We start from the raw sequence: 101,052 nt of genomic DNA, 5'->3' as shown, positions 1-101,052 counted from the left end.
AGGTTACCGGGGCATAATCTCTCCCACGGGCTCAGTGGCACCAGGGCCGGGTGATGCTCACCGGTAACCTCCCGATGATCAGTCGGGGATCTTCTCCGCAGAAGCGGAGAAGATCAAGACATAAGGGTTGGGGTGAGGGCATCAGACCGCAGAGCAGTTTTGTAGGCCGGGTAAGGCGGAGCCGCCACCCGGCAAACAGACCGCAGAATTACGCGTTCTTCAACACTTCACTCACAATCTCTACCGCTTCTTTCTCAATCAGCTTACGGTGTTCGTCGCCGAGGAAGCTTTCGCAGTAAATTTTGTACGCATCTTCCGTACCGGATGGACGTGCTGCAAACCAGCCGTTCTCGGTCATCACTTTCAGACCACCGATAGACGCCCCATTACCCGGTGCCGCCGTCAGACGCGCGGTGATCGGGTCACCCGCCAGCGTATCCGCGCTCACCATCTCAGGGGAGAGCTTAGACAGCGCCGCTTTCTGCGCGGAAGTGGCTCCCGCCTGAATACGGTTGTAGCTCGGCGCACCAAAGCGAGCGGCCAGCTCGTTGTAATGCTCCTGCGGGTTCTTACCGGTGACCGCGGTGATTTCCGCCGCCAGCAGGCACATAATGATCCCGTCTTTATCCGTCGACCACGGCGTACCGTCGAAACGCAGGAAGGATGCCCCCGCGCTCTCTTCGCCGCCGAAACCGAAGCTGCCGTCGTGCAGACCGTCAACAAACCATTTGAAGCCCACCGGCACTTCTACCAGCTTGCGGCCCAGATCGTTCACCACGCGGTCAATCATTGCGGAAGAGACCAGCGTTTTACCGACGGCGACCTCTTTGCCCCACTGTGGACGATGCTGGAACAGATAGTTAATCGCAACGGCCAGGTAGTGGTTCGGATTCATCAGGCCCGCCGGGGTGACGATCCCGTGGCGGTCGTAGTCCGGGTCGTTGGCAAACGCCAGATCGAACTTATCGCGCAGAGCCAGCAGACCGGCCATCGCACACTCGGAGGAGCAGTCCATACGGATAGCGCCATCTTTGTCGAGGTGCATAAAGCGGAAGGTCTGATCGACCTGATCGTTCACGATGGTCAGATCCAGCTTGTAGAATTCGGCAATGCGCTTCCAGTATTCGATCCCGGAACCGCCGAGCGGATCCACGCCCAGCTTCAGGCCCGCTTTTTGAATCGCGGCGATATCGACGATATCCGCCAGCCCTTCAATAAACGGCTGCACCAGATCCAGCTCTTTCACATGGCCGGAGGCCATGGCCTCATCCAGTGAAATACGTTTCACGCCGTTCAGGCCAGCAGCCAGCAGCGCGTTGGCGCGGTCTTCGACCACTTTGGTGACGTTGGTATCAGCCGGTCCACCGTTCGGTGGGTTGTACTTGATACCACCGTCGTCCGGCGGGTTGTGCGACGGGGTGATAACGATACCGTCTGCCTGCGCGCCGCCTTTTTTGTTGTGCACCAGAATGGCGTTCGAGACCGCAGGGGTCGGCGTAAAGCCGTTGTCTTCCTGGACGATCACGTCAACGCCGTTCGCGGCCAGCACTTCCAGCACGGAGATGAATGCCGGTTCGGACAGGGCGTGGGTGTCTTTCCCGACATAGCACGGACCGGTCACGCCATTTTTCGCGCGCTCTTCCGCGATGGCCTGGGCAATGGCCAGAATATGCGGTTCGTTAAAGCTATGGCGCGCCGCGCTGCCGCGGTGGCCAGACGTACCAAACTTCACTGCGTGTTCTGCGTTGCCCACTTCCGGCTTCAGCACGTAGTACTGCGCGGTGAGTTGAGCGACGTTAATCAAATCGCTTTGTTGTGCAGGCTGACCCGCACGTTCGTGATTTGCCATTGCCTGGTCCTTCCTGTGCAAGGGTTAAATGGTACCGCAAACCTTTTCAATCAATTCCGCCGGGAATTGCATCGACTGCATGATGTGTTCGACCATGCTGCATTTGCGTCCGGTGTTGGTGTTGGTGATCACCCAGTACGGCGTACCAGGGACATGCTTAGGTTTGGTTTGATTGCCGTTGGCAAGCAGCGTCTGCTCGTCGCCCGCGAAGTAGACGCGGGTACGGCCATGAAGCGAATCAGTGGCTTCGGCAAACGCTTTGTTATCCAGTGAATAGAGTGTAGACAGCACCAGCATAAAGCGGTTAACCGCTTTCTTCTGCTCGGCGTATTCGTCGGAAAGCAGCAGTTCACGCATGGCGCGGACTTTGTCTTTCACCGGGGCGACTGTTTTGACTTCAACAGCAGCGCTCGGCTGACGAACCTCTTTAGAAACCGGAGTTGCGGGCTGTGAGGCGGCGGAAAATTTCAGCATACGCCGTAAAATGTCGGACGCACTCTCGCCAATATGTCGCGTGTGGCTGGCAATATACTGATAGAGCTCATCATCAACTTCGATTGTTTTCATCTTAATCCAGTGCAATATCTTATCTGAATACAAGTCGTTGGGATTATAAGGGCTAATCCCAACCGCGGATAGGGTCAAGCCAGGCTTGCGGCAAAAGTCAGATTAAACTGGAACCTTGCAGCCGGGCGGCAGAATGGTCAACATAATACCCTAACCTGACATACGTAAAAAAAGAACTTTGCCATGAAATTGAATAGCCGAGCGCAATCTGCACAATCGCCGAACAATAATTCTCCCATCGTACTGGTTCATGGCCTGTTTGGCAGCCTCGATAACCTGGGCGTGCTGGCCCGCGATCTGGTGGCCGACCACGATATCCTGCAGGTGGATATGCGTAACCACGGCCTTTCCGAGCGCAGCCCGGAGATGACCTACGCCGCGATGGCGCAAGATCTGCTGGATACCCTCGATGCCAACCAGATTGAAAAAGCGACGCTGATTGGCCATTCCATGGGCGGCAAAGCGGTCATGGCTCTGACGGCGCTGGCTCCTGAGCGTATCGAGCAATTGGTGGTGATCGACGTCGCCCCGGTGGATTACGATGTGCGCCGTCATGACGAAATCTTTGCGGCGATCAACGCCGTGACCGAGGCGGGCGTTTCCACGCGCCAAAAGGCAGCGGCGGTGATGCGCGAACATCTGGATGAAGAGGGCGTGGTGCAGTTTCTGCTGAAATCCTTCGTCGATGGCGCATGGCGTTTTAACGTGCCGGTGCTGTGGGATCAGTATTCCCATATTGTCGGCTGGGACAACGTTCCGGCCTGGCCGCACCCTACCCTGTTTATTCGCGGTGGCAACTCCCCGTACGTCACCGACGCGTATCGCGATGAGCTGCTGGCGCAATTCCCGCAGGCGCGTGCGCATGTGGTAGCTGGAGCCGGACACTGGGTTCACGCCGAAAAACCGGAAGCCGTACTGCGGGCGATTCGTCGTTATCTCTCTGATAATGCGATTTGATTAAAAAGCCAGCGACCGGTTGCCTGCGGGTCACCAGTCGTTGGCGTGCAGGTTGACGTCATGTATGATGTCGCGCTCATCGCCCCGGCAATAGCAGGGCTGCTTGTTTTCCCCCGAAGTCTCTGAATCATGGCCAAAGAACAAACGGACCGCACGACATTAGATCTGTTCGCGACTGAACGTCGACCGGGACGACCAAAAACCAATCCGCTTTCGCGTGATGAACAGTTGCGCATCAATAAGCGCAATCAGCTAAAACGCGACAAGAGTCGTGGGCTTAAACGCGTCGAGCTAAAACTCAACGCGGAAGCGGCTGACGCCTTAAGTGAACTGGCCGACGCCCGCGAAATCAGCCGCAGCGAGCTGATTGAAGAGATGCTGATGGCGCAACTTCAGGCGTGGCGCAGCACCAGGTGATCGTCTGAAAATCCACTCATTTGTCCCTTTCATGTAGCACAGAGTGCAGTCCCGCGTGATAGCTGTTTCCGCAGACTTCCCTGTTCTGCTATGATTGCCCTTATCCGTGGACAAATTGCGCCACCATACCATTAAGTTTCAAGAGGTTATTTTACTCATGGCAATCATCGGCATTTTTTTCGGCAGCGATACCGGTAATACCGAAAACATCGCAAAAAACATTCAAAAACAGCTTGGTAAAGACGTTGCCGACGTGCATGACATTGCTAAGAGCAGCAAAGAAGATCTCGAAGGCTACGATATTCTGCTGCTCGGCATCCCAACCTGGTACTACGGCGAAGCGCAGTGTGACTGGGATGATTTCTTCCCGACGCTGGAAGAAGTCGATTTCAACGGCAAGCTCGTGGCCCTCTTCGGCTGCGGCGACCAGGAAGATTACGCAGAGTACTTCTGTGATGCGCTGGGCACCATCCGCGACATCATTGAGCCACGCGGCGCCGCGATCGTCGGCCACTGGCCAACGGCGGGCTATCATTTCGAAGCTTCTAAAGGCCTGGCGGATGACGACCACTTTGTTGGCCTCGCTATCGACGAAGACCGTCAGCCAGAGCTGACCGCAGAGCGCGTCGACAAGTGGGTGAAACAGATCCGCGAAGAACTGCACCTCGACGACATTCTGAACGCCTGATCAAATCTGTGAGGTGTAGCGTTTTACGCTATGCCTCATTGATAGATAATTCCAATCAAAATAATTGCTACAAATTTTTAACTTTTGCGTTCATACCTGTACAATGTCCCAGGGTTAAAGTGGATGCCATCGAACAAGTTTGTTGGTGATACCACGTTTTTATAAGCATACTTTGCTTGAGACTTGCGGTTTTCATTTAGACATGGCAGTTCTATAATGAGACGCATTATCCCAACTGCATTTTCTGTCACTTCTTAAGGAAGTGAATCGTTTAGCAACAGGACAGATTCCGCATGACTGACAACAATACCGCATTAAAGAAGGCTGGCCTGAAAGTGACGCTTCCTCGTTTAAAAATCCTGGAAGTTCTGCAAGGGCCGGACAACCATCACGTCAGTGCGGAAGACTTATACAAGCGTCTGATCGACATGGGCGAAGAGATTGGGCTGGCGACCGTATACCGCGTTCTGAACCAGTTCGATGACGCCGGCATTGTCACCCGTCATAATTTTGAAGGCGGTAAATCCGTTTTTGAACTGACGCAGCAGCATCACCACGATCACCTGATTTGCCTCGACTGCGGCAAGGTGATTGAGTTTAGCGATGACTCTATCGAAGCACGTCAGCGTGAGATTGCCACCCGACATGGCATCCGTCTGACCAACCATAGCCTGTATCTGTATGGTCACTGTGCTGAAGGCGATTGCCGCGAAAACGAGCACGCTCACGATACCAAATAATTCTGCTTCATACTCTGAGCCAACCTGACGGTTGGCTTTTTTTTTGCCTGCAATAAATGCAAAACGCCCGGCGAGCTCTCGCTGCCGGGCGTTGATGAACGCAGATTACTGCGCGTTGTTCTTGCGAATTTCCTGCCAGAGCTGGCCGCAATCGGCTTTCACTGCTTCACCATTACCCGTTTTACGCGCCTGGATACAGGCCTGATAGTCCATCACGCGAACATTCTCTTGCGTCGCAAATTGCTCATGCGCCTTTTCTTTCTTCAGTACCGTCAGCACGCTCTGGCAGGCCTGGATTTTCTCCGGCGAGCCTTCCGCGGTGTTGATACAGGTGCTGTAAGCCTCTTTGAGACGTGAATCTTCTTTCGGTGCCTGAGGCTGCGCACAGGCAACCAGGCCCGATGCCAGTACAGCCACCACTACAATTTTCTTCAACATGTTGGTCTCCATTCCGGCGGGTGTGGCCCCGCCAGGCAGTTCATCAGAAGATGGTGAATGGTGCGATAACCATGAATTTCACGTCACGTTCATCCTGGAAGATGTTGTTATAGCCGCCGCTATAGCTAGCCAGGTCAGAATGGTTGTCATACTGGGTGAAGTGCAGTTTAAACATGGTGCCCTTCGCGCGGCCGTCCTGCAGAACATAAGACGCATCAAGACTATAAGCGGACTCTTTCAGACGCTGACTCTGATCGTAGATGGATGCGCTGCTTGGTTTAGCATCCCAGCCATAGGCATAGGAAGCCCCAACCGACCATCCGGCCAGATTCCAGTTACTGAGGTCGTACATTGCTCCGACGAAGACGGCTTTTTCACCGTTGGCGTTGAAGTCTGAGCGGTTATCCCACCAGATATCCAAACGACCATTGGATGACGCGTAAGTCGGCGTCATACGCTGCAGGAAGTAGCCCTGATTACCATCAGCTTTAACCCAGGTACCTTCAAGACGCAGATCGACCTGGCCAACCTTATACCCAAAAGTTAACGCCTGCAGCCAGGCGGTACCATCATAGAGATCGCTTGCCAGGAGGACATCATCGTTGGTCTGCAGATTTTTTTGATCGTCCACCTTATCCCGCGCACCATAGAACTGGTAGCTCGTGGTGAACGGGTTGCCAACTAAATCAAATTTATAAGAGGCTTTGGCAAAATACTGATCCATGTAGCCCTGTGCCTGACCAAATGCGGCTTCAAGAACGAGGTTATTTTTGAAGTCATACTTCGCGCCAACAGAATGAAGGTAATCAACTTTGGTTTTACGGTTGCCCTGATAGAAGTCATCCATCTCGATGTGCCACGGCGCTTTGTACTCGTTGGTCCACATGTAGGAGAAGCTCAACGCACCCGCATCGCCGTAGTCAAAGTTCGCCCCGGCTTCCGCGCCCTGGTAAGTACCCGGCATGAAGCTCCAGTGTGGGGCTAACAGGGTCTGACCGGTTGGCTGAATGTAACCACCGCGCGCCCATACTGGACCGTATTTGAATTTTGCCGCCGCTTTATACAGGCTGATACCGCTCTTATCGCCAGACCAGTCTTCTTTGTACGCTTTGTTGCTGGAGGAGAACGCGATTTCGTTCGGGTGTGCGCTATCGCCGTTTTCCGCCATTTCGATGGCCGTGAAAGCAGCAATATCCAGACCGAACATATCAGCGGCATATCCCGACTGGAAATCCAGGTTGGCGTTCCAGGTGGAGTGAGAAAGGTTAACTTTGTATTTGTCGCCGTCGGTGACGTCTTTACGGTCACGTTCACGCTGCCAGTAATAGATACCGCCCGTGAGTGTCGAATCATCGATAAAGCCTGCTGCCTGAGCCTGCGGAGCTGCAATAAAGCCCGACATTGCTGTCACACCGGCGATAGCCAGCGCCAGCGCACTACGTTTGCCACTGAACGTACGCATAGATTGTTCCTCTTTGACGAATAAAAGCGCCTTAAACGGCGAAAAATCTAAAAGACCAAATGGTCAGGGGTAGTCTGTAATACCCTCGAATTAACTACCGCCTTTAGACTATTTTTCGCGACGCGAATTATCAATGCTTTTCAGTGGGGAAAACGCAGGATTATGACGAAGTGCACATAATTGGTAGTGATTTGTAACACATCACCTACGACAAGGCTTAAGCGGAAAAATATGGTTAAATTCAGGGAGTAATGAAATTTGATAGCGCTCACATACTATAATTTGGCTTATTCCGTATTACATGAAACTTTATTAAAAAAAATAAGTAGCAGCTCATTGACGTGTTATTTTGCGGTTAAAAAATGGCACGAAAAGTAAAAGCATGATCGATAAGCAAAAAAAACGCCGCGTTGCGCGGCGTTTGTCTCTCATTGACCAGGCTTACTCGCCAATTTTGGCCCAGGTGTCACGCAGACCGACGGTACGGTTAAATACCAGTTTGGTAGCGGTTGCATAACGGCTGTCGAGACAGAAGTAACCTTCACGCTCGAACTGATACGCTTTACCTGCTTCGGCCGTTTTCAGGGAAGGTTCTGCATAACCCTGTTTGATGACCAATGATTCCTGGTTGATGGTCGCCAGGAAATCTTCTGCCGCGCCCGGGTTCGGAATGCTGAACAGACGATCGTACAGACGAATTTCAACCGGCAGCGCGTGTGCTGCGCTCACCCAGTGGATCACGCCTTTCACTTTGCGTCCGTCCGCCGGATCCTTGCTCAGGGTCTCTGCGTCGTAAGTACAGAAGATAGTCGTGATGTTGCCTTCGGCGTCTTTCTCCACGCGCTCAGCTTTGATCACGTACGCATTGCGCAGGCGAACTTCTTTGCCCAGCACCAGACGCTTGTACTGCTTGTTCGCTTCTTCGCGGAAGTCAGCACGGTCGATCCAGATCTCGGCGCTGAACGGCACTTCACGGCTGCCCATTTCCGGTTTGCTCGGATGGTTCGGCATGGTGACCTGCTCGCTCTCGCCCTGCGGGTAGTTTTCGATGACCAGTTTAACCGGATCGATAACCGCCATCGCGCGCGGTGCGTTTTCGTTCAGATCTTCGCGAATGCAGGATTCCAGAGACGCCATCTCAATGGTGTTGTCCTGCTTGGTCACGCCGATACGCTTGATGAATTCGCGAATAGAGGCCGCGGTGTAGCCACGACGACGCAGACCGGAGATGGTCGGCATACGCGGATCATCCCAGCCTTCGACGTGCTTGTCCGTCACCAGCAGGTTCAGCTTACGCTTGGACATCACGGTGTATTCCAGATTCAGACGAGAGAACTCGTACTGACGCGGATGCACAGGAATGGTGATGTTATCCAGCACCCAGTCGTACAGACGACGGTTGTCCTGGAACTCCAGCGTACACAGGGAGTGCGTAATGCCTTCCAGCGCATCGCTGATGCAGTGGGTGAAGTCGTACATCGGGTAGATGCACCACTTGTTGCCGGTCTGGTGGTGCTCGGCAAATTTAATGCGATACAGCACCGGATCGCGCATCACGATGAACGGCGATGCCATGTCGATTTTGGCACGCAGACAGGCTTTGCCCTCTTCGAAGCCACCGGCACGCATTTTTTCGAACAGCGCGAGGTTCTCTTCGACGCTGCGATCGCGGAACGGGCTGTTTTTACCCGGCGCCGTCAGCGAGCCACGGTATTCGCGGATTTCGTCAGCAGACAGCTCGTCAACGTAGGCCAGGCCTTTGTTGATAAGCTCTACGGCGTAGGCGTGCAGCTGATCGAAATAGTCAGAGGAGTAGCAGATATCGCCAGACCAGGTGAAGCCTAACCATTGCACGTCGTTCTTGATGGACTCAACGTATTCGATGTCTTCTTTAACTGGGTTGGTGTCATCGAAACGCAGGTTGCATTGGCCCTGGTAGTCTTGCGCGATGCCGAAGTTCAGGCAGATCGATTTCGCATGACCGATATGCAGGTAGCCGTTTGGCTCCGGCGGGAAACGGGTATGAACTGTGGTGTGCTTACCACTGGCCAGATCTTCATCGATGATCTGGCGAATAAAGTTACTCGGGCGGGCTTCAGCCTCACTCATCGTGGATTCCTCAAAGCGTCAACAACGTATAACGGCATATGATCTTATAAGCCGGACGTAGTGACAACCTTTAGTTATGCAAAAAACGGCTTTGAAGTGAATATTGGGGAGGATTGCTGCAAAAAAAAGCGGCGGAGGATAACCCCCACCGCTTAAGGCATGACTCTACTCAGGAGCGATTACTTGCCTTTAATCTCGTACAGTGGCGTTTGACCAGCAACGACCTGACCTTTCGCCTGGAGAACCAGACCGCTAAAGTCGTCGATGTTGCTGCAAACAACCGGGCTAATCATGGAGCGCGCATTGGCGTTCAGGAAGTCCAGATCCATTTCCAGAATCGGCTGACCTGCCACCACTTCGGCACCCTCTTCAACCAGACGCGTGAAGCCTTGACCACCCAGGGCAACGGTGTCGATACCCATGTGGACCACGATCTCAGCACCCTTCTCCGTTTCGAGGCAGAAGGCATGGTTGGTGTTGAAGATTTTCACGATGGTACCGGCTGCCGGAGAAACCACGGTTTTTTCCGTTGGTTTCACAGCGACACCATCACCGACCGCTTTGCTGGCGAAGGCTTCATCAGGAACCTGCTCCAGGGCAACCACTTCACCGGTGACTGGAGAAACCAGCGCCGCGATGGTGGTGGCGTTAGGAACCGCCTGTGGTTTTGCAGCGACAGGTGCAGCGGCGACAGGAGCAGCTTCAGAAGCGGCTACCGGACCGGTGGTTTTCATGGCGTTAGCGATTTTTTCTGCCACGAAGCCCACGATAATCTGCACGCTGGTTTTGTTCAGACGAATCACACCGGATGCGCCCAGACGTTTAGCCAGTGCTTCGTTAACCAGAGAAGAATCTTTCACGCTGAGGCGCAGACGGGTGATACAGGCGTCGATACCGGTCAGGTTGTCAGAACCACCGACTGCGGCGATGTACTGACGCGCCAGGCCTGCAACGTCCTGCTCTTTATCACCGCTCACATTCACGTCCTGACCATCGGCTTCGCTACCGGCAACAGCCAGCTCGCGACCCGGAGTCATCAGGTTGAATTTGGTGATAGTGAAGCGGAACACCACGTAGTAAATCACGAAGAACACCAGACCCTGAGGGATCAGCATCCACCAGTGAGTCGCCAGCGGGTTACGGGACGACAGCACCATATCCACCAGACCCGCACTGAAGCCGAAGCCTGCGATCCAGTGCATTGACGCTGCGATGAACACAGAGATACCGGTCAGCACGGCGTGGATCACATACAGAACCGGCGCCACGAACATGAAGGAGAATTCCAGCGGCTCGGTGATACCGGTGAAGAAGGCCGCGAATGCGCCCGCCATCATGATACCCAGAACTTTCGCTTTGTTCTCTGGACGTGCGCAGTGATAGATAGCCAGCGCAGCACCCGGCAGACCGAACATCATAATCGGGAAGAAGCCCGCCTGATAACGACCGGTGATACCCACGATGCCTTTACCTGTTTCGATGGACTGTGCGCCGCCGAGGAAGTTAGGGATATCGTTAATACCTGCCACGTCAAACCAGAACACGGAGTTCAGGGCGTGGTGCAGACCGACCGGAATCAACAGACGGTTGAAGAAGGCGTAGATACCTGCGCCAGCAGAACCGAGTTTCTGGATGTGCTCACCGAAGTTCACCAGACCGTCGAAGATCACAGGCCAGACGTACATCAGGATGAACGCGACAGCGATCATGACGAAGGAGGTCAGGATCGGCACCAGGCGACGACCGCTGAAGAACGACAGCGCCTTCGGCAGCTCAACGCCGCTGAAGCGGTTGTACAGTTCCGCAGAGATGATACCCACGAGGATACCGACGAACTGGTTGCTGATCTTACCGAACGCAGCAGGCACCTGGTCCACTGGGATCTTCTGAATCATGGCAACCGCTGCCGGAGAACAGAGTGTGGTCAACACGAGGAAGCCCACAAAACCTGTTAATGCTGCTGCACCGTCTTTATCTTTGGACATACCGTAAGCGACACCGATCGCGAACAGTACGGACATATTGTCGATGATGGCGGAACCAGACTTGATGAACAGCGCCGCAAGTGCGTTGTCACCACCCCAGCTAACCGGGTCAATCCAGTAGCCGACACCCATCAGAATTGCTGCCGCAGGCAGCGTGGCGACCGGCACCATCAGTGCGCGACCAACCTTTTGTAAATAACCTAGAATACTCACTTGTGCTTCCCCCTATGAGACCCCGTTTAAGGCACGTTCTCAGCTGTTTTTTATTGTGTCACTAACTTATCGATACAGTTGATGAATCACTGGCATTCTGAGTGTGTGAGAAATTAATTCGTATCGCAAATTAAACACGTATTTTTTGTGAGTTTTGTCACCAAATACCGTTAATAACCCTCCCTTTTGCTGGCTAACAGTGAAAACTTATTTTATCATTCAAAAAATCAAGTCGGATTGCCCCCCGCCTGGCGTGATCCAGGTTACGCTTATTTCAGGTTGAGGCGCGCCATCCGCCCACTTTTTTTAACTTTAACTTTAGAGGTGAACAATGAGACTGATTCCCCTGGCTACAGCTGAACAAGTCGGAAAATGGGCTGCACGCCATATCGTTAACCGTATCAACGCGTTCAAACCTACCGCCGATCGTCCTTTCGTTCTCGGCCTGCCAACCGGTGGCACACCGCTGACCGCGTATAAAGCTCTGGTCGAAATGCATAAATCAGGCCAGGTTAGCTTCAAACATGTTGTCACCTTCAACATGGACGAATACGTGGGCTTAGCGAAGGAACACCCGGAGAGCTACCATAGCTTCATGCACCGCAATTTCTTTGATCACGTTGATATTCAACCTGAAAATATTAACCTGCTGAATGGAAACGCGCCTGATATTGACGCAGAATGCCGTCAGTACGAAGAAAAAATCCGCTCTTACGGCAAAATTAACCTGTTCATGGGCGGCGTGGGCAACGACGGTCACATCGCGTTCAACGAACCGGCTTCTTCTCTGGCCTCTCGTACCCGTATTAAAACCCTGACCCATGACACCCGCGTGGCAAACTCTCGCTTCTTCGACGGCGACGTAAATCAGGTGCCAAAATACGCCCTGACCGTTGGCGTGGGCACCCTGCTGGATGCCGAAGAAGTGATGATTCTGGTGCTGGGCAACGTGAAAGCGCAGGCGCTGCAAGCCGCCGTTGAAGGCAACGTGAACCACATGTGGACCATCAGCTGCCTGCAGCTGCATCCTAAAGCGGTTGTGGTGTGCGACGAGCCGTCCACCATGGAACTGAAAGTGAAGACGCTGAAATACTTCAACGAGTTAGAAGCTGAAAACATTAAAGGTCTGTAATTGACTAGCCGCCTCTTCCCAAAGAGGCGGTTGAATTTTTAAACCGGGGGTCTTATGTACGCTTTAACCCACGGTCGGATTTATACCGGCCATGAAATTCTGGATGACCATGCGATTGTTATCGCCAATGGCCTGATTGAACGTGTCTGCCCGCAGGCTGAACTGCCGCCGGAGATCGAACAGCGCTCACTCAATGGAGCAATCATCTCCCCCGGTTTTATCGACGTCCAGTTGAACGGCTGCGGCGGCGTGCAGTTCAACGACTCGCCAGAGGCGGTCACCGTTGAAACGCTGGAGATCATGCAGAAAGCCAATGAGAAATCGGGCTGCACCAGCTATCTGCCAACGCTCATCACCTCCGACGACGAATTAATGAAGCAAGGTATCCGCGTGATGCGTGAATACCTGGCGAAATACCCGCATCAGGCGCTGGGTCTGCACCTTGAAGGTCCGTGGTTGAACATCGTCAAGAAAGGCACCCACAATCCGAATTATGTGCGCAAGCCTGACGCCGAGCTGGTCGACTTCATGTGCGCTAACGCGGACGTGATCACCAAAGTGACGCTGGCCCCTGAAATGACCGGGCCGGACGTGATCAGCAAACTGGCAGCCGCCGGTATCGTGGTTTCTGCGGGTCACTCTAACGCGACGCTCGCCGAAGCGAAAACCGGTTTCCGCGCAGGCATTACCTTTGCGACCCACCTTTATAACGCCATGCCGTACATTACCGGCCGCGAACCAGGGCTTGTCGGTGCGATTCTTGATGAGCCAGACGTTTACTGTGGCATTATCGCTGATGGCCTGCATGTGGATTACACCAACATCCGCAACGCGAAACGCCTGAAAGGCGATAAGCTGTGCCTGGTGACTGACGCCACGGCGCCAGCAGGTGCAAATATTGAGCAGTTCATTTTTGCTGGTAAAACAATATACTACCGCAATGGATTGTGCGTGGATGAGAACGGAACGCTGAGCGGCTCTGCACTGACGATGATCGAAGGGGTACGTAACCTGGTTGAGCATTGCGGCATTGCGCTGGATGAAGTGCTGCGTATGGCAACGCTCTACCCGGCTCGCGCGATTGGCGTGGACAAACAGCTGGGCGGTATCGCTCCGGGCATGGTGGCCAACCTCACCGCCTTCACACGCGATTATAAAATTATTAAGACCATCGTTAATGGTAACGAGGTCGTCACTGAGTAAGTAAAAGTATGACATCTGGCGGACAAGCTCAAATTGGTAATGTTGACCTCGTTAAACAACTTAACAGTGCGGCTGTTTACCGCCTGATTGACCAGCATGGTCCAATCTCGCGGATTCAGATCGCCGAACAGAGCCAGCTTGCCCCCGCCAGCGTGACCAAAATCACGCGTCAGCTGATTGAGCGCGGCTTGATCAAAGAAGTCGATCAGCAGGCCTCCACCGGGGGCCGCCGCGCCATCTCTATCATTACCGAAACCCGCAATTTCCACGCCATTGGCGTACGCCTTGGCCGTCACGACACCACGCTCACTCTGTACGATCTGAGCAGCAAAGTGGTGGCGGAAGAGCACTATCCCCTGCCCGAGCGAACCCAGGAAACCCTGGAACACGCCCTGCTGAATACCATCGCGCTGTTTATTGACAGCTGCCAGCGTAAAATCCGCGAGCTGATCGCCATCTCGGTGATCCTGCCAGGTCTGGTCGACCCGGAAAGCGGCGTGATTCGCTACATGCCCCACATCCAGGTGGAAAACTGGGGGCTGGTCGGAGCGCTGGAAAAACGTTTCAACGTCACCTGCTATGTCGGGCACGATATCCGCAGCCTGGCGCTGGCGGAGCACTACTTTGGTGCGAGTCAGGATTGCGAAGACTCTATTCTGGTGCGCGTCCACCGCGGAACCGGTGCCGGGATTATCTCCAACGGGCGCATTTTTATTGGCCGTAACGGCAACGTCGGCGAGATCGGCCATATCCAGGTCGATCCCCTCGGCGAGCGCTGCCACTGTGGGAACTTCGGCTGTCTGGAAACCGTCGCTGCTAACGCCGCGATTGAACACCGGGTGCGCCATCTGCTCGAGCAGGGCTATCAAAGCCGCATCACGCTTGAAGACTGCAAGATCAACACCATCTGCAAAGCCGCCAACAAAGGCGACGCCCTCGCCTGCGAAGTCATTGAGCAAGTGGGCCGCCATCTGGGCAAAACCATCGCCATTGCCATCAACCTGTTTAACCCGCAGAAAGTGGTGATCGCCGGTGAGATCACCGAGGCGGAAAAAGTGCTGCTTCCGGCGATCGAAGGCTGCATTAATACTCAGGCGCTGAAAGCCTTCCGTCAGAATCTGCCGGTGGTGCGCTCGACGCTCGATCACCGTTCCGCCATTGGTGCTTTTGCGCTGGTGAAACGCGCCATGCTTAACGGTCTGCTGCTCCAGCGTTTGCTGGAAAGCTAAGAGCGCTTTATAGTGACGCCTTCTTTTTTTGAGATGCCAGGTAGTTCATGACCATTCAGAATGTGATTTGTGATATTGACGGCGTGCTGATGCACGATAACGTTGCGGTGCCCGGGGCCGCTGAGTTTCTGAACCGTATTCTGGAAAAAGGAATGCCGCTGGTTCTGCTGACCAACTATCCGTCGCAGACCGGGCAGGATCTGGCCAACCGCTTCGCCACTGCGGGTGTCGACGTGCCGGACAGCGTGTTTTACACCTCCGCGATGGCGACCGCCGACTTCCTGAAACGTCAGGAAGGCAAAAAGGCATACGTGGTCGGGGAAGGCGCGCTGATCCACGAGCTGTATAAAGCAGGCTTTACCATCACCGACGTGAACCCGGATTTTGTCATCGTCGGCGAGACCCGCTCCTTTAACTGGGAAATGATGCACAAAGCCGCTTACTTCGTGGCGAATGGCGCGCGTTTTATTGCCACCAACCCGGATACGCACGGTCGCGGCTATTACCCGGCGTGCGGCGCGCTCTGCGCAGGCATCGAGAAAATCTCGGGCCGCAAACCCTTCGTGGTCGGCAAACCGAGCCCGTGGATTGTCCGCGCGGCGCTCAACAAAATGCAGGCGCACTCCGAGCAAACGGTGATTGTCGGCGATAACCTGCGCACGGATATTCTGGCCGGTTTTCAGGCCGGGCTTGAGACGATCCTCGTGCTCTCGGGCGTGTCGACGCTGGACGACATCGACGCCATGCCGTTCCGGCCGAGCTGGATTTATCCGTCGGTGGCTGAAATCGACGTTATCTGACAATAAACCACGCCCTCGAGCGTGGTTTTTCATTTTTAAGCCGCAATAACATCACCATATCTAACGAAAACCACCATTCATTGCATAATCGTCAATAAAATCGCTCACGACATACTCTTTTTTCAACATTCGACAATGCCTGTTGCGTTATTTGCTTTTCCGGCCGTAAAAGTGTTGCGCGCACACCCTGTTTTGCGGCATTTTCATAAGCAAGCAACATCACACTGCAACAGGGTTAACGGAGAAGGTTATGTGTTCAATTTTTGGCGTACTGGATATCAAGACTGACGCGGGCGAACTGCGTAAAAAGGCACTGGAACTCTCTCGCCTGATGCGTCACCGCGGCCCGGACTGGTCCGGCGTGTACGCAAGCGATAAAGCGATTCTGGCTCACGAACGTCTGTCGATTGTCGATGTCAACGCCGGTGCCCAGCCGCTGTATAACGAGAAAAAAACGCACGCGCTGGCCGTTAACGGTGAAATCTACAACCATCAGGCGCTGCGCGCTGAGTATGGCGATCGTTACGCTTTCCAGACCGGTTCCGACTGCGAAGTGATCCTCGCCCTGTATCAGGAAAAAGGCCCGGAATTCCTCGACGATCTGCAGGGTATGTTTGCCTTTGCGCTGTACGACAGCGAACAAGACGCCTACCTGATTGGCCGCGACCACATCGGGATTATCCCGCTGTACATGGGCCACGACGAACACGGTAACTTCTACGTTGCCTCTGAAATGAAAGCCCTGGTTCCGGTTTGCCGCACCATTAAAGAGTTCCCGGCAGGCAGTTACCTGTGGAGCAAAGACGGTGAAATCCGTCAGTATTACCAGCGCGACTGGTTCGATTTCGACGCGGTGAAAGACAACGTCACCGACAAAAACGCCCTGCGTCAGGCGCTGGAAGATTCCGTAAAAAGCCACCTGATGTCTGACGTGCCTTACGGCGTGCTGCTCTCTGGCGGCCTGGACTCCTCCGTGATCTCGGCGATCACCAAAAAATTCGCCGCTCGCCGCGTGGAAGATGGGGAGCGCTCTGAAGCCTGGTGGCCGCAGCTGCACTCCTTCGCCGTCGGCCTGGAAGGCGCACCGGATCTGAAAGCCGCGCAGGAAGTGGCAAACCATCTGGGCACCGTGCACCATGAGATTCACTTCACCGTGCAGGAAGGTCTGGACGCGATCCGCGACGTGATCTATCACATCGAAACCTATGATGTGACCACCATTCGCGCCTCGACGCCGATGTATCTGATGTCCCGTAAAATCAAAGCGATGGGCATTAAAATGGTGCTGTCAGGCGAGGGATCTGACGAAGTCTTTGGCGGCTATCTGTACTTCCATAAAGCGCCAAACGCCAAAGAGCTGCACGAAGAGACAGTACGTAAACTGCAGGCGCTGCACATGTTTGACTGCGCACGTGCCAACAAAGCGATGTCCGCCTGGGGCGTGGAAGCCCGCGTACCCTTCCTGGATAAGTCTTTCCTCGACGTGGCGATGCGCATCAACCCGCAGGACAAAATGTGCGGCAACGGGAAAATGGAAAAACATATCCTTCGTGAATGTTTCGAATCTTACCTGCCGGCAAGCGTCGCATGGCGTCAGAAAGAGCAGTTCTCCGATGGCGTGGGCTACAGCTGGATCGACACCCTGAAAGAAGTGGCCGCAAAGCAAGTTTCCGATCAACAGCTGGAAACCGCGAGCTTCCGCTTCCCGTACAACACGCCGGGATCGAAAGAAGCGTATCTGTACCGTGAAATCTTCGAAGAGCTGTTCCCGGTCGCGAGCGCAGCAGAATGTGTCCCTGGCGGTCCGTCAGTGGCCTGCTCCTCGGCGAAAGCCATCGAATGGGATGAATCCTTCAAATCCATGAACGATCCATCAGGACGCGCGGTGGGTGTTCACCAGTCTGCTTATAAGTAATCGTAGAGATCGCATAAAGGCCCTTCGGGGCCTTTTTTATTGCTCACGTTTTGCTGAACAAAAGCGATTAATAACCAATAATTGCCGATTATTCGGTCACGCTGTTCGCAACCTAACCAAACAGTCACAATCCGGCCATTTTCATTGAAAAAGATATTGACGCTGCAAGACTCAATACGCATAATGCGCCCCGCAACGCCGATAAGGTAACGCGAAAAAAAGATGGCTACGTAGCTCAGTTGGTTAGAGCACATCACTCATAATGATGGGGTCACAGGTTCGAATCCCGTCGTAGCCACCATCTTTTTTTGCGGGAGTGGCGAAATTGGTAGACGCACCAGATTTAGGTTCTGGCGCCGCAAGGTGTGCGAGTTCAAGTCTCGCCTCCCGCACCATTTCCAGGTCCGCGTTGCACGGATGGGGTATCGCCAAGCGGTAAGGCACCGGTTTTTGATACCGGCATTCCCTGGTTCGAATCCAGGTACCCCAGCCATTTTCTTCGATTGAGCGGTTCTCCGCGGTTATTGGGGTATCGCCAAGCGGTAAGGCACCGGTTTTTGATACCGGCATTCCCTGGTTCGAATCCAGGTACCCCAGCCATCGAAGAAAGCAGTCTGGCTACGTAGCTCAGTTGGTTAGAGCACATCACTCATAATGATGGGGTCACAGGTTCGAATCCCGTCGTAGCCACCAAATTAGGAATTTATCGATTATTTCGGTAAACTAGAAAAAATTGTTGGGGTATCGCCAAGCGGTAAGGCTCTGGTTTCTGATACCAGCATTCCGAGGTTCGAATCCTCGTACCCCAGCCAATTTCAAAAAGTCGTTAGATGTTTAACGCACCCTGTTGGGGTATCGCCAAGCGGTAAGGCTCTGGTTTCTGATACCAGCATTCCGAGGTTCGAATCCTCGTACCCCAGCCACTTAACAGCAAAAAAGCCCGCTCTGCGGGCTTTTTTGTTTTTGTACTTTGGGAACGGTGCGGCTTGTTCCCCTCACCCTGACCCTCTCCCACAGGGAGAGGGAAATGAATGCCTAAAGACCGAGCGCGTATTTCAGTGCCTGACGTTTCAGGCCGCCTGCGCGTTCGGCCGCCATCAGGCCGATATTGCGCAGAACCCGCACCGGTGCAAGATCGTTGCTGAACCCCGCGTAAAACAGATCCATCCCTGACTGCATCAGGAAATTATCCGCCATGCGCCGCGTCTGGTAGCGCTTCAGCACCGCTGCACTCGCCCAGGGTTCCGCGTGGCCGCGCGCACTGCTCATCACCGACAGCAACGCTTCCACGTCGCGATAGCCCAGGTTCACGCCCTGCCCCGCCAGCGGATGAATGGTATGCGCCGCATCCCCCACCAGCGCCAGCCCTTCGCGGGCATATTGCAGGGCATGGCGACGAGTTAACGGGAATCCACCCGCCGCCACCGGCGTCACCTTGCCAAGACGCGCCGGGAAATGTTTATCGATTTCGCGCTGCAGCTGCTCCATCGACAAACTCTGCAGCTGGCGAATACGCGCCGGGGTGTCGTACCACACCAGCGACGCCCAGTTTCCAAACAGCGGTAAAAAGGCGTGTGGGCCGTTGGGGGTAAAATGCTGCCAGGTGCTGTCGCCCGGATCGTTTTCGCATTTGACGGTAATCAGCATGCAGGATTGTTGATACTGCCAGGCGTGAATGCCGATCCCCGCCATCTGCCGCACCTGGGAATTCGCGCCATCGGCCCCGACCACCAGCTTCACCGCCAGTTCATCACCGTTATCCAGCTCCAGCAAATAGCCGCCCTCATGGCGATGCAGTGCTTTCAGGGAATCCGGCACCCGCAGCGTCACCTTGTCGTGCGCCTCCAGCGCCTGCCAGAGCGCCAACTGCAGGACGTTGTTTTCCACCATGTAGCCCAGCAGCGGCAGCTTGAGTTCCGCGGCGTTAAACGTCACATGGGCGTTTTCCCACTCCCAGGTCTCCAGACGACGGTACGGATGGGCGCGCATCGCGAGGATCGCCTCCCACACGCCCAGACCGCGCAGCAGATCGACCGACGCGGCACTGATCGCCGAGATCCGCACGTCCGGCTGCTGGGTTTCGTCAAACGCAGGCGGCGCGGCCTGTTCGATTACCGTTACCTGGAATCCCTGTTGTGCCAGCCCAAGCGCCAGCGCGCCGCCGACCATCCCGCCGCCGACCACGGCGATTTCGGTTTTCTGGAGTGTCATGGTCAATAATCCTTTGAAGAGAATCCCTTAAGTTTACCGGATTTTTTCGCCCTTGAGGCCGACAACCTTCATACTGGTCACAACCCCACCAAAGCATTACAATACGCGGCTTGCAATCCTGAGCCTGAGCAAGTCGATGACTAAAAAACTCCATATAAAAACCTGGGGCTGTCAGATGAACGAATATGATTCATCGAAGATGGCCGATCTGCTGAATGCCACCCACGGGTATCAACTGACGGAAGTGGCAGAAGAAGCCGATGTGCTGCTGCTTAACACCTGCTCAATCCGTGAAAAAGCGCAGGAAAAAGTCTTCCACCTGTTAGGTCGCTGGAAACTCCTCAAAAAGAAAAACCCGGACCTGATTATCGGCGTCGGCGGCTGCGTGGCCTCGCAAGAGGGCAAGCTGATTCGTCAGCGCGCCCATTACGTCGATATCGTGTTTGGTCCGCAGACCCTGCACCGCCTGCCGGAGATGATCAACTCCGTTCGCGGCGATCGCAGCCCGGTGGTCGACGTCAGCTTCCCGGAAATCGAGAAATTTGACCGTCTGCCCGAGCCGCGCGCCGACGGCCCAAGCGCCTACGTGTCGATCATGGAAGGCTGCAACAAATACTGCACTTACTGCGTCGTGCCTTACACGCGCGGGGAAGAGGTCAGCCGTCCGTGCGACGATATCCTGTTCGAAGTGGCCCAGCTGGCGGCTCAGGGCGTGCGTGAAGTGAACCTGCTCGGCCAGAACGTCAACGCGTGGCGCGGTGCCAACTACGACGGCTCCACCGGCACTTTCGCCGAGCTGCTGCGTCTGGTGGCCGCTATCGACGGTATCGACCGCGTGCGCTTCACTACCAGCCATCCGATTGAATTTACCGACGACATCATCGATGTCTATCGCGACACGCCAGAGCTGGTGAGCTTCCTGCATCTGCCGGTCCAGTGCGGCTCTGACCGCGTGCTGAACCTGATGGGCCGCACTCACACCGTGCTGGAGTACAAGGCGATCATCCGCAAACTGCGTGAAGCGCGCCCGGATATCCAGATCAGCTCCGACTTTATCGTCGGCTTCCCTGGCGAAACCACCGATGATTTCGCGCGCACCATGAAGCTGATTGGCGAGGTAAATTTCGACACCAGCTTTAGCTTTATCTTCTCTGCCCGTCCGGGCACGCCTGCCGCCGATATGGTGGACGATGTGCCGGAAGAGGAGAAAAAGCAGCGTCTCTATATTCTGCAGGAGCGCATCAACCAGCAGGTGAACGCCTGGAGCCGTCGTATGCTCGGCACTACGCAGCGTATTCTGGTGGAAGGCACGTCGCGTAAGAGCCTGATGCAGCTGTCGGGGCGTACCGAGAACAACCGCGTGGTGAACTTCGAAGGCACACCGGACATGATCGGTAAGTTTGTCGATATCGAGATTCAGGAAGTGCTGACCAACTCCATGCGCGGCAAACTGGTGCGTACCGAAGCGGAAATGGGCCTGCGCGTCGCCGAAACGCCAGCGTCCGTGATTGCCCGTACTCGCAAAGAAAATGATCTGGGTGTCGGTGTTTACCAGCCCTGATTCCTTCAGGCCTGTCGCTCTGGCAGGCCTTGTATTTCCCCTCTGCGTCCCCAATATGCAAGCATAAGCTTGCGCCTTTATTCTGTGGCGTGAATAATTTCTTGTAAGACGACACTCATATTAAGAGGAACAGTTTGAATACAGAAACGCGTGAACTTACCCTTGAGCCAGCAGACAACGCTCGCCTGCTGAGCCTGTGCGGGCCGTTTGATGACAACATCAAACAACTGGAGCGACGTCTGGGTATCGAAATCAATCGTCGCGATAATCACTTCAAACTCACCGGACGCGCCATCTGCGTCAACGCCGCTGCGGATATTCTGCGTAGCCTGTATGTCGATACCGCCCCGATGCGCGGGGAAATTCAGGATATCGAACCGGAACACATTCACCTCGCCATTAAAGAAGCGCGCGTGCTGGAGCAGAGCGCCGACAGCGTGCCTGACTACGGCAAGGCTATCAATATCAAAACCAAGCGTGGCGTGATCAAGCCGCGCACGCCAAACCAGGCGCAGTACATCGCCAATATTCTCGACCATGACATCACCTTCGGCGTGGGTCCTGCGGGTACGGGTAAAACCTATCTGGCCGTTGCCGCCGCGGTCGATGCCCTGGAGCGCCAGGATATTCGTCGTATCCTGCTGACCCGCCCGGCGGTCGAAGCCGGTGAAAAGCTGGGCTTCCTGCCAGGCGATTTGAGTCAGAAAGTGGACCCGTATCTGCGTCCGCTGTATGACGCCCTGTTTGAAATGCTCGGCTTTGAGAAAGTCGAAAAGCTGATCGAGCGTAACGTCATCGAAGTGGCCCCGCTGGCCTACATGCGCGGGCGCACGTTAAACGACGCGTTCATCATTCTTGATGAGAGCCAGAACACCACCATCGAACAGATGAAGATGTTCCTGACGCGTATCGGCTTTAACTCGAAAGCGGTCATCACCGGGGATATCACCCAGATCGACCTGCCGCGCAGCACCAAATCCGGTCTGCGTCACGCCATCGAAGTGCTGGCGGAAGTGGACGAAATCAGCTTCAACTTCTTCAACAGCGAAGACGTGGTGCGCCACCCGGTGGTTGCCCGCATCGTTAACGCCTATGAAGCATGGGAAGAAGCAGAACAAAAACGTAAAGCAGAACAGGCCGCGGAACGTAAACGCGAAGCCCAGGAGCAAGAGCATAAATGAGTCAGGTGATCCTCGATTTACAGCTGGCCTGTGAGGACAACTCCGGTTTGCCGGAAGAAAGTCAGTTTCAAACATGGCTGGATGCGGTGATCCCGCAGTTCCAGGAAGAGTCAGAAGTGACGATTCGCCTGGTCGACGAAGCGGAAAGCCACGAGCTAAACCTGACCTATCGCGGGAAAGATAAGCCGACCAACGTGCTCTCTTTCCCGTTCGAAGCGCCGCCGGGCATCGAAATGCCGCTGCTTGGCGACCTGATTATCTGCCGCCAGGTGGTTGAACAGGAAGCGAAAGAGCAGCAAAAGCCCCTCGACGCCCACTGGGCGCATATGGTTATCCACGGCAGTCTGCATCTGCTTGGCTATGATCATATTGAAGACGAAGAAGCAGAAGAGATGGAATCCCTCGAGACAGAGATAATGCTTGCTCTGGGCTATGAGGACCCGTACATTGCCGAGAAAGAATAGTCAGTTAAGCATCTTGCTCAACTGACCCACCATGCCGCCGCACAAGGATCTTTCCTGCGGCGGCGCGCGTTAAACTCACAAGAGAACCCTTAACAAACGCCATGAGCGACGACAATTCACACAGTAGCGACACGACAACCAGTAAGAAGGGATTTTTCTCCCTCATTCTGAGCCAGCTGTTCCACGGCGAACCTAAAAACCGTGATGAACTCCTGGAGCTGATTCGTGATTCCGGGCAGAACGATCTTATCGACGAAGATACGCGCGAAATGCTCGAAGGGGTCATGGACATCGCCGACCAGCGCGTCCGCGATATTATGATCCCCCGCTCGCAGATGATTACCCTGAAACGCAACCAGACTCTGGACGAGTGCCTCGATGTGATCATCGAATCGGCCCACTCGCGTTTCCCGGTGATTAGCGAGGACAAAGATCACATCGAAGGGATTTTGATGGCGAAAGATCTGCTGCCGTTTATGCGCAGCGATGCCGACGCTTTCAGCATGGAAAAAGTGTTACGCCAGGCGGTGGTGGTTCCGGAAAGCAAGCGCGTTGACCGCATGCTGAAAGAGTTCCGCTCCCAGCGCTACCACATGGCGATTGTTATCGATGAATTTGGCGGTGTTTCCGGCCTTGTGACCATCGAAGATATTCTCGAACTGATCGTCGGTGAAATCGAAGATGAGTACGACGAAGAAGACGATATCGAATTCCGTCAGCTGAGCCGTCACACCTGGACGGTGCGCGCGCTGGCTTCCATTGAAGAGTTCAACGAGACCTTTGGCACCCACTTCAGCGATGAAGAGGTCGATACCATTGGCGGGCTGGTGATGCAGGCCTTTGGCCATCTCCCGGCGCGCGGCGAGTCCGTTGACATCGATGGTTACCAGTTCAAGGTCGCCATGGCCGACAGCCGACGTATTATTCAGGTTCACGTCAGAATGCCGGACGACTCCCCGGTGCCAAAACTGGAAGATTAATGTAAATGGCATTTGCCCCATTACTTGAACGCCAGCGCGTCCGTTTGCTGCTGGCGCTGTTGCTCGGAGCCAGCGGAACGCTGGCTTTTTCTCCTTATGACATCTGGCCTGCCGCCCTTCTCTCGCTGATGGGGCTGCAAGGGCTGACGCTGAATCGTCGCCCGGTGCAGGCCGCAGCCATCGGCTACTTCTGGGGTCTGGGCCTGTTTGGCTCCGGCATTAACTGGGTGTACGTCAGCATCGCGCAGTTTGGCGGGATGCCTGGCCCGGTGAACGTCTTCCTGGTGGTGCTGCTGGCGGCGTATCTCTCGCTGTATACGGGTCTGTTCGCGGGCATTCTGTCTCGCCTGTGGCCGAAAACAAACTGGCTGCGTGTCGCCATTGCCGCTCCCGTGGTCTGGCAGATTACCGAATTCCTGCGCGGCTGGGTGCTGACCGGTTTCCCGTGGCTCCAGTTCGGCTACAGCCAGATTGATGGCCCGCTGAAAGGGCTGGCCCCGGTGATGGGCGTGGAAGCGATCAACTTCCTGCTGATGGTGGTGAGCGGCCTGCTGGTGCTGGCTCTGGTAAGCCGCAACTGGAAACCGCTGGTTGCCGCCGTTGTCCTCTTCGCCCTTCCTTTCCCCCTGCGCTTTATCCAGTGGTTTACCCTGGAGCCGGAACGCACCACCCAGGTGTCGATGGTGCAGGGCGATATTCCGCAGTCGCTGAAATGGGATGAGAACCAGCTGATTAATACGCTGAAAATCTATCTCGATGCGACGCAAAAAGAGATGGGCAAATCCAGCCTGATCATCTGGCCGGAGTCTGCGATTCCGGATCTGGAGATTAACCAGCAGCGTTTCCTGAGCATGATGGACGATCTCCTGCGCGCCAAAAACAGCACGCTGATCACCGGGATTGTCGACGCGCGTCTGAATAAGCAGAACCGTTACGACACCTACAACACCATTATCACGCTCGGGAAAGACAACCCGTACAGCTACGAATCGGCGAATCGCTACAACAAAAATCACCTGGTGCCATTTGGTGAGTTTGTGCCGCTGGAATCGATTCTGCGCCCGCTGGCACCGTTTTTCGACTTGCCGATGTCTTCTTTTAGCCGGGGTTCATACGTTCAGCCGCAGCTTCATGCACATGGTTTTGCGCTGACGCCGGCGATCTGCTACGAAATCATCCTGGGCGAACAGGTGCGCGATAACTTCCGTCCGGATACGGATTATCTGCTGACCATCTCTAACGATGCCTGGTTTGGTAAGTCGATTGGCCCGTGGCAGCACTTCCAGATGGCGCGTATGCGCTCGCTTGAGCTGGCGCGTCCGCTGCTGCGCAGCACCAACAACGGGATTACGGCGGTGATTGGTCCGAAAGGCGAAATTCAGGCGATGCTCCCGCAGTTCACCCGCGCGGTGTTGACCACCAAAGTCACGCCAACGACGGGTCTGACGCCGTATGCCCGCACCGGCAACTGGCCGCTGTGGATCCTGACCGCGCTGTTTGGTTTTGGCGCGGTGTTGATGAGCCTTCGTCAGCGTCGGAGATAGTCCTCTCTGGCGGGTGGCGCTGCGCTACCCGCCCTACAAAACCCATCACCGCCACCCGGCAATTGTTTTCCGTGCGAATATCTGGCGGGTGGCGCTGCGCTTGCCCGCCCTACAAAACACATCCCTGTAGGCCGGGTAAGGCGCAGCCGCCACCCGGCTCGTGTTTCCGTGCGATTATGTGGCGGGTGGCGCTGCGCTTACCCGCCCTACAAAACCGAGCCCCGTCCCCCGGCAAATCCCCTTTCAAATTCCATTTCTGGCACGGCTATTGCTTTGTTAAATCACAGATTCAGTCGTTTGGCTTAACGTGCAACCTGGTCGCACCACCGCAGTTCATCGGTAGCACCGAAACGGTGCAGGCAGATATTTTTGCCTCTGAATGGTGCGGCGCGCTTCGCAAAAATAAACAATAACGCAGCAAAATCTTTACATTAAGCCAGACTAAATGTTAACAAGCTTGCATAACACTGCACTCGCATCGCGCGAGATATAACAACATCACAATGGGTATCAATGCGTCATTGGCGCAGATAATAAAGGAGTTGGGTATGCAATTACGTAAACTGGCCACAGCAATGCTGGTAATGGGGATGTCCGCAGGCGTCGTTCACGCTGAAGACGCTCCGGCTGCCGGGAGCACTCTCGACAAGATTGCCAAAAATGGCGTGATCGTGGTCGGCCACCGTGAATCTTCCGTCCCGTTCTCATACTACGACAACACGCAAAAAGTCGTAGGCTACTCTCAGGATTACTCCAACGCGATCGTAGAAGCGGTCAAGAAGAAGCTTAACAAACCTGATCTGCAGGTGAAGCTGATTCCAATTACGTCGCAAAACCGTATTCCCCTGCTGCAAAACGGCACCTTCGATTTTGAGTGTGGCTCCACCACCAACAACCTCGAGCGTCAGAAACAAGCGGCCTTCTCCGACACCATCTTCGTGGTGGGTACGCGTCTGCTGACCAAAAAAGGCGGCGAGATTAAAGACTTCGCAGACCTGAAAGGCAAAGCGGTCGTTGTCACTTCCGGTACCACTTCAGAAGTGCTGCTGCACAAGCTGAACGACGAGAAGAAACTGGATATGCGCATCATTAGCGCCAAAGACCACGGTGACTCTTTCCGTACCCTGGAAAGCGGCCGTGCGGTGGCATTCATGATGGATGACGCGCTGCTGGCGGGAGAACGTGCGAAGGCGAAGAAACCGGACAACTGGGAAATCGTCGGCACGGCGCAGTCGAAAGAAGCGTACGGCTGTATGCTGCGTAAAGACGACGCGGACTTCAAAAAGCTGATCGATGACACCATCGCCAAAGTCCAGACTTCCGGCGAAGCGGAAAAATGGTTCGATAAGTGGTTCAAGAACCCGATTCCACCAAAAAATCTCAACATGAACTTTGAACTGTCTGACGACATGAAAGCCCTGTTCAAAGAACCAAACGATAAAGCACTGAACTAATTAGAACCATTAAGGGGCGGGACCTCCTGCCCTCTCGATTGTCGGGAAGCGCGGACAGACTATACGTTGAGTGGTCGTTCCCCACTCAGCGCGAACATTGAGCTTCTCACCAATCTTCGAGGGTAGCGCTGCTACCCTTTTTTTTCTGGAGTTTATTATGTCAATAGACTGGAACTGGGGCATTTTTCTGCAACAAGCCCCGTTCGGCAACACCACCTATTTAGGCTGGCTGTGGAGCGGCTTTCAGGTCACCGTTGCGTTATCGATAACGGCCTGGATTATCGCCTTCCTGGTCGGTTCGCTGTTCGGTATTTTACGTACCGTCCCGAATCGTTTTCTCTCTTCTCTCGGCACCCTGTACGTGGAACTGTTCCGCAACGTTCCGCTCATCGTGCAGTTCTTTACCTGGTATCTGGTGGTTCCTGAACTGCTGCCGGAAAACCTCGGCATGTGGTTTAAATCGGAACTCGACCCGAATATTCAGTTCTTTGTCTCGTCGATGCTCTGTCTTGGGCTGTTTACCGCTGCGCGCGTGTGCGAGCAGGTGCGAGCCGCCATTCAGTCGCTGCCGCGCGGGCAAAAAAACGCAGCTCTGGCGATGGGCCTGACGCTGCCGCAAAGCTATCGCTACGTGCTGCTGCCTAACGCCTATCGGGTGATCGTCCCGCCGATGACCTCCGAGATGATGAACCTGGTGAAAAACTCGGCCATCGCCTCCACTATCGGTCTGGTCGATATGGCCGCGCAGGCGGGCAAACTGCTGGATTACTCCGCCCACGCGTGGGAATCCTTCACCGCCATTACCGTGGCCTATGTGCTGATTAACGCATTCATCATGCTGGTGATGAACCTGGTTGAACGTAAAACTCGCCTGCCGGGCAATCTGGGGGGCAAATAATGTACGATTTTGACTGGAGTTCCATTGTTCCTGCCATGCCCTATCTCCTCGACGGGCTGGTCATCACCTTAAAAATCACCGCCATTGCGATTGTCATTGGTATTGTCTGGGGGACGATCCTCGCGGTCATGCGCCTGTCGAGCTTTAAACCGCTCGCCTGGTTCGCCACGGCCTACGTCAACGTCTTCCGCTCGATTCCGCTGGTGATGGTGCTGCTGTGGTTTTATCTGATCGTTCCTGGACTGCTGCAAAACGTGCTGGGGCTGTCGCCGAAAACCGATATCCGCCTGATCTCGGCCATGGTGGCGTTCTCGATGTTTGAGGCCGCGTACTATTCAGAAATTATTCGCGCGGGTATTCAGAGCATCTCCCGCGGACAATCGAGCGCGGCGCTGGCCCTGGGGATGACCCACTGGCAGTCCATGAAGCTCATTATTTTACCCCAGGCGTTTCGCGCCATGGTCCCGCTGCTGCTGACCCAGGGCATCGTGCTCTTCCAGGATACCTCGCTGGTTTACGTGCTGAGTCTGGCGGACTTCTTCCGCACCGCCTCCACCATCGGCGAGCGTGACGGGACGCAGGTCGAGATGATCCTGTTCGCAGGTGCGGTTTATTTTGCAATTAGTTTAAGCGCGTCGCTGTTGGTGACCTGGCTGAAGAAAAGGACGGTCTCATGATTTCCCTGAAAAATGTTTCTAAATGGTATGGGCACTTTCAGGTGCTGACCGACTGTTCCACCGAAGTGAAAAAAGGCGAAGTGGTTGTCGTCTGCGGCCCTTCCGGCTCCGGTAAATCGACGCTGATCAAAACCGTCAACGGCCTCGAACCCGTGCAGCAAGGCGAGATCGTCGTCGATGGCACCAAAGTTAACGACAAGAAAACCAATCTGGCAAAACTGCGTTCTCACGTCGGGATGGTGTTCCAGCATTTTGAGCTGTTCCCTCACCTGTCGATAATTGAGAACCTGACGCTGGCGCAGGTAAAAGTGCTGAAACGCGACAAAAAAGCGTCGCGTGAAAAGGGGCTGAAACTGCTGGAGCGCGTCGGGCTGTCGGCCCATGCCGATAAGTATCCGGCGCAGCTCTCAGGTGGTCAGCAGCAGCGCGTGGCGATTGCCCGTGCGCTCTGTATGGACCCGATCGCCATGCTGTTTGATGAACCCACTTCCGCGCTCGATCCAGAGATGATCAACGAAGTCCTGGACGTGATGGTTGAACTGGCGCACGAAGGGATGACCATGATGGTGGTGACCCACGAGATGGGCTTCGCCCGCAAAGTGGCCAACCGCGTGATCTTTATGGATGAAGGGAAAATTGTCGAAGATTCGCCGAAAGAAGATTTCTTCGCCAACCCGCAGTCCGACCGCGCTAAAGACTTCCTCGCCAAAATCCTGCACTAATCAAAAGGGTGCGCACTCTTCGGATTGCGCACCACTTCACGCTTTAGCCCTCTTCTTCTCGTCTGCTTCATCTTGCGGCGTTAACCTTGTCACAAAATAACGCCAAAAATGGAGCTCCCTATGCCACTGCCGATCCTTCTCGATTGCGATCCAGGTCATGACGACGCCATCGCTCTGGTCCTTGCCCTCGCCTCACCGGAACTCGACCTCAAAGCGGTCACCTCTTCTGCCGGGAACCAGACGCCGGATAAAACCCTGCGCAACGTGTTACGCATGCTGACCCTGCTCAAACGCACGGACATCCCGGTGGCGGGCGGCGCGGTGAAGCCGCTGATGCGCGATCTGATTATCGCCGATAACGTTCACGGCGAGAGCGGCCTCGACGGCCCGGCGCTGCCGGAGCCTGGCTTTGCACCGCAACACTGCACGGCGGTCGAACTGATGGCGAAGGTGCTGCGCGACAGCCGCGAGCCGGTGACGCTGGTCGCGACAGGTCCGCAAACCAACGTCGCGCTGCTGCTCAATAGCCACCCGGAACTGCACGCGAAAATCGCGCGGATTGTAATCATGGGCGGCGCGATGGGGCTCGGCAACTGGACGCCAGCGGCGGAGTTCAACATCTTCGTCGACCCGGAAGCGGCAGAGATCGTCTTCCAGTCGGGCATCCCGATTGTGATGGCAGGTCTGGATGTGACCCATCGGGCGCAGATCATGGCAGAAGATATCGAGCGCTTTCGCGGGATCGGTAACCCCGTCGCCACCACCGTCGCCGAGCTGCTCGACTTTTTTATGGAGTATCACAAAACCGAGAAATGGGGCTTCCAGGGCGCGCCGCTGCACGATCCCTGCACTATCGCCTGGCTGTTGAAACCGGAGATATTTACCACCGTGGATCGTTGGGTCGGCGTAGAGACGCAGGGGAAATACACTCAGGGGATGACGGTCGTGGATTACTACTCCCTGACCGGCAATACACCGAATACCACGTTGATGGTGGATATCGACCGGGAAGGTTTTGTGGATTTAATCGCAGAACGGTTGAAGTTTTATCACTAGTGCGGTCTGGTGCCCTCACCCCGGCCCTCTCCCACGGGGAGAGGGAGAAAACCACGCCGATCTGATCCCCTCTCCCTCAGGGAGAGGGTTAGGGTGAGGGTGGAAAATCACGGCTCAAACGGCCGTCTATGGAACTGGTCATGCCCGCATTTCGGACAGCGCGGCAACACGTCAGGCGTGTACACCGCCAGATGGAAATGGCAGTTCTCACACACCAGATTCCCCAGCCCGACCACCTCGCCGCTGTGATACACGCCGTGATGGTTCAGATCCTGAAACACCTCGCGCCACTCCAGCTGGGTTTTGTCGGTGATATCCGCCAGCTCCTGCCACAGACTCTCTTTGATCACCCGCATAAACACGCTGTCGGTGACCTCATCCTGGCTCTCTTCATAGCTGCGCGCGAACTCTTCCAGATCGCGGCGCACGGCCCGCGTCACCTCTTCTACTTCGGTCCGCGTTAACTCACCCGTTTGCACGACGCGCGCGCGCGCCTGCTCGACCAGGGCATCAATATCACGTTCGCCGTTACGCAGGCGCTCCGTGAGTGTGGCAACCAGTTCGCGGTAAAATTGAGCAACCTTGTTCATCCTTTCGCCTCCCGGGTCAGTAACTAATTCTAATAATAGACCTTATTTTGCCGCCGCTTTGTCAGGTCAGCCACAGACCCGGTAAATTCCTGCAAAGGGGAGATGCGATACCTTGCATAGTATTTGAACACTTCGTGCTAGGATGAAGCTCATTCATTGAAAGGTTAATCATCATGTCTCTTCTCGATTACGCAATGAAGCTCATCGGTGGAGCCTCGACCACCACCGTCACTTGCCCGCACTGCGGCCTCAAGTCCTCACACCCAACGTCAAAAATTCGCCTCAAACAGGCGATGCTGTGCCCCGGCTGTAAAGCGCTGTTTGTTGCGCCGCGCTGATCCCGCATGCGCCTGATGGCGCAAAATCGGTGTTCTATACTTAAGTAAGATTCCAGCAGCTGTTAAATCCCTGATGCCCCACACCCATCCTGAGAGAACGTTTCTGATCTGATTTCGCAACTGCTCCTGCGCGTTCACGTCGCACCAGAGCATCGCTATGAAAATGAACCTTAAGAAGTGGCGGAGTCGCTCCCGCTCGCTGCCGCCTGCGCTGGCTCCTGCCCTTTCGGGCAACGAACCTGCGGCTGAAAACAGTTTTAAAGCCGAGCTTTTTTCGACGGCCCAGATGGCGCGCTACGGACAAAAGCTGGCGCGATCGCACAAATTGTCGCCTGACAAGCTGCCGTACTACCTGCTCAAACGCCTCGATGACAATGAGGCGGTGATTACACAAAACTGCTACGTCCTCAATGCCGGTAAGAAAGCGAGCATCATGCCCGCCGGGGAGTGGCTGCTGGATAACTACTACCTGATCGAGGAGCAGATCCGCATCGTGCGCCAGCACCTGCCGAAGAATTTCGGCAAAGGGCTTCCGGCGCTGGCTTCGCCGCATGATTGTCCGCGCATCTACGATATCGCCGCCGAAGCCATCGCCCACGGTGACGGGCGCTGGGACGCCGCGAATCTCACCAGCTACATCACCGCCTATCAGCAGGAGACGCCGCTGACGCTGGGCGAAGTCTGGGCGCTGCCCGGCATGCTGCGTCTGGCGCTCATCGAAAACCTGCGCCGGGTCAGCATCGACGTGGTCAAAGCCCAGCAGGAACGTAATCTGGCGGATAGCTGGGTGACACGCATTTTCGAGTGCGCAGAGAACACGCCCGCCGAGCTGATCATGGTGATCGCCGATATGGCGCGCTCGCGCCCGCCGTTAAGCAGCGCCTTTGTGGCCGAGCTGGTACGTCGTCTGCAGGGGCGCGGCAATATGCTGGCGCTGCCCCTGACCTGGATCGAACAGCGCCTGACCGAACAGGGCGTGACCACCGACACCCTCATTCACCGCTTCAATCAGCAGTTAGCCGCCAGCCAGCTTTCCGTGAGTAACAGCATCGCGGGCCTGCGCTTGCTGAGTGAAACCAACTGGGCAGATTTCGCCGAGGCCATGAGCGTGGTGGAACAGACGCTGCGCCAGGATCCGGCCGGGATTTACCCGCTGATGCACTTCGATACGCGCGACCACTATCGCCACGTGATTGAACTTCTGGCGCGAGACAGCCATTTCAGCGAGCCGGAAGTGGCCCGCCGCGTGCTGGCGCTTGCCGGTGAAAACGCCCCCGACACGCCGGGTGCGCATATCGGTTATTACCTGATGGGCGAAGGGCGTCAGCGCCTGGAAATTCTCTTATCCGCCGATGCCTCGCGGCTTATCCGCCTGCGGCACAGTTTCAACCAAATCCCGCTGATGTCCTGGCTCGGCAGCCTGAGTCTGCTGACCACCGCGGCCACCGCCGAAATTCTGCACCGCACTGCGCAGCAGGGCCTGGGCTGGCTGCTGATCCTCCTCGCAATACCGCTGATCATCGTCCTCAGCCAGCTCGCCAGCGATCTGCTCAGCGAAGCGACCACCCGTTTTCGCACGCCGCGCCCGCTGCCGCGGATGGATTTTTCCAGCGGGATCCCGGCGGATTCGGCCACTATGGTGGTGATCCCCTGCCTGCTCACCAGCCCCGACGGGATCAGCAAACTGATCGCCAGTCTGGAAGTGTGCTGGCTGGGCAACCAAAGCGAGCATCTCTGCTTCGCCCTGTTAACCGACTTTACCGATTCGGCGAATGAGCCCTCAGCGGAAAACAACGCCCTGCTTGAGCAGGCGATATCACTGACGCAGGATCTCAACCGCCGCTATCCGGCCACTCGCCCGCGTTTTTATCTCCTCCACCGCGCCCCTGAATGGAACCCAACGCAGGGCGCCTGGATGGGTTACGAACGCAAACGCGGGAAACTGGCGCTGCTGAACAGCTGGCTACGCCAGCCTGACAAACAATTTTCCAGCGTCGCCGACCTGCCTGCGCACCAGTTGCCGGAGCGGATCAAGTACGTCGTCACGCTGGACAGCGACACGCTTCTGCCGCGCGATACGGCACATAAGCTGGTCGCCACCATGGCGCACCCGCTCAACAAACCGGAATACGACGCCGCGCGTCAGCGCGTGGTGAAAGGCTACGGCATCCTGCAGCCGGGTCTCGCCGAAGAGATGCCGCGCAACGGACAGGGACGCTATGCCGCCATGTGCAGCAGCATCGCCGGGAATAACCCCTATTCGATGATGTCGTCTGATATTTATCAGGATCTGTTCAACGAAGGCTCCTTCGTCGGCAAAGGCATTTACGATGTCGATATCTTTGTGCAGGCCACGCACAACACCTGCCCGGAAAACCTGGTCCTCAGCCACGATCTGCTGGAAGGGTGTTATGCCCGCTCGGGGCTGCTGAGCGAAGTGTTGCTCTACGAGCAGTATCCGAACAACTATCTCTCGGACGTCGCGCGCCGGACCCGCTGGATCCGTGGCGACTGGCAGCTGCTGAACTGGCTCAAACCGCGCGTCAGAAAAGCGGATGGCACCCACGATAAAAACTCGCTCTCCGCTCTGTCGTACTGGAAATTATTCGATAACCTGCGCCGCAGCCTGGTCGCTCCGTCCCTGTTGGCGCTGCTGTTTTGCACCCTGCTGTGGGTGCCGAATCCGTTTTACTGGCTGGGCGTGCTGATGCTGGTCTGGCTCCTGCCGACCGGGCTGGCGGTCGCCTGGGATCTGATTAACAAACCCACCCGTCGCCCTGTTGTGCAGCATCTGCTGCTGGTCGCCACCGGTGCGCTTAAACGACTGTCCCGCGTCGGGATGAATTTCGCCACCCTGCCCCATGAGGCCGGCTATTCCCTGTATGCGATTGCCGTGACGCTCTGGCGTCTGGGATTCAGCCAGCGCAATCTGAGCCAGTGGGCCAGCTACAGCCCGGACAACGACCGGGAAAAAACGTCCCCGATCCGCTTTTACCGGGCGATGTGGATGAACGTCGCCACTGGCGTGGCGCTCACCGTCCTGACCGCACATATTGCACCGCTGTTTTCCTTCATCGCGCTGCCGGTCAGTTTGCTGTGGTGCCTGACGCCGCTCCTGCTGAGCTGGATGAGTCGCTCGCCCGCCCGCAGCGTGTTTTCGCCGAACAGAGAGCAAAAGCAGCTGCTGCGCCAGACGAGCCGTGAAATCTGGGCCTTCTTCGAAACCTTCGTCACCGCCAAAGAACACTGGCTGCCGCCGGATAACTATCAGGAGATCCCTCACCCGGTCATCGCCCATCGCACCTCGCCGACGAACATTGGCCTGTCGCTGATGGCGAATCTGACGGCCTGGGATTTCGGCTATCTCCCGTCCGGCGAGGTGTTGCAGCGCGTAACGTTGACCCTCGACACGCTCGACAAAATGGAGCATTTCCGCGGCCATTTGTATAACTGGTACGACACGCAGACCCTCGCCCCGCTGAGTCCGCGCTATGTCTCCAGCGTCGACAGCGGCAACATGGCGGGCCATCTGCTGACCCTGCGCGAAGGGCTGTCGGCGATGCGCAACCAGCCGGTGTTAAACAGCGCTCAGGTGCTGGCCGGGCTGAACGACACCCTGGGGATTCTGGAGAAACACTGGGGGCAGAACGCCCCGACGGGGCTACGGCTGTTGCGTAAACATTGTCTCGGCGCGACGTCGCTCTCTCCGGCGCAGCTCTATATCGAGCTGAAGCAGATGCGCACCCAGAGCAACCACCTGACGGCGTTATGCCATCAGGACGATGCCCTCACCCTGCGCTGGATCGACCATCTGCAGCGCCAGCTGGTGATGCTGTGCCACGAGTGGTCACATCTCCTCGGCTGGCTCACGCCCGCCTGGGACACGCAGACGCTGCCGTCCCTGAGCTGGCTGGCGAATGCGAAACACAGCGGGGAAGGCACGCCGTCCGCCTCGGCGATTGGCCTGGCGCGTATGCGCCTGGATATCATCACCGAACTGGAACAGCGGCTGAACGAGCACGCGCGGATGGATTTCACCTTCCTCTACAGCGAAGTGACCAGCCTGCTCAGCATCGGCTACAACTGCGACAGCAATATGCTGGATAAAAGCCACTACGACCTGCTGCCCTCCGAAATTCGCCTCACCAGTTTTATCGCCATCGCCACCAACCAGCTGCCGCTGAAAAGCTGGTATGCGCTGGGGCGGCTGTTTACCACCATCGATCGTGACACCGCCCTGATGTCCTGGAGCGGTTCGATGTTTGAATACCTGATGCCGAATCTGGTGATGCCGACCTGGCCCGGCAGCCTGCTGGATGAGATGAGCCAGTCGGCGGTGATGCGTCAGATCCACTGGGGCAAAGAGCGCGGTGTGCCCTGGGGGGTTTCAGAGTCTGGCTATCACGCCTTTGATGTGCAGCAGAACTATCAGTATCAGGCCTTCGGGGTTCCGGGCCTCGGCCTGCGCCGTGGTCTGGCGGACGATATGGTCGTCGCCCCTTACGCCACGCTGCTGGCCCTGATGATTGCTCCGCAAAAAGCCTGCGACAATCTGGCGCGGCTGGAGAAAAACGGCGCGCGCGGCGAGTTCGGTTTCTATGAAGCCCTGGACTATACGCCGTCGCGCCTCGCCACCGGGCAGCTGTACGCCGTGGTGCAGTCGTGGATGGCGCACCATCAGGGCATGGCGTTCCAGGCCCTGGCGCACGTGTTGCTCGACGCGCCGATGGCCGACCGGTTTATGGCCAGCACCGCCTTCCAGTCGGCGAGTCTGCTCCTGCAGGAGCGCGTGCCTGATGCAGTCGATCTCTACAGCCCGCGCCGCCACTTTGAATCGCACGAAGGGCGCGTTAAACCCGTTCGCTATGAACCGCGTATTTTTACCGCCGCTGACAGCCTGATCCCTGAGGTGCAGCTGCTCTCCAACAGCCATTATCATCTGATGATGACCCACACCGGTGGGAGTTACAGCCGCTGGAACGATCTGGCCCTCACCCGCTGGCGCAGCGATACCACCCGCGATAACTGGGGGGCGTTCTGCTACATCCGCGATCTGCAATCGGGCGACATCTGGAGCAATACCTGGCAGCCGACCGGTGAAACGGACAGCAACGACGAGGTGATCTTTACCGATGCGGGGGCGGAATTTAAACGCACGCTGGGCACGGTGAGCGTGAAAACCCAGGTGGTAGTGTCGCCGGAAGACGATATCGAGCTGCGGCGCGTCACCCTGCTGCATCGCGGGCGTCAGCCGCGCACCATTGAACTGACGACCTACGCCGAAGTCGTACTCGCCCCGGCCACCAGCGATCTGGCGCATCCGACCTTCAGCAATCTGTTTATCCAGACGGAGCTTGTTCCCGCGCAGAACGCCATTCTGTGCCACCGCCGCCCGCGCGCGCCGGACGAAAAAAGTCCGTGGTTATTCCACATGATGGTGGTGCATGGCAGCAGCCAAAGCGGCGTCTCGTTTGAAACCGACCGGGCGAAGTTCCTCGGGCGCGGCAGAGGCCCGGTGGATGCGCAGGCCGCCGGGCAATCGGGCGCGCTCAGCAATAGCTCCGGCTCAGTGCTGGACCCGATGCTGGCGATCCGCCAGACCCTCACCCTGCAACCCGGCCTGCCGGTCACCGTCGATATCCTGTATGGCGTGAGCGAGAATCGCCAGCAGAGCCTGGCGCTGCTGGAAAAATATCGCGATCACCCGATCGCCGACCGCGTCTTTGAGCTCGCCTGGTCGCACAGCCTGGTGGTATTACGCCAGATTAACGCCAACGAAGATGACGCCGCGCTGTTCAACCGGCTTGCGGGTGCCATTCTTTACCCGTGCCAGGAGCTGCGCGCCGACAACCTGACCATCAGCCGCAACCGGCGCGGCCAGTCCGGCCTGTGGGGCTGGGCGATTTCCGGCGACTTGCCGATCGTGCTGCTCAGCATCAGCAGCGAAGAGAGCATTTTGTCGATTACCACGCTGATTCAGGCGCACCGCTACTGGCGGCTGAAAGGGCTGGCAGTCGATCTGGTGATCCTCAACGAAAGCCCCGGCGGCTATCAGCAGGCGCTGCAAAATCACATCATGGATCTGATCTATGCGGGGTCCGAGGCCAGCCTGCTGGATAAGTCGGGGGGGATTTTTGTCCGTAACGGCGAACATCTCTCCGCCGAAGACAAGCTGCTGCTGCAAAGCGTCGCGCATCTGTCTCTGGATGACCGCGCGGGCGGGCTGAACGAACAGCTCGATCAGCGCCTGCATGCGTTAAAAACGGTCCCGCGACCTTTCGTTCCCCACCTCGTACCGGGCGTCAATCTGCATATCCCCTGGACGCCGGATACGGATCAACTTGTGCATTTCAACGGCCACGGCGGGTTTTCACAGGATGGTCGCGAGTACCAGATTGTGCTGCGGGAAAATGCGCCTACGCCAGCCCCCTGGTCAAACGTGCTGGCCAACGCCCGCTTTGGCAGCGTGCTGTCCGAGGCCGGGCAAGCCTACAGCTGGTATGAAAACGCCCATGAATATCGCCTGACGCCGTGGGAAAACGACCCGGTGAGCGATCGCTCCGGCGAAGTGTTTTATCTGCGCGACGAAGAGAGCGGCGCCTGCTGGTCTCCGACCGCCTTACCGGTGCGCGGCCAGGGGGATTATCTCTCTCGCCACGGCTTCGGCTACAGCGTATTCGCCCACCGTGAGAGCGGCATCGACAGCGAACTGACGGTGCTGGTCGCCGAAGAGGCACCGGTCAAACTGGCGATCCTGACCATCAGCAATAACTCCGGGCGGACGCGAAAACTCTCCGCAACGGGCTACGTGGAGTGGACGCTCGGCGAGTCGCGCACCTCATCGGCGCTGCACATCGTGACCCATGCGGCCAGCGTCGCGGACGGCTGCGGCGTGATGGCGAACAATTTTTACGGCAGCAACGGCGCCGGGCGCACCGCCTTTTTCGCCGTGACGGGCGCGCACTGCTCCCTGACGGGCGACCGCCGCGAGTTTCTCGGTCGCAACGGGGCTCAGCACAACCCGGCGGCGATGCGTCTGCGCTGGCTGTCGGATAAAACCGGGGCCGGGCTGGATCCCTGCGGCGCGGTGCAATCCGCCGTTACGCTGATCGATGGCGATCAGAAGACCTTCATCTTTGTGCTGGGCGTCGGCGAAGATCCGGTCGAAGCCCAGACGCTTCTCGCGCGATACCTGAACGAAGAGGCCGCCCGCGAGGAGCTCAGCCGCGTTCACCGTTACTGGCACAGCGTGCTGGATAAAATCGTCGTCCACACGCCGGATAGCGCCGTCAATCTACTCACCAACGGCTGGCTGCTCTATCAGACGGTGGCCTGCCGATTGCTGGCGCGCAGCGGCTACTATCAGTCCGGCGGTGCGTTTGGATTCCGCGATCAGCTGCAGGACACGCTGGCCCTGAGCCACGCCGCACCGGAGCGTCTGCGCGAGCAAATTATCCTCTGCGCCTCGCGGCAATTTATCGAAGGCGATGTGCAGCACTGGTGGCACCCGCCACACGGCAATGGCGTGCGCACCCGCTGCTCGGATGATTATCTCTGGTTGCCGCTGGCGGTCTGCCACTACGTGCAAACCACCGGCGACACTGGCGTGCTTGAGCAGCGCATTCCCTATCTGGAAGGGCGTCCGCTCCAGCCCGGCGAAGAGTCGGTCTACGATACGCCGGTCATCAGCGCCGTCGAAGAGACGCTGTGGCAGCACTGCGTGAAAGCCATTCGGCACGGTTTGCAGTTTGGCTCGCACGGCCTGCCGCTGATGGGCGCGGGGGACTGGAATGACGGGATGAACCGGGTCGGCATCGACGGAAAAGGCGAAAGCGTCTGGCTGGGCTTTTTCCTGTTCGATATTTTGCAGCGCGTCGCGGATCTCGCCGAACAGCGCCAGGACGCCACGATAGCAGAGCTGTGCCGCACTGAAGCCTCGCGTCTACAGAAAAACCTCGAAACCTCCGCCTGGGACGGAGAGTGGTACCGGCGCGGCTATTTTGACGGCGGCGAACCGCTGGGGTCGAAAGCCTCGCAGGACTGTCGGATTGATGCCATCGCCCAAAGCTGGTCGGTGCTCTCCGGGGCCGCCGAACCGTCGCGCAGCCAACGCGCCATGCAGTCGCTGGATAAGCTGCTGGTGGATAACGACGCGGGGCTTATCAAACTCCTGACGCCACCGTTCGACGGCCACGGACCGAATCCGGGCTACATTCAGGGCTATCTGCCCGGCGTGCGGGAAAACGGCGGGCAGTATACTCACGGTGCCATCTGGGCGGTGATGGCCTTTGCACGAATGGGGAACACCGAGCGCGCGTGGGAGCTGTGGTCGATGATCAATCCCGTCAACCATGCCCTCACGCCCGATGACGTCGAGCGCTATAAAACCGAGCCGTACGTCATGAGCGCCGATGTGTATAGCGTGGCCCCGCATATCGGACGCGGCGGCTGGAGCTGGTATACCGGCTCTGCGGGCTGGGCATATCGCCTGCTGACCGAGGAGCTGCTGGGGATTAAGCGCTTCGGCAATGTCCTGACGGTCCATGCACAGCTCCCGGCGCACTGGCCGTCGCTCAGCATGGCCTATCAGCAGGGGCAGAGTCAGTACCAGATCAGGATCTCGCAGGGCAGCGAGGCGTACCAGGTCACGCTGGACGGCGTAGTGCTGCCGGATGACCAGATCCCGCTTGTCGATGACGGGAATCCTCATCAGGTGGAAATTATCCAGCGTTAAAGTCCTATACTTAACAGGGTCTATCCATGATTGCCGTGTGCAGAGAGGGGCTTATGAAAACCAAAAAAGCGGTGTTTATTGAAGGGCATATCGTCGAAAGCCGACGGCTCGGCGAAACCTGTCACCCTTTCTGCATCCACAGCGTGGTCTTCAGCAATGGTAAATATGCCATCGTGCGCGAGGCGTCAGGCGTGTGCTTTCAACCGGGCGATACCCTCGAGCGCAACAACGCCGAGTGGTTTTTCCACGACGCAAAAATACATCTGCTGCCTTTTCAGTACATTAAAGAGAACGAATCCCGCAGGCAGTTATCGGAATATGAAACCTGATCCTGTGTGACCCGGCTAAAAACGCCAATTCACGCCACCTTCTGCGCAGACAGATAAGGGCTGTTTTGACGCGGGCGTTTGGGCTATGCTATGCGGATCTGAAATACCACATCCATTGGCTACGTTTGTAGCTGTATTGAGAACAGGACCACTGGCTGCCATGCAAGAGCAATACCGCCCGGAAGAGATAGAATCGAAAGTCCAGCAACACTGGGACGAGAAGCGTACCTTTGAAGTCACTGAAGACGAGAGCAAAGAGAAGTATTACTGCCTGTCGATGCTTCCCTATCCTTCTGGTCGACTACACATGGGCCACGTGCGTAACTACACCATCGGCGATGTGATTGCTCGCTACCAGCGTATGCTGGGTAAAAACGTTCTGCAGCCAATCGGCTGGGATGCGTTTGGCCTGCCTGCTGAAGGCGCGGCGGTGAAAAACAACACTGCCCCTGCGCCGTGGACGTACGACAACATCGCCTACATGAAAAACCAGCTCAAAATGCTGGGCTTCGGTTATGACTGGAGCCGCGAGCTGGCGACCTGCACCCCGGAATATTACCGCTGGGAGCAGAAATTCTTCACCGAGCTGTACAAAAAGGGCCTGGTGTACAAGAAAACCTCTGCTGTGAACTGGTGCCCGAACGACCAGACCGTTCTCGCGAACGAACAGGTAATCGACGGCTGCTGCTGGCGCTGCGACACGAAAGTTGAGCGTAAAGAGATCCCACAGTGGTTTATTAAAATCACCGCTTACGCCGACGAACTGCTGCGCGACCTGGACAATCTGGACCACTGGCCAGATACCGTTAAGACCATGCAGCGCAACTGGATTGGCCGTTCTGAAGGCGTCGAGATCACCTTTGACGTGCAGAACAGCGATCAGAAACTGACCGTCTACACCACCCGTCCTGACACCTTCATGGGTTCCACCTACCTGGCCGTGGCCGCGGGTCATCCGCTGGCACAGCAGGCGGCGGCAACGAACCCTGAACTGGCTGCCTTCATCGACGAATGCCGCAACACCAAAGTGGCCGAAGCCGAAATGGCGACCATGGAAAAACGTGGCGTCGCGACCGGCTTTAACGCCATTCACCCGCTGACCGGTGAAGCGATCCCGGTCTGGGCGGCAAACTTCGTGCTGATGGAATACGGCACCGGCGCTGTAATGGCGGTTCCGGGCCACGATCAGCGCGATTACGAATTTGCGACCAAATACGGCCTGAACATCAAGCCGGTTATCCTGGCGGCAGACGGTTCTGAACCGGATCTCTCCGGACAGGCGTTGACCGAAAAAGGCACCCTGTTCAACTCCGGCGAATTTAGCGGCCTGAGCTTCGAAGAGGGCTTCAACGCGATCGCTGACAAACTGGCTGCGCTGGGCGTGGGCGAGCGTAAAGTGAACTATCGTCTGCGCGACTGGGGTGTTTCCCGTCAGCGTTACTGGGGCGCGCCAATTCCGATGGTGACTCTGGAAGACGGCACCGTGATCCCAACGCCTGAAGATCAGCTCCCGGTGATCCTGCCGGAAGATGTGGTCATGGACGGCATCAGCAGCCCAATAAAAGCCGATCCTGAGTGGGCAAAAACCACCGTTAACGGTCAGCCTGCCCTGCGTGAAACCGACACCTTCGATACCTTTATGGAATCGTCCTGGTACTACGCGCGCTACACTTGCCCGCAGTATCAGGAAGGGATGCTGGATTCCAAAGCCGCCAACTACTGGCTGCCAGTGGATATCTACATCGGCGGTATCGAACACGCGATCATGCACCTGCTCTACTTCCGCTTCTTCCACAAACTGATGCGTGATGCGGGCCTGGTGAACTCTGATGAGCCCGCCAAACAGCTGCTGTGTCAGGGCATGGTTCTGGCGGATGCATTCTACTATCTCGGCGAAAACGGCGAGCGTAACTGGGTCTCTCCGGTTGACGCCATCGTTGAGCGCGATGAGAAAGGTCGTATCGTAAAAGCGAAAGACGCGGCAGGCCATGAGCTGGTGTATACCGGCATGAGCAAAATGTCGAAGTCCAAAAACAACGGCATCGACCCGCAGGTGATGGTTGAGCGCTACGGCGCAGACACCGTGCGTCTGTTCATGATGTTTGCGTCTCCAGCGGATATGACCCTGGAATGGCAGGAATCTGGCGTAGAAGGCGCGAACCGCTTCCTGAAACGCGTCTGGAAACTGGTTTACGAGCACACCTCTCAGGGCGAGGCTCCGGCACTGAACGTGGCGGCCCTCAGCGAAGATCAGCAGGCGCTGCGTCGCGATGTTCACAAAACTATCGCTAAAGTGACCGATGATATTGGTCGTCGTCAGACCTTCAACACCGCAATTGCGGCTATTATGGAACTGATGAACAAGCTGGCGAGAGCCCCGCAGGAAGGCGAGCAGGATCGTGCCTTAATGCGTGAAGCCCTGCTGGCTATCGTTCGCATGCTGAACCCGTTCACCCCTCATGCCAGCTTCACCCTGTGGCAGGAGCTGAAAGGCGAAGGCGATATCGATAACGCACCGTGGCCGGTTGCCGATGAAGCCGCTATGGTTGAAAACACCACGCTGGTGGTGGTTCAGGTTAACGGTAAAGTGCGCGGTAAAATTACTGTTGCCGTCGATGCAACGGAAGAACAGGTTCGTGAACGCGCAGGCCAGGAACATCTGGTGGCGAAGTACCTTGATGGCGTTACCGTGCGTAAAGTGATCTACGTACCGGGTAAACTGCTGAATCTGGTCGTTGGCTAAGCGCGGGAGGAAACGTGCGACAACTGGCAACAATACTCTTATCTCTGGCGGTGCTTGCCACCGCTGGTTGTGGCTGGCATCTGCGCAATACCACGGCAGTGCCCGCTCAGATGAAAACGATGATCTTCGATTCCGGGGATCCGAACGGTCCATTGAGCCGGGCGATTCGTAACCAGCTGCGCCTCAATGGCGTGGAGCTGATCGAAAAAGGCACCTTGCGTCAGGATGTTCCGTCCTTCCGTGTACTGAGCTCTGTTCTGAGCAAAGACACGGCGTCCATCTTCCAGGATGGTCGTACGGCGGAATATCAGATGGTGATGTCGGTGAGTGCTGCCGTGCTGATCCCGGGTAAAGATATTTATCCGATCAGTACCAAAGTCTATCGTTCGTTCTTTGATAACCCGCAAACTGCGCTGGCGAAAGATGCTGAGCAGCAAATTATCATTAACGAAATGTACGACAAGGCGGCGGAACAGCTGATCCGTAAACTGCCAAGCATTCAGGTCGCCTCGAAAGAGACCAGCACGGAACACTCTGTTCCGCTGGACACCACGCCGCAAGTTACCGGAACCCTGGGTAACTAATGGTTCGGTTGTATCCTGAACAACTCCGCGCGCAGCTCAATGAAGGGCTGCGCGCGGCGTATCTGCTTCTCGGAAACGATCCCCTTTTACTTCAGGAAAGCCAGGATGCCGTGCGCCAGGTGGCCGCGACTCAGGGCTTCGATGAACATCACGCCTTCCAGATAGACAACAGCACCGACTGGCAGACGATCTTTTCCCTGTGCCAGGCGATGAGCCTGTTTGCCTCTCGCCAGACGATTTTGATCCAGCTGCCGGAAAACGGCCCGAACGCGGCGATTAACGAACAGCTCGCCACGCTGGTCACGCTTCTGCATTCAGATTTACTGCTGATCGTGCGCGGAAACAAACTCACCAAAGCGCAGGAAAACGCCGCCTGGTTTACCCAGCTTGCGACGCATTCCGTGCAGGTGACCTGCCAGACGCCCGAACAGGCGCAGCTGCCGAAGTGGGTCGCGGTACGCGCGAAGCAACATAATCTGCAGCTGGATGACGCCGCCAATCAGCTGCTCTGTTACTGCTACGAAGGGAATTTACTGGCCCTGGCGCAAGCGCTGGATCGCCTGTCTCTACTGTGGCCGGACGGCAAGCTGACCTTACCGCGTGTCGAACAGGCGGTGAACGATGCGGCGCACTTTACTCCGTTCCACTGGGTCGATGCGCTGCTGGCAGCGAAGAGCAAACGCGCGCTGCATATTTTGCAGCAGCTTAGGCTCGAAGGCAGCGAACCGGTGATTTTGCTGCGCACCCTGCAGCGCGAACTGCTGCTGCTCAACACCCTGAAACGCCAGTCGGCCAGTACGCCGTTGCGCGCGCTGTTTGATAAACATCGCGTCTGGCAAAACCGCCGCGCCATGACCACCGAAGCGGTCAACCGCTTAAGCACCGAGCAGCTTCGCCAGGCGGTTCATCTCCTGACGCGCGCCGAACTGACGCTGAAGCAGGATTACGGTCAGTCGGTCTGGGCTGAGCTGGAAAGTCTTTCTCTGCTGTTGTGCCATAAGGCACTCGCAGACGTCTTTATTGATGGTTGATATGAGTTCTTTACAGGCGCTGTACGGCGGCACGTTCGACCCGGTTCATTACGGTCATCTCAAGCCGGTGGAAATTCTGGCGAATCTGATTGGCCTGCAGCGCGTGATCATCATGCCGAATAATGTCCCGCCGCACCGCCCGCAGCCGGAAGCGACCAGCGAACAGCGCAAAGCGATGCTGGAACTGGCGATTGCCGACAAGCCGCTGTTTCAGCTCGATGAGCGCGAACTGCGCCGCGATACGCCGTCGTATACCTCGCAAACCTTGCAGGAGTGGCGCGCCGAGCGCGGCCCGACGCTGCCGCTGGGGTTTATCATCGGACAGGATTCGCTGCTGAATTTCCCCTCCTGGCATCAATACGAAACCATTCTGCAGAACAGTCATCTTATCGTCTGCCGCCGTCCGGGCTACCCGTTGACCATGAAGGAAGAGCAGCACCAGGAGTGGCTCGACACCCATCTGACGAACAACGTCGAAGATCTTCACACCCTGCCCGCCGGTAAAATTTACCTGGCCGAGACGCCGTGGTTTGATATCTCCGCGACCCTGATCCGCGAGCGCCTCCAGCAGGATTTATCCTGCGACGAACTGCTGCCCGCGCCGGTGCTCGACTATATCCATCAGCACGGTTTGTATCAGAAAAGCGCAGATGAATAAGGTGATACGCGAAAATTCAGGTAATTCACCGCCCTGCCATTGACAGCCCTTTTCAGGCTGATATCCTCCGCAGCCTGACTTCCTGCCAGTCGTTACCTTACAGAAATTGTTTTACAAAAATGGCGATGCATTGTCAGGCCGGGGATGGGATGATACCCGCCTTAAAAAGTCCGTCAGGTGACATTTGTCCCGACACAGCCGTCAGTTAAGGTATACTGCCGAGCTATCCATTTAATCGTTGCTCAACTTCACTCACCAGGGGGAAAACTTGCAGGGTAAAGAACTCCAGGATTTTGTTATCGACAAAATTGATGACCTGAAAGGTCAGGACATCATCACTATCGACGTTCATGGTAAATCCAGTATCACCGACTGCATGATCATTTGCACCGGCACTTCCACTCGCCACGTTGCCTCTATCGCTGACCATGTGGTTCAGGAATCACGTAAAGCCGGTCTGATGCCTCTCGGCGTAGAAGGCGAAGCCATTGCTGACTGGGTTGTTGTTGACCTCGGCGATGTGATCGTTCACGTCATGCAGGAAGAGAGCCGTCGTCTGTATGAGCTGGAAAAACTCTGGGGTTAATGCGTGAAGTTGCAACTGGTAGCCGTCGGCACGAAAATGCCGGACTGGGTACAGACGGGTTTTACTGAATATCTGCGTCGTTTTCCCAAAGACATGCCGTTCGAACTGGTGGAGATCCCAGCAGGAAAGCGCGGCAAGAACGCGGATATCAAACGTATTCTCGAAAAAGAGGGTGAGCTCATGCTGGCGGCCGCTGGCAAGAACCGCATTGTCACCCTCGACATCCCAGGCAAACCCTGGGATACGCCGCAGCTGGCGCACGAACTGGAGCGCTGGAAGCAGGATGGCCGCGACGTCAGTCTGTTGATTGGCGGTCCCGAAGGGTTGTCCCCCGCCTGCAAAGCGGCCGCAGAACAAAGTTGGTCCCTCTCCGCGTTGACACTGCCTCACCCGCTGGTTCGGGTACTGGTGGCAGAAAGCTTGTATCGCGCGTGGAGCATTACTACCAACCACCCTTATCACCGTGAGTAATGATTGACCAGGGCAAATTAAGCAGCGGATGAAACTACAGAATTCTTTTCGCGACTATACGGCTGAGTCCGCGCTGTTTGTGCGCCGGGCGCTGGTCGCTTTTACCGGGATTTTGCTGCTGTCTGGCGTACTTGTCGCCAACCTCTACAATCTGCAAATCGTCCGCTTTACCGACTATCAAACGCGCTCCAACGAAAACCGTATCAAGCTGGTGCCCATCGCGCCAAGCCGCGGCATTATCTACGATCGTAACGGCACGCCGCTGGCGTTAAACCGCACCATCTATCAAATCGAGATGATGCCGGAAAAAGTCGATAACGTGCAGGACACGCTGGACGCCCTGAAAGGCGTGGTCGATCTCACCGATGATGACATCGCCGCCTTCAAGAAAGAGCGCGCCCGTTCGCACCGCTTCACCTCCATCGCCGTTAAAACTAACCTCACGGAAGTTCAGGTCGCCCGCTTTGCGGTGAATCAGTACCGCTTCCCTGGCGTTGAGGTCAAAGGCTATAAACGCCGCTTCTACCCTTACGGCTCCGCGCTGACGCACGTCATCGGCTACGTCTCCAAAATTAACGATAAAGATGTCGACAGGCTCGATAAAGACGGCAAGCTGGCGAACTACGCTGCGACGCACGATATCGGCAAACTCGGCATCGAGCGCTTCTACGAAGACGTGCTGCACGGGCAGACGGGCTATGAAGAGGTTGAAGTCAACAACCGTGGCCGCGTTATCCGTCAGCTGAAAGAAGTGCCGCCGCAGGCGGGTCACGATGTTTATCTGACGCTGGATCTCAAGCTCCAGCAGTATATCGAAACCCTGCTGGCGGGCAGCCGTGCGGCTGTGGTGGTGACCGATCCGCGCACCGGCGGGATCCTGGCGCTGGTCTCGATGCCAAGCTACGACCCGAACCTGTTCGTGGATGGTATCTCCAGCAAAGATTACTCCGGCCTGTTGAACGATCCGAATACCCCGCTGGTGAACCGTGCGACTCAGGGCGTTTACCCGCCAGCGTCCACCGTGAAACCTTACGTTGCCGTCTCTGCGCTGAGCGCGGGCGTCATCAATCGCAACACCAGCCTGTTTGACCCAGGCTGGTGGCAGTTGCCGGGCTCGGAAAAACGCTACCGCGACTGGAAAAAATGGGGCCACGGCCACCTGAATGTCACCAAATCCCTGGAAGAGTCGGCGGATACCTTCTTCTATCAGGTCGCCTACGACATGGGGATCGACCGCCTGTCGGAGTGGATGAGCAAATTTGGCTACGGCCACTACACGGGCGTGGATCTGTCGGAAGAGCGTTCCGGCAACATGCCAACCCGCGAGTGGAAGCTGAAACGCTTTAAAAAGCCGTGGTATCAGGGTGATACCATTCCGGTCGGTATCGGCCAGGGCTACTGGACCGCTACACCAATCCAGATGAACAAAGCCATGATGATCCTCATCAACGACGGCGTGGTGAAAGTGCCACACCTGCTGATGAGTACCGTCGAAGATGGCAAACAGGTGCCGTGGGCACAGCCGCACGAAGCGCCGGTGGGTGATATCCACTCCGGCTTCTGGGAAATTGCCAAAGACGGGATGTACGGCGTTGCCAACCGTCCGAACGGGACCGCGCATAAGTATTTTGCGGGCGCTCCGTACAAAGTGGCGGCCAAATCCGGTACTGCTCAGGTCTTCGGCCTGAAAGCCAACGAAACCTATAACGCACATAAAATTGCCGAGCGTCTGCGCGACCATAAACTCATGACCGCCTTTGCGCCTTATGATAATCCGCAGGTCGCGGTGGCGATTATTCTCGAAAACGGCGGCGCTGGCCCGGCAGTTGGTACTATCATGCGCCAGATCCTCGACCACATTATGTTGGGCGACAACAACACCGAACTGCCGGCTGAAACCCCAGCTGCCGCTGCGGCGGAGGACCAATAATCATGACGGATAATCCAAACAAGAAATCGCTGTGGGATAAAATCCACATCGACCCGGCCATGCTGCTGATCCTGCTGGCATTGCTGACCTACAGCGCCCTCGTTATCTGGAGCGCCAGCGGCCAGGACATCGGCATGATGGAGCGCAAGATCGGCCAGATCGCCATGGGCCTGGTGATCATGGTAGTGATGGCGCAAATCCCGCCGAGAGTGTACGAAGGCTGGGCGCCCTACCTCTATTTCATCTGTATTATTTTGCTGGTCGCGGTGGATGCCTTCGGGGCGATTTCAAAAGGTGCGCAGCGCTGGCTGGATCTCGGCATTGTGCGTTTCCAGCCCTCGGAAATCGCGAAAATCGCCGTCCCGCTGATGGTCGCGCGCTTTATCAACCGCGACGTCTGCCCGCCATCGCTGAAAAATACCGCCATTGCGCTGGTGCTGATCTTCCTGCCGACGCTGCTGGTCGCGGCGCAGCCTGACCTCGGAACGTCGATTCTGGTCGCCCTGTCCGGTCTGTTCGTGCTGTTCCTGTCGGGCTTAAGCTGGCGCTTGATCGGCATTGCGGTGGTGCTGGTGGCCGCCTTTATCCCGATACTGTGGTTCTTCCTAATGCACGACTATCAACGTCAGCGCGTCATGATGTTGCTCGATCCGGAAACCGATCCGCTGGGCGCGGGCTATCATATTATTCAGTCTAAAATTGCGATTGGCTCGGGTGGTCTGCGCGGCAAAGGCTGGCTGCACGGCACGCAGTCGCAGCTGGAGTTCTTGCCGGAACGCCACACGGACTTTATCTTCGCGGTTCTGGCCGAGGAGCTGGGCCTGGTCGGTATCCTGATTTTGCTGGCCCTCTACCTGCTGCTGATCATGCGCGGTCTGTGGATTGCCGCGCGCGCGCAGACCACCTTCGGTCGCGTGATGGCGGGCGGGTTGATGCTGATCTTATTCGTTTATGTCTTCGTAAATATTGGTATGGTGAGTGGAATTCTGCCTGTCGTGGGCGTCCCGCTGCCGCTGGTGAGCTACGGAGGCTCGGCACTGATCGTGTTGATGGCCGGGTTTGGGATAGTGATGTCTATCCACACCCACAGAAAAATGTTGTCCAAAAGCGTATAACAATAAGGGGATCGCCATGCGTAAGCAGTGGCTGGGTATCTGCATCGCAGCAAGTTTACTTGCAGCTTGTTCCAGTGATGATGGTCAGCAACAGGCGACCATCGCGCCGCCGCAGCCTGCGGCCTGTACCGGTCCGGTAGTTGAAATCAGCGGCGCGGACCCTGTCTTCGAACCGCTGAATGCGACCGCGAATCAGGATTATCAGCGCGACGGCAAGAGCTATAAAATCGTTCAGGACCCGTCTCGCTTCAGCCAGGCCGGGTTTGCCGCCATTTATGACGCAGAGCCCGGCAGCAATCTGACCGCCTCTGGTGAAGCCTTCGACCCGGCGCAGATTACCGCCGCGCACCCGACGCTGCCGATCCCAAGCTATGTGCGTGTCACTAACCTCGCCAACGGTCGTATGATTGTGGTGCGCATTAACGATCGTGGCCCTTACGGCAACGACCGCGTGATTTCCCTCTCCCGCGCGGCCGCCGATCGTCTGAATACCTCAAACAACACCAAAGTGCGCATCGACCCGATTATCGTGGCGCAAGACGGTACGCTGTCTGGCCCGGGAACCGTGTGTACGACGGTGGCGAAACAAACTTATGCCCTGCCCGCCCGTCCGGATTTGAACAGCGGAATGGGTAGCGCAACCTCGATGCCGCAAGACACCACGCCGCAGAACAATGTCCGCGCTATCAGCAACGACACGCTGAAAAGCGACGATTCTATGGGCGCGCCGGTAAGCAGCAGCGGTTTCCTGGGCGCACCGACGACGCTGGCCTCTGGCGTGCTGGAAGGCAGCGAGCCGACACCTGCACCGGTTGTGGCTCAGCCCGCGCCGGTCACAGCGCCTGCGACCAACGCCGTCACCCCACCTGCAGCGACCTCTGGCAGCGGCAATTTTGTCGTTCAGGTCGGTGCGGTGAGCGATCAGGCGCGCGCGCAGCAGTATCAGCAGCAGCTGAGCCAGAAGTTTGGCGTGCCGGGGCGCGTTGAGCAAAACGGGGCCGTCTGGCGTATCCAGATGGGACCCTTTGCCAGCAAGTCGCAGGCCGCTTCATTGCAGCAGCGTCTGCAAAATGAAGCTCAGTTACAGTCGTTTATCGCTGTTGCGAAGTAATTAATCGGCGGTATCCGAATTGTCAGCTTGTGTAACCAACGTTCACAAACTCACGCTGAAAGTCGGATGCCTGCCTGTATAGCTTTTGCTATAGTAAGGCACTTTTTTTAATTCCATCACGGATGTCGTAGTTCTGACCATGAAGACCACTCTCTCCGCTCGATTTTTGCAGCGCATGGCGCTGACCACGGCCCTTTGCGCAGCCGCTTTTTCAGCCGCTCACGCCGATGACCTGAACATCAAGACCATGATCCCTGGCGTTCCGCAGATTGACGCGGAATCCTACATCCTGATCGACTACAACTCCGGCAAAGTGCTGGCAGAACAGAACGCTGATTCGCGCCGTGATCCTGCGAGCCTGACCAAAATGATGACCAGCTACGTCATCGGCCAGGCAATGAAGGCGGGTAAATTCAAAGAGACGGATCTCGTCACCGTGGGTAACGATGCCTGGGCAACCGGCAACCCGGTGTTCAAAGGCTCTTCCCTGATGTTCCTGAAACCAGGCATGCAGGTACCGGTTTCTCAGCTGATCCGCGGTATCAACCTGCAGTCCGGTAACGACGCCTGTGTGGCGATGGCCGATTTCGCAGCCGGTAGCCAGGACGCCTTCGTGGGCCTGATGAACAGCTACGTTTCCGCCCTGGGCCTGAAGAACAGCCACTTCCAGACCGTTCACGGCCTGGACGCAGACGGCCAGTACAGCTCCGCGCGCGATATGGCGCTGATTGGCCAGGCGCTGATCCGCGACGTACCGAACGAATACACCATCTATAAAGAAAAAGAGTTCACCTTCAACGGCATCCGTCAGACCAACCGCAACGGTCTGCTGTGGGATAACAGCCTGAATGTGGACGGCATCAAAACCGGCCATACGGATAAAGCAGGTTACAACCTGGTGGCATCCGCAACCGAAGGCCAGATGCGTCTGATCTCCGCCGTGATGGGTGGTCGTACCTTTAAAGGTCGTGAAACTGAAAGTAAAAAACTGCTGACCTGGGGCTTCCGTTTCTTCGAAACCGTGAATCCGCTGAAAGCCGGTAAAGAGTTCGCGTCAGAGCCGGTGTGGTTTGGCGATAACGATCGCGCGTCCCTGGGCGTAGATAAAGATCTCTACCTGACCATTCCTCGTGGCCGCATGAAAGACCTGAAAGCCAGCTACGTGCTGAACACCAGCGAACTTCACGCGCCATTGCAGAAAAACCAGGTGGTGGGCACCATCAACTTCCAGCTGGACGGCAAAACCATCGACCAACGTCCGCTGGTGGTGCTGGATGAAATTCCTGAAGGCAATTTCTTCGGCAAAATCATTGATTACATTAAATTGATGTTCCATCACTGGTTTGGTTAAAAATTGAACACTTGAAAGTGTGATTTTGATCCCCATATACTAGGTATCCTGATAACTCCCACCCGCACGTGGGAGTTATTATTTTTTTGATGTAATGCCGGAGCTGACATGAAAACCAAACTTAACGAACTGCTTGAATTCCCTACCCCGTTTACTTACAAAGTAATGGGTCAGGCGTTGCCGGAGCTGGTTGACCAGGTGGTTGAAGTGGTACAGCGCCATGCGCCGGGTGACTACTCTCCGACGGTAAAACCAAGCAGCAAGGGCAACTACCACTCGGTTTCCATCACCATCACGGCCACCCATATTGAGCAGGTCGAGACCCTTTACGAAGAGCTCGGCAATATCGACATCGTCCGTATGGTGCTGTAGTCCCCTCGTGGTTACCCGCTTTGCCGGGTAACCCGCTTCTCCTCTGTGATATACTTCTCCCCACCTTAAGTCGCTACCTCCCCCGGAGTTGCTGTTTTGTATCAGGATAAAATTCTTGTCCGCCATCTCGGGCTGCAACCTTATGAGCCTGTCTCTCAGGCTATGCATGATTTCACTGACTCACGCGATGAGACGACCCCCGACGAGATTTGGCTGGTCGAGCACCTGCCGATTTTCACTCAGGGCCAGGCGGGTAAAGCAGAGCATGTGCTGGTTCCCGGCGATATTCCCGTTATTCAGAGCGACCGCGGTGGCCAGGTGACCTATCACGGGCCGGGCCAACAGGTGATGTATGTCCTGCTGAACCTGAAACGCCGCAAACTTGGTGTTCGCGAGCTGGTGACCCTGCTGGAAAATACGGTGGTTAACACTCTGGCAGAATACGGCATCGACGCGCATCCGCGTGCAGACGCACCGGGCGTGTATGTCGGAGAGATGAAGATCTGTTCGCTGGGTTTACGTATCCGCAAAGGGTGCTCATTCCACGGTCTGGCGCTCAATATCAATATGGATCTTTCGCCTTTCCTGCGCATCAATCCCTGTGGCTACGCGGGAATGGAAATGACTCAAATGGGTCAGTGGGTAGAAAATGTCACCCCCGATATTATTCGCCCAAGGCTTGTCAGTAATCTTTTAGCGCTGCTAAACAATCCACCGCACGAATATATTACCGCTTAATATATTATACATACTGGTCCATTTATTTGATGGACCTTCACCTATTTCCCGCTTTTTGGCTTTACAATAATCCATTGTTTCTATATTTTCGAAGCGCTTGAGCAGGTTTACTTATTTTGCCGCGTTTAATTTCAGTGCGTGAATACCACCTTGCGAATTGACCTTCACTTGATTGAAAATTACTCAGCTAGTTGATTTTCTTAAACAATTGAAATCCACAAAATACTTTACCGATCACAACAAGCACAATATATAAATTCAACTATCATTCATATTGTGAATGAATACGGAGTGAGAGCGTGGATTATAATAATTTACCAGCTAAACGACTGAATGAGCCCGGTGGCCAGGACAAGCCGCAAGTGTTTCGGACTTTACGTAATATTGACCTCAATTTATTGACGATCTTTGAGGCAGTATATGTCCACAAGGGTATCGTTAATGCTGCGAAAATTCTTAATCTCACCCCGTCAGCAATTAGTCAGTCTATTCAGAAATTGCGCGCCATATTTCCTGATCCGCTGTTTATTCGTAAAGGTCAGGGCGTCACGCCAACCGCTTACGCCACGCACCTCCACGAGTACATCAGCCAGGGCCTGGAGTCGATTCTCGGCGCGCTGGATCTCACCGGCAGCTATGACAAACAGCGGACAATCACCATCGGCACCTCGCCTTCCGTTGGCGCAATGGTATTACCAATTATCTATCAGGCTGTGAAGCGTGAAGCGCCTCAGCTCCTGCTGCGCAACATTCCGGTTCTTGACACAGAAACTCAGCTTGCGCAGTTCCAGACCGATCTGATCGTCGACAGCAACGCCATTGGCGCCCGCTCGTTGGCGCACAGCGTGCTTTATGCCGACGGGCTGCTGCTGGTCTGCCGTAAAAACCATCCGGCGCTCAACCATCCAGCGACCGCTGAGAATTTGCGCGAGCACGAATACGCGCTGTTCATGAACGACGGGCAGAACCTGAATCAGCTCCATCTGCGCATCAACGAGCTCTTCCCGGACCGCCAGATTAGCTTCAGCAGTTACAATATGTTCACGATTGCCGCGCTGATAGGCAGCAGCGATATGCTGACGATTATGCCTTCGCGCCTGTTCGGTCTGCTCCGTCAGTGCTGGCCGCTGGACCAAATCCCCTATGCACCACTGAATGCGGAATCTATTGAGATCTCGCTGCATTACAATAAACTGAGCCTGCGCGACCCGGTTCTGGAGAATGTGATTAATATTATCCGCCAGGCGTTTTAACGCTGCCCTTCCTCGCAGGTCCGCGCCCCGCAGGGGGCAAAGGGCACAAAACAACAACTATTTTACAATTTGGCGACCTCACAGGCTGCTTTATCGCCCTTATCAATGATATACTGCCTGTCGTTCGTTCAAAAATAGTTGATAAATACAACATTCCCTTGAATTGAAACGCTTTCCCTCGAATTTCGCAACTGGAACACGCACGCTATGAGTAAACCCATTGTGATGGAACGCGGTGTTAAGTACCGCGACGCCGATAAAATGGCCCTTATCCCGGTTAAAAACGTGGCTACAGAGCGCGAAGCGCTGTTAAGAAAACCGGAATGGATGAAAATCAAACTTCCGGCTGACTCGTCACGCATCCAGGGTATCAAAGCGGCGATGCGTAAGAACGGCCTTCACTCCGTCTGTGAAGAGGCCTCTTGCCCTAACCTTGCGGAATGTTTCAACCACGGTACGGCCACCTTCATGATCCTGGGCGCGATTTGCACCCGTCGCTGCCCGTTCTGCGACGTGGCACACGGTCGCCCGGTGGCGCCAGACGCCAATGAGCCACTGAAGCTGGCTCAGACCATTGCCGACATGGCGCTGCGCTACGTGGTGATTACCTCCGTTGACCGTGACGATCTCCGCGACGGCGGTGCTCAGCACTTTGCTGACTGCATCAGCGCCATTCGTGAGAAAAGCCCAACCATTAAGATTGAAACTCTGGTGCCTGACTTCCGTGGTCGTATGGATCGCGCGCTGGATATTCTCACCGCTACCCCGCCAGACGTCTTTAACCACAACCTGGAAAACGTGCCGCGCGTATACCGTCAGGTGCGTCCGGGTGCAGACTACAACTGGTCGCTGAAGCTGCTGGAACGCTTTAAAGAAGCGCATCCGCACATTCCAACCAAATCAGGTTTGATGGTCGGTCTGGGTGAAACCAATGCCGAAATCATCGAAGTGATGCGCGATCTGCGTCGTCATGGCGTGACCATGTTGACCCTGGGCCAGTATCTGCAGCCGAGCCGTCACCACCTCCCGGTGCAGCGCTACGTCAGCCCGGATGAGTTCGATGAGATGAAAGCCGAAGCGATGGCGATGGGCTTCACCCATGCCGCCTGCGGCCCGTTCGTTCGCTCGTCTTACCATGCCGATATGCAGGCGAAAGGCGAAGAAGTGAAGTAATAATTTATTACACTTCAGGCATAAAAAAACCGGCTATTACGCCGGTTTTTTTCTTTCCAGAGATCTGGAAGGAATAGCCATTACTCTTTGTGCGACAGCTTCTCAGCCGGGACTTCATCATCTGCGGTTTTCTTCGCAGAAGAATCATCGTCATTCATCGCTTTTTTGAAGCCTTTAATGGCGGTACCCAGGTCTCCGCCCAGCGTACGTAACTTCTTGGTACCAAACAGCAGGACGACCAGCGCCGCAACTACCAGCAGTTTAGTAATACTAATCTCACCCATAGATACCTTCTTCACATAAAACAGGCTGCAAACAGCGCCAGAAAACCTGATGTTATTAACGGATATTCGACGCGCGCACACAATAGCAATCTGTAACAAGGTGAATCAAGCTCTGATGAAAAAAACATCACAATAATTGCGGTGGCGCAAAGCGTCGGTTGTTAAGAACCGGCAATTGCCGCCGCGCTTGTGTCACCCGCTCGCGGTCAATTTCAGCCATCAGCAAGGCCGGGGCTTCTGCCGCCGCGGCAATAGTCACACCCAGCGGGTCGATAACCCGGCTCTGACCGATATTCTTGTTACCACACTCTCCCGCCGCGACGATATAGCAGGTGGTGTCCAGCGCCCGCGCCGCCAGTAGCGTTGCCCAGTGATGCTCTTTGAGCGGCCCTTTGACCCACGCGGCAGGCAAGACCAGCACTTCCGCTCCCGCCAGGGCCAGATTCAGCGCCATCTCCGGGAAGCGCAAATCGTAGCAGGTCATCAGCCCCAGCCTGAACCCTCCGACGTCAATCAGCGGCGGGATCTGGTGGCCCCGATCGACCAGCCGTGATTCCTGAATACTAAACGCATCATAGAGATGGAGCTTGGCGTACTGTTCAATGACTTTCCCTTCGCGCAGCACCACCAGCGTATTCGCCGCCCTGCCCGGCGTCGTCGGCACATGGACGGTCAGCACCGTGGTGAGATCATTGCGAAGGCTTTCTGCCAGCAGCCGCTGCAAAAAACCGCCCTCAAGAGATTGCGCAGACTTTACCGAGAGATCCGGATCGTTGTCATCACGCGCCAGCAGCGCTTCAGGCAGCACTAAAAGCGCTGCTCCCTGACGTGCCGCCTGTGCCATTAAGGCGACGCACTGGCGGGCATTCTCTTCCCAGTCAGCCGTTACCGCGAACTGCCCAACCGCAACATACATATTTTCCCCCAGCATCAGTTAGCGATACACTTAAACCCTTACTCATTCAAATAGCAGGAATTGACTGTGTTACAACTCCTTTTAGCCGTCTTTATTGGCGGCGGCACGGGTAGCGTTGCGCGATGGTTTCTCAGCATGCGTTTTAACCCGATGCATCAGGCCATCCCGATGGGTACGCTTGCCGCAAACCTGATCGGTGCCTTTATCATTGGTATGGGCCTGGCGTGGTTTAACCGCATGACCAATATCGACCCTATGTGGAAGGTTTTGATTACCACCGGTTTTTGCGGCGGATTAACCACCTTTTCCACCTTCTCGGCGGAAGTGGTTTTCCTGTTCCAGGACGGACGATTTGGCTGGGCGTTAACCAACATCGCCGTCAATATGCTCGGTTCTTTTGCGATGACCGCCCTCGCATTTTGGCTATTTTCTGCCGCCAGCGCGCACTAAGACCCGGCGCATTAATGTTAGCTTAATTTTTCTCTGTCACTCTTGTCGACAAACCGACCAGGGGTGATGAAATGAAAGAGAAAGTGATGAGCGCGGGCATGGTGTTACTGAGCGTACTGATCGTCGCCAGCTTTTTGAAAATCTATCTGTTTTAGCTAAAAAAAAGCCAAAAAAAACCCGCTCAATGAGCGGGTTTTGGATTTCTTGCTGAACGGCTCGAATTACAGAGCAGTTACGTTAGCAGCAGAAGGACCTTTGGCACCGTTAGTGATTTCGAACTCAACGCGCTGGCCTTCAGCCAGGGTTTTGAAACCATTAGTCTGGATTGCAGAGAAGTGTACGAACACGTCTTTGCTGCCATCTTCCGGAGTAATGAAACCGAATCCTTTGGACTCATTAAACCACTTAACGTTACCTTTAATCTTAGACATCAAAATTACCTTTACATGAAAAATGGACACAAATGCTGTGTCGGGTATCAGTACAACAATTGTGGGGCGTTTTGTCCAGCGGATCTTTGTTAAAAAGTGACAAAAGTCGCGTTAATTTTATCGGCTGGCTGTTTGTTCTTTCCGATGTAAAAAGCGTGTATTTTTCAGCCAACCCTTTGTCATTTTTCAGTTAAAACTGGAAGCGCATCCAGGCAAAGTAAACGTTTCCGTTATTGTAAGTGCCCGGAATGTAGGTCATCTGGAAGGTTGCCGGACCATAGCCAATCGAGGCCAGGGGTAACAGCACAGGGATCGGGATGTATTTCCAGTTATCACGCGCCGTGAAGCCCGCCGTGTACCCCAGGCCGAGACGGAAATTGTCATCCGCCAGCGGGCGCCAGGTTTTCTCCCAGCCGTAGCCGCCAATCGGCTCCCATTTGTTATAGGAGTCTTTAAACGCCATCAGGTACAGGCCGTGCCAGTTACCCTCTTCATCCCAACGAGACTGACCGAAACCCGCGCCCCACGGGCGTTCGTTGTAGCGGTCCGTTTTCTCTTTGTCGTAGGCAAAGCGTGCATGCCAGGTGATCGCCGGGACGTAAAGGTCGTAATGTTCTGGTTCGTTCCAGGTTTGCGCCACGTTATCGGTGAAGGTTGAGAACCAGCCCTTTTCCGTCGCTTTATCGTCCGCCATCGCCGAAGACGATAACGTGAGCTGAGCAAAAATAAACAACAACACCAGATAAATATTATTTCTTAACGTCACGATGAAATTACCATTTATTGTATTCGGGGCGATCTTAACAAATTTTAATTAAATGAAAGCCCAATAACACCGGTTTAAATCCGAATTATTTAATTACAAAATGGGAATATTCCTAACGAATAGTCTGAATGCGCCCCGAAATATTCGAGGCGCATACAAAAACTAACGTTTATGTAACAATTTATACAAAGCGGGAATGACCAGCATAGATAATAAAGGTGCCGTCACCATGCCTCCGATCATCGGGGCAGCGATGCGCTGCATCACCTCCGAACCGCTGCCGCCGCCCCACATGATAGGTAACAGCCCTGCCATGATCGTCGCTACCGTCATCACCTTTGGCCGCACGCGCAGCACAGCACCTTCATGAATGGCGCGCATCAGCTGGGTGTTCCCGCCGCCGGGATATTTATCCAGCGCCTGATTGAGATACAGCACCATAATAACGCCAAACTCTGCGGCCACGCCGGCGAGAGCGATAAATCCGACCGCTCCTGCGACAGAAAGATTATACCCCAGCAGCCACAGCAACCAGACGCCGCCAATAAGCGCAAAGGGTAATGTCCCCATTATTAATAAGACATCTGAGATGCGATTAAACGTCAGCCATAACAGAATAAAGATAATCATTAGCGTTACCGGAAGCACCACTTTCAGTTTTTCCGTCGCACGCTCCAGATATTCAAATTGACCTGACCACGAGAGCGAAACGCCCTGCGGCAGTACCACCTGTTCGGCAACGCGCTGCTGCATCTCCTCCACCGCTGACTTCAAATCCCGCCCGCGCAAATCGACATAAATCCAGTTAGACAGGCGAGCGTTTTCGCTTTTCAGCATTGGCGGCCCCTCAGTCACCACGATATCCGCCAGCTCGCCCAGGGCGATCTGTCCTCCGCTGGCGGTGACCACCGGCAGCACGCGCAGTTTATCGACGTTATCGCGCAGGTCGCGGGGATAACGCACGTTGATGGGATACCGCTCGCGCCCCTGGATCACTTCGCCAATATTGTCGCCGCCCACCAGCGTCGAGACCATACTTTGCAGCTCATCGACCGAGACGCCGTAGCGCGCCGCTTTTTGCCGGTCGATACGAATATCGACATAGCGCCCGCCCGCCAGCCGCTCCGCCAGCGCGGAGGTCACGCCCGGCACCTGCTTAACGATCGATTCAATCTGCGACGCCACCCGTTCGATATCGGCAATAGTGTTGCCGTTCACCTTAATGCCTACCGGGCTTTTGATCCCTGTCGCCAGCATATCCAGACGATTACGGATTGGCGGCACCCAGACGTTGGCAATTCCCGGAACCGAGACAGTTTTATCCAGCTCTTCCACCAGTTTTTCCGGCGTCATGCCCGGCCGCCACTGGTCGCGCGGTTTAAAGTGGATGGTGGTTTCAATCATGGTCAGCGGGGCCGGGTCGGTCGCCGTCTCCGCCCGTCCGGCTTTGCCGAACACGCTGGCAACTTCCGGAACGCTTTTGATCAGGCGATCCGTCTGTTGCAGCAGGCGGCTGGCTTCGCGCGCCGAAATGCCCGGCAGCGTCGATGGCATATACAGCAGATCGCCCTCGTCCAGCGGCGGCATAAACTCGCTGCCCAGCCGACTGAGCGGCCAAAGCGTCACCAGTAAAAGCGCAAACGCCAGGGCCAGCGTGGTTTTGGGAAAGGTCAGCACTTTATCGAGCAGCGGTTCGTAGGCTCGAATCAAAAATCGGTTGATCGGGTTGGCTTTTTCGTCCGGAATTTTGCCGCGAATGAAATAGCCCATCAGCACCGGGATCAGCGTAATCCCGAGCCCGGCAGCCATCGCCATTGACCAGGTTTTGGTGAAGGCAAGCGGGGAGAACATCCGCCCTTCCTGTGCTTCGAGGGAGAAGACCGGAATAAACGACAGCGTGATGATCAGCAGACTGCAAAACAGCGCGGGCCCGACTTCAACCGCGGCCCGCTCGGCCAGATGCCAGTAATCCCCCGAGGACGGCTCCTGCTCAGGATGGTCGTGTCGCCACTGCTCCAGCACCTTGTGCATGTTTTCAATCATCACAATCGCGGCATCCACCATCGCCCCGATGGCAATCGCAATCCCGCCGAGCGACATGATGTTGGCGTTGATGCCCTGATAATGCATCACCACAAACGCGCCCAAAATGCCTAGCGGCAGAGAGACAATCGCCACCAGCGCCGAGCGGAAATGGAAGAGGAATAACGCACACACCAGCACCACCACCGCAAACTCTTCCAGCAGTTTGTGGGTCAGGGTTTTGACCGACTCTTCGATAAGCGTGGAGCGGTCATACACCGGAACAATCTCGACCCCTTCCGGCAGCGTTTTTTGCAGCGCCCGGAGTTTGTCTTTCACCGCATGAATGGTCTCCAGCGCATTCTGCCCGTAGCGCATCACCACTACGCCACCGGTCACTTCGCCCTCGCCGTTCAGCTCCGCCACCCCGCGTCGGATTTCTGGTCCGTAGCTTATCGAGGCGACATCGCTAAGCAGTACCGGTTTGCCCTCGCGCGAGGTCAACACCACGTTGCGGAAATCCTCGAGTGAGCGCAGATAACCGGTGGTTCGCACCATGTATTCCGCCTCGCCCATCTCCAGCAGCGCGCCGCCGCTCTCTTTATTCGCCGCCTGAATCGCACTCACCAGCTGCCCGTGGGTGATATTCAGGGCGCGCATTTTCTCGGGTGAGGCCACAATCTGATACTGGCGCACCATGCCGCCGATGCTGGCGACTTCCGAGACGTTGGGCACGGTTTTGAGCTCAAACTTGAGCGTCCAGTCCTGCAGCGCCCGTAAATCCGCCAGACTGTGTTTGCCGGTGCGATCGATCAGCGCATATTCATAGATCCAGCCCACGCCCGTGGCATCTGGCCCGAGAGAGACTTTCACCCCCGCCGGGAATTGCGACTGCACCTGGCTCAGATACTCCAGCACCCTTGAGCGTGCCCAGTAGAGATCGGTCCCGTCCTCAAACAGCACATAAACATACGCGTCGCCGAACATCGAAAAACCGCGCACGGTTTTCGCCCCCGGCACGGAGAGCATCGAGGTGGTCAGCGGCCAGGTCACCTGGTCCTCTATCACCTGCGGCGCTTTACCGGGGTAGCTCGCTTTGACGATCACCTGGACGTCAGACAGATCGGGCAGTGCGTCCAGCGGCGCACGTTGCACGGCCCACCAGCCCCACCCGGCCATGATCGCGGCGGCGAGGATCACCAGCAGCCGGTTGCGCAGCGAGGCGCGAATCACAGCGGCGATCATTTCGTCACCTCCGGCAGCGCGCTGCGCAGGCTGGCTTCCGAGTCGATCAGGAATTGCCCGGATGTCACCACGGCATCATTCTCTTTCAGGCCGGAGGTGATTTCTGTCCAGCCCCCTGCGCTCAGACCTGTCGTGACATTCACCGGACGGAAATAGCCGTCCCCCGTCGCCAGCAGCACCCGTTGAGATTCGCCGCTGTTAATCACCGCCTCTTCCGGGACGGCAAGCACCGCGGCACCATGCGTTTGGTTGGCGCGAGAAACATTGAGGAACATACCCGGTTTGAGCTTGTTGTCCGGGTTTTCCAGCACGATGCGCGCCTGCAGCGTGCGCGTGGTGGTCTCCATCTGCGGCAGCAGTTCGCTGACTTTGCCGTGGAAACGCTCGCCCGGCCAGCTTTCTGAGGTCGCGACCATCTCGCTGCCCACCGTCAGGGACTGCGCCTGGGTTTGCGGGTAATCCGCAACCAGCCAGACCGTATCCAGCGCCGCCATCTCAAACAGCGGCGCGGTGGCCGCCACCTGCGCCCCTTCCCGCACATCCAGTTTGACGACGTATCCTGCACGCTCGGCGCGCAGCGTTAAGCGGGTTTGCGGTTTGCCGCTGCGTTCGACGGCGCGAATGGTCTCTTCCGGCATAAACTGCAGTGCCAGCCGCTCCCGCGCCGCGCGGGTGAGCGACGCGTCACCGAGCTGGCGCACGGCCAGATACTCCTGCTGCGCTGTCGTCCACTGCGGAACCCAGATCTCCGCCAGCGGTTCTCCGGCTTTGACCTGCTGCTGCTGGGCGCGCACGTACAGTTTTGCGATCACCCCCGCAGCGGGAGCCGGATAGATTGTCAGACTGCGCTCATTGGTCGTTACCGTGGCGTAGGCGGAGAACGGCTGCGCGAGCTCGCGCTTCTGCGCTTTACCGGTTTTCATCCCCAGATTCTGCTGCTGTTGAGTGCTGATCCCCACGCCCGCTGCTGCTTTCTCTTCATCGGCGTAGCGCGGAACCAGATCCATATCCATAAACGGCGATTTGCCGGGCTTATCGAAACGCTGGCCGGGCATCATGGGATCGTACCAGTAGAGCACTTTACGCCCGGACAGTTTGGCCTCTTCGGGCGCGGCATGCATCGCACGCTGTCCGGCGTAATATCCACCGCCCGCCGCCAGCAGAACGGCCAGCGCGATCGCGCTCAGGGTGAGAGTTTTCATTGTGCGATCTCCTGCGGGATCAGCCATTGGATGGCCGCCCAGGTGCGCGCCATTTCGCGCTCGGCCTGGTTGGCAGCCAGTTCAGTGTCGAGCACGCTGCGACGCGCCTCGAGAAGTGACGGGAGTTCCGACTGCCCGGAGCGATACTGCGCGGCCAGCACCTCCAGCCGCTTGTGCTGCAAGGGCAAAATGTCATCGCGCTGGCGCTGCCACAGGGTCTGCGCGGCCTGATATTGCGCCACCAGCGACTGCACCTGCGCGACGTGCTCGCGCTGAATCAACGTCAGTTGATCCACGGCCTGCATCGAGCGCGAGACGTCTGCGGCGTAATCCTTGTCCTGCCTGCGCGACTGGAACAGCGGCAGGTCCACGGTGAACATCACCCCGGCCATGTCGTCATACCCTTCGGCGCGATGGGAGTAGAACACTTCGACGTCAACGTCAGGAATGGCCGCCACCGCCGATTGCGCCGAGCGCGCTTTCGCCGTTTCCGACTCACGCAGCGCAGCTTCCACTTCCGGATGGCGAGTGATCCCCTCCTCCAGCGTTTTTTCATCGGCAGGCAAACGCTGATAACGTGGGAGCGGGCCTTGCACCTCCGTGATGGATTGCCCGGTGAGCTGGAACAGACGGCTTTGCGCCAGCTGGACATCCCGTGTCGCGAGGGTCACTTTGTCGCGCATCGCGCTCAGGGTCATTTGCAGCGACAGCACGCTATCCGGCGCAGCACTTCCCGCGCCGACGCTCGCTTTTTGCGCGCCCTGCTGGCGTTCCGTTTCGCTCACCAGTTTTTTCGCGGTGGCGAGCGCCTGCTGTAAAAGCGCCAGATCGAGCCATGCCTGGGCCGTATCGCGCTGGAGCGCGGCGCGAATGGTTTCGGATTTCGCCTCCACGCCGCGGGCCTGCGCCTGCAGCGTCTGCGATTTGCGCTCCCGTTTTTCCGCGCTCACGTAGCTTTGCATGATGCCAATCCGCTGCATCGTCATCCCTTCGCGGGTAAAACGCTGGTCGTTACTGCCCTGAACGGGCACGTTTTCGATACCGAATTTGAGCTTAGGGTCGGGAAGCTGGGTGGCGGAATCCGCCATCATATCCAGGGCCTGCGCCTCATTGCGGCTGGCGGAAAGCTCGGCGGAATAGCGCTGGGCCTCGGTCAGGGTTTGCGCGAGCGTCCAGGGCTGCGCCTGAACCGCTGAGCTTAAAAAGCCGAGCAGCACCCCACCGAGCCACAGGCTCAGTGTTTGTGGTTTCATGGTGTGCTCCCTTAGCGCAGCGGCGTCAGAGAGATAATCTGGAACCCGTCACCCGCTCGCTCGAGCGTAAAGGTGACGCGATCGCCAGGCTTCACCGAGGCGGTATCCGCGCTTTTCGCCAGCACAAACGGCATGGTCATCGCGGGCCACTGCAGCTCAGGGATCGCCTGATGTTGAAGGATGATTTGCGGTGGGGAGATTTCCTGGACCACGCCCTGGCCCTGCCACTGCTGCGCAGCGGACGGCTCGGTAGCCTGAACGGAAAGAGAAGAAAGGGAAAGCAGTACGCCCGTAAGCGCAGAGACAAAAAATGCACGCATGATAAAACTCCTGTTAATCGTAAATGAAAAAGAAATTCAACGAATTAACAGCGAGTTATTCCCGGAACCGGCAAAACCGAATGGTTGCCGGCGGCCCCGCGGCGGGAGGGGTCAGGAACCATGCCGAATGCGCGACTTCGCTGCATGACGGCGTGTTTAAGGTGATGGTCATGGTCGCCGGTATCGCGACCAACTGCGGCTGAGCCGGATCTTTTTGCGCCTGATCCGGCACGCAGTGTTTTTCACACAGCGGAGAGATGTTGCTGAGCTGGTGATGCTGCGGCGTGTCCATCATATCCATATGCTGGATCATGGCACTTTCACCGCGCGGACTCAGGAAGCAGTCATGAGACGCCACCGCGACCTGGCTCTGGATCAGCAGCCAGCCAAACGCGAACAAAAACATCAGCAGATGTTTTTTCAGAAAGCGCAGGCGGTAGGTCCAGCTGGCATGCATATTCGCGTCATCGGGTGTGAAAAGGTGGTCGAGTATAGGAACAGGGCCTGTTGAAATTAAAGCTATTTTAAAAAGTTTTACGTTCTTTATCCGTTCGCTGATAAAACCCTCTAAATATCACAACAATTAATTATCAATTTAGTGACATATAATAATCATAGCTACGGTCAATACTGTGATGACACAAATGACGCAGTGGTGGCAAAATATCGTCGATGATAGTTCTAGTAGTGGTTTTATTGATTTTAGTCATCAATGACTGCCCATTTATTCGGCACATTTCCACACTTCTTATTTTTTGATTTTCCGTGCTCTCTGGGGAGCGCACGTACAGGGGAAACCATGCTTACCGTAATCGAACTCCTCATTGGAGTTGTCGTCATCGTTGGCGTCGCGCGCTACATCATCAAAGGCTATTCGGCCACCGGGGTATTATTCGTCGGCGGTTTAACCCTGCTGATTATTAGCGCGCTAATGGGCCACCAGGTGTTACCGGCCAGCGAAACCAGCACCGGATATACCGCCACCGATATTGTGGAATATATTAAAATTCTGCTGATGAGCCGCGGTGGCGATCTCGGCATGATGATTATGATGCTGTGTGGTTTCGCCGCTTATATGACCCATATCGGCGCTAACGATATGGTTGTCAAACTGGCATCCAAACCGCTGCAATATATTAATTCCCCGTATATTCTGATGATTGCCGCCTATTTCGTGGCATGCCTGATGTCGCTGGCAGTCTCCTCCGCTACCGGTCTCGGCGTACTGCTGATGGCGACGCTGTTCCCGGTGATGGTGAACGTCGGGATCAGCCGCGGCGCTGCGGCGGCGATCTGCGCCTCCCCTGCCGCAATTATTCTCTCCCCGACTTCCGGTGACGTGGTGCTGGCTGCGAAAGCCGCCGAAATGCCGCTCATCGACTTTGCCTTTAAAACCACGCTGCCGATCTCCATCGCCGCGATTATCGGCATGGCGGTCGCGCACTATTTCTGGCAGAAGTATCTCGATAAAAAAGAAAATATCAGCCACGAGATGCTGGACGTCAGCGAAATCACCACCACCGCGCCGTCGTTCTACGCCATTCTGCCGTTCACGCCGATTATCGGGGTGCTGATTTTTGACGGCAAATGGGGCCCGCAGCTGCACATCATTACCATCCTGGTGATCTGCATGCTGCTGGCCGCCGTGCTGGAATTCGTGCGCGGCTTTAACACTCAGAAAGTGTTCTCCGGGCTGGAAGTGGCCTATCGCGGCATGGCCGACGCCTTCGCCGGCGTGGTGATGCTGCTGGTCGCGGCGGGCGTGTTTGCTCAGGGCCTGAGCACCATCGGCTTTATCCAGAGCCTGATCTCCATCGCCACCTCATTCGGCTCCGCGAGCATTATTCTGATGCTGGTGCTGGTGATCCTGACCATGCTGGCGGCGATGACCACCGGCTCCGGTAACGCGCCGTTCTATGCCTTCGTCGAGATGATCCCAAAACTGGCGCACTCGTCAGGCATCAACCCGGCTTACCTGTCGATTCCGATGCTGCAGGCTTCCAACCTGGGCCGTACCATCTCCCCGGTCTCCGGCGTAGTGGTTGCGGTTGCGGGTATGGCAAAAATCTCGCCGTTCGAAGTCGTCAAACGCACCTCCGTTCCGGTGCTGGTCGGCCTGGTGATTGTGATTATTGCGACGGAAATTCTGGTGCCGGGTACGGTGGCGCATTAAGTTTTTCCCTCTCCCTGTGGGAGAGGGTCAGGGTGAGGGCACCAGACCGCAGAGTCGTTTTGTAGGTCGGGTAAGCGCAGCGCCACCCGACATCAAACATCAAACATCACACCGAAGCGCCCACGGGCGCTTTTTGTGCTTTAATAAGTTCCTGGAATTAATTTCCCTTTAATCATCAGGAATACAAATGTTCAGGAAGGATATCGTTCTCCGTTTCAGTGCAACCGCTTTTGCGCTGTGCGCCTTCTCAGCCCATGCCGCCCCGCTTCAGGCTACGCAATACGCCGATTTTGACCGTTACGTTCTGGCGCTTTCCTGGCAAACCGGGTTTTGCCAGAGCATGCACGATCGCGACCGCAACGAGCCTGACGAGTGCCGGCTGCAAAAAGAGAGCCCGAACAAAACGGATTTCCTGACGGTTCACGGCCTGTGGCCGAGCCTGCCGAAATCCATCGCGTCGCGCGGCGTCGATGACCGCCGCTGGATGCGATTTGGCTGCGCCACCCGCCCGGTTCCTAACATGCCGGAAGCGAGAGCCAGCCGTAAATGCGCCGCCGCCGAAACCGGCCTCTCCTTCGAAGCCGCCGCGAAGCTGAACGGCGTGATGCCGGGCGCGGGCGGCGGATCCTGTCTGGAACGCTACGAATACGCCAAGCACGGCGTCTGCTTCGGGTTCGATCCCGATGCCTATTTTGGCACCATGGTGCGCATGAATCAGGAAGTGAAAAGCAGCGCGCTGGGCAAATTCCTTGCCGATAACTACGGCAAAACCGTGTCTCGCCGCGATTTCGACGACGCGGTCGCCAAAAGCTGGGGCAAAGATTCGGTGAAAGCGGTCAAACTGACCTGCAACAACAACCCGGCGTATCTCACCGAAATGCAGATCTCGCTTAACGCCGCCAAGATCAACGCGCCGCTGACTGCAGCGTCATTCGCCCCGCAGCCTCATCCAGGCAACTGCGGCAAGCAGTTTGTGATCGATAAAGTCGGATACTGATCCTTTGCCATGCGGTCCCTTTACCTGCGCGCGTCCGGCCGCACCAGATCAAAGCGGTGCTCGTCGCTAATCGAGTAGTAGGCCGAAGGCCCGCCCGCGCGCAGTACCGGGTTGGCCTTCGCGGTCTGATAGATGCCCTCTTCCAGCAGCGACGACGCAATATGAATCCCGACGACTTCGCCCAGCACCAGCCAGCTCTCAATCGCTGTTCCGTCTGCGGCGGTCAGTTGAATGCATTGCGACAGTCGGCACTCAAAGTTCACCGGACTTTCAGCCACCCGCGGCACCTTGACCAGCGTGCTCTCAGCTTTTGTTAGCCCCGCAAACGCAAACTCATCTTCCCCCTGAGGGAGGCTGGCGGAGGTTTCATTCATCGCCTCTGCCAGCTCGCGTGTGGCAAGATTCCAGACAAATTCTTTGGTCTCGACGATATTTCGCACGCTGTCCTTCCAGCCGCTGCTGGCGAAACCAATAATGGGCGGACGATAATTAAAACAGTTGAAGAAACTGTAGGGCGCCAGATTGGTATGCCCGGCCGCATCCTGCGAGGCAATCCAGCCAATAGGGCGAGGGCCGATAATGGCATTCAGGGGATCGTGCGGCAAACCATGCCCCTGCGAAGGCTGATAAAAATACATGACGCTCTCCGGTGTATAGTCAGAACCTCATTATGCCGCGCGAACTCGCCCGGTACAGCGGCAATCCTGAAATCCATCCTGCATAAACTTCATCTGCGCAATGAATGTGACATTGATCACTTCAAAGTTGCGGGCACAGCCAGTATCATCAGAACAGATAAAACCCTCGCTGCCAGACGGCGAGGGTTTTCTTTTGGATTGGTTTCTGCGGTGCACGCAGCATTAACGACATGGAGTAATAAATGTCCAGACCTACAATTATCATTAATGAACTCGACGCAGAACGTATTGATCGCCTTCTGGAAAAACCGCAGTTCGCCTCCCTGCCGGTGGCCGACGCCCTGAATGCAGAGCTGGACCGGGCACAGATGTGTACTCCGGAAACCATGCCGCATGACGTGGTGACGATGAATAGCCAGGTCAAATTCCGCGATCTCACTTCCGGCGAAGAGCGCACGCGTACCCTGGTTTATCCTGCGCAAATGACTGACAGCAGCACGCAGCTTTCGGTTCTCGCACCTGTTGGTGCTGCGCTGCTCGGCCTGCGCACGGGCGATACCATCCACTGGGAATTACCAGGTGGTGCCTCCGCGCATCTGGAAGTGCTGGAACTGCTCTACCAGCCAGAAGCCGCCGGCGATTACCTGCGTTAATCTCATCTGAATAAGCGCCATCACCGCTTTGCCCAGAGGATGCACCTGCATCCTCTTTCCGTAAAATCACCTTAATTTCTTATAGAGACCATAATTATCTTCATCCAGGCTTAATCCGTTTCATCACCTTAAGGACGGACATGAATGAGATAGTGGTCATCTCCCTGATCTATTTCATTTTTCTGGCGATTATCGTCACGGCCGTGCTGTACCTGGAACGCCACTGGTAGCCCTCCCCCGCCTGAACTGCGCAAAGAAATGTCAAAAAACGCCACGATATGAAAAAGTGTCTGACAGCTATCAGAAACCTCGATTATTTTGTGTTTGAATGATTTCAGCGTTTATAAAGGAGGAGAAACGGATATGTACCAGACAATCATTATGCCCGTTGATGTTTTTGAAATGGAACTGAGCGACAAGGCCGTTCGCCACGCCGAGTTTCTGGCGCAACAGGACGGCATCATTCATCTGCTACACGTTTTACCCGGCTCTGCCAGCCTGAGCCTGCATCGCTTCGCCGCCGACGTGCGCCGCTTTGAAGAGCATCTCCAGCATGAAGCCGAAACGCGGTTACAAACCATGGTCGGCCATTTCACCATCGATCCGTCGCGGATCAAAACCCACGTCCGCTTCGGTAGCGTGCGCGATGCGGTGAACGAAATGGCGAACGAACTGAAAGCCGATGTGGTCGTTATCGGTTCACGCAATCCGTCTATCAGCACCCATCTGCTGGGCTCAAACGCTTCGAGCGTGATCCGCCACACCCACATTCCGGTGATGGTTGTCAGATAACGCCCAAAAGAAAAACCCCGCTCGCGCGGGGTTTTGTCTGGTGCAGGTGCAGTCTTACTTTCTTTTATTATGCTGTTTTGGTGCGAATCAGATAATCAAACGAGCTGAGTGACGCTTTCGCCCCTTCGCCGGTGGCGATGATAATCTGTTTGTACGGCACCGTGGTGCAGTCGCCCGCCGCAAAGATCCCCTTCACGCTGGTTTCGCATTTGGCGTCGATAATGATTTCGCCCATGCGGTTGCGCTCAATCGCGCCTTCCAGCCAGGTGGTGTTTGGCAGCAGACCAATCTGGACGAAAATCCCTGACAGCGGCACGCTGTGGACATCGCCGCTCACGCGGTCGCGGTATTCCAGGCCGGTGACTTTGCTGCCGTCGCCTTTCACTTCGGTGGTCTGGGCGTTCAGTACGATATCGACGTTTTTCAGGCTGCGTACTTTATCCTGCAATACCTGATCCGCTTTCATTTCAGGTGCGAATTCCAGCAGGGTCACGTGTTCCACAATCCCCGCCAGATCGATAGCCGCTTCGACACCGGAGTTACCGCCACCGATCACCGCCACGCGTTTGCCTTTGAACAGCGGACCGTCGCAGTGTGGGCAGTAGGTCACGCCTTTGGTGCGATACTGATCTTCGCCCGGAACGTTCATGTTGCGCCATTTCGCGCCGGTGGCAATGATTACGCTGCGCGCTTTCAGCACCGCACCGGAGGCGGTTTCAATCTGGTGTAAGCCGCCTTCCTGCGCCGCCGGAACCAGTTTGCTGGCGCTCTGGCTGTCAATCACATCCACTTCATAGTCACTGACGTGCGCTTTCAGGGCACCCGCCAGCTTTTGACCTTCGGTTTTCGGCACGGAGATGTAGTTTTCGATGTCCACGGTGTCGAGCACCTGGCCACCAAAACGCTCGCCCATCAGGCCGGTACGAATGCCTTTACGTGCGGAGTAGACCGCCGCCGCCGCGCCCGCCGGGCCAGAGCCGACAATCAGCACGTCGTAAACATCGCGTTTGTTCAACTCTTCCGCCGCACGTTTCTCCGCGCCGGTATCAATTTTGGCAACGATTTCCGTCAGCGTCATACGCCCCTGACCGAACTCCTGACCATTCATGAAGACCGCCGGAACGCCCATCACGTTGCGATCGGTGATTTCGTTCTGGAACACACCGCCGTCGATGGCCGTGTGTTTGATGCGCGGGTTCAGCACCGACATCAGGTTCAGGGCCTGCACCACGTCCGGGCAGTTGTGGCATGAGAGCGAGTAATAGGTTTCGAACTCAAAGTCGCCGTCGATATTGCCGATCTGCTCCAGCAGCGACTGCGCCTCTTTCGACGGATGCCCGCCGGTCCAGAGCAGCGCCAGTACCAGAGAGGTAAATTCGTGGCCCAGCGGAGAGCCCGCAAAGCGCGGCCCCTGGTCAGAGCCTGGGTTGGTAATCAGGAACGACGGCTTGCGCACCGCCAGCGTATTGTCTTCTTTAAAGGTCACTTTCGGTGACAGTTCAGCGATTTCCGCCAGCAGTTCCTTGATTTCTGCCGATTTAGCGCTGTCGTCCAGCGTGGCAATCAACTCAACAGGTTTGGTCAGTTTCTCAAGGTAGGCCTTGAGCTGGGTTTTCATGTTGGTGTCGAGCATCATTAATCTCCTGCTTAAAAAACATCATCATGCAAGCTGCCTTGCGGGCGGCCTGAATGCGGCTTGCATCATGGGGTTTGGAATAAAACGGGTGCGTGATGCACCCGTTTGTAGACCGGTCTTGTAGGCCGGATAAGCGTAGCGCCATCCGGCTTCAAAGCGCCTGAAGGCTTAAATCTTACCAACCAGGTCCAGGGATGGAGCCAGCGTTGCTTCGCCTTCTTTCCACTTAGCCGGGCACACTTCGCCTGGGTGAGAAGCGACGTACTGAGCGGCTTTGATTTTGCGCAGCAGGTCAGATGCATCACGGCCGATACCTTCAGCGGTAACTTCGATAGCCTGGATAATACCCTGCGGGTCAACAACGAAGGTGGCACGGTCAGCCAGGCCTTCATCTTCACGCATGTTGTCGAAGTTACGGGTCAGGGCGCCAGTCGGGTCGCCGATCATCGCGTATTTGATTTTCGCGATGGTTTCAGAGCTGCCATGCCACGCTTTGTGGGTGAAGTGGGTGTCGGTAGAGACAGAGTAAACGTCCACGCCCAGTTTCTGCAGTTCGTCGTAGTGATCTGCCACGTCGCCCAGTTCGGTTGGGCAAACGAAGGTGAAATCTGCCGGATAGAAGAAGAACACGCTCCAGCGACCTTCGGTATCTTTCTCGGTCACTTCGACGAATTCACCGTTTTTGAACGCCTGGTTTTTGAAAGGTTTAATTTTAGTGTTAATCAAAGACATCTGTACTTCCTCCGTGTTTTCGTTGAGATGTAAGGTAACGAACTTTGGCTGAGGGGGCTAATGCGTTTGCCGTATCAAATCAATCAGTCATACCTTACAAGCCTTTCAAGACAACGTGGTGAATGCCCCAAACGTAAAAAGGCCGCCTCAACGGGCGGCCCTGATACCTGAACTCCCGCGGGGTCATTCAGTGCCAGCCTAAGCTGGCGTTGCGTTGCGCTCTACATAACCTGAGACAGGATGTAACAGCGACCTGATTACACCACCCGCGCAGGCAATGAGCAATCCGCCGCGATGGCATTCGTGTCTATGGCTGCGATAGGTTTGACCTAACAACACACTTCAAATAGATAAAATACAAAATCATAATAAATTAATAATAACGCATTCATAAAGATTATTATTAAAGTAAAAATATTATTTCCCGGCTACATAATGCATTTTTGGCCACGTAAAGACACCGTGCAATATTACACACTTTTCAAAACGGGCTTTGAATCACAGTTTGCCTTGCCCGCCCGGCTCCATTATTATTTGTTAGCAACTTTCTTTTTTACATATTTGAGAATTGCTTTACTATCAGAAGTTAATTTCCGTCAAAATGACTATATGGCCGTGAATAGCCATGCAGGGATTGCTTATGTCTATCTACAAATATCCCCTTCAGTGTAATGTTCTTGAAGCCGCAATAGAGAGAGTCGACTGGGCGCTGGATAACTTAGCGAAGGTTTGCGTCTCTTTTTCCGGGGGAAAAGATTCCACCATCATGCTGCATCTGGTCGCACAGCAGGCGCGCAAGAAGCAGCGGAAAATAAGCGTGTTATTTATCGACTGGGAGGCGCAATTCTCCTGCACGATAACCCATATCGAACGTATGCGGGCCCAGTATCGCGACGTCATCGAGCAGTTTTATTGGGTCGCGCTGCCGCTCACCACGCAAAACTCCCTCTCCCAGTTCCAGCCCGAGTGGCAATGCTGGGAGCCCGGCACCGACTGGGTCCGCCAGCCTCCGGCGGATGCCATTACCGATCCTAAGTATTTTGATTTCTACCAGCAGGGAATGACCTTCGAAGCCTTTGTCAGAGCCTTTTCCGACTGGTTCGCGCAAAAGCGCCCCGCCGCGGTGATGATTGGTATTCGCGCTGATGAATCCTATAACCGCTTCCTGAGTATCGCCAGCGCCCGCAAACAGCGGTTCGCGGACGATAAGCCCTGGACCACCATCGCGCCGGGCGGCCACGCCTGGTATCTCTACCCCATTTATGACTGGAAAACCGCCGATATCTGGACCTGGTTTGCCAAAACCGGCTGCTGCTATAACCCCCTGTACAATCTGATGCATCAGGCCGGGGTTCCGCTGCGCTATATGCGCATCTGCGAGCCCTTTGGCCCGGAGCAGCGCCAGGGTTTGTGGCTCTATCATGTGCTCGAACCCGAGCGCTGGGCGGCGATGTGCGAACGGGTCAGCGGCGTCAGAAGCGGAGGGATCTACGCAGGCCATGACAACCATTTCTACGGTCATCGGAAAATCCTCAAACCCGATCATCTTTGCTGGCAGGAATATGCGATGTTATTACTCGCGAGCATGCCTGAAACCACGGCTGAACATTATCGCAACAAAATTGCCGTTTATTTGCACTGGTATAAAAAGCACGGCAGCGAGAATATTCCCGACACCCAGACGGGTGATATTGGCTCAAAAGATATTCCCTCCTGGCGACGAATTTGTAAGGTGCTTCTTAATAATGATTATTGGTGTCGGGCGTTATCTTTTAGCCCAAATAAACCTAAGCATTACCAACGCTACAGTGAACGAATGAAAAACAAACGCCAGGAGTGGGGAATTTTATGCAACAACGATTAATTCATGACGTGGAAAACTATCTGCAGTCACTTTCTGGCGAAGAGAAAATTGAAGCCATCAACGCTTTTCGCCAGGCCATTCACGAACTCAGCCCGTTTCGCGAACAACCCGTCGACTGCGTACTGTGGATCAAACAGGAAGAGATCAGCGCCAACGATTACAACCCCAATAACGTGGCCCCGCCGGAGAAACGCCTGCTCAGCAAATCGCTGGAGCTGGATGGGTTTACCCAGCCGATCCTCGTCACCGAAAACTGCGACAACCATTACGAAATCGTCGATGGCTTCCACCGGCATGAAATCGGCACCCATCGCGCGGCCCTGAAGCGCCAGTTACAAGGCTATCTGCCGATCACCTGTCTGCGAAAAGAGCGCCAGGAGAAGTTCGATCGGATGGCCTCGACCATCCGCCACAACCGGGCGCGCGGACGCCATCAAATCAACGCCATGTCGGAGATTGTTCGTGAGCTGGTCCTGCTGGGTTGGGAGGATAAGAAAATCGGCATGGAGCTGGGGATGGACTGCGATGAAGTGCTGCGTCTGAAGCAAATCAACGGCCTGCTGGAACTCTTTGCAGACCGTCGATATTCAGAAGCCTGGACCGTTAAATAATCACAGGGTATTGAGGCGTTCGGCCGCCGCTAACAGCGTCGATTCCTGCTTCGCAAAACAGAGACGAATCAGTTTATGCGGGAAGGGATCGGCGCAAAATACCGACAGCGGAATGGCGGCCACGCCCACTTCTTTGGTCAGCCACTGGCAAAAACTCACATCGTCCAGAGAGGAGATCGCGCTGTAATCCGCCAGCAGGAAGTAGGTCCCTTCACACGGCAAGATTTCCAGGCGACTGCGGCTCAACGCATTCACAAACAGATCCCGCCGCGCGCGATAAAACTCCGGTAACTCCCGATAATGCTCCGGTTCGGCGCGCAGCATATCCGCCAGCGCCAGCTGTGCCGGGGTGTTCACCGCAAAAGTCAGATACTGATGGACTTTACGCAGCTCGGCGCTGATGGCCGCAGGCGCGACGCAATAGCCCACCTTCCAGCCGGTCATATGATAGGTTTTACCAAACGACGACACCGCAATGGCACGCTCGCGCAGCTGCGGATGCGCCAGCACGCTGGCGTGCCCCTCTTCGGCAAAACAGATGTGCTCGTACACTTCGTCGCTCAGGACATAGATTTCGCGTTCGGCAATCGCCTGCCACAATGCAGCGAAATCCGCTTTGCGCCAGACGGTCGCCGACGGATTGTGTGGCGTGTTGAGGATCACCAGACGGGTTTTGTCGCTCAGCAACGCGGCAAACGCCTGCCAGTCCGGACGGAAATGCGGCGGCTGGAGCGCCACGCGTTTCACCACTCCGCCGGAGAGTTCAATCGCCGGGGCATAGCTGTCATAGCTCGGGTCGAAGCAGATCACCTCATCGCCGGTGCGCACCAGAGCCGTGATCGCCGCATACAGCGCTTCCGTCGCTCCCGCCGTCACGGTCACTTCCGCGTTGGCGTCAGGCTTGTAGCCATACAGTTCAGCCGTTTTATCGGCGATCGCGTCGCGCAGCGGCTGGGCGCCCGTCATCGGCGCATACTGGTTCGCCCCCTGCGCCACATGGTGCGCCAGACGTTCCTGCAAGTATTTCGGGCCGTCAAAATCAGGGAATCCCTGCGAGAGGTTAATCGCCTTGTACTCCTGCGCTAACGCACTCATCTGGGTAAAGATGGTGGTGCCAAGATTGGGAAGTTTGCTTTGCGGAATCAACGCCTTATTGATCATTGTGTTGTGCCTGCGTGTAATACTTATGTTGCTGACACTATAACACGATGTTAGTCTTTGGCAATCAAGACGCTTAGACGTCTAAACCATATCAATATTCCTGGCCGACAGAGGGTAAAAGGAAAATGACAGACCACCTGCAACTCACACAACTCGTCGACGCCTGCCGCTGGATTGGCGCGAAAGGCTGGGCCCCCGCGACCGGCGGAAACATGTCCGTGCGCCAGGACGACGCCCTGTGCTGGCTCAGCGAATCCGGGAAAGACAAAGGCAGCCTGACGACGGATGATTTCCTGCAAGTGGAGATCGCCACCAACCGCGCGCCTTCCGGGCGCAAACCCTCGGCGGAAACGGGGCTGCATACGCTGATTTATCGTCTGTTCCCGCAGGCCAACGCGGTGCTGCACGTCCACACCGTCAACGCCACGGTGCTGTCGCGCCTGACGAAAACAACCGAACTGCGTATCAGCGGCTTTGAGATGCAAAAATCCCTCAGCGGGCAGACCACCCATCTGGATACGCTCACCATTCCGGTGTTCGACAACGACCAGGATATTGACGCCCTCGCCTCGCGAATCGCCCATTACGCACAGGAAACCCCGCTTAATTATGGTTTTCTTCTGCGCGGTCATGGCTTAACCTGCTGGGGACGTGATGTGGCCGAAGCCCGCCGTCACCTTGAAGGCCTTGAATTCTTATTTGAATGCGAAATGCGTTTACGACAACTGGAGAGATTATGATTCGCGCGATAGTGACGGATATTGAAGGGACGACCAGCGATATTCGTTTTGTTCACAATGTGTTGTTCCCCTATGCGCGTGAACGGCTGGCGGCGTTTGTTACCGCCCAGCAGTACGCCGAGCCGGTGAAATCCATTCTGGACAATCTGCGCGATGAGATCGCCAACCCGCACGCCAGCATCAGCGAACTGATCGACACCCTGTTTACCTTTATGGACGAAGACCGGAAATCCACCGCCCTGAAAGCCCTGCAGGGGATCATCTGGCAGGACGGTTACGTTAACGGCGACTTCACCGGCCATCTCTACCCGGATGTGTTGCCCTCGCTTGAAAAATGGAAAGCCCAGGGCATTGATCTCTATGTTTATTCCTCCGGCTCCGTCGCCGCGCAGAAACTGTTATTTGGCTACAGCGACGAAGGTGATATTACTCATCTGTTCAGCGGTTATTTTGATACCCACGTGGGCGCGAAGCGCGAAGTGCAATCTTACGCCAACATTGCCGCGCAGATCGGCGTTGCCCCGTCGCAAATCCTGTTCCTCTCGGATATTCACGAGGAGCTGGACGCCGCTGAGCAGGCAGGTTTTCGCACCCTGCAGCTGATTCGCGGTGATGACGATGGCGCGAGCCACCACCACCAGGTCCATCAATTCGACGAGATCAATCCGGAGCACATTCCTTCATGAGCGCATTGACCATTTTTTCCGACACCGAGACAAGCACTCCGCTGTGGCACAGCACGCAGGCGGACGAGATCGCCGAACAGCTCAACGCCCGCGGCATGCGTTTCGAGCGCTGGGAAGCCGACCGCGACTTGGGCCGCGATCCGGCGCCGGAAACGGTGATCGGCGCGTATCAGCATGCGATCGATAAACTGGTGGCAGAGAAAGGCTATCAGAGCTGGGATGTGATTAGCCTGCGCGCGGACAACCCGCAGAAAGAGGCGCTGCGCGCGAAGTTCCTCAACGAACATACCCACGGCGAAGACGAAGTGCGTTTCTTCGTCGAGGGCGCCGGGCTGTTTTGCCTGCACATCGAAGATCAGGTTTATCAGGTGCTGTGCGAGAAAAACGATCTGATCTCGGTCCCCGCCGGGACACCGCACTGGTTTGATATGGGTTCTGAGCCGAACTTTACCGCGATCCGCATTTTCGATAACCCCGAGGGATGGGTCGCGCAGTTTACCGGAAGTGAGATTGCGGATGGGTATCCGCGGCTGGCGTAAAAACATTGTCGGGTGGCGGCTGCGCCTTACCCGACCTACACGATCGGCGGTTTTTGTAGGCCGGGTAAGGCGTAGCCGCCACCCGGCGTATTCAATCTCCGATCCCGTAGGCCGGGTAAGCGCCAGCGCCACCCGGCTTTTGTCACTCAACTGTGACGACTGAGTTTGATAAAAATTATCAACACTATTCCGCAATAACCAAATTAATATAATTTTTACGCAAGCCTCTTTTATCGCACCAGACATCCAGACTATCAAGATTAGAAGTTAAATATTTGGTTCCTTTTTCATCGGAAACCATTGCCATAGTTGAACATATAGGTCTAATATAATCACCAACTTGCTTAAATAAAAAAATACCCATGAGTTTATCTAACAACTCATTTTTTGTTTCATTGTAATTCTCAGCTATTTTAGCAATATCATCCAAATGGATATAACCACCAGAAAATAGCATACGATTAAATACGGATTGCATATCTTCATCGATTTTCTCTGGCTCCCACTCTTGTGAAAAATCTCGCTTTTGCAACTCGCTTTCTTTCATTTCTACAGATTTGTAAAGCCAACCAACTTTGCCACCTTTTTCCAAAGGGATCGCATATAGTAAGGGAGCCATATTTTCAATTTGAGAATCATCACCCCATGGTATTCCAAGCTTAAAATATAATGATATTTTTGACCAAATTATTTCCAGCATAATTCTTGCTGCATTATCTCGCATCGATACTAATGCTGCCCAATGCCTATTTTTGTTAACCCCAAGGAAAGGTATTCCATTAGCTTTCACTATACTAATTTTGTTTGTTGTCACTAACGCTGGCAAGCTTGGAACACCTAACCCATGCCCTGAAACCTCACTTTTCTCAGTTATAATATCCAGAAACGCATTCCTCATTCCAGACTCTGTTACATAACCGCCATATCCATGAATGATACTTGAGGGAGCCAAACTTTCTTGCACTAAGGCATAAAATAATATCCCATCTGGTTTGGACAATGAATGAATATCACTGTAATACCTAGGTGACTCTCTTCCCGTTATTTGAGAAAAATGCTTACTAGCTATAGAAATATCAGGTTCGAAATCAGGATCTTGAAATTTGGATTCGAAGTATTTCGAATATTTATGCCTAATAACTCTAAGATGATCAAACGCATCTATATAATCAGATTTATTCAATGTCTTTTTAACTTCAAATATACAAAGAATTTGATCTATTGGATATATATATTGAGTTGTGCGCCCATATTGAGCTCCATCACCACAGACTAACATTCCATCAATTTGCTGAGGTAGCATCTCACCATTAATCGAGATAAATCCAGAAACTACTTTAAGATTTAACCCTTTAGGGATAATAAATTCTTGATCAATGCCTTGTTTGGTAATTTCTTCATACGCAGATCCTAATGTAGGCATATGAGGCATATCGATTTTACTGAGCTCTTGCCTCTCAATTTCTATAAATTTCTCTAGTAACTCGGAAGCTTTCTCTAACATAAAGACTCACGTTTTAATTTTTATTTATAGAATTAATTACGTTGGTTGGTTCAACTCCAACCAACCTCGCCAAATGCACAAACTCCACAACATCAAGTCGGCGTTCACCGCTTTCCACTTTTGCAATAAATGACTGCGGTTTGCCCAAAGCCTCAGCAAGCTGCGCCTGAGTGATTCCACGCTCTTTGCGAGCAGTCTTTAATGCATTGATAACACGCTGGTATTCATCTGAGTAAACTGAGGCCATTGTTCCGATTCCATACAAATATCCTGAAATCGAATATCCTCTCATTGCGTTTTTATCCCAAAACGGGATAATTGAACACTTACAAAACACATGTAAGGAGAACACCATGAACCATCAAAATTGGCACACTGCCGATATCATTGCTGCATTAAAGAAGCACGGAACCAGCCTCGCAGCACTGTCCCGTCAAGCAGGGCTTTCATCATCGACATTAGCAAATGCGCTCAGTCGCCCATGGCCAAAAGGAGAATTGCTCATCGCTCAGGCACTCAATACTTCACCGGAAGTGATCTGGCCTGAGAGGTATTTTGATGAACAAGGGAATCCCATCATTCGCCAGATGAGAGTCAAAAAGAGAGAAAACCTGTCTGGAACATGATCACGTAATTTTCCCCCTCACCCCAACCCTCTCCCTCAAGGGAGAGGGGGTCTCAACATTCAGCGCGGCAACCCATTCGCATAAACCACCAGCTGATCCAACACAATCCCCCAACCTTCATGGAAGCCCATCTTCTCGTGCTGCTCGCGGATTTCCGCCGTGGGATGACGCGCAATGGCGGTATACCGCGTTTGCCCCTCCCCCACATCTTCCAGCAACAAAATCGCCGTCATGAACGGGTGTTCTGCAGGTTTCCAGCCTTCCGTATAGCCATCGGTAAAGACCAGTTTCTTACCCGGGTCGATCTCCAGAAAGACGCCTTTGTTGTCCATCCGTTGGCCGTCCACCTCAAAAACCGTGTTAAAACGCCCGCCCACGCGCAGGTCGAGGTCACACTCGAGCACTTTATGCGGAACAGGAATGAAGAACTGTTTGATGTGCTCGGGCGTTGTCCAGCACAGCCACAGCAGGTCGCGTGGCGCATTCACCACGCGTTCCAGTTTTAAGTCAGTGTCGGGATTAAGCGTCACGATTTGATCCTCTTCAGGGAAGGCCCTTAAAGGATAGCCGGACTCAGGCGAATTTCCCTGCTGCCACCTCGTGCGGCCACACCACGCCCGTATCCAGCACCCACCCGCTGATCAGCGCCGCAGGCGTAACGTCAAACGCCGGGTTGTAGACTTTCACCTCTTCCGGAGCCCACTGCACCGTACCAAAACTCCCGGCGACGCCCGTCACTTCGCTGGCGGCACGCTGCTCAATCGGGATCGCCTCACCGTTCGGACAGTTCGGGTCCAGCGTGGTTTGCGGGGCCGCGACGTAGAACGGAATACCGTGGAATTTCGCCAGCACCGCCAGCGAGTAAGTCCCGATTTTGTTCGCCACATCGCCGTTGGCAGCAATGCGATCCGCCCCGACCCACACCGCATCCACCAGCCCTTTCGCCATCAGGCTGGCGGCCATGGAATCGGTGATCAGCTGATACGGCACGCCCAGTTCGCCCAACTCCCAGGCGGTGAGTCTGCCGCCCTGCAACAGGGGACGCGTTTCATCCACCCAGACATTGGCGATTTTCCCCTGCTGATGCGCCACCGCAATCACCCCCAGCGCGGTGCCGACGCCCGCCGTCGCCAGCCCACCGGTGTTGCAGTGAGTCAGCAAACGGCTTCCCGGTTTTACCAGTTCGCTCCCCGCGCGGGCGATGGCATCACAGAGCTGTTTGTCCTCCTCAATCAGACGCAGAGCTTCAGCGGTCAGCGCCGGAACAAAATCCTCCTGCCCCAGCGCCTGCTTCATGCGGTCGAGATTGTTCATCAGATTCACCGCCGTCGGGCGTGACGCGCGCAGAGTTTCAAGGGCCAGCGCCAGCTCGTCGCGGCTTTTGCCTGACTCAGCCAGCAGCGCCAACAGCAGGCTGGCAGAGAGCCCGATCAGCGGCGCGCCGCGCACCCGGAGGGCGTGAATGTGGCCGACCAGCGCCTCTACCGTTGAGGCATCCAGCCAGCGTTTCTCCTGCGGAAGCGCCTGTTGGTCGAGAATAAATAGCTGATTATCCGCCACCCGCAGGCTGGTCGTCTGTAATGTCTGCATATCGTTAATTCTCTGTTGCGTTGTTGTATCACATTGTGTCAGGATAAAATTCAGATGTATAGACGTCTAAATGTCTTTATTACCAGAACTGATGAGGAACAGGCAATGTCGCAATACCGTACCTTTACCGCCCAGGATGCCGTGGACTATGCAAAGCAGTTTGGCGGCCTCGATAACCCATCATCGCTGGTGGAGGCGCAGGAAGTGGGCGACGGCAACCTCAATCTGGTGTTTAAAATTTTTGATGCCGAGGGCGTGAGCCGCATCATCGTCAAGCAGGCGCTGCCCTATGTGCGCTGCGTCGGCGAGTCCTGGCCGCTGACGCTGGATCGCGCCCGTCTTGAAGCGCAGACCCTGGTCGAGCACTATCAGCACAGCCCGCAACACACGGTAAAAATTCACCACTACGACCCGGAACTGGCGGTGATGGTGATGGAAGATCTCTCCAGCCACAAAATCTGGCGCGGCGAACTGATTAGCGGCGCGTATTACCCGCAGGCTTCGCGCCAGCTGGGGGAATATCTGGCCCACACCCTGTTCCACACCAGCGACTTTTACCTGCACCCGCACGCCAAAAAAGCGCAGGTGGCGAAATACATCAATCCGGAGATGTGCGAGATCACCGAAGACCTGTTCTTTAACGATCCGTACCAGATCCACGAGCGCAATAACTATCCGGCCGAGCTGGAGGCGGACGTTTCCGCCCTGCGCAATGACGATCGCCTGAAAATCGCCGTCGCGTCCCTCAAACACCGCTTCTTCTCGCAGGCCGAAGCCCTGCTGCACGGCGACATCCACAGCGGCTCGATTTTTGTCGCACAAGACAGCCTGAAGGCCATTGACGCCGAGTTCGGTTATTACGGCCCGATCGGGTTTGATATCGGCACCGCCATCGGCAATCTGCTGCTGAACTTCTGCGGTCTGCCGGGGCATCTGGGGATCCGTGATGCGGCTGCCGCCCGCGAGCAGCGCCTGACGGATATTCAGGAGCTGTGGAACACCTTTGCCGAACGCTTCCAGGCGCTGGCGCGTGAAAAAACCCGCGATGCCGCCCTCAGCGCGCCCGGCTATGCCTCTGAGTTTCTGAAAAAAGTCTGGACCGATGCGATTGGTTTTTGCGGTACGGAGCTGATTCGCCGCAGCGTAGGGCTGTCGCACGTGGCGGATATCGATACCATTGCCGACGAGGCGATGTGCCACGAATGCCTGCGTCACGCCATTACCCTCGGCAGAGCGTTGATTGTGATCGCCGACCGTATCGACAGCGCCGAAGAATTGGTGGCGCGGGTACGTCAGTACAGTTGAATTTGTTGCCGGGTGGCGGCTTCGCCTTACCCGGCCTACAAAACCCGTCCGCTACGATTACCCCAAATACTCAATCACCGACAATCCGCCGTTGTAATCGGTGCTGTAAATGATCCCCTGCGCATCCACGAACACATCGCATGACTGAATCACCTGCGGGCGATTCGGCCGCGTGTCCATCATTTTTGCCGGTGCGGCGGGCACCAGCGCACCGGTTTCCACCGGGCGGTACGGGTTTGAAATGTCGTACGCGCGCACGCCCGCATTCTGATACGTCGCGAAAATCAGCGTCGAGCTGATAAAACTCCCAGGCCGGTTTTCGTGCAGATTATGCGGCCCGAAGTGTGCGCCTTTTGCCACGTAATCCGTTTCATCCGGCTGCGGGAAGGTCGAAATACTGACCGGGTTCGACGGCTCGCGGATATCAAACAGCCAGATCAGCTTTTCGCCGTCTTCCTGATTATCAAGCACCGCTTCGTCGAGTACCACCAGCAGATCCCGGTCCGGGAGCGGCAGCGCGGTGTGGGTTCCGCCGCCAAACGGCGGGCTCCAGTTGCGATGGCTAATCAGCTTCGGCTGGGTTCTGTCCTTCACATCCAGCAGAGTTAAACCGCCGTCGCGCCAGCTGCCGTAGGCGGTTTCGCCCGCGATAATGGCGTGATGCAGGGCGTGGCGTTTACCTTCCGGCCAGGTCGGCTCTTCGCCATCCGCCTGATTCATCCCCGGTAACCACCAGCGGCCCGCCACCTCCGGTTTACGCGGATCGGCCAGATCGATGGTCAGGAAAATGTAGTCGGTAAAGCCGTCGATCAGCGCCGAGACATAGGCCCAGCGCCCGCCGACGTACCAGATGCGGTGAATGCCGATCCCGTCGAGAGACAGGAAGCTGATTTCACGCGGTTTGTCCGCCGTGGAGATATCAAAAATCCGCAGCCCCGCGCTCCAGCCCTTGTCCTGCACGTCGCTGACGGTGTGGCCGACCTGACGGGTGTAATAGACCTTCTCGTCGGCAAAGCGGGCGTCGGCAAACAGATCGCGGGCGTTAATGACCAGCAGCAGATCGTCGTGAGCCTGCAGATGCACGTTCCAGGTCCCCGGCGGCGCAGGCACGTAGCCCGCTGCTTTCGGGTTTTTCGGGTCACGCACGTCGACGATGGAAAAGCCCTGCGACACCATATGGCCGATATAAGCAAAGCCGCGATGCACCATCAGCTGCACGCCGTCCGGGCGGCCGCCCTGATCGCTGTGGCCGATCAGACGCATATTGCGGCTGTAGTCAGGGCGAGGTAATTGAGAGGACATATCCGTTCCTTTTGCCGGATGGCGGCTACGCCTTATCCGGCCTACGTTTTGTTGTAGGCCCGGTAAGCGCAGCGCCACCGGGCAATGTTACTTGCTCTTGGCTTCGAGAGTCGCAAACCACGGCGCGATAAAATCTTCGGTCTGACCCCAGCCCGGAATGATTTTCCCGAGCGACGCCACGTTCACTGCACCCGGCTGGGCCGCCAGCAGCGCCTGCGGGATCGCCGCCGCTTTAAAGTCGTAGGTCGCAGGCGTGGTTTCGCCCGCGATCTTATTGGCGATCAGACGCACGTTAGTCGCCCCAATCAGCTTAGGATCGACCGCCACGCTCACTTTCCACGGGCTGCCGGATTCGCGCATCAGCTGCAGATCCTGATTCGAAATATCGATGCTATAGAGTTTGATCTCGGTGCGACCGTTCTCTTTGAGCGCCTTATAAGCGCCCTGGCTGAAGGCGTCCCAGGTGCCCCAGATCGCATCGATCTGGCCTTTCGGGTATTTCGCCAGCACGGCTCCGACTTTGTTCGCCGTGTCGCCCTGCACGTCAGACGATACCGCGCCAATAGACTCCAGCTCTTTGATGCCCGGATACTGCTTTTGCAATTCCTGATACGCCGCCTGACGACGCTCCATCGGCGGGAAGCCCGCGACCCACAGCTTGATGATATTGGCTTTGCCGTTGAAATCTTTCGCCAACTGGCCGAAGGAGAGATTGGTCAGGGAGGCGTCATCCTGCTGGGTGACGGTCACGCCCGGAATTTCACCGTTAACGGCGGTATCGAACACCGCCACTTTGATCCCGGCATCGACCGCTTTTTTCACCAGCGCCGTGGAGTACGGGTCGCGGCCCTGAGAGAGGATGATCCCGTCATACTTCTGGCTGATGGCCTGGTTAACGAAATCCTGGAATTTGGCGTCGTCGCCGTTGCTTAAAAAGGTGCTGACTTTAAAGCCGAGCTTTTTCCCTTCCTGAATCGCGCCCGAGACAAACTGCGTGGTGTTGTCGTCTGAGCCGAGGTTGCGGATCACCGCGATACGAATCGGGCCTTCATGGTTGGCAATGGCCGCCGGAACCGGTGCAGGCGTCGCCGCGTAGCCTGGCAATGCCGTCAATAATCCCAGCGCCGCTAAAGAGAGTGCGATTTTTTTCATTCTGTTATCCCGTTGTGTTGTTAAGTTTTAACGTTTTTGTATGTAGGTCATCGCCAGCGCCACTGCCAGCACCAGCCCTTTTATAATGTCCATCGCGTAATACGGAACCGAGAGCATCACCAGCCCGTTGGAGAGCACGCCTAAAATCACCGCCCCGACCAGCGTCCCCAGCGCGTTGGGCTTGCCGGAACCGGCGAGCGAGAAGCCAATCCACGCTGCGGCCACAGCGTCCATCAAATACCCGCCGCCCGCATTCACCTGCGACGATCCAATGCGTGACGCCAGCAAAATCCCGCCTAACCCGGCCAGCAGAGAGGCGATCACATACGCCGCCACTTTGTAACGCGTAGTGCGAATGCCGGACAGGCGCGCCGCTTCCGGGTTGCCGCCGATGGCGTACATACGTCGCCCGTGGGTGGTCAGCGATAGCCCGAGCTGCGCCAGCACCGTCACCACCAGCATGATGATCACGATGGTCGGCACCTGGCCGAGCAGGCCAAACGCCGCCGGAATGGTCCCTTCGGCCATGTCGCCGCTCGGCAGCACCATGTTTTCGGTAATGGAGCCACCGTAGCTGTAGGTCATCGCCACGCCCTGGATCACAAACAGACTGGCAAGGGTCGCCAGCATGTCCGGAATGCGCAGAATGACAATCAGGAAAGCGTTAAACAGCCCGACCAGCGTACAGAGGGCCAGGGTGATCAGAATCGATTCGGTGGTGCCGAAGCCGTGCCAGACGAAGAGCGAAATCACCAGCGCATTTGCCAGCGACGCCGTTGAACCAACGGAGAGATCAAACCCGCCGACGGTCAGCGAGATCGACACCCCAATCGCAATCACCGTCACAATGGCGATCGATCGCAGGATATTGATGATGTTGAACGGGTCGAGGAAGTTGTCCGACGCGATGCCAAAAATCGCCACCAGCGCGACCACGGTCAGCAACATGCCCCATTTGTAGAGAAAATCGAAAAACTGCTGACGGCCCGACGCCGTCGCATTCACTGAAAGGGCCTTGCTCACGACGCCGTACCTCCGGTTGAATAATAAAGTAATGTCTCTTCGCGGGCCTCGGCCCCGGCGATCTCCGCCACGATCTTCCCGTCCCACAGCACGCAGATGCGGTCGCACAACCCTACCAGCTCGGCGAATTCGCCCGAGGCATAGATCACCCCTTTGCCTTCGCGCGCCAGACCGTCGATCAGCTGGAACAGATCGGTTTTGGCCTTCACGTCCACGCCTTTGGTCGGCTCGTCAAAAATCAGTACGCTGGCGTTACCGCGCAGCCATTTGCCAATCGCCACTTTCTGCTGATTCCCGCCCGACAAACGGCGCAGAACCTGCCCCGGCCCGCGCGCCCGCACGCCGACGCGAGCGATCACCTCTTCGGCCCAACGCCACGCCTGACGATGACCAAACAGGCTCCAGCGCGAGAAGCTGTTATCCGCGCTGACGGCCAGATTCATGCTCACTGGCTCGTCGATAAAAATGCCCTCTTTGCGCCGCTCTTCCGGCACCAGCGCCAGCCCGCGCAGCACGGAATCCGCCGGATCGCGCGGTTTCCATGCCTGATGATTTAACTCTCCGCTGTCGACCCGGCTTTTCGAGGCGCCAAACAGCGCTTTGCACAGCTCGGTTTTCCCCGCTCCGGCAAGCCCTGCGATACCCAGAATTTCGCCTTTGCGCAGGTGCAGAGAGATATCTTTCAGCAGCGCTTCGTCGTGCAGTCCTTCCACGCGCAGCAGGGTTTCGTCGCTGTGCGGCGGCCTCGCTGGCGGGTAGATATCGCTCAGCTCGTGGCCGAGCATCTTCTCGACGATGGCTTCGCCCGAGAGCGACGCCATCGGGCCGGACTCAATCAGCTTGCCGTCGCGCAGCACCGTTAAGGTGTCGCAGATGGCTTTCAGCTCGTGAATGCGATGGGAGATAAACACCACCCCGATGCCCTGCTGTTGCAGGCGACGGACCACCGCGAACAGACGCTCGCTTTCGTGGGCGTCCAGCGGAGCGGTGGGTTCATCGAGGATCAGAAAACGGCAGTGGTGAGACAGGGCTCGCGCCAGCAGAATTTGCTGCTTTTCGGCAAGGGTGCAGCTATCGATGGAACGACGGACGTTGAGGGAGACATCCAGCTGCGCCAGGGCCTGCTGCGCCTGCTCGCGAATCGCACGCCAGCGATAGCGATGGCCCGGCTGCGCCAGATTATCGAGCATGATGTTTTCCGCGATGCTAAGCCCCGGGATCAGCGCCACGTCCACTTCCTGCTGCACCAGGTGAATCCCCAGCTGTTTGGCGTCCAGCGGCTCGCGGATGCCCACTGGCTGATTGTTAATGCTGATTTCACCCTCGTAGTGGTCATGCGTACCGCAGAGCACCGCCATCAGCGTTGATTTTCCCGCCCCGTTGGCCCCCGTCAGCGCATGGACGGATCCGCCCGTCAGGGTGAAATCCACACGTGACAGCGCCTGAAAGCCGGAAAAGGCCAGGCTGATACCGCGCATCTCAAGGCGACTGGAACCCATCCGCTGTCATTCCTTCTCATTTAATATTTTGATTTATGGAATTTTTCACAGCTGGGGTTGACTGGCAACGAGTGAAAAGGCATAAGATAAAGCGAAATATTATTAGCCATCCGGATGTCCAGACATAACATCGGGTTAGCGCTTCGCAAAAAGGACACCCTCATGAGCAACACTGATATTCGCGTCGTACCCGGCCCGGCAAACTATTTCTCCCACAGCGGCAGCCTCGCGCGCCTGAACGATTTCTTCACCCCGGAGCAGCTTTCCCGCGCGGTATGGATCTACGGCGAACGCGCCATCGACGGTGCCCGTCCGTTCCTGCCGGAGAGTTTCAACGCGCCTGGGGCGAAGCATCTGCTGTTTAAAGGCCACTGCAGCGAGCGCGATGTCACCCATCTGGTGAATGAATCGGGTACGGACGTCAGCGTGGTGATCGGCGTGGGCGGCGGCGCGGTGCTCGACACGGTCAAAGCGGTGGCGCGTCGACTGAATGCGCCATTCGTCGGCATTCCAACGATTGCCGCTACCTGCGCGGCCTGGACGCCGCTCTCCGTGTGGTACAACGACGCCGGTCAGGCGCTGCAGTTTGAGATTTTCGATGACGCCAACTTCCTGGTGCTGGTCGAGCCGCAAATTATCCTCAACGCCCCGGCGGAGTATCTGCTGGCAGGGATCGGCGATACGCTGGCGAAATGGTACGAAGCGGTGGTGCTGGCCCCAAAACCGGAAGAGCTGTCTCTGACGGTGCGACTCGGCATCAACGGCGCGCTGGCGATCCGCGACGTGCTGCTGGAGAGCAGCGAACAGGCGCTGGCGGATCAGGCTCGTGGCGAGCAGTCGCAGGCGTTTCGCGATGTGGTCGATGCCATTATCGCCGGTGGCGGGATGGTCGGCGGGCTGGGCGAGCGCTACACCCGCGTGGCCGCCGCGCATGCGGTACACAACGGATTAACGGTCCTGCCGCAGACTGACAAATTCCTCCACGGCACCAAAGTCGCCTACGGCATCCTGGTGCAGAGCGCCCTGCTCGGTCAGGACGACGTTCTCACGCAGTTAATCGCGGCGTATCAGCGTTTTCATCTGCCGACAACCCTGCGTGAACTGGACGTGGATATCCACAATCGCGCCGAGCTGGATAAGGTGATCGCCCATACGCTGCGCCCGGTGGAGTCGATCCACTTCCTGCCGGTGACCCTCACGCCTGAGACGCTTTACGCTGCGCTGGTGAAGGTGGAAAACTTCAGCCGCTAATCGCCCCGACCGTCTATACCTAATGATGATTCTCACCACTCTCAACGAGGTCATCATGCAGATTGATTTAACGGGTAAGAAGGCGCTGGTTACCGGCGCCAGTCGTGGTTTGGGGCGTGCGATTGCGCTGTCATTAGCCCGGGCCGGGGCTGACGTGGTTATTACGTATGAAAAATCCGCCGACAAAGCTCAGGCCGTCGCCGATGAGATCGCCGCACTTGGGCGTCACAGCGAGGCGATTCAGGCTGACAGCGCCAGCGCCCAGGCCATTCAGGATGCCGTGACTCATGCGGCGCGAACCCTGGGTGGGCTGGATATTCTGGTCAACAATGCCGGGATTGCGCGCGGCGGCCCGCTGGAGTCCATGACGCTGGCGGACATCGACGCCCTGATCAACGTCAACATCCGCGGTGTGGTCATCGCCACCCAGGCCGCACTCGTTCATCTCTCTGACGGCGGGCGCATCATCAATATCGGCAGCTGTCTCGCCAACCGCGTCGCCCAGCCGGGAATCTCCGTCTACTCCATGACCAAATCGGCGCTTAACTCCCTGACTCGCGGTCTGGCCCGCGATCTGGGTCCGCGCGGGATCACCGTCAATCTGGTCCATCCCGGCCCGACCAACAGCGACATGAACCCGGAAGATGGCGAACAGGCCGACTCTCAGCGCCAGCTGATTGCCACCGGTCATTACGGCCAGCCGGAAGATATCGCGGCGGCGGTCACCTTCCTGGCAAGCCCTGCCGCCGGGCAGATCTCCGGCACCGGTCTGGACGTGGATGGAGGGTTAAACGCCTGAAGCCTGCTTCCACATTTTTTGCACGCCTCTGTCGCCTGACAGAGGCGCTTGCGAGCCGCCTCGACACCCTTCGTTTTGCCCCTTTCGCCGTCAAATCCCGCGCTCTAGAGTGACGTATAAGAAATTCGGAATTTGTCTAATAGTCTTATTATTTCCTTATAATTCGAAGGGGTGTAGAGTGACGTCACAGATGAGGGTTATTTGGTCCAGACCGGCGAAAAAAGATTTAGCCAAACTTGATTCTCTTTCGCAAAAAAGGATTCAGGAAAAGTTAAACGCGATAGCGAATCAAAACTCGCCATATTTGGACATTAAAAAACTGACGATGCCTGGCGAGTACTATCGCCTCAGAGTCGGTGAATACCGCGTTATCTTTTTGATGCAAGGCGAATCGCGAAATGAGTGCTATCTCATCGCGGTTAAGCGACGCACGACGACAACTTATCTTCACGAGGAGAATGCCCCCTATGGATGTACAATTTATCGCTGATGCGGACGGGAACCCGCAGTACGCCGTCATCCCTTACGCCGACTATTTCCGTATGCTTCTGCAAACCGCTGAGTACGACGACGAAAATGAAGATGACTGGGAGAGAATTGATAAGGAGAGCGGCACCGACGATGGCGTTGGATTGCCAAATGACGTCTGCAGCATCATGACTTACGAAAACGTCAGCCTGCAGGCTGCCTGGCGCATTCTGCGCGGCCTGTCCCAGCAGGAAGTGGCCGACAAACTGGGCATCAGCCAGTCCGCCGTTTCACAGCTCGAAGCGCTGGACTCCCGCCCGCAAAAACGTACCCGCGAAAAGCTGGCCGCCATTTACGGCTGCACCCAGGAACAAATCAGCCTTTACTTCCCGAAAGAGGGTTAACAGCACTTCGCCCCGCCTTTGCTGCCGTAACGGGCGTCCTGACGATCGCGGAAAAACTCCTCGTAGGTCATCGGCGTCTGGTCCGGATGCGTGACGCGCATATGCTCAACATAGTTGTCGTAATCCGGCACACCGATCATCATTTTGGCCGCCTGGCCGAGGTATTTCCCTGCTTTGGATAGGGTATCGAACATGGTTGATTCTCGTGTTGTCCCCTTACCCCTCACCCTAACCCTCTCCCCATAGGGGAGAGGGGACTGCTCGGTGCGGTTTTCACCCTCTCCCCTATGGGGCGAGGGCCGGGGTGAGGGGTGAGTGATAATGGTTAATGCGCCCCTTTCGCCTGCGTCACAATCTCTTCCAGATTTTGCGGCATCGGCTCGTATGGCGTCTCTTTCGCGGTCGGCTTGTCTTCTTTCAGCGCCGCCAGCGCGGTCTTCAGAGAGTACAACGCCAGCACCACAACCACCACCATAAAGAAGATGGTCAGCCCGGCATCCAGACGGTTGTTAAACACCAGTTGCGAGAGCTGTGACTCCGTGTACTGCATCGGGATTTTGCCGCTGTCGATCATCGCCTGGAACTTATTGGCAATGGCGAGGAAGCCAACTTTATTATCCGGGCTAAACGCTTTCTGCCAGCCCGCGGTGAGCGTACAGATCAGCAGCCACGCCGTCGGCAGCAGTGCCACCCACGCGTAACGCTGGCGTTTCATCTTGAACAGCACGACCGCGCAAAGCATCAGCGCCATGCCGGCCAGCATCTGGTTGGCGATACCGAACAGCGGCCACAGGGTGTTAATCCCACCGAGCGGATCCACGACCCCCTGATGAAGGAAATAACCCCACGCCAGCACGCACAGCGCCGTTGCCAGCAGGTTGGCGGGCAGGGAATCGGTGCGCTTCAGATTCGGGGAGATCACCCCCAGCAAATCCTGGAGCATAAAGCGCGCCGCACGCGTCCCGGCATCGACCGCCGTGAGGATGAACAGCGCTTCGAACAGAATCGCGAAGTGATACCAGAACGACACATCCATCAGCCCGCCGAGCGCGCCGTGAAGGATATACGCCATCCCTACCGCCAGCGTCGGCGCACCGCCCGCACGGGAGATAATCGACTGCTCGCCCACTTCGTTCGCAATGTGGGTCAGGGTTTCCGGGGTAATCGCGAAGCCCCAGCCGCTCACCACCTGTGCCGCAGAGGCCACCACGTCAACGGTTCCGGCCGGAGCCAGTACCGCCATCGGGCTGTTCATCGCAAAGTACACGCCCGGATCGATGATGCAGGCCGAGACCAGCGCCATAATCGCCACGAAGGACTCCATCAACATGCCGCCGTAGCCTATCAGGCAGGCCTGATTTTCATTGGCCAGCATTTTCGGCGTAGTCCCGGAAGCAATCAACGCGTGGAAGCCAGACACCGCCCCGCAGGCGATGGTGATAAACAGGAACGGGAACAGGTTGCCGGTCCAGACCGGGCCGGTGCCGTCGATGAATTTGGTCAGAGCTGGCATGGTCAGCGTCGGACGCATGATCAGAATGCCGATCGCCAGACCGACAATGGTGCCGATTTTCAGGAAAGTAGAGAGGTAATCGCGCGGGGCCAGCAGCAACCAGACCGGCAGTACCGCCGCCACAAAACCGTAGCCCACCAGCATCCAGGTCAGCTGCACGCCGGTAAAGTCAAAGTACGGCGCCCAGGTTGGGCTTTCCGCCACCCAGCCGCCGGAGATAATCGCGAAGACCAGGAAGAACAGCCCGATGACCGACACTTCACCGATACGCCCAGGGCGGATATAGCGAATGTAGATCCCCATGAAAATCGCCAGCGGAATGGTGAAGGCCACGGTGTAGGTTCCCCACGGACTGTGGGTCAGGGCTTTCACCACGATCATCGCCAGCACCGCCAGAATGATCACCATGATCATAAAGGTGGCGATCAGCGCAATCACCCCAGCCGTGGCGCCCATCTCCTCTTTCACCAGCTCACCGAGCGAGCGCCCGTCGCGGCGGGTGGAGACAAACAGCACCATGAAGTCCTGCACCGCACCGGCCAGCACCACGCCCGCGAGGATCCAGATCATCCCAGGCAGATAGCCCATCTGCGCGGCCAGCACCGGCCCGACCAACGGCCCCGCCCCGGCAATCGCGGCGAAGTGGTGACCGAACAACACTTTTTTATCGGTAGGCACATAGTCCAGCCCGTCGTTATGACGAACCGCAGGCGTCATGCGCGTGCCGTCGACCGCCAGCACTTTGTCGGCAATAAAACGGCCATAAAAACGATACGCGATCAGATAAATGCAGACGGAAGCGACGACAATCCATAGCGCATTGATCTGTTCACCACGATTGAGGGCGATATAGCCCAGAGCGAATGCGCCCACAACGGAGAGCACGGCCCAGATGAGGTATTTCCCTGAGTTGTTCATAGTTGTTTTCCGTTAGCGTGAAACAGTGAGATGTTACATTTTGTTTCTAGATCACGGCTTAAAATTTAACAACTTTGAAACTCAATAATGCGTGGTCAAACCAGATATTTACGCGACATTGTTACGGAGATCACCTTCGCGGGGGGATTGCCCGGTGGCGCTAACGCTTAACGGGCCTACATTCGGGGATTTTGTAGGTCGGGTAAGGCGCAGCCGCCACCCGACAAACAGGCGGGCACAAAACCTACCCCAACACCATCGTGCTTAACCGACAGGTACAACACCGCCGTCCCTGCTCGTCGAACACTACAATCTCCCAGCTCTGGTTCTGCCGCCCCAGGTGCAACGGCTGGCACACGCCGCGCACTTTCCCCTGCGACACGGCGCGATGATGGGTGGCATTCAACTCCGTACCCACCACGTTTTGCCCATCGCGGGTCATCAGGAAACCGGCCATTGAGCCGAGCGTCTCCGCCAGCGCCGCCGAGGCCCCGCCGTGCAGCAGGCCAAACGGTTGATGCGTCCGTGCATCCACCGGCATTTCGGCTTCGAGGGTATCGTCACCGATACGGGTGTAAACCATCCCAAGATGCGCCACCATGGTGTTCAGACTGGTGGCGTTCAGCTCTTCAAGGGACAAATGACGTTTCCAGATCATTTACGCCCCCAGGGTTGAGCCGCCGTCAACCACAATATCCTGCAGCGTGATGTGGCTGGCGAGATCCGAGGCGAGGAACAGAATGGTATTGGCAATTTCATGCGGACGCGCAATCTTGCCGAGCGGAATGCCGAGCTTAAACTGCTCGCCGAACCCGCGAATGCGCTGCTGCTCGGCGTCATCGCTCACCCACAGGGTGCGCTGCATGTCCGTATCCGTCGACCCCGGCGAGACAATATTGCAACGCACGCCGCTGCCCGCCAGCTCTAGCCCGACGGTCAGCGCCAGGCTTTTCAGCGCCGCTTTCGATGCACCGTACGCGCTCATGCCGATGCGCGGGGTGTGCGCCGCATCAGACGCGACGGTGACAATCGCCCCGCCCTGCTGACGGCGGAACTGGCCCATCGTCTGCTGGAACAGGTTAAACGCCCCGCCGACGTTGACGGCAAAAGTCTGCTGCCAGTCGTCCTGCGAGAGCTGATCCGTCGCGCCCATGCGCAAAATCCCTGCCGCGTTAACCAGCACGTCGAGGCGCTCGACTGTCGCCAGCACGCGCCCGCAAACGTCGCTCACCTGGGTGGCATCCGCTACGTTCAGCACCTCAGTGGCGAACGGATATTCCTGCTCCGGGAACGCGAGATCAAAACCAGTCACCCGCGCGCCCGCCTCAGCAAAAGCCTGCGCCGTAGCGTAACCGATGCCCTTTCCGGCCCCGGTGACCCAGACGGTTTTACCCGTGAAATCAAACCCGGCCATCACTTCACCTCGCGGGAGAGCAGCGCCCACCAGGCATCAATGGTCGGATTTTTCGCCAGCATCACAAAGTCGATATCGCCATGCACTTTGCGCCAGCGGGCGGCGAGGGCCATCATGCGCACAGAGTCCAGACCGTAATCGATCAGGTTCTCGTCATCCATCGGCTCGTCGGATTCATCCAGCAGCGGCAGCACCACCGCGCGCAGGGCCTCTTTGCTTGCCGGTACGGACGGCAGCAGTTCGTCGGTCATCACCACGCGACCGGTACGGCCCGCCACGTAGTTGAGGGACATCAGGTGCTCTTCGCGGCTGAAATCGGCCAGCGCATCGGCGATGAAGAAGGGTTTGATGTCGCGCATAAACGCATCGGTGGCGGTGGTCATGCAGCCGATATGGGCATAAACACCGGTGATCAGCAGCTGATTGCGCCCGGTCTCTTTGAGCATCTGCTCCAGCGGCGAGCGGTGGAACGCGCTGTAGCGCCACTTCACCAGCACGGTATCGGCTTCGTCAGGGGCCAGTTCGGCGACAATGCGCTGCTGCTCCGGAGAACGGGTCAGGCCCGGTCCCCACATGTCGTTCAGCAGGGCGCGATCTTCATCGCTCTGCTCTTTCGGCTGGGCGGTGTAATAGACCGGAATGTTGTGCTTTTTGCAGTACTCGCGCAGCGCAGCGATGTTCGCCACCACCTGCTCCATCATCGGGCAGTTATCGCCCCAGAAGTTGAGGAAGTATTCCTGCATATCGTGGATCAGCAGCGCCGCGCGCTCCGGCTCAAACGCCCAGCTCACTTTGTTGTTTGGCAGTTCGGCCGCCGTTGGCAGCGCATAGCCGGTTAATTTTGGAATTGCCATGTTTAACTCCTCAGCCCTGGGCGCGTTCGGCCAGCCACAGGCGCAATTGTTTCTTGTCCACTTTTCCTACCGGCGTCAGCGGGAGCGCATCCACGCTCTCCACGCGATCCGGCAGCTTGAAATCCGCCACGCCCTGCTCGCGCAGGAAACGCCGCACGTCCACCGCCCGCAGCGGGGTTTTCACCACCAGATACGCGCAGCTTTTCTCGCCCAGCAGGCTGTCTTCCATGCTGACGAGCGCCGCATGGATCACCGCCTCGTGGCGCAGGAGCAGGTTTTCGATCTCTTCGGCGGCGATCTTCTCGCCCCCGCGGTTGATCTGATCTTTCTCACGCCCCTGAACGGTGATGTAGCCCTGTTCGTCGATGGCGATCAGATCGCCCGAGCAGTAGAAGCCGTCGGCGTCAAAGGCGCTGGCGTTGTGCTCCAGGCTCTTGAAATAGCCGCGGAAAGTGTACGGCCCGCGCGTCATCAGGCGTCCGACTTCGCCGCGCGGCAGCGGATTACCGTGCTCATCCGCGACCCACACTTCGTCGTCCGGACACATCGGACGGCCCTGGGTGTTCATGATTTTTTCTGGCGAATCGTCAAGCGCGGTGTAGTTCACCAGCCCTTCCGCCATGCCAAACACCTGCTGTAGCTGGCAGCCGATCTCCGCCGGAATCCGCGCGGCAAGGGTCGCAGACAAGCGCGCCCCGCCCACCTGCAGCAGCGCCAGCGACGCGAGCTGGGCGTTGCCCGCCCCTTCGGCAATCGCCTGCAACCACAGGCTGACCGCCGGTGGCACCAGCGAGGTGACGTTGATCTGATGCTTTTCAATCAGGGGAAAACAGAGCGTCGCGCTTGGATCGTTCGCCAGCACCACGCAGCCGCCCGCAAGGAACACGCCCAGCGACCCGGGGGAACTCATCGCGTAGTTATGCGCGGCGGGCAGCGCGTTCAGGTAGCGCGTCTGGCTGTTGATGGCGCAAATCTCGTTGCTGCGAAGAATGCTGTAGTAGTAATCATTGTGGGTGCGCGGGATCAGCTTCGGCGTGCCGGTGCTGCCGCCGGAGAGCTGGAAAAACGCCACTTCATCGGCGGGCGTTGGGCTGGCAATAAAGTTATCCGCCGGGCGCGCTATCGCCGCTTCCAGGGCGTGTTCGCCCGTATCACCGCGCAGGAGCACCACGCGCACGGAGCGGTGCTGGTCGACAAAGGTATTGAGGAAATCATCGCCCGCAAACAGGGCGTGCTGCCTGTCGGCAATCAGCAGCGCCGGTTCAATCTGCGTGGCGTAGGCGTTCAGCTCGCTGCGCTGATGGCTGAACAGGGCATTGACGGGCGCGACGCCCACTTGCAGGAGCGCGAAGAAGGTGATGTAAAACTCGGCGACATTGCCGAGCTGCACCAGCGCCGTCTCGCCGCGCTTGACGCCCTGCGCCTGCAATGCGGACGCCAGATTGTTGACCGACTGATGGAACTGGCGATACGTGAACTGGCGCTCGCCGTCGATAATCGCCGTCGCTTCTCGGTCGGCGTGGCGGGTCAAAATGTCGGTCAGGGGCAGATCCTGCCAGTAGCCTTTTTCGCGGTAGCGCCGGGCAAAATCTTCGGGCCAGCGGGTAAAGGGAAGGGTCATGATGATTCCTCAGTGCAGGCCAAAAACGTTGAGCATGGTGGAAAGTTTCACCCCGGTTTCGCGCCACTCGCCGACCGGCGAAGAGGCCGGGACGATGCCCGCGCCCGCGAACAGGCGAACCGTTTTTTCATGGATGCGCGCGCAGCGGATGGTGACGACCCACTCGCCGTTGCCTTCGCTGTCGCACCAGCCGACGATGCCGCCGAACAGTTCGCGATCGAACGGCTCGAGTTCAGCAATCAGCTGTTTCGCCGCCTGATGCGGGAAACCGCTCAGGGCAGGCGTTGGGTGCAGCAGGCAGGCCAGCGTCAGGGCATTTTCGTTCTCGCGCGCTTCGCCTTCGACCGGCGTCGCCAGATGCCAGAGCGTCGGCGTGGTCACCAGCTGCGGCGAGGAAGGCATGGTCAGATGGTGGCTGCGCGTTTCGAGCACAGTTTTCATCGCCTGGGTCACCAGGTCGTGCTCGTGACGATCTTTTTCCGAGGCCAGCAGTTTGTTCCCGGCTTCGCGGTCCAGCATGTCGTCCGGCTGACGGCGCGCGGAACCGGCCAGCGGCAGGGAGCTAAAATGCGCCCCCTCTTTGCGCAGCAGCAATTCCGGGCTGGCGCCGAGCAACACGCCGCCGTCTTCGAGCGGCACGTGGAAGTTAAAGCTGGCCGGGTTTTGCGCGATCAGACGCTCAAGCAGCGCCCCGCTGTCGATCTTCTGATCGGCGGCGATATCAATCAGGCGCGAGAGCACCACTTTATTCACCTGCGGCGTGGCGGTGAGCGCGGCGGCGCGGGCCACCATCTCTTCGAAAATCGGCTGCGATGGGATTTCGGTGCGCTTCGTGACGGTCAATTCCTGCGCCCCTGGAAGGTAGCGCGCGGATTTCTGTCGCGCCGGGCGCGAGAAGGTTTGCCAGCTTTGCGGAATAAACAGTGACGACGGTTTGCGGGTATCGAACGGGATCGCGCCGACCATAATCGGGTGCGTTATCCCCTGGGCTTTGGCCTGCCGGAAGGCCTGCGCCAGTTTTTGCTGGAAGGCACCAGCCGGATCGTCGCCGCCGACGGCGGATTCAGAAAAGCGGGCAAAACAGCCTGACGTGGTGAAACTGCGATAAGGCGACATAAAGAAAAAGCTGTCTGATTGCAGCGTGGTCGCGGTGTGCTGAACTTCCTCAGCCAATGACGTATCCATATCATCCTCCTTAAACGATAAACGCATTACGAATAGTTATCATTTATATTTTCGATGGCTAACCTAATCGGTGAGCGCGACGGTGTCAACCGCCGACAGCGCATCTTGTGCGACTATCGCTTGCATCCCTTCGGCGCATTCATGAAAATGAGAAGCATTAACTTCAACGAAAACAGGATGCCGCTTTGTGAAACTCCCCGCTGTTTGCCGTAACGCCCTGCTTTTAGCAGGACTTTTTGTTTTAGGACTAACCTCAGCTACCGCCGCCGACTGGCCGCGTCAGGTGAGCGACAGCCAGGGTACCCACACCCTTGAGAGCAAACCGACGCGCATTGTCTCCACCAGCGTGACCCTCACCGGCTCCCTGCTGGCGATTGACGCGCCGGTCATTGCCAGCGGCGCAACCACGCCGAACAACCGGGTGGCGGATGCGCAGGGCTTTATGCGCCAGTGGGGCGATATCGCGAAAACGCGCAAACTGAGCCGCCTGTACATCGGCGAACCGAGCGCCGAAGCCGTGGCCGCGCAAATGCCGGATCTGATTCTGATTAGCGCCACCGGCGGTGATTCGGCGCTGGCGCTGTACGATCAGCTGTCGGCTATCGCCCCGACGTTGGTCATTAATTACGACGACAAAAGCTGGCAGGCATTGCTGACCCAGCTCGGGACCATCACCGGGCAGGAGAAGCAGGCCGCCGCGCGCATCGCCGAATTCGATAAGCAGCTCGCGCAGGTGAAACAGCAGATGAAGCTGCCGCCGCAGCCGGTCAACGCTATCGTTTACACCGCCGCGGCGCACAGCGCGAACCTGTGGACGCCCGAATCCGCGCAGGGCAAATTCCTGCAACAGCTCGGTTTCCAGCTGGCGGAACTGCCTGCCGGGCTGACGACGTCAAAAAGCCAGGGGAAACGCCACGATATTATCCAGCTCGGGGGTGAAAACCTGGCGACGGGTCTGAACGGGCAAGGGTTGTTCCTGTTTGCGGGCGACCAGAAAGATGTCGATGCGATTTACGCGAATCCGCTGCTGGCGCACCTACCGTCCGTCGAAAACAAACGCGTTTGGGCGCTCGGGACGGAGACGTTCCGGCTGGATTATTACAGCGCGATGCTGGTGTTGCAGAGGCTGAGTGCGGTGTTTGGATAACCGCTGCGCCCGGTGGCGGCTACGCCTTACCGGGCCTACGTTTCGTGTCGTTACGGGTTTTGTAGGCCGGGTAAGGCGAAGCCGCCACCCGGCAATGTCCACCGGTTTAAACCGTGGCGGGCTCCTGGCGGAACCGACGTAACTCCGCCAACGTCATCAACAAAATCACCCCGATGATGGCTAATACAAACCCGCTGCTGCTCGCCGACGCCACCGGGGTCATGATCACCCCTAACCCGCCTAAAATCGCCGCGCCAATCGCATCGCCCGTCACGTTCTGCGCGGTCCACAGGCCGTTGATCCGCCCGAGCATCCCTTCCGGCGTCTGGGTCTGAATCAGGGTGTATTGCAGCAGAGAACTGATGGCGCTCAGCCAGCCAAACAGCGCCAGACACACCACGCCCAGCGCCCAGAACGGCATCAGGCTGAAGAAGCCGATGGCGATAAAGGACGCCAGCGTGGCAGACAACATAATCAGCCCCGGACGCGCACTCTGCGCCAGATTACCGCTGGTCAGCGCGCCAAACGCCGCGCCGAGCGGGATCGCCGCGTACAGCAGGCCAATCTGCGAGGCGCTCATCTGCCACTCCAGCGCCAGCGCCGGATAAAGCACGCGCACCGCGCTCGCCATCGTCAGCAGCCCGCCCAGCAGCGCAATGCCACCGATCAGCGGATTACTGAACAGAAAACGGATCGCCGCCATCAGGGATTTCAATGGGTGCTCGCGCGGCTGCGGCGGAGGGGGCAGCAGCGGCAGACGCAGCAAGGTCAGGGTGGTGATAAAGGTCCCCGCCGCCGCCAGGCCGTAGTTCCAGGCCACGTTCCCGGTCGCCAGCAGCAGGCCGCCGACCATCGGAGAAATGACCGACCCCAGACGCACGGTGAGCATGGTGATCGCCCCGGCCTGCATCAAATTCTCACGCCCGACCAGCGCAGGCGTAGCCGCCAGCAGCGCCGTCACGCCCAGCGAGGCAAAGAAACCGTCCCACAAACCGAGCGCATAGATCGCGACAAGCGACGGCTCCGGCAGCATGGCGTTCAGACACAGCCCGACGAAGCCCACGCCGCAGGTGCCGCGCGCCAGCAGGATCAGCTTTTTACGCTCGTAGCGGTCCGCCAGCACGCCGCCGACCATCAGGCCGATAAACATCGCGCTGCCCGTCAGGGTGACCGAAAGACCGACCAGCCAGCTGGAGTTCGTCATGGCCTGGATCTGTACCGGGACGGCAACGCCCAAGAGGCCGAGGGATAAAATGGAGATAAAACGGGCGATAAACACCGCGCGAAACGCCGGGTGGGTCCTGAGCAGGCTGAGGTTGAGCAGCCAGGATTGTTTAGTCATAACAATGCCTTCAAATCTAACTTTCTACCAATTCCATGGCGGCACATGCTAACATAGCCAAATAAGATAGATAACGATAATTACTATCATTATCAAATCATGGATGTTGCTATGTCGTCTTCCCCTTTGACGGTGCGCGCCACTGCCGTGCCCGTATTATTGATACTGCTATTTCTTGCTGTGGCACTCAGCCTGCTGGTCGGCGCGAAACCGCTGCCCGCGTCCACGATCGTCGATGCCCTGTCCGGCTCCTGTCAGAGCGCAGACTGCATTATTGTGCTCGACGCCCGACTGCCGCGCACCCTTGCCGGATTGCTGGCCGGTGCGGCCCTGGGCCTCGCCGGAGCGCTGATGCAGACTCTGACCCGCAACCCCCTCGCCGACCCCGGCATTCTCGGCGTTAACGCCGGGGCCAGTTTCGCCATCGTTCTCGGCGCGGCGCTGTTTGGATTTTCCTCCCCCACG

General features: G+C 56.6%; 93 protein-coding genes and 7 tRNA genes. 62 read left to right on the top strand and 38 right to left on the bottom strand.

Annotated features, from left to right (window positions below):
- Positions 1-208: 208 nt before the first annotated feature.
- A complete protein-coding gene (gene pgm, locus QQF33_RS07000) occupies positions 209-1,849 on the bottom strand; it encodes a phosphoglucomutase (alpha-D-glucose-1,6-bisphosphate-dependent) (protein ID WP_285148755.1) in 1,641 nt (546 codons plus the stop codon).
- Between the two features lie 24 nt (positions 1,850-1,873).
- Entirely contained in the window at positions 1,874-2,416 is a 543-nt protein-coding gene (gene seqA, locus QQF33_RS06995) for a replication initiation negative regulator SeqA (RefSeq protein ID WP_285146609.1), read from the bottom strand.
- Positions 2,417-2,599: 183 nt separating this feature from the next.
- Here seqA and ybfF point away from each other — a divergent pair, with 183 nt between their 5' ends.
- From ybfF to fur, 4 genes are all read left to right on the top strand, one after another.
- On the top strand, positions 2,600-3,373 hold the full coding sequence (gene ybfF / locus QQF33_RS06990) for an esterase (protein WP_285148754.1): 774 nt from the start codon (positions 2,600-2,602) through the stop codon (positions 3,371-3,373).
- A gap of 129 nt (positions 3,374-3,502) precedes the next feature.
- A complete protein-coding gene (gene ybfE, locus QQF33_RS06985; protein ID WP_102104162.1) occupies positions 3,503-3,790 on the top strand; it encodes a LexA regulated protein in 288 nt (95 codons plus the stop codon).
- A gap of 157 nt (positions 3,791-3,947) precedes the next feature.
- A complete protein-coding gene (gene fldA / locus QQF33_RS06980) occupies positions 3,948-4,478 on the top strand; it encodes a flavodoxin FldA (RefSeq protein WP_059178645.1) in 531 nt (176 codons plus the stop codon).
- Positions 4,479-4,771: 293 nt separating this feature from the next.
- The gene (gene fur, locus QQF33_RS06975; RefSeq protein ID WP_064325325.1) at positions 4,772-5,218 is read left to right on the top strand and encodes a ferric iron uptake transcriptional regulator; all 447 of its coding nucleotides are present in this window, start codon (positions 4,772-4,774) and stop codon (positions 5,216-5,218) included.
- A 105-nt stretch (positions 5,219-5,323) separates the two neighbouring features.
- Here the strand turns inward: fur and chiQ are convergent, their stop codons facing one another.
- The 4 genes from chiQ to nagE form a co-directional block, all read right to left on the bottom strand.
- Positions 5,324-5,653, bottom strand: coding sequence for a ChiQ/YbfN family lipoprotein (gene chiQ / locus QQF33_RS06970; RefSeq protein WP_416382212.1), 330 nt, complete (start codon positions 5,651-5,653; stop codon positions 5,324-5,326).
- 46 nt (positions 5,654-5,699) lie between these two features.
- Positions 5,700-7,118, bottom strand: coding sequence for a chitoporin ChiP (chiP, locus tag QQF33_RS06965; RefSeq protein WP_285146612.1), 1,419 nt, complete (start codon positions 7,116-7,118; stop codon positions 5,700-5,702).
- Positions 7,119-7,559: 441 nt separating this feature from the next.
- Complete coding sequence (gene glnS, locus QQF33_RS06960; RefSeq protein ID WP_285148752.1) at positions 7,560-9,227, bottom strand: glutamine--tRNA ligase; 1,668 nt, start codon at positions 9,225-9,227, stop codon at positions 7,560-7,562.
- A 179-nt stretch (positions 9,228-9,406) separates the two neighbouring features.
- Positions 9,407-11,425, bottom strand: coding sequence for an N-acetylglucosamine-specific PTS transporter subunit IIBC (gene nagE / locus QQF33_RS06955; protein ID WP_282494134.1), 2,019 nt, complete (start codon positions 11,423-11,425; stop codon positions 9,407-9,409).
- A 331-nt stretch (positions 11,426-11,756) separates the two neighbouring features.
- On the opposite strand from nagE, the gene nagB reads away from it, so the two are divergent.
- From nagB to asnB, 5 genes are all read left to right on the top strand, one after another.
- Positions 11,757-12,557 carry a glucosamine-6-phosphate deaminase gene (gene nagB / locus QQF33_RS06950; RefSeq protein WP_095281242.1) on the top strand — a complete coding sequence of 267 codons (801 nt, stop codon included), beginning with the start codon at positions 11,757-11,759 and terminating at the stop codon, positions 12,555-12,557.
- A gap of 54 nt (positions 12,558-12,611) precedes the next feature.
- Entirely contained in the window at positions 12,612-13,760 is a 1,149-nt protein-coding gene (nagA, locus tag QQF33_RS06945; RefSeq protein ID WP_285146615.1) for an N-acetylglucosamine-6-phosphate deacetylase, read from the top strand.
- 8 nt (positions 13,761-13,768) lie between these two features.
- Positions 13,769-14,989, top strand: a complete 1,221-nt coding sequence (gene nagC / locus QQF33_RS06940) for a DNA-binding transcriptional regulator NagC (protein ID WP_282494136.1) — start codon at positions 13,769-13,771, stop codon at positions 14,987-14,989.
- Positions 14,990-15,036: 47 nt separating this feature from the next.
- Entirely contained in the window at positions 15,037-15,789 is a 753-nt protein-coding gene (nagD, locus tag QQF33_RS06935) for a ribonucleotide monophosphatase NagD (RefSeq protein ID WP_285146616.1), read from the top strand.
- A 250-nt stretch (positions 15,790-16,039) separates the two neighbouring features.
- Positions 16,040-17,704, top strand: a complete 1,665-nt coding sequence (gene asnB, locus QQF33_RS06930; protein WP_285146617.1) for an asparagine synthase B — start codon at positions 16,040-16,042, stop codon at positions 17,702-17,704.
- On the opposite strand, the gene QQF33_RS06925 is transcribed toward asnB, so the two are convergent.
- A complete protein-coding gene (locus QQF33_RS06925; protein WP_285157609.1) occupies positions 17,695-17,886 on the bottom strand; it encodes a hypothetical protein in 192 nt (63 codons plus the stop codon). The two genes, asnB and QQF33_RS06925, sit on opposite strands and share 10 nt — an antisense overlap.
- Before the next feature lie 42 nt (positions 17,887-17,928).
- Between QQF33_RS06925 and QQF33_RS06920 the strand changes: the two genes are divergently transcribed.
- The 7 genes from QQF33_RS06920 (at position 17,929) to QQF33_RS06890 (ending at position 18,627) form a co-directional block, all read left to right on the top strand.
- Positions 17,929-18,005 (top strand) — tRNA-Met (locus tag QQF33_RS06920).
- Positions 18,006-18,014: 9 nt separating this feature from the next.
- A tRNA-Leu gene (locus tag QQF33_RS06915) sits at positions 18,015-18,099 on the top strand.
- Positions 18,100-18,122: 23 nt separating this feature from the next.
- Positions 18,123-18,197, top strand: a tRNA-Gln gene (locus tag QQF33_RS06910).
- A gap of 32 nt (positions 18,198-18,229) precedes the next feature.
- Positions 18,230-18,304 (top strand) — tRNA-Gln (locus QQF33_RS06905).
- Between the two features lie 16 nt (positions 18,305-18,320).
- Positions 18,321-18,397, top strand: a tRNA-Met gene (locus QQF33_RS06900).
- 44 nt (positions 18,398-18,441) lie between these two features.
- Positions 18,442-18,516, top strand: a tRNA-Gln gene (locus QQF33_RS06895).
- 36 nt (positions 18,517-18,552) lie between these two features.
- Positions 18,553-18,627: transfer RNA gene (locus QQF33_RS06890), tRNA-Gln, on the top strand.
- 112 nt (positions 18,628-18,739) lie between these two features.
- Here the strand turns inward: QQF33_RS06890 and ubiF are convergent.
- The gene (gene ubiF / locus QQF33_RS06885) at positions 18,740-19,915 is read right to left on the bottom strand and encodes a 3-demethoxyubiquinol 3-hydroxylase (protein WP_285148748.1); all 1,176 of its coding nucleotides are present in this window, start codon (positions 19,913-19,915) and stop codon (positions 18,740-18,742) included.
- 136 nt (positions 19,916-20,051) lie between these two features.
- On the opposite strand from ubiF, the gene miaB reads away from it, so the two are divergent.
- The 10 genes from miaB to rihA all read left to right on the top strand — a co-directional run bounded on the left by miaB (position 20,052) and on the right by rihA (position 30,452).
- Positions 20,052-21,476 (top strand): tRNA (N6-isopentenyl adenosine(37)-C2)-methylthiotransferase MiaB, encoded by a 1,425-nt coding sequence (gene miaB / locus QQF33_RS06880; RefSeq protein WP_100777211.1) that lies wholly within the window; start codon positions 20,052-20,054, stop codon positions 21,474-21,476.
- 134 nt (positions 21,477-21,610) lie between these two features.
- Entirely contained in the window at positions 21,611-22,657 is a 1,047-nt protein-coding gene (locus QQF33_RS06875; protein ID WP_282493776.1) for a PhoH family protein, read from the top strand.
- Positions 22,654-23,121: an rRNA maturation RNase YbeY gene (gene ybeY, locus QQF33_RS06870; RefSeq protein WP_282493777.1), complete on the top strand. Its 468-nt coding sequence runs from the start codon at positions 22,654-22,656 to the stop codon at positions 23,119-23,121. The genes QQF33_RS06875 and ybeY overlap by 4 nt, the downstream gene beginning before the upstream one ends.
- 101 nt (positions 23,122-23,222) lie before the next feature.
- Positions 23,223-24,101, top strand: a complete 879-nt coding sequence (corC, locus tag QQF33_RS06865; RefSeq protein WP_095281233.1) for a CNNM family magnesium/cobalt transport protein CorC — start codon at positions 23,223-23,225, stop codon at positions 24,099-24,101.
- A 5-nt stretch (positions 24,102-24,106) separates the two neighbouring features.
- Positions 24,107-25,645 (top strand): apolipoprotein N-acyltransferase, encoded by a 1,539-nt coding sequence (lnt, locus tag QQF33_RS06860; protein ID WP_285157608.1) that lies wholly within the window; start codon positions 24,107-24,109, stop codon positions 25,643-25,645.
- A gap of 548 nt (positions 25,646-26,193) precedes the next feature.
- A complete protein-coding gene (locus tag QQF33_RS06855) occupies positions 26,194-27,099 on the top strand; it encodes an amino acid ABC transporter substrate-binding protein (RefSeq protein ID WP_282493779.1) in 906 nt (301 codons plus the stop codon).
- 157 nt (positions 27,100-27,256) lie between these two features.
- Positions 27,257-27,997 carry an amino acid ABC transporter permease gene (locus tag QQF33_RS06850; protein WP_102104168.1) on the top strand — a complete coding sequence of 247 codons (741 nt, stop codon included), beginning with the start codon at positions 27,257-27,259 and terminating at the stop codon, positions 27,995-27,997.
- Positions 27,997-28,674 (top strand): glutamate/aspartate ABC transporter permease GltK, encoded by a 678-nt coding sequence (gene gltK, locus QQF33_RS06845; protein ID WP_282493780.1) that lies wholly within the window; start codon positions 27,997-27,999, stop codon positions 28,672-28,674. The genes QQF33_RS06850 and gltK overlap by 1 nt, the downstream gene beginning before the upstream one ends.
- The gene (locus QQF33_RS06840; RefSeq protein ID WP_282493781.1) at positions 28,671-29,396 is read left to right on the top strand and encodes an amino acid ABC transporter ATP-binding protein; all 726 of its coding nucleotides are present in this window, start codon (positions 28,671-28,673) and stop codon (positions 29,394-29,396) included. The genes gltK and QQF33_RS06840 overlap by 4 nt, the downstream gene beginning before the upstream one ends.
- Positions 29,397-29,516: 120 nt before the next feature.
- A complete protein-coding gene (gene rihA, locus QQF33_RS06835; protein ID WP_285148744.1) occupies positions 29,517-30,452 on the top strand; it encodes a pyrimidine-specific ribonucleoside hydrolase RihA in 936 nt (311 codons plus the stop codon).
- 107 nt (positions 30,453-30,559) lie between these two features.
- Here rihA and QQF33_RS06830 read toward each other — a convergent pair whose 3' ends face one another.
- On the bottom strand, positions 30,560-31,042 hold the full coding sequence (locus QQF33_RS06830) for a zinc ribbon-containing protein (RefSeq protein ID WP_285148742.1): 483 nt from the start codon (positions 31,040-31,042) through the stop codon (positions 30,560-30,562).
- Positions 31,043-31,215: 173 nt separating this feature from the next.
- Between QQF33_RS06830 and QQF33_RS06825 the strand changes: the two genes are divergently transcribed.
- From QQF33_RS06825 to lipA, 17 genes are all read left to right on the top strand, one after another.
- Entirely contained in the window at positions 31,216-31,380 is a 165-nt protein-coding gene (locus QQF33_RS06825) for a YnfU family zinc-binding protein (protein WP_164971751.1), read from the top strand.
- Between the two features lie 157 nt (positions 31,381-31,537).
- Positions 31,538-40,114 carry a glycoside hydrolase family 94 protein gene (locus QQF33_RS06820; RefSeq protein ID WP_285157607.1) on the top strand — a complete coding sequence of 2,859 codons (8,577 nt, stop codon included), beginning with the start codon at positions 31,538-31,540 and terminating at the stop codon, positions 40,112-40,114.
- A 53-nt stretch (positions 40,115-40,167) separates the two neighbouring features.
- Complete coding sequence (locus QQF33_RS06815) at positions 40,168-40,443, top strand: hypothetical protein (RefSeq protein WP_282493785.1); 276 nt, start codon at positions 40,168-40,170, stop codon at positions 40,441-40,443.
- A gap of 160 nt (positions 40,444-40,603) precedes the next feature.
- Positions 40,604-43,186: a leucine--tRNA ligase gene (leuS, locus tag QQF33_RS06810; RefSeq protein ID WP_285146627.1), complete on the top strand. Its 2,583-nt coding sequence runs from the start codon at positions 40,604-40,606 to the stop codon at positions 43,184-43,186.
- Positions 43,187-43,200: 14 nt separating this feature from the next.
- The gene (gene lptE / locus QQF33_RS06805) at positions 43,201-43,770 is read left to right on the top strand and encodes an LPS assembly lipoprotein LptE (protein ID WP_285157606.1); all 570 of its coding nucleotides are present in this window, start codon (positions 43,201-43,203) and stop codon (positions 43,768-43,770) included.
- Positions 43,770-44,801: a DNA polymerase III subunit delta gene (holA, locus tag QQF33_RS06800; protein ID WP_285146629.1), complete on the top strand. Its 1,032-nt coding sequence runs from the start codon at positions 43,770-43,772 to the stop codon at positions 44,799-44,801. Before lptE ends, holA begins: the two co-directional genes overlap by 1 nt.
- Positions 44,794-45,459 carry a nicotinate-nucleotide adenylyltransferase gene (gene nadD, locus QQF33_RS06795; RefSeq protein WP_285157605.1) on the top strand — a complete coding sequence of 222 codons (666 nt, stop codon included), beginning with the start codon at positions 44,794-44,796 and terminating at the stop codon, positions 45,457-45,459. Before holA ends, nadD begins: the two co-directional genes overlap by 8 nt.
- A 268-nt stretch (positions 45,460-45,727) precedes the next feature.
- Positions 45,728-46,045, top strand: coding sequence for a ribosome silencing factor (gene rsfS, locus QQF33_RS06790; protein ID WP_282493790.1), 318 nt, complete (start codon positions 45,728-45,730; stop codon positions 46,043-46,045).
- A 3-nt stretch (positions 46,046-46,048) separates the two neighbouring features.
- Entirely contained in the window at positions 46,049-46,516 is a 468-nt protein-coding gene (gene rlmH / locus QQF33_RS06785; protein ID WP_014069327.1) for a 23S rRNA (pseudouridine(1915)-N(3))-methyltransferase RlmH, read from the top strand.
- 28 nt (positions 46,517-46,544) lie between these two features.
- On the top strand, positions 46,545-48,446 hold the full coding sequence (gene mrdA / locus QQF33_RS06780; RefSeq protein ID WP_282493791.1) for a peptidoglycan DD-transpeptidase MrdA: 1,902 nt from the start codon (positions 46,545-46,547) through the stop codon (positions 48,444-48,446).
- Positions 48,447-48,448: 2 nt separating this feature from the next.
- A complete protein-coding gene (gene mrdB, locus QQF33_RS06775) occupies positions 48,449-49,561 on the top strand; it encodes a peptidoglycan glycosyltransferase MrdB (RefSeq protein ID WP_282493792.1) in 1,113 nt (370 codons plus the stop codon).
- A gap of 16 nt (positions 49,562-49,577) precedes the next feature.
- Entirely contained in the window at positions 49,578-50,672 is a 1,095-nt protein-coding gene (gene rlpA, locus QQF33_RS06770; RefSeq protein ID WP_285157604.1) for an endolytic peptidoglycan transglycosylase RlpA, read from the top strand.
- A 139-nt stretch (positions 50,673-50,811) separates the two neighbouring features.
- Entirely contained in the window at positions 50,812-52,023 is a 1,212-nt protein-coding gene (gene dacA / locus QQF33_RS06765; protein WP_282493794.1) for a D-alanyl-D-alanine carboxypeptidase DacA, read from the top strand.
- Positions 52,024-52,131: 108 nt separating this feature from the next.
- Positions 52,132-52,395: a DUF493 family protein YbeD gene (gene ybeD / locus QQF33_RS06760; protein WP_003022706.1), complete on the top strand. Its 264-nt coding sequence runs from the start codon at positions 52,132-52,134 to the stop codon at positions 52,393-52,395.
- A gap of 96 nt (positions 52,396-52,491) precedes the next feature.
- The gene (gene lipB / locus QQF33_RS06755) at positions 52,492-53,133 is read left to right on the top strand and encodes a lipoyl(octanoyl) transferase LipB (RefSeq protein WP_282493795.1); all 642 of its coding nucleotides are present in this window, start codon (positions 52,492-52,494) and stop codon (positions 53,131-53,133) included.
- A gap of 299 nt (positions 53,134-53,432) precedes the next feature.
- Complete coding sequence (locus QQF33_RS06750; RefSeq protein WP_282493796.1) at positions 53,433-54,386, top strand: YbeF family transcriptional regulator; 954 nt, start codon at positions 53,433-53,435, stop codon at positions 54,384-54,386.
- A 207-nt stretch (positions 54,387-54,593) separates the two neighbouring features.
- Positions 54,594-55,559 carry a lipoyl synthase gene (lipA, locus tag QQF33_RS06745; protein WP_282493797.1) on the top strand — a complete coding sequence of 322 codons (966 nt, stop codon included), beginning with the start codon at positions 54,594-54,596 and terminating at the stop codon, positions 55,557-55,559.
- Between the two features lie 80 nt (positions 55,560-55,639).
- On the opposite strand, the gene tatE is transcribed toward lipA, so the two are convergent.
- Positions 55,640-55,843: a twin-arginine translocase subunit TatE gene (gene tatE, locus QQF33_RS06740; protein WP_095281210.1), complete on the bottom strand. Its 204-nt coding sequence runs from the start codon at positions 55,841-55,843 to the stop codon at positions 55,640-55,642.
- Positions 55,844-55,970: 127 nt separating this feature from the next.
- Positions 55,971-56,759 carry a deaminated glutathione amidase gene (locus QQF33_RS06735; protein WP_285148731.1) on the bottom strand — a complete coding sequence of 263 codons (789 nt, stop codon included), beginning with the start codon at positions 56,757-56,759 and terminating at the stop codon, positions 55,971-55,973.
- Positions 56,760-56,825: 66 nt separating this feature from the next.
- On the opposite strand from QQF33_RS06735, the gene crcB reads away from it, so the two are divergent.
- Complete coding sequence (gene crcB / locus QQF33_RS06730) at positions 56,826-57,209, top strand: fluoride efflux transporter CrcB (RefSeq protein ID WP_282493799.1); 384 nt, start codon at positions 56,826-56,828, stop codon at positions 57,207-57,209.
- 221 nt (positions 57,210-57,430) lie between these two features.
- On the opposite strand, the gene cspE is transcribed toward crcB, so the two are convergent.
- The 7 genes from cspE to QQF33_RS06695 form a co-directional block, all read right to left on the bottom strand.
- Complete coding sequence (gene cspE / locus QQF33_RS06725; protein ID WP_000034826.1) at positions 57,431-57,640, bottom strand: transcription antiterminator/RNA stability regulator CspE; 210 nt, start codon at positions 57,638-57,640, stop codon at positions 57,431-57,433.
- 190 nt (positions 57,641-57,830) lie between these two features.
- Positions 57,831-58,406, bottom strand: a complete 576-nt coding sequence (gene pagP / locus QQF33_RS06720; protein ID WP_390888463.1) for a lipid IV(A) palmitoyltransferase PagP — start codon at positions 58,404-58,406, stop codon at positions 57,831-57,833.
- 162 nt (positions 58,407-58,568) lie between these two features.
- Complete coding sequence (locus QQF33_RS06715; protein WP_285157603.1) at positions 58,569-61,673, bottom strand: efflux RND transporter permease subunit; 3,105 nt, start codon at positions 61,671-61,673, stop codon at positions 58,569-58,571.
- Positions 61,670-62,875, bottom strand: a complete 1,206-nt coding sequence (locus QQF33_RS06710; RefSeq protein ID WP_285148728.1) for an efflux RND transporter periplasmic adaptor subunit — start codon at positions 62,873-62,875, stop codon at positions 61,670-61,672. Before QQF33_RS06710 ends, QQF33_RS06715 begins: the two co-directional genes overlap by 4 nt.
- Entirely contained in the window at positions 62,872-64,128 is a 1,257-nt protein-coding gene (locus QQF33_RS06705) for a TolC family protein (protein ID WP_285148727.1), read from the bottom strand. The genes QQF33_RS06710 and QQF33_RS06705 overlap by 4 nt, the downstream gene beginning before the upstream one ends.
- An 11-nt stretch (positions 64,129-64,139) precedes the next feature.
- On the bottom strand, positions 64,140-64,448 hold the full coding sequence (locus QQF33_RS06700) for a copper-binding protein (protein ID WP_285146639.1): 309 nt from the start codon (positions 64,446-64,448) through the stop codon (positions 64,140-64,142).
- 55 nt (positions 64,449-64,503) lie between these two features.
- Positions 64,504-64,905 (bottom strand): hypothetical protein, encoded by a 402-nt coding sequence (locus tag QQF33_RS06695; protein ID WP_285148726.1) that lies wholly within the window; start codon positions 64,903-64,905, stop codon positions 64,504-64,506.
- A gap of 342 nt (positions 64,906-65,247) precedes the next feature.
- Between QQF33_RS06695 and dcuC the strand changes: the two genes are divergently transcribed.
- Together dcuC and rna are read left to right on the top strand one after the other, a co-directional pair.
- A complete protein-coding gene (gene dcuC / locus QQF33_RS06690; protein WP_282493805.1) occupies positions 65,248-66,621 on the top strand; it encodes an anaerobic C4-dicarboxylate transporter DcuC in 1,374 nt (457 codons plus the stop codon).
- Between the two features lie 187 nt (positions 66,622-66,808).
- On the top strand, positions 66,809-67,618 hold the full coding sequence (gene rna / locus QQF33_RS06685) for a ribonuclease I (protein ID WP_285148725.1): 810 nt from the start codon (positions 66,809-66,811) through the stop codon (positions 67,616-67,618).
- Between the two features lie 20 nt (positions 67,619-67,638).
- On the opposite strand, the gene QQF33_RS06680 is transcribed toward rna, so the two are convergent.
- Positions 67,639-68,256 (bottom strand): flavin reductase family protein, encoded by a 618-nt coding sequence (locus tag QQF33_RS06680; protein WP_285148724.1) that lies wholly within the window; start codon positions 68,254-68,256, stop codon positions 67,639-67,641.
- Between the two features lie 242 nt (positions 68,257-68,498).
- Here QQF33_RS06680 and rnk point away from each other — a divergent pair, with 242 nt between their 5' ends.
- From rnk to uspG, 3 genes are all read left to right on the top strand, one after another.
- The gene (rnk, locus tag QQF33_RS06675; RefSeq protein WP_282493808.1) at positions 68,499-68,909 is read left to right on the top strand and encodes a nucleoside diphosphate kinase regulator; all 411 of its coding nucleotides are present in this window, start codon (positions 68,499-68,501) and stop codon (positions 68,907-68,909) included.
- A 140-nt stretch (positions 68,910-69,049) separates the two neighbouring features.
- Positions 69,050-69,139, top strand: a complete 90-nt coding sequence (gene yldA, locus QQF33_RS06670; protein WP_276329564.1) for a small membrane protein YldA — start codon at positions 69,050-69,052, stop codon at positions 69,137-69,139.
- Positions 69,140-69,272: 133 nt separating this feature from the next.
- Positions 69,273-69,701, top strand: coding sequence for a universal stress protein UspG (uspG, locus tag QQF33_RS06665; RefSeq protein ID WP_282493809.1), 429 nt, complete (start codon positions 69,273-69,275; stop codon positions 69,699-69,701).
- Between the two features lie 67 nt (positions 69,702-69,768).
- Here uspG and ahpF read toward each other — a convergent pair whose 3' ends face one another.
- Both ahpF and ahpC read right to left on the bottom strand, forming a co-directional pair.
- Positions 69,769-71,334, bottom strand: coding sequence for an alkyl hydroperoxide reductase subunit F (gene ahpF / locus QQF33_RS06660; protein WP_282493810.1), 1,566 nt, complete (start codon positions 71,332-71,334; stop codon positions 69,769-69,771).
- Positions 71,335-71,505: 171 nt separating this feature from the next.
- Complete coding sequence (gene ahpC, locus QQF33_RS06655) at positions 71,506-72,069, bottom strand: alkyl hydroperoxide reductase subunit C (protein WP_100777247.1); 564 nt, start codon at positions 72,067-72,069, stop codon at positions 71,506-71,508.
- A gap of 640 nt (positions 72,070-72,709) precedes the next feature.
- Here ahpC and QQF33_RS06650 point away from each other — a divergent pair.
- Together QQF33_RS06650 and QQF33_RS06645 are read left to right on the top strand one after the other, a co-directional pair.
- On the top strand, positions 72,710-73,933 hold the full coding sequence (locus QQF33_RS06650) for a phosphoadenosine phosphosulfate reductase (protein ID WP_285148722.1): 1,224 nt from the start codon (positions 72,710-72,712) through the stop codon (positions 73,931-73,933).
- On the top strand, positions 73,918-74,544 hold the full coding sequence (locus QQF33_RS06645; protein ID WP_282493812.1) for an IbrB-like domain-containing protein: 627 nt from the start codon (positions 73,918-73,920) through the stop codon (positions 74,542-74,544). Before QQF33_RS06650 ends, QQF33_RS06645 begins: the two co-directional genes overlap by 16 nt.
- Here QQF33_RS06645 and QQF33_RS06640 read toward each other — a convergent pair whose 3' ends face one another.
- Positions 74,545-75,705 carry a pyridoxal phosphate-dependent aminotransferase gene (locus tag QQF33_RS06640; RefSeq protein WP_285148721.1) on the bottom strand — a complete coding sequence of 387 codons (1,161 nt, stop codon included), beginning with the start codon at positions 75,703-75,705 and terminating at the stop codon, positions 74,545-74,547.
- Positions 75,706-75,830: 125 nt separating this feature from the next.
- Between QQF33_RS06640 and QQF33_RS06635 the strand changes: the two genes are divergently transcribed.
- The 3 genes from QQF33_RS06635 to QQF33_RS06625 are packed head-to-tail and all read left to right on the top strand — an operon-like array spanning position 75,831 to position 77,670.
- The gene (locus QQF33_RS06635; RefSeq protein ID WP_285148720.1) at positions 75,831-76,445 is read left to right on the top strand and encodes a methylthioribulose 1-phosphate dehydratase; all 615 of its coding nucleotides are present in this window, start codon (positions 75,831-75,833) and stop codon (positions 76,443-76,445) included.
- On the top strand, positions 76,442-77,131 hold the full coding sequence (gene mtnC / locus QQF33_RS06630; protein ID WP_285148719.1) for an acireductone synthase: 690 nt from the start codon (positions 76,442-76,444) through the stop codon (positions 77,129-77,131). Before QQF33_RS06635 ends, mtnC begins: the two co-directional genes overlap by 4 nt.
- Positions 77,128-77,670: a 1,2-dihydroxy-3-keto-5-methylthiopentene dioxygenase gene (locus QQF33_RS06625; RefSeq protein WP_285148718.1), complete on the top strand. Its 543-nt coding sequence runs from the start codon at positions 77,128-77,130 to the stop codon at positions 77,668-77,670. Before mtnC ends, QQF33_RS06625 begins: the two co-directional genes overlap by 4 nt.
- Before the next feature lie 184 nt (positions 77,671-77,854).
- On the opposite strand, the gene QQF33_RS06620 is transcribed toward QQF33_RS06625, so the two are convergent.
- Positions 77,855-79,174: a DUF6602 domain-containing protein gene (locus QQF33_RS06620; protein WP_285146649.1), complete on the bottom strand. Its 1,320-nt coding sequence runs from the start codon at positions 79,172-79,174 to the stop codon at positions 77,855-77,857.
- Positions 79,175-79,187: 13 nt separating this feature from the next.
- Positions 79,188-79,421, bottom strand: a complete 234-nt coding sequence (locus tag QQF33_RS06615) for a helix-turn-helix domain-containing protein (RefSeq protein WP_285146650.1) — start codon at positions 79,419-79,421, stop codon at positions 79,188-79,190.
- 106 nt (positions 79,422-79,527) lie between these two features.
- Between QQF33_RS06615 and QQF33_RS06610 the strand changes: the two genes are divergently transcribed.
- A complete protein-coding gene (locus tag QQF33_RS06610; RefSeq protein WP_285146651.1) occupies positions 79,528-79,800 on the top strand; it encodes a helix-turn-helix domain-containing protein in 273 nt (90 codons plus the stop codon).
- Positions 79,801-79,859: 59 nt separating this feature from the next.
- Here the strand turns inward: QQF33_RS06610 and QQF33_RS06605 are convergent, their stop codons facing one another.
- Complete coding sequence (locus QQF33_RS06605; RefSeq protein ID WP_285146652.1) at positions 79,860-80,330, bottom strand: SRPBCC family protein; 471 nt, start codon at positions 80,328-80,330, stop codon at positions 79,860-79,862.
- Between the two features lie 43 nt (positions 80,331-80,373).
- Positions 80,374-81,390, bottom strand: coding sequence for an S-methyl-5-thioribose-1-phosphate isomerase (mtnA, locus tag QQF33_RS06600; RefSeq protein ID WP_285146653.1), 1,017 nt, complete (start codon positions 81,388-81,390; stop codon positions 80,374-80,376).
- Positions 81,391-81,495: 105 nt separating this feature from the next.
- On the opposite strand from mtnA, the gene mtnK reads away from it, so the two are divergent.
- Positions 81,496-82,695, top strand: a complete 1,200-nt coding sequence (mtnK, locus tag QQF33_RS06595; RefSeq protein ID WP_285148717.1) for an S-methyl-5-thioribose kinase — start codon at positions 81,496-81,498, stop codon at positions 82,693-82,695.
- A 57-nt stretch (positions 82,696-82,752) separates the two neighbouring features.
- On the opposite strand, the gene QQF33_RS06590 is transcribed toward mtnK, so the two are convergent.
- The 4 genes from QQF33_RS06590 to QQF33_RS06575 all read right to left on the bottom strand — a co-directional run bounded on the left by QQF33_RS06590 (position 82,753) and on the right by QQF33_RS06575 (position 87,671).
- Complete coding sequence (locus QQF33_RS06590; RefSeq protein ID WP_285146655.1) at positions 82,753-83,997, bottom strand: LVIVD repeat-containing protein; 1,245 nt, start codon at positions 83,995-83,997, stop codon at positions 82,753-82,755.
- Positions 83,998-84,084: 87 nt separating this feature from the next.
- A complete protein-coding gene (locus tag QQF33_RS06585; RefSeq protein ID WP_285148716.1) occupies positions 84,085-85,149 on the bottom strand; it encodes a sugar ABC transporter substrate-binding protein in 1,065 nt (354 codons plus the stop codon).
- Between the two features lie 27 nt (positions 85,150-85,176).
- Positions 85,177-86,172, bottom strand: coding sequence for an ABC transporter permease (locus QQF33_RS06580; protein ID WP_285148715.1), 996 nt, complete (start codon positions 86,170-86,172; stop codon positions 85,177-85,179).
- Positions 86,169-87,671 (bottom strand): sugar ABC transporter ATP-binding protein, encoded by a 1,503-nt coding sequence (locus QQF33_RS06575; protein WP_285148713.1) that lies wholly within the window; start codon positions 87,669-87,671, stop codon positions 86,169-86,171. Before QQF33_RS06575 ends, QQF33_RS06580 begins: the two co-directional genes overlap by 4 nt.
- 162 nt (positions 87,672-87,833) lie before the next feature.
- Between QQF33_RS06575 and QQF33_RS06570 the strand changes: the two genes are divergently transcribed.
- From QQF33_RS06570 to QQF33_RS06555, 4 genes are all read left to right on the top strand, one after another.
- Complete coding sequence (locus QQF33_RS06570) at positions 87,834-88,922, top strand: oxidoreductase (RefSeq protein WP_285148711.1); 1,089 nt, start codon at positions 87,834-87,836, stop codon at positions 88,920-88,922.
- Positions 88,923-88,977: 55 nt separating this feature from the next.
- Positions 88,978-89,721 carry an SDR family NAD(P)-dependent oxidoreductase gene (locus tag QQF33_RS06565; RefSeq protein WP_285146658.1) on the top strand — a complete coding sequence of 248 codons (744 nt, stop codon included), beginning with the start codon at positions 88,978-88,980 and terminating at the stop codon, positions 89,719-89,721.
- 190 nt (positions 89,722-89,911) lie between these two features.
- Entirely contained in the window at positions 89,912-90,211 is a 300-nt protein-coding gene (locus tag QQF33_RS06560; RefSeq protein WP_285148756.1) for a type II toxin-antitoxin system RelE family toxin, read from the top strand.
- Positions 90,189-90,593: a helix-turn-helix domain-containing protein gene (locus QQF33_RS06555; protein ID WP_285146660.1), complete on the top strand. Its 405-nt coding sequence runs from the start codon at positions 90,189-90,191 to the stop codon at positions 90,591-90,593. Before QQF33_RS06560 ends, QQF33_RS06555 begins: the two co-directional genes overlap by 23 nt.
- On the opposite strand, the gene QQF33_RS06550 is transcribed toward QQF33_RS06555, so the two are convergent.
- The 7 genes from QQF33_RS06550 to entC all read right to left on the bottom strand — a co-directional run bounded on the left by QQF33_RS06550 (position 90,590) and on the right by entC (position 98,098).
- The gene (locus QQF33_RS06550) at positions 90,590-90,787 is read right to left on the bottom strand and encodes a YbdD/YjiX family protein (RefSeq protein WP_100777263.1); all 198 of its coding nucleotides are present in this window, start codon (positions 90,785-90,787) and stop codon (positions 90,590-90,592) included. The genes QQF33_RS06555 and QQF33_RS06550 overlap by 4 nt on opposite strands.
- A 131-nt stretch (positions 90,788-90,918) precedes the next feature.
- Positions 90,919-93,024, bottom strand: a complete 2,106-nt coding sequence (cstA, locus tag QQF33_RS06545) for a pyruvate/proton symporter CstA (RefSeq protein WP_285146661.1) — start codon at positions 93,022-93,024, stop codon at positions 90,919-90,921.
- 244 nt (positions 93,025-93,268) lie between these two features.
- Positions 93,269-93,682, bottom strand: a complete 414-nt coding sequence (gene entH, locus QQF33_RS06540) for a proofreading thioesterase EntH (RefSeq protein ID WP_012016530.1) — start codon at positions 93,680-93,682, stop codon at positions 93,269-93,271.
- Complete coding sequence (gene entA, locus QQF33_RS06535; protein ID WP_285157602.1) at positions 93,683-94,438, bottom strand: 2,3-dihydro-2,3-dihydroxybenzoate dehydrogenase EntA; 756 nt, start codon at positions 94,436-94,438, stop codon at positions 93,683-93,685.
- The gene (locus QQF33_RS06530) at positions 94,438-95,292 is read right to left on the bottom strand and encodes an isochorismatase (protein WP_282493829.1); all 855 of its coding nucleotides are present in this window, start codon (positions 95,290-95,292) and stop codon (positions 94,438-94,440) included. The genes entA and QQF33_RS06530 overlap by 1 nt, the downstream gene beginning before the upstream one ends.
- Before the next feature lie 10 nt (positions 95,293-95,302).
- Positions 95,303-96,913 (bottom strand): (2,3-dihydroxybenzoyl)adenylate synthase EntE, encoded by a 1,611-nt coding sequence (entE, locus tag QQF33_RS06525; RefSeq protein ID WP_285157601.1) that lies wholly within the window; start codon positions 96,911-96,913, stop codon positions 95,303-95,305.
- 9 nt (positions 96,914-96,922) lie between these two features.
- Positions 96,923-98,098, bottom strand: coding sequence for an isochorismate synthase EntC (entC, locus tag QQF33_RS06520; protein ID WP_285157600.1), 1,176 nt, complete (start codon positions 98,096-98,098; stop codon positions 96,923-96,925).
- A 187-nt stretch (positions 98,099-98,285) separates the two neighbouring features.
- Here entC and fepB point away from each other — a divergent pair, with 187 nt between their 5' ends.
- Positions 98,286-99,245, top strand: coding sequence for a Fe2+-enterobactin ABC transporter substrate-binding protein (gene fepB / locus QQF33_RS06515; RefSeq protein ID WP_285157599.1), 960 nt, complete (start codon positions 98,286-98,288; stop codon positions 99,243-99,245).
- Between the two features lie 106 nt (positions 99,246-99,351).
- Here fepB and entS read toward each other — a convergent pair whose 3' ends face one another.
- A complete protein-coding gene (gene entS / locus QQF33_RS06510; protein ID WP_285146670.1) occupies positions 99,352-100,587 on the bottom strand; it encodes an enterobactin transporter EntS in 1,236 nt (411 codons plus the stop codon).
- Between the two features lie 111 nt (positions 100,588-100,698).
- Here entS and QQF33_RS06505 point away from each other — a divergent pair.
- On the top strand, positions 100,699-101,052 hold a 354-nt coding region (locus QQF33_RS06505), incomplete at its 3' end, for an iron chelate uptake ABC transporter family permease subunit (RefSeq protein ID WP_285157598.1).

Source organism: Lelliottia wanjuensis, from assembly GCF_030238365.1.
GTDB lineage: Bacteria > Pseudomonadota > Gammaproteobacteria > Enterobacterales > Enterobacteriaceae > Enterobacter > Enterobacter wanjuensis.
Note: the sequence above shows the minus strand (reverse complement) of the source record. Positions and strands in the feature narration are given on the sequence as shown.

What these genes read in the sequence shown, in the direction of transcription:
- pgm (WP_285148755.1), bottom strand. Translation starts at nt 1,849, where the DNA reads ATGGCAAATCACGAACGTGCGGGTCAGCCTGCACAACAAAGCGATTTG.
- seqA (WP_285146609.1), bottom strand. Translation starts at nt 2,416, where the DNA reads ATGAAAACAATCGAAGTTGATGATGAGCTCTATCAGTATATTGCCAGC.
- ybfF (WP_285148754.1), top strand. Translation starts at nt 2,600, where the DNA reads ATGAAATTGAATAGCCGAGCGCAATCTGCACAATCGCCGAACAATAAT.
- ybfE (WP_102104162.1), top strand. Translation starts at nt 3,503, where the DNA reads ATGGCCAAAGAACAAACGGACCGCACGACATTAGATCTGTTCGCGACT.
- fldA (WP_059178645.1), top strand. Translation starts at nt 3,948, where the DNA reads ATGGCAATCATCGGCATTTTTTTCGGCAGCGATACCGGTAATACCGAA.
- fur (WP_064325325.1), top strand. Translation starts at nt 4,772, where the DNA reads ATGACTGACAACAATACCGCATTAAAGAAGGCTGGCCTGAAAGTGACG.
- chiP (WP_285146612.1), bottom strand. Translation starts at nt 7,118, where the DNA reads ATGCGTACGTTCAGTGGCAAACGTAGTGCGCTGGCGCTGGCTATCGCC.
- glnS (WP_285148752.1), bottom strand. Translation starts at nt 9,227, where the DNA reads ATGAGTGAGGCTGAAGCCCGCCCGAGTAACTTTATTCGCCAGATCATC.
- nagB (WP_095281242.1), top strand. Translation starts at nt 11,757, where the DNA reads ATGAGACTGATTCCCCTGGCTACAGCTGAACAAGTCGGAAAATGGGCT.
- nagA (WP_285146615.1), top strand. Translation starts at nt 12,612, where the DNA reads ATGTACGCTTTAACCCACGGTCGGATTTATACCGGCCATGAAATTCTG.
- nagC (WP_282494136.1), top strand. Translation starts at nt 13,769, where the DNA reads ATGACATCTGGCGGACAAGCTCAAATTGGTAATGTTGACCTCGTTAAA.
- nagD (WP_285146616.1), top strand. Translation starts at nt 15,037, where the DNA reads ATGACCATTCAGAATGTGATTTGTGATATTGACGGCGTGCTGATGCAC.
- asnB (WP_285146617.1), top strand. Translation starts at nt 16,040, where the DNA reads ATGTGTTCAATTTTTGGCGTACTGGATATCAAGACTGACGCGGGCGAA.
- QQF33_RS06925 (WP_285157609.1), bottom strand. Translation starts at nt 17,886, where the DNA reads ATGCGTATTGAGTCTTGCAGCGTCAATATCTTTTTCAATGAAAATGGC.
- ubiF (WP_285148748.1), bottom strand. Translation starts at nt 19,915, where the DNA reads ATGACACTCCAGAAAACCGAAATCGCCGTGGTCGGCGGCGGGATGGTC.
- miaB (WP_100777211.1), top strand. Translation starts at nt 20,052, where the DNA reads ATGACTAAAAAACTCCATATAAAAACCTGGGGCTGTCAGATGAACGAA.
- ybeY (WP_282493777.1), top strand. Translation starts at nt 22,654, where the DNA reads ATGAGTCAGGTGATCCTCGATTTACAGCTGGCCTGTGAGGACAACTCC.
- corC (WP_095281233.1), top strand. Translation starts at nt 23,223, where the DNA reads ATGAGCGACGACAATTCACACAGTAGCGACACGACAACCAGTAAGAAG.
- lnt (WP_285157608.1), top strand. Translation starts at nt 24,107, where the DNA reads ATGGCATTTGCCCCATTACTTGAACGCCAGCGCGTCCGTTTGCTGCTG.
- QQF33_RS06855 (WP_282493779.1), top strand. Translation starts at nt 26,194, where the DNA reads ATGCAATTACGTAAACTGGCCACAGCAATGCTGGTAATGGGGATGTCC.
- QQF33_RS06850 (WP_102104168.1), top strand. Translation starts at nt 27,257, where the DNA reads ATGTCAATAGACTGGAACTGGGGCATTTTTCTGCAACAAGCCCCGTTC.
- gltK (WP_282493780.1), top strand. Translation starts at nt 27,997, where the DNA reads ATGTACGATTTTGACTGGAGTTCCATTGTTCCTGCCATGCCCTATCTC.
- QQF33_RS06840 (WP_282493781.1), top strand. Translation starts at nt 28,671, where the DNA reads ATGATTTCCCTGAAAAATGTTTCTAAATGGTATGGGCACTTTCAGGTG.
- rihA (WP_285148744.1), top strand. Translation starts at nt 29,517, where the DNA reads ATGCCACTGCCGATCCTTCTCGATTGCGATCCAGGTCATGACGACGCC.
- QQF33_RS06830 (WP_285148742.1), bottom strand. Translation starts at nt 31,042, where the DNA reads ATGAACAAGGTTGCTCAATTTTACCGCGAACTGGTTGCCACACTCACG.
- QQF33_RS06825 (WP_164971751.1), top strand. Translation starts at nt 31,216, where the DNA reads ATGTCTCTTCTCGATTACGCAATGAAGCTCATCGGTGGAGCCTCGACC.
- QQF33_RS06820 (WP_285157607.1), top strand. Translation starts at nt 31,538, where the DNA reads ATGAAAATGAACCTTAAGAAGTGGCGGAGTCGCTCCCGCTCGCTGCCG.
- QQF33_RS06815 (WP_282493785.1), top strand. Translation starts at nt 40,168, where the DNA reads ATGAAAACCAAAAAAGCGGTGTTTATTGAAGGGCATATCGTCGAAAGC.
- leuS (WP_285146627.1), top strand. Translation starts at nt 40,604, where the DNA reads ATGCAAGAGCAATACCGCCCGGAAGAGATAGAATCGAAAGTCCAGCAA.
- holA (WP_285146629.1), top strand. Translation starts at nt 43,770, where the DNA reads ATGGTTCGGTTGTATCCTGAACAACTCCGCGCGCAGCTCAATGAAGGG.
- nadD (WP_285157605.1), top strand. Translation starts at nt 44,794, where the DNA reads ATGGTTGATATGAGTTCTTTACAGGCGCTGTACGGCGGCACGTTCGAC.
- mrdA (WP_282493791.1), top strand. Translation starts at nt 46,545, where the DNA reads ATGAAACTACAGAATTCTTTTCGCGACTATACGGCTGAGTCCGCGCTG.
- mrdB (WP_282493792.1), top strand. Translation starts at nt 48,449, where the DNA reads ATGACGGATAATCCAAACAAGAAATCGCTGTGGGATAAAATCCACATC.
- rlpA (WP_285157604.1), top strand. Translation starts at nt 49,578, where the DNA reads ATGCGTAAGCAGTGGCTGGGTATCTGCATCGCAGCAAGTTTACTTGCA.
- dacA (WP_282493794.1), top strand. Translation starts at nt 50,812, where the DNA reads ATGAAGACCACTCTCTCCGCTCGATTTTTGCAGCGCATGGCGCTGACC.
- ybeD (WP_003022706.1), top strand. Translation starts at nt 52,132, where the DNA reads ATGAAAACCAAACTTAACGAACTGCTTGAATTCCCTACCCCGTTTACT.
- lipA (WP_282493797.1), top strand. Translation starts at nt 54,594, where the DNA reads ATGAGTAAACCCATTGTGATGGAACGCGGTGTTAAGTACCGCGACGCC.
- tatE (WP_095281210.1), bottom strand. Translation starts at nt 55,843, where the DNA reads ATGGGTGAGATTAGTATTACTAAACTGCTGGTAGTTGCGGCGCTGGTC.
- QQF33_RS06735 (WP_285148731.1), bottom strand. Translation starts at nt 56,759, where the DNA reads ATGTATGTTGCGGTTGGGCAGTTCGCGGTAACGGCTGACTGGGAAGAG.
- cspE (WP_000034826.1), bottom strand. Translation starts at nt 57,640, where the DNA reads ATGTCTAAGATTAAAGGTAACGTTAAGTGGTTTAATGAGTCCAAAGGA.
- QQF33_RS06715 (WP_285157603.1), bottom strand. Translation starts at nt 61,673, where the DNA reads ATGATCGCCGCTGTGATTCGCGCCTCGCTGCGCAACCGGCTGCTGGTG.
- QQF33_RS06710 (WP_285148728.1), bottom strand. Translation starts at nt 62,875, where the DNA reads ATGAAAACTCTCACCCTGAGCGCGATCGCGCTGGCCGTTCTGCTGGCG.
- QQF33_RS06705 (WP_285148727.1), bottom strand. Translation starts at nt 64,128, where the DNA reads ATGAAACCACAAACACTGAGCCTGTGGCTCGGTGGGGTGCTGCTCGGC.
- QQF33_RS06700 (WP_285146639.1), bottom strand. Translation starts at nt 64,448, where the DNA reads ATGCGTGCATTTTTTGTCTCTGCGCTTACGGGCGTACTGCTTTCCCTT.
- QQF33_RS06695 (WP_285148726.1), bottom strand. Translation starts at nt 64,905, where the DNA reads ATGCATGCCAGCTGGACCTACCGCCTGCGCTTTCTGAAAAAACATCTG.
- dcuC (WP_282493805.1), top strand. Translation starts at nt 65,248, where the DNA reads ATGCTTACCGTAATCGAACTCCTCATTGGAGTTGTCGTCATCGTTGGC.
- rna (WP_285148725.1), top strand. Translation starts at nt 66,809, where the DNA reads ATGTTCAGGAAGGATATCGTTCTCCGTTTCAGTGCAACCGCTTTTGCG.
- QQF33_RS06680 (WP_285148724.1), bottom strand. Translation starts at nt 68,256, where the DNA reads ATGTATTTTTATCAGCCTTCGCAGGGGCATGGTTTGCCGCACGATCCC.
- rnk (WP_282493808.1), top strand. Translation starts at nt 68,499, where the DNA reads ATGTCCAGACCTACAATTATCATTAATGAACTCGACGCAGAACGTATT.
- yldA (WP_276329564.1), top strand. Translation starts at nt 69,050, where the DNA reads ATGAATGAGATAGTGGTCATCTCCCTGATCTATTTCATTTTTCTGGCG.
- uspG (WP_282493809.1), top strand. Translation starts at nt 69,273, where the DNA reads ATGTACCAGACAATCATTATGCCCGTTGATGTTTTTGAAATGGAACTG.
- ahpF (WP_282493810.1), bottom strand. Translation starts at nt 71,334, where the DNA reads ATGCTCGACACCAACATGAAAACCCAGCTCAAGGCCTACCTTGAGAAA.
- ahpC (WP_100777247.1), bottom strand. Translation starts at nt 72,069, where the DNA reads ATGTCTTTGATTAACACTAAAATTAAACCTTTCAAAAACCAGGCGTTC.
- QQF33_RS06650 (WP_285148722.1), top strand. Translation starts at nt 72,710, where the DNA reads ATGTCTATCTACAAATATCCCCTTCAGTGTAATGTTCTTGAAGCCGCA.
- QQF33_RS06645 (WP_282493812.1), top strand. Translation starts at nt 73,918, where the DNA reads ATGCAACAACGATTAATTCATGACGTGGAAAACTATCTGCAGTCACTT.
- QQF33_RS06640 (WP_285148721.1), bottom strand. Translation starts at nt 75,705, where the DNA reads ATGATCAATAAGGCGTTGATTCCGCAAAGCAAACTTCCCAATCTTGGC.
- QQF33_RS06635 (WP_285148720.1), top strand. Translation starts at nt 75,831, where the DNA reads ATGACAGACCACCTGCAACTCACACAACTCGTCGACGCCTGCCGCTGG.
- mtnC (WP_285148719.1), top strand. Translation starts at nt 76,442, where the DNA reads ATGATTCGCGCGATAGTGACGGATATTGAAGGGACGACCAGCGATATT.
- QQF33_RS06625 (WP_285148718.1), top strand. Translation starts at nt 77,128, where the DNA reads ATGAGCGCATTGACCATTTTTTCCGACACCGAGACAAGCACTCCGCTG.
- QQF33_RS06620 (WP_285146649.1), bottom strand. Translation starts at nt 79,174, where the DNA reads ATGTTAGAGAAAGCTTCCGAGTTACTAGAGAAATTTATAGAAATTGAG.
- QQF33_RS06615 (WP_285146650.1), bottom strand. Translation starts at nt 79,421, where the DNA reads ATGGCCTCAGTTTACTCAGATGAATACCAGCGTGTTATCAATGCATTA.
- QQF33_RS06610 (WP_285146651.1), top strand. Translation starts at nt 79,528, where the DNA reads ATGAACCATCAAAATTGGCACACTGCCGATATCATTGCTGCATTAAAG.
- mtnA (WP_285146653.1), bottom strand. Translation starts at nt 81,390, where the DNA reads ATGCAGACATTACAGACGACCAGCCTGCGGGTGGCGGATAATCAGCTA.
- mtnK (WP_285148717.1), top strand. Translation starts at nt 81,496, where the DNA reads ATGTCGCAATACCGTACCTTTACCGCCCAGGATGCCGTGGACTATGCA.
- QQF33_RS06590 (WP_285146655.1), bottom strand. Translation starts at nt 83,997, where the DNA reads ATGTCCTCTCAATTACCTCGCCCTGACTACAGCCGCAATATGCGTCTG.
- QQF33_RS06585 (WP_285148716.1), bottom strand. Translation starts at nt 85,149, where the DNA reads ATGAAAAAAATCGCACTCTCTTTAGCGGCGCTGGGATTATTGACGGCA.
- QQF33_RS06575 (WP_285148713.1), bottom strand. Translation starts at nt 87,671, where the DNA reads ATGGGTTCCAGTCGCCTTGAGATGCGCGGTATCAGCCTGGCCTTTTCC.
- QQF33_RS06570 (WP_285148711.1), top strand. Translation starts at nt 87,834, where the DNA reads ATGAGCAACACTGATATTCGCGTCGTACCCGGCCCGGCAAACTATTTC.
- QQF33_RS06565 (WP_285146658.1), top strand. Translation starts at nt 88,978, where the DNA reads ATGCAGATTGATTTAACGGGTAAGAAGGCGCTGGTTACCGGCGCCAGT.
- QQF33_RS06560 (WP_285148756.1), top strand. Translation starts at nt 89,912, where the DNA reads ATGAGGGTTATTTGGTCCAGACCGGCGAAAAAAGATTTAGCCAAACTT.
- QQF33_RS06555 (WP_285146660.1), top strand. Translation starts at nt 90,189, where the DNA reads ATGGATGTACAATTTATCGCTGATGCGGACGGGAACCCGCAGTACGCC.
- QQF33_RS06550 (WP_100777263.1), bottom strand. Translation starts at nt 90,787, where the DNA reads ATGTTCGATACCCTATCCAAAGCAGGGAAATACCTCGGCCAGGCGGCC.
- cstA (WP_285146661.1), bottom strand. Translation starts at nt 93,024, where the DNA reads ATGAACAACTCAGGGAAATACCTCATCTGGGCCGTGCTCTCCGTTGTG.
- entH (WP_012016530.1), bottom strand. Translation starts at nt 93,682, where the DNA reads ATGATCTGGAAACGTCATTTGTCCCTTGAAGAGCTGAACGCCACCAGT.
- entA (WP_285157602.1), bottom strand. Translation starts at nt 94,438, where the DNA reads ATGGCCGGGTTTGATTTCACGGGTAAAACCGTCTGGGTCACCGGGGCC.
- QQF33_RS06530 (WP_282493829.1), bottom strand. Translation starts at nt 95,292, where the DNA reads ATGGCAATTCCAAAATTAACCGGCTATGCGCTGCCAACGGCGGCCGAA.
- entE (WP_285157601.1), bottom strand. Translation starts at nt 96,913, where the DNA reads ATGACCCTTCCCTTTACCCGCTGGCCCGAAGATTTTGCCCGGCGCTAC.
- entC (WP_285157600.1), bottom strand. Translation starts at nt 98,098, where the DNA reads ATGGATACGTCATTGGCTGAGGAAGTTCAGCACACCGCGACCACGCTG.
- entS (WP_285146670.1), bottom strand. Translation starts at nt 100,587, where the DNA reads ATGACTAAACAATCCTGGCTGCTCAACCTCAGCCTGCTCAGGACCCAC.